Below are 112,683 nucleotides of genomic sequence, written 5' to 3' on the forward strand. Positions count from 1 at the left end.
GAGTCGCCGAGGTCACCGTCTGCGTCACCGTCAGGACGGGCGCGTGGTCGGGCGGCGTGTTGACGTGGAAATAGCTGTAGAGGCCGCCGCCCGAATAGGACTGTCCGTCAAACGCCTTCACGTAGAGATCGTCGGACGTTCCGCCGGTGCCTGCAACGAAGGTCGTCTGGGCGAGCTGCGCCGCCGTCACCGCATATTCCGTCTGTGCCGGCACGATCGCGCCGTTGACGACAAAGTGCCCGCTGCTCGCCGACGGGCTGTCGTCGTAGAGATAGTAGGTCAGCGTGTCGCTATCGGCATCGCTGGCGCTGAACAGGCTCGACGCGGCGAACGTCTGCCCCGCGGTCGCCGAGATGACGGTCTGCGACACCGTCAGGACGGGCGCATGATTTTGCGTGATACCGACGAGGTCCGACGCCGTGATCGTCAGCTTGCCGAGAAGGTCGATTGCAAAATCTGCAACGCCGTCACCGTTGGTGTCGCCCTGGAGAACCGTGACGCCCCGCGCGCCATCATAGTAGAAATTGAGCTCGCCGGCCCTGCCGTCAAAGGCAGCGACGCCAATGAAGTGAAACGAATCTTTCGCCCCGGTATTGATGTTGGCGTCCATGGACGACAGGTCGATATGATCGACGCCGGGAGTGAAGTCGGTGATCTGATCGTGCTGGCCGACCGCGGGCGAGCTGTTGCCGGCAGCGAATACGAAGGTGTCGGCGCCAGCTCCGCCGGTCAGGATGTCGACACCGGGGCCGCCGATCAGGGTGTCATTCCCGCCGCCGCCGGAGAGCGTGTCGTTGCCGGCGCCGCCGTTCAGCACGTTGGCGATGGCGTTTCCGGTGATCGTGTCGTTGCCGGAGCCACCGGTGGCGTTGTCGATATAGGAGCGCGTGTCGCCGTTGTAGAGATAGGCGTTGTAGACGTTGCCCGCAGCGTAATTGCCGTTGCCGAGATAGGCGAGCTGTGTGGCGGAGAACACCGACGACGCACCGGGATTGAGATCGATGCTCAGATTGGTCGTGTAGTTCGACAGGTCGTAGGTATCGACGCCGCCACCGTCCCAGACCGTTTCGTAGATGCGGTTGGCCGAGCCGCCGGCGCCGCCACCCGGCGCGAGCTGTCCGACGCCGTTGATGAACTCCTGCCCCGTTGTCTGGCTCCAGGTGTAGACGGTGTTGCCGCCCTGGGTGCTGAAGTTCGCGCCGTACAGCGTCTGCAGCGCGAGGATATCGTTGGCCATGTAGGTCTGCGGATATCCGTAAGCCTCGTTGGTGTAGCCGGTCAGCGGACCGCCGACATAGCTGCGATAGCTCATGACGGTGTATTCGCTGTCGTCATGCGCAGTCGGCACCGCGACATTGGCGACGCCGCCGGTCTCCTGGCTGTGCTTGAGGCCCAGGGCGTGGCCGAACTCGTGCAGCGCGGTCGTGAAATAGTAATTGCCGAGCTGCGCCTGCGAGTAGTCGTACTTGGTGCCGAACCAAACGTCGCCGCCGGCCGCGTAGTTGCCGGGGTAGTAGGCGTAGGAGGTCGGATTGGCCGCCGGCGACTGCGCGATCATGATGTCGGCAGTGCCGGTGCCGTTATTCGTGATGTTGATGTTGGTGTAGCTCTGGATCAGAGCAATGGCGTAATTGATCGCCGCCTGCACCTGGGTCGGCGCAGCCGCAAAGCCCGACGTCGTCGGTTCGCTGTGACCGCCGGAATAGGGATTGGCGTAGGTGCCGGCCAACGTCGGGAAGCTGTAGCTGATCGCGCCGGACCATTTGGTGCCCGCCAGCAGGCCGTCTATGTCCGCGTTGTTGGTGGCACTCACGTTGACAGAGGTAGCCAAGGGAATCTCCGAAGCGGCGGTCCCGGTCGATTCGGGGCGCGGACAGATGATTCTAGCTTGAGATCTAAACGTTTGGCTTAAGTTTGACGGCTCGGCCCGATCTCTTCCGCAATGGCTCGTTAAACACCAGATTCCGTAGTGATACGGGTAAAGGATGACAATAGCAATTCCGGCCGCGCGTCGTGATTGACAAGGGAACTCATGAAACCGCACCTGCTTCTGGCCGGTCTGCTCAGCGCTTGGGTCGCGCTTGCCGGGCTAAATCACCTGCCCTCCGGAGGACTGCCTGTCATGGTCGAAAAAGCCAACGCGGACGACAGCGGCAGGGCGTTGCCTGCGCCCTCGGTTCCGCCGGCCCGCGACCCTTCGGCCGCGGTCGCCGAGGAGTACGAGCTGGCACGCCGGAAGGGGACGACTGAGGCGCTCGAGCTGTTCATCGCGCGCCATCCCGACAGCGCACAGGCACAGAAGGCCCGCGAGGACCTCAATGCGATGAAGCGATAGGGGCCGCGACGATGCCCGGGCCCACTCTCAGTGCTCGCGGCTCGGCGCCCACGCCAGCGCCCGCAACCTCGCCTCGGCGATCTCACCGCGCGTCATCTTGGACGTGACAGCATCGCGAATTCGCGCACGCGCATCGCGGGCCTGGCGAGGCGCGGCCGCAGTGGACAGGTTGAGCCACTTGCTGGCTTCGACGATATCCTGCGGCACACCCTGGCCCCTGTCGTAGAGCAGCCCGAGGGAATATTGCGCAAGGCTATCGCCCTGCTCGGCCGCACGGCGGTACCACATCGCCGCCTCGGTATAGTTTTGCGGAACGCCACGGCCGGTCTCGAACATGTAGCCGAGATAGGTCTGCGCAGGTGCGCTGCCGTGCTCAGCGAGGGGAATGAACGCCCGCGAGGCCGCAACGTAGTCCTGACGATTGAAAGCGGACATACCCTGCCTGAGGGATTGGGCCTGCACGCCCGACGGCAGGATCATCACGGCCAGCACAAGACCACTCAGACGGCTCCCAAGTCTTTGGGACGGCCCTGTCGTCATTCGTTCCGCCACGGCACCAATGTTTCGATTATCGTCCATCCCGGCCCCGTCATCGCTGTATCGGGGACAAGTTAGCTCGCCCCGGAAGCAATATCTACCTCCTGGGTCAGGGAAAAGGAGCGAGAATGATCAAGGGTCGCGAAGAATTTCAGTTGGCGCGCTCAAGAACAGACGTCAAGTCTAACTTGACCTTCTAGCGGTCCACTATCATCCGTTGTCCAAGGTGTTGGGCAAAGCTCTCAAGCGGGCTTTCCTTCTTCAGATTCCGCATGGATGACATGTCGACGAGACAGCGATCCCCACACCATGGATTTCATGCTGAGAGCTCGTTTTTCAACGAGGTGCCAAGAGACCAGCGACAACAACAGCGTGAGGAGTAGCACTGAACAAAAGAATTCCGCACTGGTAAGCCAGTTAAATTGGCGCAACCAGAGCAGAATTGGGAAGTGATAGATGTAGATTCCCAGACTGGGATCGCCAACCATCTTCTTGTATCGGGCAAAGACCGGCTTGGTGTACAGCCCAAGCCCAATCATCGCATAAGCGATGAGCGGCCCAACACAGAAGGTGTAGACCGGCGCTTCTTGATAGACGTTCCTAAGAGCGACCGCAGCCAATAGGCTGATCACGGCGAACGGAAGCGACCAAATCATCTTATCTCGCACGATGTACAAAAGCGACCCACTTACGAACGCCGACATCACTGCGAAAATTTGGGCAACCGTTCCTGAAGTTGCGGCTCCCGCGATCGACACAAGAGCAAAGATTGTGATCAATCCGATGGTGGCGTGCTGCGGAGACCGATAAAGACCGAGAGCGAACCCCAATGCGAGCGAAGCATATAGGTATTCTTCAAGACTCAAGCTCCACAGCGGTCCATTGGCTCCAGCGGCGATCAAGCCCATACCAACCCAGTCAATGAGGGCGGCGAACACGCTACCTCCGAGTATCGCGACCAATAGGAGTGATAAGGCAAAGGCCGGACCGATCCGCAAGAATCGCTTCCACGCGAAGTGCATATAGCCAGCGGACCGCACCATGCTATCGGTGATAAGAAAGCCAGAAATCGCGATAAAACACGGCACCCACGGCAATTGCCAATAGGAGACGCCGATCAATTGCCCTGCGTGAAATGACATCACACCGAGAGCCAGGATTGTGCGGATGAAATCCAGGTTGTTTTTGGGATTGACGGCCATTTAGAGGCTACATACCATCCAATTGCGAAGCTGAGCAACAGATGCCAGCTCGATCTTCCATTTGACCTCTCGGATTTCAGCTCAATCGACTGATCCTTGTTACCCAGTCCAGCGATGGCGAGGAAGGGTCGCTCGGGCGTACGCGGAACCAAAACGAAGGCGACAGGTCTCCGATCAGGAAGCCTGTCGCCCGTGGCAATATGTTGAAGCGCTACTTCAACGGCAGTGTCGTCGTCGGCGTGAACGCGCCGTTCGTGGCGTTGTCGCCGAACGAGGTCACCGACGCCCCGCCTATTGCATTGACGGCGGTCACAGCGCCGAAAATCTTGTTGGCTGACATGATCAAGTTGCTCGGCGCGGAAATCTGGATTCCAAAGTTCGGGTTGCTGTCGTACGACGTGGTGAAGGACACCCCGGTGTTCTGGACGCCGCCGGAGCCTGCAATATTGAAGCCGCCGGCATTGTTGGTGATGATCGAGTCCTTGACGACGGCTCGTGCGCCCGATGTGCCTACCAAGTTCACACCGTTTCCGGTGAAGTGGCGAATCGCACAGTTGACGATGGTGGTCGTTCCGGAGCCGACGATCTGCACGCCGTTGATGCCTGTGCCAAGACCCTCGATGTCGAGGCCCTGAAGCAGGACCCTGTCGGACGCTGAGGGAAGATTGACAACGATACCGTTGGTGCCGGACACCAGCACGCCGGCTTCGAAAGTCGAGGTGATGCTGATCGACTTGGTGATGGTCACGCCGCCGAAACCGCCGGGATCGAGAACGTTGATTTCGCCGAACGCTGCCGTCTTGGAAATTGCACCGGCGAAGGTCTTGCAGGGTGCCGTGCGGCTGCACGGATTGGCATCATCGCCAACGCCGGACACCCAGGTGCGGGTCGCCTGGGCATTCGCCGGCGCGGACGCCAGGAATGGGAGCAAAAAGCCGATCGTCAATACGAGTAAACCAAAACGCCTCATCTCTGCCTCCTCTGAGCTGGCCGGTTCTCGGCGCAGCAAAACTGCTGAACAAAAAATTTCCAGGTAGAATTGCTTTGCTAGAAGGCAGCCCCGCCGAAGGCCCTGTGCGTGTCGCACTTACGAAATGTCGCCGGCAGCCATCCCCCAATTCGCTGCAGTCCGTAGTCCGTGCTGTGACGCGCTATGGGCCGGAATCACGCCACTGAATCAAAGACCCACTTTGAGATCGAAGCCGTGTTGGCGTCCGCCTCTCGTGCATCTGTCCTCCATTTGGAGGATCAGGTTCAATTTGAGTTTGCAATTTTTACGATCGCTTCTGATGACGGGAATCAAGGCTCGCTGGCGCAAAATGAGTTCGAACTCGAAAAATGGCCTGCGAAACTCGATCGGGAAAATATGGTACTTCAGCAATCCATGCAGGGCAATGACGTCGGGCCGCCCGCATCGACCGCTGTCCCCAGGACTGTTATAGCTGCTTGTCGGCCACGACCTGCGTGATTTGGCCGCGCATGCAAGCATTTCCTTCCGGAGTCTCGTAAATGGCCTTCCCGCGCGCCTCGCAAGCCCTTTCCCGCTTCACCGTGCTCGACCTGACCCGTGTCCGTTCAGGGCCGACCTGCGTGCGGCAATTGGCCGATTGGGGCGCCAATGTCATCAAGATCGATGCACTTCTGGAAGACAGCGGTGGCGAACAGCCCGGCGGCCCCCGTCGGGGCTCCGATTTCCAGAACCTGCACCGCAACAAGCGCGCCATGACGCTCAACCTCAAGGATCCCAGGGGTCTCGATGTGTTCAAGCGTCTGGTCGCGAAGGCCGACGTCGTCGTGGAGAACTTCCGGCCCGACGTCAAAATCAAGCTCGGCATCGACTATGAGAGCCTGCGCGGGATCAATCCCGGCCTGGTCTATGGCAGCATTTCGGGATTCGGGCAGGATGGCCCCTATCACAAGCGGCCGGGCTTCGATCAGATCGCGCAGGGCATGGGCGGCCTGATGTCGGTCACCGGTGCCCCCGGCGGCGGTCCGATGCGGGTCGGCATTCCGGTTGCGGACCTCACCGCCGGGCTGTTTTGCGCCATCGGCATCCTCACCGCGCTGCTGGAGCGCGACGTTTCCGGCGAGGGGCAATGGGTGCAGACGTCGCTGTTGCAGGCCCAGATCTTCATGCTGGACTTCCAGGCGGCGCGCTGGCTGATGGAAAAGGAAGTCGCCGGCCAGGCCGGCAACAACCATCCGACCAGCATTCCGACCGGCGTGTTCAAGACGTCCGACGGCTACATCAACATTGCAACCACTGGTGGGCGAATCTGGGAGCGTTGCGCGCAAGCGATCGGCGCGCCCGAGATGGTCACCAATCCGGATTACGCCACCGCGCCGGCCCGCTCGAAGAATCGCGATGCGCTGAACGCGGAGATCAGCAAGCGGACCGTGACGAAATCGACCGAGACCTGGGTCAGGGAGCTCAACGAGGCGGGCGTGCCTTGCGGCCCGATCTATGCGATCGACCAGATGTTCGAGGATGCGCAGGTCAAGCATCTCGGCATCGCGCAGGATGTGCCGAATGAGGAGAACCGGCCGATCCGGCTTCTCGCGCAACCGGTCAAGCTGTCGCGCACCCCGAGCAAGATGGCTGCCCGTCCGCCGGAATTTGGCGAGCAGACCGAAGAGGTGCTCGCCGAGTTCGGCTTCACCGCGAGCGAGATCGCTGAACTGCGGCAGGCCAAGGTGGTGTGAGGCCCCGGGCGGCCGCCCCGCCTCCTTGCACGACGCGATCTGCGATCGGCCTCAAACCTTGAGTTCGAGGCGCGGCCCTATCGCCGCGCCTCTTTCCGGAAGCAGCCTTCTTCACACCACCAGGATGTCGTGGGGATTGATCGTCACCCCCGCCTGAACCTGCGCCAGTGCCAGCGCTGCCCCCTGGGTGCCGTCGGCACTGAAGTAGAGGGTCTGGTTGGCCGTATCGAACAGGAAGCCGGCGAAGCCGTTGAACTGATCGCTCGCCGCGGTCTGGAACAGCGACGTCACGTCCATGCCGGCCGTCAAGCCGCCGCCGAAGCCGCTCGCCGAGACGGCGATGTGATCATGCTGGCTGGTGTTGTTGAAGTCGGTGATGGTCGCAACGCCGTCGGTCGTGTGCATGAACGCGAATGTGTCGTTGCCCGCGCCGCCGCTCATGACGTGGCTTCCGGAATTGCCGATCAGGACGTCGTTGCCGCCGGCGCCATTGAGCGTCTCGGTGCCGTTGGTGGCGATCAGGATGTCGTCGCCGCTGGTGCCGTTCAGCGTCGTGGCGCTCGCCGCGTTGTTGATGACAGTTGCGGTGGCCGTGTTGGAACTTGCCGCAAGACCGTCGGACGAGGTGTAGTTAAACGAGCCGCCTGACGTGGCATCGTCCGCAAAGAACACGTCGGGGCCCGACAGCGACGCCGCGCCCCCACTGCTCGAGGTGACGCTGCCAACGGAGAGATGATCGATCGTGTCGGGATCGGTGTCGTTCGCCGCCAGCGCCCAGGCCGGGATATCGACGGTGCCGCCGGGGCCGACATCGGTGATGACATTCTCGCTGACGGCCGTGGGCGCGTCGTTGCTCCCGTTGAGGGTGACGCTGATGTCCTGGTAGGCGGAGGCACCGGCACTATCGGTCACCGCCACGGTATAGATCTGCGTGATCGACTGCCCCTGCGCCAGGAACTGGATGTCGGCGTTGTCCACGCTGAAGTGCCACGCCACCGATCCGGTGCCGCCTGACTCCGTGACCGGGTCGAGCGTAAACGTTCCGAAGTAGTTGCTGTCGTGCGGCGTGAAGTTCGCCGTGTGGGTATCGCCCGGATCGGAATCGGAAAACGCGACTGATCCGTCGGAGGTCTCGACCGCCGGCCCCGGCGTCGGGGCCACCGAGAACTGGTCGAAATGCAGCCCCGAAATGCCTGCGGTGTAGCTGATCAGGAACTGATCCGTCAGGCCGTCGCCAACCACGTCGAAGGTGTATTTGGTGAAGCCGAAGGCGATCTCCGAGTCCACCGCCGACACCAGCGTCGTACCACCAAAGGATGCGGAAAACGACTGGCTGCCACCACCGGCGTCGCCTGCGAGATAGAAGCTCAGCGTGTAGTGCTGCCCGGCGACGGTCGCAATGTTCTGTGCCAGCGATCCGCCACCTGACAGCGTCGCCGTGTAGTTGCCGAAATCGCCGCCAAGCGCGGCGAATTCGACATCCGGGCCGCTCGCGACCCAGCCTGTGAAGTCGCCCGACTCGAAGCCACCATTGACGGCCAGGCTCGGCCCGGCGTCTTCAGTGATCGAGCCGAAGGCGACGGCCGACGTGACTTGCGGCGCCTCATCCGACCCCGTGATGTTGAACGTCAGGGTCGTCGGAGTGCTGTGACCGAAGTTGTCGGTGACCGTGAAGTTGAACAGGTCGGTGGCATGCTGGCCGGCGAGCAGACCGTCGAGCACTGGACTTGCTGTGTAGAGATAGGTGCCATCGTTGAAGATCGTGAGCGTGCCGTAAGCGCCCGCGACGTCCAGGATGCCTGAGACCGCATGGCCGTTGACGTCGGTCACGCTGAGCGAGTTGCCGATATCGCCCGCGCTGTCGCCGGCATCCGTGATCATGTTGCCGATGGCGACAATGTTGCCCGCATCGGTCGCGGTGGTGTCGGCAATGCTGGCGACATCGGCGTTGATGATGGGCTGGTTGTCGGCGGCACCGGTGGCCGTGACCGTCACCAATTGCGTCGAGGTGGTCACGCCGTCGGAGACGGTGACGTTGTACGTCACCGTCAACGTGTCGCCGGCATTGAGGAAATCGAGGTCCTTGTCCGGAATGCTGAAGGTCCAGTCGATGCCGCCGTGACCGGAGCCGGTGGAGTCGTGCAGCACCGTGGCCAGCGCCGACTGCAGATCGCTCAGCGTCTGCGACGGCACGAAATCGCCGCCCGACCAGACCGCGGAGCCCACATCCACGCTCACCGAATGGTGGTCCGAGAGGTCGACGTCATCGAACGCGAGCGTACCGGTCGGTGTCGGGCTCGTGCTGTCGGGCGACGGCGATCCGATCGTGTCGACCTGCTCCGCAACCGTGCCGCTCTGCGGCCCGCCGGTCATGACGACGGCGTCGTTGGCGCCGGTGATGACGACTTCGACAGTCTGCGTCGCGGTGGTCGAGGCGTCGCTGACATGGACCTGGTAGTCGACGGTCAGGGTTTCGCCCGCAGCGAGGAAATCGAGCTGGTTATCCGGGATGCTGAAGGTCCAGTCGACGCCGCCGCTGCCCGTGCCGGTGGAGTCATGCAATGTGGTCGCAAGCGCGGTCTGAAGGGCCGTGTTCGTCCCGGCCGGCAGCGTCGAGCCGCCGGACCATGTTTCGGACGCCAGCGATACCGCCACGCTGTGGGAGTCGCCCGGGTCCGCATCCGTGAAGTTCAGCGTCCCCGTCGGCACCGGGCTGGTCGTGTCAGGCGTCGCGGAGCCCGTCGTGTCGGCGAGCTCGGACAAGGTGGCGGATTCCGGACCGCTGGTGACCACCACCGGGTGGTTGGTCCCGAGAATGGTGATGGTGACGTTCTGCGTCGCCGTGGCGCCGGCGGAATCGGTGAGGAGGACCTGGTAGGTCAGCGTCAGGGTCTGGCCGCCGGGGATGCTGCTCGCCAGGGTGTTCGAAAGGGCGAAATCCCAGCCGACGTCGCCGAGCACATGGCCGGTCGAATCCGTCATTGTGGTGGAGAACGCCGCGAGCAGCACGGAATTCGGGATCGAAACCGAGCCGCCGCCCGACAGCGAGGCCGAGACCGACGTGCTGGCCGAATGGCTGTCGGACAAGTCGACGTCGGCGAAAGGCAGATCGCCATGCGCCTTGAGCTTGCCGTCCGGCGAGACATTCTGCTCCTCGACGAGATGCGCTGTGTCGGGGCCGCCGATGTAGACCGGCTTGTCGTTCGTCCCGATCACCGTCACCACGACATTCTGCGTCGTGACGCCGCCGGCATGGTCGTCGAGCTGAAGCACGTAGTTGATCTTCAGTTGCTCGCCCGCCGCGAGATAGTCGAAGGCAAGATCCGGCGCGGAGAACATGGTGTTGATGGTGCCGCTGCTCGAGCCCGATGCCTTGACGACATTGTTGACGTTGAAGAAGGACATCAGCTCCGCGGTGCCCAACCCGCCCGGCAGGATACCGGTGGTGGTCCCCGAGGCCGAAGCCGTGACCACGCTTGCGGTGAAGTTGGTGTTGGTCAGGTCGACATCGGTGAAACTCACGGCAATCGGCGTGGTGTCGGGCGACGGCGACAGGGTCTGGTCCGCCTGCTCGGTAACCGTCGCCCCCACCGACGTCGCGATCACCGGCTTGTCGTCGGTGCCGGTCACCGTAATGGTCACGGTCTGCACCGCGTTGCCGCCGTGACCGTCGGAGAGCGAGACGTCATAGGTCAACACCAGCGACTGGTTCTTCGACAGGAAGTCAAAATCGTCATCCGCCTCACTGAACGACCATTTCACCGTGCCCGTGCCATTGTTGTCCTTGGTGATCTGGGACGTCATCGCGGTCTGGAAGTGCGCAAGCGAGCTCGCCGGGATCACCGTGCCGGTCGAAAGCACCGCCGAGTGCAGCGCGACCGACGTCGTGTGGGTGTCGGCCTTGTCGCTGTCCTTGAAGTTCAGCGTGCCCGACTCCTGATGCAGCGTGGTCGAGCCCGTCACATTGGCGAATTCGCCGAAGCTGTCGCTGTCGGGGCCGCTGGTGAAAATGGGCGAATGATTTGCCATGAAAAACCCCTGCCTGCGTGGTGCCACACAAGCGCCACCGCCTGCTGAAATTGCGGGGCGCGATTAGTTCCGCCTGGCCGGCTCGCAAGCGCGTTCGGTGCGGAGCAATGAAAAGATGAGGAGAAAGCCAATGCGGTCGCGTAGCCGAACTATCGTCGTCGCTTTTCAGTTTGATGACTGCACGGATGAAGATTGCACGAGTGATGGGATGACGTGTCGAATGATCGAGTTGTGCCGGGCGCTGAGCAGCCGAAACGCAAACATCGGGAAAAATACTTGACGCGAAACTGAGCCGCCACCAGCAACCTCTACGATCATATTCGCAAGCTCGCCGCCACGTCAACCTGGACGTCAGTCAGACCGACGATGCACGCATTACGTCATAAACAAATTGAATAGACTGATAAATCCTCAATTCTCGTCGCCGGATTCAACGCCGTTCCGCAACCGGAACCTCGGGGTGCACGGACTACGCGTTTGGTGACGAGAGGTTCGCGAATGCATCCAGCTCCTGCGAAAGCGCGCTCTCCCAGGTGGATGGCTCAAGGCCATAAGCAAAGCGCGCTGACGAGCTCGCCTTGGCTCGCTGGATTTTGCAGGTGGAGGCCGCGCAATACGCCCCGGCTCGACCGGGACATATGGTCCTGCACGAACGGGTGCGGGACGCCGGCCTACCGGTAGCGCTGGAACTGATAGGTTTCCATGAAGAAGCCGCGCTGGTCGCCAAACAGCCTGGGCTCGACAATCAGGACCTCGGGAAGTCCTGTTGCAACGACGTTCATTTGGGCGCTAAAAGCCCTGTATGTGGCGCGGTCGTATAGCAAACTTGTCCGCCTCAAGCTATCTGCTATATTTCCGAACAGCGACGTTTTGCGCGAGGGTTTATGAAGGGGATTATCCTGGCTGGCGGCACCGGCTCACGGCTTTATCCGGTGACGACTGTCGTATCGAAGCAGCTTCTCCCGGTCTTCGACAAGCCGATGATCTACTATCCGCTGTCCACCCTGATGCTGGCCGGGATCAGGGATATCCTCGTGATCTCGACGCCGCAGGACAAGCCCCTCTTCCAGCGCCTGCTCGGCAACGGCGCCGAGATCGGCCTGCGCTTCGAATACACCACCCAGGAGACGCCGCGCGGCTTGGCCGACGCCTTCATCGTCGGCCGCGACTTTGTCGGCTCCGATCGCGTCGCGCTGATCCTGGGCGACAACATCTTCTACGGCCACGGCTTGCCCGAGATGCTGCTGAAGGCCTCGGCGCGCGAGAAGGGCGCGAGCATCTTCGGATATGTCGTCAATACCCCCGGCCAGTATGGCGTCGTCGAGCTCGATGCGGAGAGCCGGGCGCTGTCGATTGAGGAAAAGCCGAAAAATCCGAAATCCGACGTCGCAGTCACCGGATTGTATTTCTACGACAACGACGTGCTCGACATTGCGGCCAACGTGAAGCCGTCGGCGCGCGGCGAAATCGAGATCACCGACGTGAACAATGCCTATCTCCAACGCGGCGACCTCTATGTCGAGGTTCTCGGACGGGGATTTGCCTGGCTCGATACCGGCACCCACGCCTCGCTGGTGGAGGCCAGCCACTTCGTGCAGATCCTCGAGCAGCGTCAGGGCCTGCGCATCGCATGCCCCGAGGAGATCGCGCTGCGCAAGGGCTACATCTCGCTCCGCCAGTTCGAACAGGTCGCGGAGAGATCCGCCAAAAGCAGCTATGGCGAGTACCTGAAATCCGTCGCCCGCTCTTTCGCCGGCTAAGCGGCTTCGCGGAGACCAGTATGCGCTTCAAGGGATCGACGATCTTCGTAACAGGCGGCGCCGGCTTCATCGGCTCCGCCGTCGTGCGCCACCTGCTTCGCGATACCGGCGCCCGCGTCGTGAACGTCGACAAGCTGACCTACGCCGCCAATCTGGATTCGCTTCCCGGCGCAGACGGCAACCCGAACTATGCATTCGAGAAGCAGTGCATCTGCGAGGCCCCGGGCTTGCGCGCACTGTTCGAGAAATACCAGCCAGACGCGGTGATGAACCTTGCGGCTGAAAGCCATGTCGACCGCTCAATCGACGGGCCTGGCGAGTTCATCCGGACCAACATCGTTGGGACGTTCACGCTGTTGCAGGAAACGCTGCGCCATTGGCGCGCGCTCTCGCCCGAGAAGCGCGCAAATTTCCGCCTGCTGCACATCTCGACCGACGAAGTGTTCGGTTCGCTCGGCGATGAAGGGCTGTTCACGGAGACGACGGCCTATGCGCCGAACTCGCCCTATTCCGCGAGCAAGGCATCGTCGGACCATCTGGTGCGCGCCTGGCGGGAGACCTACGAGCTTCCGACCATGGTGACGAATTGCTCGAACAATTACGGCCCCTATCACTTCCCGGAAAAGTTGATCCCTCACATGATCATCAAGGGCCTCGCCGGGGAGCCGCTGCCGGTTTATGGCGACGGCAAGAACATCCGCGATTGGCTCTACGTCGAGGATCACGCAAAGGCCCTGACGATGGTGCTGGAGCGCGGCACGATCGGCGAAACCTACAATGTCGGCGGTCGTAACGAGCGCACCAATCTGCACGTCGTCGAGACGATGTGCGACCTGCTCGACGAGCTCGCGCCGAAGGCCGGCGGTCCGCACCGCCGCCTGATTTCCTTCGTCGCCGATCGCCCCGGCCACGATCGCCGCTATGTCATCGACGCCTCGAAGCTTGAGCGCGAACTCGGCTGGCGCGCCGATGAGACGTTCGAAAGCGGGATCGGCAAGACCGTGCGCTGGTACATCGAACAGAAGCCCTGGTGGCAGGCGATCCTGGCACGCGGCTACACGGCCAAGCGGGTCGGGCTCGAGGACAGCCGCACGCAACGGACCGACGAACTCGTCAAATGAGCACGGGAAGTACCCTGGGCGAAACTGACCGCGTCGCGCGCCTGTTCGGCCTGATCGCCGTCCGCGCCGGCGAAGCCATCATGCGCATCCGGGCAAGCGCGAGCGATCCCCAGTACAAGATCGACGGCTCGCCGGTGACCGCGGCGGATCTCGCGGCCGACGAAATCATTCGCGCGTGCCTCGCGCGCAATCTGGCGGACCTGCCCGTTATCACGGAGGAAACCTGCGACCCGGCGGTGACGACGCGCCACCCGCTGTTCATCCTGGTCGACCCCCTGGATGGCACCAAGGAGTTCATCCAGGGCTCCCCTGAATTCACGGTCAATATCGCCCTGATCGCGGACGGATCGCCGGTCGCTGGCGCCGTCTATGCGCCCGCCCTGTCACACCTTTACCTCGGCGGATCAAACGCCTACAAGCTGCACGTTGCCCCCGCCGCGTGCGACGCATCGTTCAGTGATATGCACCCTATCCAGGTGCAAAATCCCTCGTCCGAAGGCTTGCGCGCAGTCACAAGCCGAAGCCACCTCGACGACGCCACACAAGGCTGGATCAGCCGGCATCCGATCCGGGAGTTGAAGCCGTACGGGTCGTCGCTCAAGTTCTGCGCGCTGGCGGAGGGGGAAGCGGACGTCTACCCCCGGCTCGCTCCAACGATGGAGTGGGACACGGCCGCCGGACACGCGGTGCTGCTGGCAGCCGGGGGGCGCGTCGTCGGCATGAACGGCGAGGAGGTTTGCTACGGCAAGCCGGCCTATCGAAACGGTCACTTTGTTGCATGGGGCGGAAGCGCCGGCGAATAGCGCAGCCGCCCCCTTTGGGCTCTTACTGGATCAGAACGCGAATATGCTGCCCCGACATCTCCGCCGCCTTGAGGCTGAATCGATCGAGATCATGCGCGACGTGGTCGCCGAGTTCAAAAAGCCGGTCATGCTCTATTCGATCGGCAAGGACTCGAGCGTAATGCTCCACGTGGCGATGAAGGCGTTCCACCCCGCCAAGCTCCCCTTCCCGCTGCTCCATGTCGACACCACGTGGAAGTTCCGGGAGATGATCACGTTCCGCGACGAGACGGCCAAGCGCATCGGCGCCGATCTGATCGTCCATGTGAACAAGGAAGGCGTCGAGCGCGGCATCGGCCCGATTGCCTCCGGCTCCTCGCTGCACACCCAGGTCATGAAGACCGACGCGCTGAAGCAGGCGCTGGATCTCTACCAGTTCGACGCGGCGTTCGGCGGCGCCCGGCGCGACGAGGAGAAGAGCCGGGCCAAGGAGCGCATCTTCTCGTTCCGCTCCGCCGGCCATGTCTGGGATCCGCGCAACCAGCGGCCCGAGCTGTGGAACCTGTTCAACACCCGCATCCGCCAGGGCGAGACGATGCGGGTGTTCGCGATGTCGAACTGGACCGAGCTCGACATCTGGGAATACATCATGCTCGAGAACATCCCGGTCGTACCGCTCTATTTCGCCAAGATGCGCCCCGTCGTGCGGCGCGGCGGCACGCTCATCATGGTGGATGACGACCGCCTCCCGCTGGAGCCGAACGAGACCGCGGAAATGCGGCTGATCCGCTTCCGCACATTGGGATGCTACCCGCTCAGCGGCGCGATCGACTCGTCGGCGACGACGATCCAGGAGATCGTCACCGAGATGCAGACGGCAACGGTCTCCGAACGGCAGGGCCGCCTGATCGATTCCGATGAGGCCGCCTCGATGGAAAAGAAGAAGCGCGAGGGATATTTCTGATGGACGCCTCCGTTCTTCGCGAGCCGCATTCGTCCGGGACCAAGGACCAGCTGCGCTTCATCACCTGCGGCTCGGTCGACGACGGCAAGTCGACCCTGATCGGGCGGCTGCTCCACGACAGCAAGCTGATCTTCGAGGATCAACTGGCCGCGCTCGCGCGCGACAGCGCCAAGCATGGCACCACCGGCGACGACATCGATTTCGCGCTGCTGGTCGACGGCCTCGAGGCCGAGCGGCAACAGGGCATCACCATCGATGTCGCCTACCGCTTCTTCACGACCCCGCGCCGCTCCTTCATGGTCGCGGACACGCCGGGCCACGAGCAGTACACGCGCAACATGGCCACTGGCGCCTCGACCGCGCAGCTCGCCATCATCCTGATCGACGCCCGCAAGGGCGTCCTGGTGCAGACCAAGCGTCATTCCTTCATCTGCTCGCTGCTCGGCATCAAGCACGTGGTCGTTGCCGTCAACAAGATCGACCTGGTCGATTACAAGAAGGACGTGTTCGATCGCATCGTCGGCGATTACGTCGCCTTTGCCACCGGCCTCGGCTTCTCCTCGATCGTTCCGATTCCGATGTCGGCACGCTACGGCGACAATATCATCGAGCGCTCCGGCAATACCGAGTGGTATCACGGCCCCTGCCTGCTCGATTATCTCGAATGCATCGACGTCGCGAGCGAGACGACCGGGCTGCCGTTCCGCTTCCCCGTGCAGTGGGTCAACCGGCCCAATCTCGATTTCCGCGGCTTCACCGGAACGGTGGCGTCAGGCAGCATCTCCCCCGGCGACGAGATCGTGGTGTCGGCATCCGGCCACAAGAGCCGCGTCAAGGAGATCGTGACCTATGACGGCCAATTGCCGAAGGCCGAGGCCGGCGATGCCGTGACGATCACGCTGCAGGACGAAATCGACATTGTCCGCGGCGACGTCCTGGCGAAGCCGACCGAACGCCCCGAAGTCGCCGACCAGTTCGCCGCCCATCTGATCTGGATGGACCAGGATCCGCTCGTGCCGGCGCGCAACTACATCGTCAGGATCGGCACCCAGACGATCACGTCGGCGAGCGTCACCGCGATCAAGTACCGCATCGACGTCAACACCCGCGAGCACCTTGCCGCGACGACGCTCGGCCTGAACGAGATCGCGTTCTGCAATTTCGCCATGGCGCTGCCGGTCGCCTTCGATCCCTATGAGGCCAACCGCCGGACCGGCGCCTTCATCGTCATCGACCGCTATACCAACCGCACCGTCGGTGCCGGCATGATCGCGTTTCCGCTGCGGCGCGCCAGCAACATCGCCTGGCAGCCGCTCTTGATCGGCAAGGCCGAGCGCGCCGCGCTCAAGAACCAGAAGCCGCGCATCATCTGGTTCACCGGCCTGTCCGGCGCGGGCAAATCGACGATCGCCAACATTCTCGATCAGAAGCTGTACGCGCTCGGCAATCACACCATGCTGCTCGACGGCGACAACCTCCGCCACGGGCTCAATCGCGACCTCGGCTTCACCGAGGCCGATCGGGTCGAGAACATCCGGCGCGTCGGCGAGGTCGCCAAGCTCATGGTCGACAGCGGCCTGATCGTGATCTGCTCGTTCATTTCCCCCTACAAGGCCGAGCGCGACATGGTCCGCGGCCTCGTCGCCGAGGGAGATTTCATCGAGGTGTTCGTCAACACGCCGATCGAAGAGTGCATGCGGCGCGACCCCAAGGGGCTCTACACCAAGGCCAAGGAAGGCAAGATCAAGAACTTCACCGGCATCGACGCCCCCTATGAAGCGCCTGAGCGCCCGGAAATCCGGCTGGAGACGGTCGGTCACCGCCCGGACGAACTCGCCGATCAGATCGTCGAGCTCCTCAGGCGCCTTTGAGATGCCAGGCCGCCTTGGGCTGAGGTCTCAGCTCAGCCCCGCGGCCCCGGAAGCAGTTCGTCGATACGGCCGGCGGCCCGATAGGTGATCAGGCCAAGCCACTCGCGGACCGCGATGTTGGTCCGCGACAGGCCGTCCTCTGCAATGTCGGTGAACGAGAAGGCGTCCCGTCCGGTGCCGACACGCCAATCGACCGGGTACGGCTCGACCGCAAATCCGACTTTCCGGAACAGACCGATCGACCTCGGCATGTGAAAGGCCGAGGTCACGAGCAGCCAGCGCTCGCCCGGCTTCGGATCGACCATGGCCTTGGTGAACACAGCGTTCTCATAGGTGTTGCGGGCTCGGCTTTCCACGATCAATCGGCTCTTGTCGATCCCAAGGCTTTCGAACAACCCGGCCGCGAAATCGGCCTCCTTCGCCTCGCCGGAGATCAGGTTGGGGTTGCCTCCCGTAAAGACCACGCGCGCACCAGGATATTTCCGGGCCAGCGCAGCGGTCGCGATGATCCGGTCGGACGCGGTCGTTACGACCGGCCTGCCGTGAGCCGCGGACAGATCGACGTCGATCGAGGCGCCGAGAACGATGATGCCATCCGGCACGGCCTGGGACGGCGTCCAGGCCGGGAAGCGTGACTCCAGCGGATAGAGCAGGAGATTTCCGACCGGTCCGAACCCGCACACCGCGAGCATCGATGCAGACAGCAGTACCAGCGCGCGACCAAGCTTGAAGAATCGCGTCAGGAGCAGGAGCGCGCCGAGTACGGTAAAGCCGATCAGGAAATTCTGCGGCAGGGCCATGACGCCGAGCGTCTTGGATAGAACGAAGAACACGGTTTTCCTCCGGTCACAAAGGTGATCGTCATATCATCGATTGACGGAGGAAGCAGGCTTCGCCCCAGGCACCCGCGGGCCGCTCAGGCGCGAGCCAGGCGCGCGGCCAGTTCGGCGCATTGATTGCGAATGTCGGGGATCGCGATGATCTCCCAGAAAGCTGCACGCGTCAGCGGTCCGACGGCGAACAGCCGTTGCGACGGAGATCCGTTTCCGTCGATGATCGCGCAATCCGCGCTGACGTCGATGCCGATACGCAACGGGTCGATACGTGCCCGTCCCTCCTGCAGCAGGTTGCGCACCACGGGATTTGCGGTCGCGCGCGGATCCTTCACCACGCCCGTGCAATCCACGACGGCTCCGACCTGCATCGTACGGATCTCGCTGCCGCCGCGCGGGCGATATTGGACCGATACCCCGCCTTCGCCTGGCGTCAGGGCGACAACCTTCGCGGCCATGACCTTCAGTTTCTGCTGGGAAAGAGCGCTTGTGATCCGCGCCTCCACCTCGGGCGCCATGCGATGACGATGAACGTCCCACCACGCGCGCGCGTGTTCGAGAAAGCGTCGCCGCGACGGCACCGAGAGCTCGCGCCAGACGCGCTGGGTGTACGGACGAATGGCATCGACGACGCTGCGCCAGTCGCCGCCTTCAGCCACGTGCGCTTCGACCCTGCGCCGGAACCATCGGAACAGCGCTCCGCTCCCCTGCCCGAAGGGCACATCGGCCTCTTCGATGCGCATCGGCGGGACGCGCCGGTGGGCCGTCGCCAGCAGGCCACGCCGCGAGATCGCGACGATCTCTCCCCGATGGCCATCCCGCAGCAGCGACAGCACGTAGTCGACCATCGTCAAACCTGTTCCGAGAATCAGGACCGCACTGTCCTTGTCCATTCCGGCCGGCGGCGCCCAGGGGTTCGCATAAGCGCCTGGCTTTGGCTCTCCCGTATCGTGGCCGGTCGCAAGCACGGCGATATCGCCGGTCAGGCGCTGGCCGCCGGCCAAGGTCACCTCCACGCTCGCGGCGCTTTCCCGAACCTCGACACAGGTTTCCTGGAGGATCGTCAATCTGTCCGAATTGCTCGCGATGATCGGCTCGATCAGGCTTGCGATATAGGTTCCATAGACCCGCCTGGGAACGAAGCAGAAGGGATCGGGACAAATCGCAATGTCTTGCGACGCGGCCCATTGCCAGAAATGGTCCGGCTGATCGGGCAACGCACTCATATTGGCTGCCCGTACATTGAGCAGGTGATCGGGGTTCCCGGTGTGATAGGCCAGTCCCCGCCCGATCTCGGCGCGCGTTTCGATCAGCGTGACCCGGAAATTCGAAGCCGGCTGGTGCAGAAGTTGATGTGCGAGGAGGACACCGCTTGCTCCGCCGCCTATGACGATTGCGTGTCGAATAGCGGACTGACTCATAGACTTGCAAACCACCGTTGGTGCGCGTTACCGGCCTCGTTACATACCGCGGGATGTTTTGCAACCGACCGCAACCCGGCACCGATATCAGAGCTGCGGGCGTCCGATAAACGACAAAGCCCGGCGCGAGGCCGCTTTGCTTCTTGTTGGACCCCCATCATATACTTGATTTCAAACGAGATTGCCCTGACGCGCTAGCGTGATGTCGTCCTGGTCCGCTGCGTCCAACCGACGCGGGAGAGCAATCCGTCGATGACTGGCCAGAACAGCAGCACGATCGCCAGCGTCGTGATCGACCCGACCAGCCCGTTCGACCAGAACACTTTCAGGGTCCCGCCGGACCCGATCATCGACAGGCGGAAGGCGTCCTCGGCTCGGTTGCCGAGCACAAGCGCCAGGGTGAACGGCGCCAAGGGAATGCCGATCTTCTTGAAGACATAGCCGACAATGCCAAAGCCGAGCATCAGCCAGATGTCGAACATCGCGTTCTGGATCGCGTACGCGCCGATCGCGCAGGACACCACGATCATCGGTGCCACCGCCGCGAACGGCACGCGCAGGATCGAGGCGAAGATCGGCACCGTCGTCAGCACCAGCACGAGGCCGACGACATTGCCGAGATACATCGAGGCGATCAGGCCCCAGACGAAGTCCTTGTGCTCGACGAACAGCAGCGGGCCCGGATTGAGGCCCCAGACCATCAGGCCGCCGAGCAGAATCGCCGCCGTGCCCGAGCCCGGAATGCCGAGCGCCAGCATCGGCAGCAGCGCCGAGGTGCCCGAGGCATGCGCCGCCGTTTCCGGCGCGAACACACCCTCGATCCGGCCCTTGCCGAAGCTCTCGGGTTCCTTCGCAAAGCGCTTGGCGAGGTTGTAGCCCATGAAGGACGCCGCGATCGCACCGCCCGGGGTGATGCCGAGCCAGCAGCCGATGAAGGAGGAGCGCAGCAGCGTCACCCAGTATTTCGGCAGGTCCTTCCAGACGCCGAGCACGACGCGCAACGAGATGCTCGCGGCGTGTCCGCGCAGCGCGAGCCGCTCCTCCATCGTCAAGAGGATCTCGCTGATGCCGAACAGGCCGATGACGGCGACGAGGAAGTTGATGCCGCGCAACAGCTCGGACGAGCCGAAAGTCATACGCAGATTGCCCGACACGGTGTCCATGCCGACGCCGGCGAGCAGGAGCCCAAGCGACATCGAGATGACGGTCTTGTGCTTGGCCTCGCGACCGAGGCCGACGAAGGAGCAGAAGGTGAGCAGATAAACCGCGAAGAACTCCGGCGGGCCGAACTTCAGCGCAAAGGACGAGATCATCGGCGCGAGGAAGGTGATCAGGAGCACCGCGACCAGCGAGCCGATGAAGGAGGACGTGAACGCCGCCGTCAGCGCCTCGGCCGCCCGGCCCTGCTGCGCCATCGGATAGCCGTCGAAGGTGGTCGCGACCGACCAGGCTTCGCCCGGGATGTTGAACAGGATCGAGGTGATCGCGCCGCCGAACAGGGCGCCCCAGTAGATGCAGGACAGCATCACGATCGCCGAGGTCGGATCCATCGTGAAGGTGAGCGGCAGCAGGATCGCAACGCCATTGGGGCCGCCGAGCCCCGGCAGCACGCCGACGAAGATGCCGAGCACCAGCCCGACCATCATCAGCACGAGCGTCTTCCAGGTCAGCAGGACGGCGAAGCCGTGAAGCAGGAGACCGAGAGCTTCCATCGCGGATCCGCCTAGTGGCCGAAGGCCGCTTCGAGCGGCCCTTTCGGCATGATGACGTCGAAGGCGATGTCGAAGGTGACGAACATGATCGCCGTGAACACGAGAGCGGTGAGCAGCGACTTCCACAGCGCGATCTTGCCGACGAGGCGCATGAAGCCCGCAATCAGCAGGAAGCTCGCGACATAGAGGCCGAGGAACTGCGTCACCACGCAGAACAGCAGCGTCGGCACGAACACCGCCATCACGCGGCGCGCCTGCGCACGCGTGACGAAGGTCTCCGCCGCCTTGCGGTGGGCGATCAGTGCCACGATCAGGCCGTAGAGACTGCCGCCGCCGAGAATGATGGAGAGATAGAACGGGAAATAGCCGGGCTCGGGCCCGGTTGCATCCCACGACGCGCCGGTGCGCCAATTGTCATAGCCGAGTGTGATGGCCAGCGCGAGCAACAGCAAGCAAACGAAGATCTCAACGGTCCCGGAGGAAACGACGGAGGGCGAGTCGTCTTCAGGCGCGGTGGGATCGTCGACGACGATTTCAAGATCGGTTTGGGACATGCTCTGTTAGGGACGGAGTGCGGTCAATTCTCCCTCTCCCCGCTTGCGGCCGCTTGCGGGGAGAGGGTTGGGGTGAGGGGGAGTCTCCACAGGGACGATGAGAGTTGAACTCGCGGAGAGGGCCCCTCACCCCGACCCTCTCCCCGTAAGAACGGGGAGAGGGAGAAGAGCAGTTACTTCGCGACGAAGCCGGCTTCCGTCATCAGCGACTTGTTGGTGGCATCGTCCTCCTCGAGGAATTGCACCATGTCCTTGCCGGTGAGGAAGATCGGCTTCAACGCCTGCTTCTCCATGTAGTCCTTGTACTCGGCGGTCTGCGTCACCTTGTGGAACAGCTCGACATAGAAGGCCTGCTGCTCCGGCGTGACCTTGCCGGGCAGGAACATCGCCCGCAGCATCAGGTACTGGACGTCGACGCCCTCTTCCTTGCAGGTTGGGATGTCGGCCCAGGACTGCGTGTCCGTCACCTTGGTGGTGTAGGAGATGCGTTCCTTGTCGAACACGCAGAGCGGACGCACCTGACCGGCGCGCCAGACCTCGAGATTCTCCGAGGGATTGTTGACGTTGGATTCGGTGTGGTTGCCGACGAGCTGGGTCGCGGCCTCGCCGCCCGACTTGTAGGGCAGATAGGAGAATTTCGCGCCGGTCTTCTGCTCCAGGAACACGGTCAGCACGTGATCCTCGCGCTTGGAGCCGGTGCCGCCCATCTTGAACGGCGCGCTCGACGCCTTCGCCGCCTCGACAAACTCCTTCACGGTCTTGGGACCGGCGCTGTTGTCCCACAGCACGAACTGGTCGAGTGCGATCACCGAGACCGGGGTCAGCTCGCGCCAGTTGAACGGGATCTTGGCCGACAGCGGCAGCATGTAGATCAGCGAATAGGCGATCAGCACCTTGTTGGGATCGCCCTCGCTTGACTTCATGTACATCAGCGCTTCCGCTCCCGATGCGCCGCCCTTGAGCGAGACCACCATCGGCTGCTTCATCAGATTGTTCTTCTGGATCGCGGCTTGCATCATCCGCGCCATCTGGTCGGAGGCGCCGCCCGCGCCCGCGGCCACGACGATCTCCACCGGCTTGGTGGGCTCCCAGCCGGCAAAGGCCGGCGCGCTGAACAACAAGGCCGTCGCAGCCCCGACGGCTTTCACTGGAATACGCACGAGTTTCGTCCCCTGTTTATTATTGGCTTTGTGATGCCGGGAATTCTATCGGTGCATTGTGCGGACTAAAGGTCACGAGTTCAAGCCGGCGGACATTCCGCCGCATATGACTTTCGGCTGACGAAGCGCGCGCTACTTGCCCTTCCAGACCGGCGCGCGCTTGTTGAGGAAGGCGTCCATGCCCTCGCGGAAGTCCTCGCTCATATAGGCCTTGAGAATCAGATCCTCGCCTTCCTCACGCGACAGCGTGCGGCGGATGCGGCGCACCGCTTCCTTGGTGGCCTCCAGCGTGAGCGGCGCGTGGCTCGCGACGAGCCTGGCGGTCTCGTCGGCACGGCGCTGCAGCGTCTCCACGTCAGGCACGATCTCGTTGAGCAGGCCGAGCGACAGCGCCTCCTGCGCCTCGACGAGGCGCGCCTTGAAGATCAGGTCCTTGGTGCGGGCGGGACCGACCAGCGAGACGACGCGGCTGATGTTCGACATCGACAGGCAATTGCCGAGCGTGCGCGCGATCGGAAAGCCGATCCGCGTCGTCTCGGTGCCGATACGGAGATCGCAGCAGGCTGCGATGCCGGCGCCGCCGCCGGTGCAGGCCCCGGCGATGGCCGCGATCACGGGCACGCGGCACTGCTCGAGCGTGCCGAGCACGCGGTCGATGCGGGCCTCGTAGTCGAGCGCGTCCTGCGCGGTCTTGAAGGCGCGGAACTGGGAAATGTCGGTGCCAGAGGCAAACGCCTTGTCGCCGGCGCCGGTCAGGATCAACGCCTTGATCGAGCGGTCGGCGTTGATCTCCTGGCAGATCTCCGCCATGCGGTCATACATGGCGAAGGTCATGGCGTTGCGCGCCTGCGGGCGGTTGAAGGTGATCCGCGCGATGCCGTCCGTGACGGAGTAGAGCAGGTCTTCGTTAGCAGTCGTCGGTACGTTCATCGCGCTGTCACTTTCTCTAGAGCATGATCCGGAAAAGTGTGCAGCGGTTTTCCGAATAGATCATGCTCAAACCATAAGACCTAAAGCGCGATAATCTCATCGCGCTTTAGGGTAGTTCAGGCCACCTGAGCCTTGGTCATCGGCACCACGTCGCGCCCCTTCAGGACGTCCATGGCCGCCAGAACGCCGCCGCTCCGGTGCGGAATCTTTGCAAGATCCAGGCCCATCTCGACGCCGGCGAGCGTACCCATCAGCATCAGATCGTTGAAATGGCCGATATGGCCGATGCGGAACACCTTGCCCTTGACCTTGTTCAGGCCGGTGCCGAGCGACATGTCGAAGTTCTCAAGCACCACCTTGCGGAAGGCGTCGGCGTCGTGACCGTCAGGCACGCGCACGCCGGTCAGCGCCGGCGAATGCGCGGCGGGATCGATGCACTGCGTCTCCAGGCCCCAGACCTTGGCCGCGGCGCGCGTCGCCGCGCTGTGGCGCTTGTGGCGGGACCAGACATTCTCCAGGCCTTCCTCCTCCAGCATCTTCACCGCTTCGCGCAGGCCGTAGAGCAGGTTCGTCGCGGGCGTGTAGGGGAAGGTGCCGAGCTTGTTGAAGGAGATGACCTCCTGCCAGTCCCAATAGGAGCGCATGCCGGGGTTGGTCTTGGCGACGTTGAGCGCCTTCTCCGAAACGGCGTTGAAGCCGAGGCCCGGCGGCAGCATCAGACCCTTCTGCGAGCCCGCGACCGAGACGTCGATGCCCCAGGCGTCGTGCTCATACTCCATCGAGCCGAGGCCGGAGATGGTGTCGACCATCAGCAGCGCCGGATGCTTGACGCGGTCGAGCAGCTTGCGCACCTCCAAAGGCGGCGTGACACAGCCAGTCGAGGTCTCGTTGTGGACGACGCAGACCGCCTTGATCGCGTGCTGCTTGTCGGCGGCAAGGCGCTTCTCGATCTCGGCGAGATCGGCGCCGTGGCGCCAGTCGCTCGGGATGAAGTCAACGTCGAGCTTGAACTTGTCGGCGATACCGCGCCACAGCACGGCGAACTGGCCGGTCTCGCACATCAAAACCTTGTCGCTGGGGGCGAACACGTTGACCATCGCCGCTTCCCAGGCGCCGGTGCCAGACGAGGGGAAGATGATCACGGGCTGCTTGGTGCGGAACACCCGCTGCATCGAGGCGAGGACCGCAAAACCGAGCTCGGCGAACTCCGGACCGCGATGGTCCAGCGTCGGCATGTCCATCGCCCGCAGCACGCGGTCGGGCACGTTGGTCGGTCCTGGAATCTGGAGAAAATGCCTTCCAGTATGCACGGTCATAGGCGTCCTTCCCGGTCTAGCCTTGTTTTGATGGCCGCCGAATAGCACCATTTGACCGGCTTGTCCCCTCTCCAAAGGGCTCGTCCCATGCATAACGGGTGGACCTCCGCCGCCCCTATTCCGCCGGCACCACCTTGCCCGTGGGCAACCTGCCTTCCGCGTCCGTAAACGGCCGTTCCGGGTGCATCAGGAAGGCGGAGACGCCGCCGAGCAGCAGCAGGCCCATCGACATCAGGAACGGCAGGTACCAGTTACCGGTCGCATCGATCACGAAGCCCGCGACCAGCGGGGAAACGATGGCGGCAAAGGCCGAGCCGGTGTTCATGAGGCCCGACGCGGTCCCGGAATATTTCGGGGCGATGTCCATCGGGATCGACCACATCGGGCCGATCACGAGCTCAGCGCAGAAGAAGCCGGCCGACAGGCACAGCGCGACGATAGTGATGTCGTGGACGAACAGGATCGGAAACAGCGAGAGCAGCGCCCCCGTAAACCCTGTTACGGTGACGCTCAGCCGCGCCAGGCGGACATTGCCGGTGCGGTCGAGAATCTTGTCCGACAGCACGCCGCCGACGCTGTCGCCGACCACGCCGGCGAAGAAGACGCCGGAGGCGAACAGCGCCGAGTTCTTGATGTCGAGATTGTAGTTGTTCTTGAAGAATAGCGGCAGCCAGTTCAGGTACAGCCACAGGCACCAGCCGTAGCAGAAATAGGTCAGCGTCACCGGCCACATCCGCCCGAGCAGCGGCCCCCACGGCACGCGCGGCCGCTCGCCGGTCGGGCGCGGCGGCAGCGTCGCGAGTTCGGCCTCGGTGATCGAGGCGTGGTCGTTCGGCTCGTTGCGGAAGTACCAGACCCAGATCACGCCCCAGATCAGGCTGACGAAGCCGAGCACGACGAAGGCGCCGCGCCAGGTCAGCCACAGGATGAGCAGCGCCACCACCGGCGGCGTCACGGCATTGCCGAGCCGGGCGAAGGAATGGGTCAGGCCTTGCGCAAAACCACGGCGGTTGGCCGGGGTCCAGTATTGCATCGCGCGCGTCGCGGTCGGGAACGTCGCGCCCTCGCCGAAGCCGAGCGCGAAGCGCGCGACGAAGAGTGCGCCGAGACCATTGACGAAGCCGGTCATGATGGTGGCGGCGGCCCAGATCATGCCGCACCAGAACAGTGTCTTGCGCGGCCCGGAATGATCGCCGACCCAGCCGCCGATCACCTGGAACAAGAGATAGGGATAAGCGAAGGCGGAGAAGACGAGGCCGAGCTGGGTGTTGGAAAGCCCCAGCTCCTTCTGGATCTCGCTCGCGGCGGTGCCGATGTTCACCCGGTCGACATAGGTGATGAAGTACATCGCGCAGAGCATCGCCAGCACGACATGCGTGGCCTTGAACCGAATTTTCATCTCCACCCCTCCTGATCGCCTTTTGTGATTGTCAGCCCGCGTGTCCCCCGCGGTTTAAGTGCCGACCACTTTCAGGTGCGGCGAGGCATTGCCTTGCGGTCGCTGCTCCAGCAGCTTCATCGCGACGTCAACGCCGCCGGAGCGATGCGGCACGCCCGCGACCGATAACCCCATCTCGACGCCGGTGAGCGCGCCGAGCAGGGTCAGCGCATTGCATTCGCCGAGATGGCCGATGCGGAAGACCTTTCCGGCGACCTTCGACAGCCCCGAGCCGAGCGACATGTTGTAGTTCTCGAGCACGACTTTCCGGAACTGGTCGGCGTCATGGCCCGGCGGCATCAGCACCGCGGTGAGCACCGGCGAGAACTCGGCCGGCTCCTGGCAGAGCACTTCGAGCCCCCAATGATTGACGGCGGCACGCGTTGCGGCAGCCAGGCGCTGATGCCGCGCGAACACGTTGTCGAGCCCCTCCTCCAGCAGCATCGCGATCGCCTCGCGCAGGCCGTAGAGCAGGTTTGTCGCCGGCGTGTAGGGGAAGAAGCCGTTGGCGTTGGGCTTGAGCATCTCCTCCCAGTCGAAATAGGAGCGCGGCATCTTGTTGGTCTTCGCAGCCGCGCGGGCCTTCTCCGAGATCGCGTTGAAGCCGAGGCCGGGCGGCAGCATGAAGCCCTTCTGCGAGCAGCTGACGCTGACATCGACCTTCCACTCGTCGTGGCGGTAGTCGACCGAGCCGAGCGAGGAGATGGTGTCGACCATCAGCAGCGCCGGATGGCCGGTGCGGTCGATCGCGGCGCGGATCTCGGCGATGCGGCTGGTCGCGCCGGTCGAGGTCTCGTTGTGGACGACCATGACGGCCTTGATCGCGCGGGCCTCGTCCTCGGTGAGCCTGGCCTCGATCACGGCGGGGTCGGCGCCGCGGCGCCAGTCGCCGGGCACGAAATCGACCTCGATGCCGAACCGGCCCGCCATCTGCCGCCAAAGGGTGGCGAAATGGCCGGTCTCCACCATCAGCACCTTGTCGCCCGGCGACAGCGTGTTGACGATCGCGGCCTCCCAGGCGCCTGTCCCTGAGGACGGGAAGATGATGACCGGACCCTTGGTCTGGAAGATCTTCTGGCTGCCTTCGAGCACGGTGCGGCCGAGCGCACCGAATTCGGCGCTGCGGTGGTCGATGACAGGCATGTCCATGGCGCGCAGGACGCGCTCGGGGACCGGGCTCGGGCCTGGAATCTGAAGGAAATGGCGTCCCTGGTGCATGAAAACCTCCCTGTCGGCGGATTCTGGCCGGCTCTGCAGACTATTTTGCATTCATTTTTTGTCCTTTCAATCGAAATTTGGTATTCGATTGTGGACGTCGACGCGACCAAACGGGCAAACTATTGTGCTGCAAATGAAATCCGCGATTCCCGACACGGGGGTTCCGATCACCCCGCCCGCCGCAAATGGCGGCGACCGCGAGACAGCCTCGCTCCATGGCGAGATCCTGCTGCGGCTGCGCGACTACGTGGTCGAAGGCAACATTCCCGACGGCGCCCGCGTTCCCGAGCGCCAGCTCTGCGAGATGTTCGGCATCTCCCGCACGCCACTGCGCGAGGCTTTAAAGGTACTCGCCGCCGAAGGCCTGATCGAGCTGCTGCCGAACCGCGGCGCGCGAGTGCGCCAGCTCAGCCAGCGCGACCTCGAAGAGCTGTTCGACGTCATGGCCGGACTGGAAAGCCTCGCCGGACGCCTCGCTTGCGAGGCGATTACCGATGAGGAAATCACCGCGATCGAGCAACTGCATTACGAGATGTACGGCCATTATCTGCACCGCGACATGCACGGCTATTTCCAGACCAATCAGCGCATCCACGAGAGCATCGTCGCGGCCGCGCGCAACGAGACGCTGAAGACCGCCTACGCCAACTTCGCCGGCAGGATCCGCCGCGTCCGCTACTCTGCCAATTTCGCCCGCAAGCGGCAGCGCTGGGCGGAGGCGATGCGCGAGCACGAGGCCATCCTCGACGCGCTGCGCCGCCGCGCCGGCAGCGAGCTGAGTGACATCCTGTTCCAGCACTTGCGCAACAAGCGGACGGCCGCGATCGAGCACCTGACCGAGCCCCAGGAAGAGGCGCCGGCCGCCCCTTGAGGGGCGCTCGGCTTGCTCGTTTTGAATTCATAATATAATCGGTCGGAAACGATAATGAATAACCCAGCAGGGCCGAGCCCGCTGGGTCAGTCCGGGATCAGGGATGACAAACGCCTCCTCGCTCGAACGGCGCCTGCGCGCGGAAATGACCGGCGACGTCCTGTTCGACGGTTTTAGCCGCGGCCGCTACGCCACCGACGCCTCGTTCTACCAGATCATGCCCGCGGGCGTGGTGGTGCCCAGGACCATGGACGAGGCCCTGCGGGCGCTGGCGATCGCGCGTGACGAGGGGCTGAAGGTCACCCCGCGCGGCGGCGGCACCTCGCAATGCGGCCAGACCGTCAATGACGGGCTCGTGGTCGATCTCTCGAAGCATCTCAACAAGATCCTGTCGCTCGACGTCGAGGGCCGCACCTGCGTGGTCGAGCCCGGCATCGTGCTCGACGACCTCAACCGCCAGCTCAAAAAACACGGCCTGTGGTTTCCGGTCGACGTCTCCACCGCCTCACGCGCAACCATCGGCGGCATGGCCGGCAACAATTCCTGCGGCGGCCGGAGCCTGCGTTACGGCACCATGCGCGACAACACGCTGTCGATGGAGGCTTCGCTTGCCGACGGTATGGTGAGCCGGTTCGGCGAGGTCTCGCGCGATCTCTCGGACAGCGACGCCGGCGAGACCGTGCGCGCCTTGTTCCGCGACATGCTTGATCTCGGCACGCGCGAGGCCGACGAGATCGCCGCGCGCTTTCCCAAAGTGCAGCGCCGCGTCGGCGGCTACAATCTCGATGCGCTCACCCCGCGCAACGCGCGCAACAACATGGCGCATCTGCTGGTCGGCTCGGAAGGCACCCTCGCCTTCACCACCAAGGTCGAGCTGAAGCTGTGGCCCGTCATCCGCAACAAGGCGCTGGGCGTCTGTCATTTCGGCAGTTTTTACGAGGCGATGGATGCGGCCCAGCATCTGGTCAAGTTGAAACCGATCGCGGTCGAGCTGGTCGACCGCACCATGCTCGCGCTCGGCCGCGACATCGCGATGTTCCGCCCGATCATCTCGGCTGCGATCAAGGGCGATCCGGACGCTGTGCTGGTGGTCGAGTTCGCTGAAGAGGATCAGGCCGACAATCTGGTGCGCCTCAAGCAGCTCAACGAGCTGATGGGCGATCTCGGCTTTGGCTGGACTAACGATACCCGCAAGTGGGGCGGCGTGGTCGAGATCACCGAGCCTGCGCTGCAAAGCGGCATCGCCGATTTCCGCGCCGCCGGCCTCAACGTCATGATGTCGATGAAGCAGGAGGGCAAGCCGGTCTCCTTCGTCGAGGACTGCGCCGTGCCGCTGCCGCACCTCGCCGACTACACGGCGCGGCTGGGCGAAGTGTTCGCGAAGCACGGCACCAGCGGCACGATGTACGCGCACGCCTCCGAGGGCTGCCTGCATGTGCGCCCCGTGCTGAATCTGAAGCTGGAGAAGGACGTCAAGGCGATGCGCGCCATCGCCGAAGAGGCTTTCGAGCTGGTGCGCGAATACAAGGGCTCGCATTCCGGCGAGCATGGCGACGGCCTGGTTCGCTCCGAATTCCACGAGGCGATGTTCGGCGAGCGTCTCGTTGCCGACTTCCGCGAGGTGAAGCATCGCTTCGATCCCGACGGCACGCTCAATCCCGGCAAGATCGTCGACGCCCCGAAGATGGACGACCGCTCGCTGTTCCGCTTCAAGCCGGACTATCGCGTCGCGGATCTCAAGACGAAGCTCGACTGGTCGGCCTATCCCGGCGCTGGCGGCGGTTTCCAGGGCGCGGTCGAGATGTGCAACAACAACGGCGCCTGCCGCAAGATCGAGGGCGGCGTGATGTGCCCGTCCTATCGCGCCACGCGCAACGAGAAGGACGTCACGCGCGGGCGTGCCAATACGCTGCGGCTCGCGATCTCCGGCCAGCTCGGCCCCGACGCGCTGTCCTCCGACGAGATGATGGAAACGCTCAAACTCTGCGTCTCCTGCAAGGCCTGCCGCCACGAATGCCCGACCGGCGTCGACATGGCCAAGATGAAGATCGAGGTGCTGGCCGCGCGCGCCGCCAGCCACGGTCTGACGCTGCGCGATCGGCTGGTCGGATATCTCCCGCGCTATGCCGGCCTCGCCTCGCGCTTCGCACCGCTGGCGAATTTGCGCAACCATAGCCCGCTGCTGCGAAAACTGTTCGAGCGCTTTGCCGGCATCAGCGCGCGCCGCGCCCTGCCCGCCTTCCGCAGCGACGTGTTCGTGCCGCCAGCCAACAGCGTCGGCCCGGAAACCGGCCGCGAGGTCGTCCTTTTCGCCGATACCTTCAATCGCATCTATGAGCGCGAGAACCTCGAAGCCGCGCTGCGCGTACTCGCGGCTGGCGGCTATCGCGTCCACATACCAAAACCCGCGAGCGGCAGCCGCCCGCTCTGCTGCGGCCGCACCTTCCTCTCCGCCGGCCTCGTCGATGAAGCCAGGTCCGAGCTCGACCGTCTCGTCGCTGCGTTGGCGCCCTTTGCCGCACGCGGCGTGCCGATCGTCGGCCTCGAGCCGAGCTGCCTGCTCACGCTGCGCGACGAGCTCGCCTCGCTGCGCAAGGACAACGACGCCAAGGCCGTCGGCGCCCATGCCCTCACCTTCGAGGAGTTCCTGGTGCGCGAGGCCGAAGCCGGCCGGCTGCAACTCCCGCTCGGCACCGTCGCCGACAAGGCCGTGGTGCACGGCCATTGCCACCAAAAATCCTTCGGCGCCTTTAAGCCGGTCGAGCAGGTGCTGCGCCTCGTCCCCGGCCTCAAGGTTGAGACAATCGAGTCGAGCTGCTGCGGCATGGCCGGCGCGTTCGGCTATGGCGCCGACACCTATGATGCCTCGATCGAGATGGCCGAGCTGTCGCTGCTGCCCGCGGTGCGCCGCGCCGACCAGACCACGCTGGTCGTCGCCGACGGCACCTCCTGCCGGCACCAGATCCATGACGGCGCCCAGCGCGAGGCGCTTCATGTCGCCCGCGTGCTGGCGATGAGCCTTGATCGCGCCAAGTCCGATGCCAAGACCAATTCCTCAACCAACCCTGCTGCAAAGGAAACCAGCCATGGCTGACCTCACGCTCGACACCGCCCGAAAGATTCTCGACGCCGCCTTCGCAAAATCCATCGAGCTGAAGCTGAAGCCGCTGGTCGTCACCATCCTGGACGCGCGCGGCGTGCTCAAGATCGCAGCCGCGCAGGACGGCACCAGCCTGATGCGCGCCGAGATCGCGCATGGCAAGGCCTATGGCGCACTCGCCATGGGCATGGGCTCGCGCGCGCTGTTCCAGCGTGCCCAGGAGCAGGCCTATTTCATCGACGCCGTGAACACGATTGCGAAGGGCGCGCTGGTGCCGGTCCCCGGCGGCGTGCTGATCATGGACGGCACGACGCTGCTTGGCGCGGTGGGCGTGTCCGGCGACACCTCCGACAATGACGAAGCCTGCGCGGTCGCGGGCATCCAGGCGGCGGGCCTGAAGGCCAACGCGGGCTGACGGTCTCTCCCGTAGCCCGGATGGAGCGAAGCGAAATCCGGGAGCGTCGCGGACGCAGACCCCGGCATCGCTTCGCTCACCCGGGCTACAAGATCGTGCGTTGCCCGACGGGCAAAACACCCCAGCCCTCGGTCAACCGCCCGCCGTCAAAATATTCGCCTTTACAGAATTTCTGATTTATCGCATTCTCCGCCCTATCCTGATCCAGGACAAGGGGCGGTCGTACGTCGTCACGAACCGTGGATCGGGCTGCGGTGGACGCGAGCGGTGCCGATGCGGAGGAGAGCGTGCAGGGCGGGATGAACCCCGTGAGCGCGCCGGCTTCCGCACACGACGGACGGCACCGAATGCGTACGGCGAAACCGTGTGGTCCTGGCCGTCGTTGCTACGGTCAAGCCTCTGCGAATGCGGCGTTGCTTCAACCGGGGCGGCGTCCCGCGAATTTCGCGGAGGTGACGGAGGCAAGCAGGAATTCGTCTCCGGGGAGAGCGCGCATAAGCCGTTAGACCACTGCGCAGGGAAGGCCGGATGTTCGGCTGCCCTGTATCGCTCCTGTGCGTTGCGTGTGCATCATTCTTGCACGGGAGTTCTGCGGGTGCCAGCCGGCACCCGGCCTTCCCTGCGCCCTGTCTTTCGAGAGGGCGTGATGAAGAGAGCAAAACTCGGGCGGATCACGCCGCGAGAGTGTGAAGGCGTGTCTGCTGTTTGAGATGTGAATTGGAGGGCGACGGCCTGGCGCCCTGCTCCGTCATTGCGAGCGCAGCGAAGCAATCCAGACTGCCGCCGGGGAAAGACTCTGGATTGCTTCGCTGCGCTCGCAATGACGAGAAGCTGTCGATAGCACCGCACTCTCGTGCCGCCCCTCTACCTCCCCGTCCACACCGGCTTGCGCTTCTCCCCGAACGCCTTCAGCCCCTCCTTCGCGTCCTCGGTCATGGCGAGCAGCGCGATCTGGCTTTCGGTGTAGGCGATGCTCTCGTCGAACGACATCGAGGCGATGGCGCGCATGGCGTATTTGCCGCGGCGGATCGCGGTCGGTGATTTGTCGACGATGCGGCCGATCAGCCAGTCGACCTTGGCATCGAGCTCGGCGGTCGGCACGACATAGTTGAGCAGGCCCGCGGCTTGCGCGGCCTTGGCGTCGAACGGCTCGCCGGTCAGCGCCCATTCATTGACGAGGCGCGGCGGCGCGATCGACTGCAGCAGGCTCAGCACCTGCATCGGGAACACGCCGACCTTCACCTCCGGCAGGCCGAAGATGACGTGATCGGCCGCAACCGCCATATCGGTCATGCAGAGCAGGCCCATGCCGCCGGCCATGCAGACGCCGCCGACCCGCGCAATCGCCGGCTTGGTGGCATTCTGTGACAAACGTAACAGATCGGCATAGTCGACATTTGGTTTGGAATGATCCATCGCGAACGCCGCACCGGAATTCTGCAAGTCGGCGCCCGCGCAGAACGCCTTGTCGCCCGCGCCCGTCAGCACGATGACGCGGACGTCCTTGTCGTCATGCGCGTCGCGATAGCCTTTGGTGATGCCGGCGATGACGTCTCCGTTCAACGCGTTGCGTTTCTCCGGCCGGTTGATGGTGATCCAGAACGCCTGCCCTCGCTTTTCGGTGATGACGCCTGTGGTGTCGGTCATGACGCGCTATCCTTGCTCCCGTTTGGCAGCCATTTGCGGCAGCTCGGGCGCAAGGCGCAAGCGCAATCTGTCACGAGCGCCGCTTTAGCGCCTCGACACAAACTTGCGAGGCTTCGAGGCGCGCACGGCTCAGGCCGCGGTCGCTTTCCTGATCCAGACCTTGTTGTCGTGGAACGCAGCGCCGCCGATCGGGGCAATGGTGTCCGCGCCCGTCAGCGTGTTGATGCCGCGGCCGCCGATATGATTCTTGTTGGGGTGAACGGACTCCGCGATCAGCACGCCGCGCCGCACGCCTGCGAACAGCGTGGCGACCAGCGCGGTCTCACCGCGGGTGTTGCCGAGCGTCACGGCATCACCGTCGGCAATGTCGAGCGCGGCCGCATCCAGCGGATGGATCATCACGCTCGCCTGGCCCTCGCGCGCCTGCGAGGACGGCGTCTCGTTGAAGGTGGTGTTGAGGAAACTCCGCGACGGGCTGGTCGCAAGCCGGAACGGATGGGCCTGATCGGTGTGCTCGATCACCGCCCAATGATCCGGCAGCGACGGCATCTTGTCGAAATCGCCCATGGTCCGGCCGAACGGCGGATGCGCCCAATCGGCCTTGAAATGGAACTTTTTGTCAGGATGAGCGAAGCCATCGAGATAATGCGAGGTGCGGAAGTCCGGCTGCAGGTCGCGCCAGATGTCGGCCTCGAGGCCGCCGATGTCCCCGTGGTCGCTGAGCTTCAGCGTCGCGTCGATCAATTCGCGCGGCGTCATCTCAAAGCCCTTGTGCCGCGCGCCGAGCCGCGGCGCCAGCGCCTGCAAGACCTGATGGTTCGAGCGGCATTCGCCGGGCGGGTCGATCAGCTTCGGCCCGACCGAGATGTGCTGGTGGCCGCCGCCGTAATAGAGATCGTCATGCTCCATGAACATGGTCGCCGGCAGCACGATATCGGCCATCAGCGCCGTCTCGGTCATGAACTGCTCGTGCACCGCGACGAACAGATCCTCGCGCGCAAACCCCTGACGCACCAGCGCCTGCTCAGGCGCGACCGTCATCGGATTGGTGTTCTGGATCAGCATCGCCTTGACCGGCCCCTTGCCGAGCAGGGCCTCGGCATTACCGGTGAGGATGCGGCCGATCTGCGACTGGTCGAGCGCGCGCGTGCTCGGATCGATCGCGTCGTGGCCCTCGATGATGGATTCGTTGAAGTGCCACAGCGCGTAATTGTTGAAGAAGGCGCCGCCGCCCTCGTACTGCCAGGCGCCGGTCACCGCGGGAATGCAGGTCGCGGCGTGCATCTGCGTCGCACCGTTGCGCGAGCGGGTGAAGCCATAGCCGAGGCGGATGAAGGTCCGCTTGGTCTCGCCGACCGCTTTCGCAAAGGCCTCGATCTCCGCCACCGGCACGCCGCAGATGGCGGACGCCCATTCCGGCGTGCGCGTTTTCAGATGCGCCTCGAGCTCGGCGGGACAATCGGTGTACTTGTCCATATAGGCGCGGTCGGCATAGCCGTCGCGGAACAGGACGTGCATCACGCCGCAGGCAAAGGCGCCGTCGGTGCCGGGCCGCAGGATGATCTTGATGTCAGCCTGCTTCATGGTCTCGTTGTCGTAGATGTCGACGGCCGCGATCCTGGCGCCGCGCTCCTTGCGGGCGCGCGCAGCGTGCGTCATCACGTTGACCTGGGTGTTGACGGGGTTGGTGCCCCAGATCACCACGAGATCGGACAGCGCCATCTCGCGCGGATCGACGCCGGCGATCTTGCCGGTGCCGATGGCAAAACCGATGCGCCCGACATTGGCGCAGATGGTCTGATAGAAGCGCGAATATTTTTTCACATGCGTGAGGCGGTTGAGGCCGTCGCGCATCACCAGACCCATCGTGCCGGCGTAGTAATAGGGCCAGATCGATTCCGCGCCGAACTCGCGCTCTGCCTCGTTGAAGCGCTGCGCAACCTCATCGAGCGCCTCGTCCCAGGTGATCCGTGCGAACTGGCCCGAGCCCTTCGGACCCGTTCGGCGCATCGGATACATCACCCGTTCGGGGTGATGGATGCGCTCGGCGTAACGAGCGACCTTGGCGCAGACGACGCCAGCCGTATAGGTCTGCTTTTTCGAACCGCGGACGCGGCCGATGCTGCGGCCTTCGACCACCTCGATGTCGAGCGCGCAGGCCGACGGGCAATCATGCGGACAGGTCGAATGGCGGATTTCGATCTTGGCGTGCTGGTTCATGGCCAAATTCGTAACACCAAAATACCGGGTAGCCGAGGGCATTTATCCGGCAATGCCCATGCGATTTGCTCAAACCGTACGCGCCTGCGGTGCCTGCCGCGCCTGCGAAACAAGGCGCGGCCACACCGGAAACCGCCCGATATTCCCTGCATCTTCGCCCTTGTGAGGCGTCGACAGTCCGCATCCCCTGCCGCTACAGTGCCGGCCAACAAGAACGACATCAGGGAGGTGGGCACGATGGCCCGAAGACTCATGCTGGCGCTGGCGGCCGGCCTGCTCGCTGCGTTCTCGGCCGCCCCCTCCTCCGCCCAGGATTACCCCAACCACGCCGTTCGGATCGTCGTCCCCTTTGGCGCCGGCGGGCCGGCCGATGTTGCGGCGCGGCTGATCGGCAACGTGCTCCAGGAGAGCTTCGGCCAGCCCTTCGTGATCGAGAACCGCACCGGCGCGGGCGGCGTCATCGGCACGGTCGAGGCGGCGAAGTCGCCCGCCGACGGCTACACGCTGCTGATGATGTCCAACACCCAGACCGCGAACGAATCGCTGCTGACGCCGGACAAGCGCAAATACGAGCTGATGCGTGACCTCGCGCCGATCGCGCCGGTGAACTATTCCGATCTCGTCATCGTGGTGAACCCGCAAGTTCCGGCAAAGTCGCTGCAGGAGTTCATCGCGCTCGCGAAATCGCAACCGGGCAAGCTGAACTACGCCTCCTCGGGCCAAGGCACGCCCTATCACATGGCCGGCGAGCTGTTCAAAGCCATGGCCGGCATCGATATCGTCCACGTCCCCTATCGCAACAGCGGCGAGGCGCGCAGCGGCGTGATCGGCGGACAGGTGCAGATGATGATCGATGCGGTGCCGGCGATGGCACCGAACATCGGCGAGAACCAGGTGCGCGCGCTCGCGACCACCGGCAAGCAACGCTCTGCCGTGCTGCCGAACGCGCCGACCGCCGGCGAGGCCGGTGTCCCCGGCTATGAGGCGACGATCTGGCTCGGCCTGATGGCGCCGGCCGGCACGCCAAAGCCTGTCATCGACAAGCTCAACGCCGCCGTCAACGCAATGGTGAAACGGTCGGACATCGTCAAACTCTGGACTGAACAGGGCGCCGTACCCATGTCAATGACACCGCAGGAGTTCGACAAGTTCCTGCGCGGCGACATCGAGAAATGGGCCGATGTCGTGAAGAAGTTCGACAAATCCTGAGGCCGCATCGGTCATGCCCACGATTCAATTCCAGCTCAATGGCGTCGCGACCGCCGTGGATGCCGATCCCGATCAAATGCTGCTCGACGTGCTGCGCGGCCGGCTCGGCGTTACGGGTCCGCATTTCGGCTGCGGCGCCGGTGAATGCGGGGCATGTCGCGTCATGGTCGACGGTCACGCGATGGCGTCCTGCGACATGTCGATGTGGTCGGTCGCGGACAAGGATGTCGTCACGGTGGAAGGCCTCGGCACGCCGGAGCAGCCGCATCCGCTGCAACGGGCCTTCATTGCCGAGCAGGCGATGCAATGCGGCTATTGCGTCCCGGGAATCCTGATCAGCGCCGCGGCATTGCTGAAGCGCAATCCGTCGCCGACGGAGGCCGACGTGAGAGCAGCGCTCGACCGCAATCTGTGCCGCTGCGGATCGCATAACCGCATGGTCCGCGCCGTGCTGCGCGCGGCTTCGGAGATGGCAACGTCATGAGCGCGCCGTCCCCTGCCCCGAAACTGCCGGTCAGCCTCGCTGCCAATCCAAGACTGTCGTCCTGGGTGGGCTTCACCGGTGAGGGCCGCGCGGCGATCTCGCCAGGCAAAGTCGAGATCGGCCAGGGCATCGTCACGGCGCTCGCGCAGATCGCCGCCGACGAGCTCGACGTGGATATTAGCCGGATCGAGATGATCCGAGCCTCGACGGCAACGAGCCCCAACGAAGGCGTTACCTCCGGCAGCCTGTCGATCCAGCAATCCGGCCGCGCACTGCGCCACGCCTGTGCTGAGGTGCGCCAGCGCTTCCTCGCTGCTGCATCGGAACGTCTCGGCGTGGATGTCGCGCTGCTCACGATCGAAGACGGCACCATCTCCGGTCCCGGCAATGTCAGGACCAGCTATTGGGAGCTGGCCGGTGATGTCTCGCTCGATCGCGAGGCCATCGCGGGCGTTGTCGCGAAGCGCGCCGTCGAGCGTACCGTCGCCGGACATTCGATCCAGCGTGTCGATATTCCCGACAAGGTGTTCGCGCGGCCACGCTTCATCCATGACCGCACCCTGCCGAACCTGTTGCACGGCCGTGTGCTCCGGCCGGACGTCTCGGGCGCCAGGCTGACCGCGCTCGACGAAACGGCTGCGCGAGGAGTTTCCGGTCTCGTCGCGATCGTCCGCGACAGCGGCTTTGCCGGCGTGGTCGCCGACAGCGAGGCCGCGGCCGAAGCCGCACTGAAAGCCTTGCGCAAGGGCGCGACATGGTCGGCCGGCGAGCCACTGCCTGACGAGGACGATCTCGCCGGTTTCCTGAAGAGCCAGCCGGTCGAGACGACTGTCATCGACACCAGAACGGCGGCATCGACGAAGAAAGCTGCGCGGACACTCCGCCGGCAATATGTCCGCCCCTACATCGCCCATGCCTCGATCGCACCGTCCTGCGCGATGGCGCTATGGGACGGCGATCGTGTCCATGTCTGGACCCACAGCCAGGGCGTCTATCTGCTGCGCGCCGATCTCGCGATCGTACTCAAGCTGCCGCCCGAGAGCATTGTCGTCGAACACATGGAAGGCGCCGGCTGCTACGGACACAATGCAGCCGATGACGTCGCGCTCGATGCAGTGCTGCTGGCGAAAGCTGCCGGCGGACGCCCGGTCCGGGTGCAGTGGTCGCGCCATGACGAGATGTCCCACACCCCGTTCGGCGCGGCCATGGCCATCGAGATCGAAGCTGATCTCGATGCGGACAACGAGATCATCGGCTGGCGCCATGCGATCTGGAGCAATGGCCATGCTGCGCGGCCCGGGCGTGCGGCGCAGCCGGCGCTGCTCGCGGCGTCCGAGATCGCAAATCCCTACCCGCGCATGATCTCGTCGAATCCACCGGCCGCCAATGGCGGCGGCGGCGACCGCAACTCCGTTCCGCTCTATAATCTCCCGGCCTGGACGATCACGAGCCACCGGCTGCTGACCATGCCGGTGCGCACCTCGGCGCTGCGGACCCTGGGCGCGCAAGGCAACGTGTTCGCGATCGAATCCCTGCTCGACGAGATCGCGGCCTTGCGCAGCGAGGACCCGATCCAATTCCGCCTGCGGCATCTGCGCGACGAGCGCGCCAGGGATGTCATCCGCGCCGCCGCCCGGCGCGCGCAGTGGAAGCCACGGAAGCAAGCCGGCGCCGGCTACGGCGTCGCTTTCGCCCGCTACAAGAATATGGGCGCCTATTGCGCCGCGATTGCCGAGATCGAGGGCGCAGACGACATCCGCGTCAAACGGCTGACGCTGGCGGTCGATGTCGGCGAGGCCATCAACCCGGACGGCGTCATCAACCAGATCGAGGGCGGCGCGATCCAGGCGACGAGCTGGGTGCTGAAGGAGCGCGTCCGCTTCGGCCGGACCCGCATCACGTCGACGTCCTGGACAGACTATCCGATCCTGACCTTCAGCGAGGTGCCGGCGGTGGATGTCGAGATCATCCAGCGGCCGGAGATCGAGCCGGTCGGCGCGGGCGAAGCCGCCCACGGTCCAGTGACGGCAGCGATCGCGAATGCGGTATATGATTGCCTCGGCGTCCGCGTGCGCGATTTGCCGATCACGCGGGACAAGATCATCGCAGCCATGGAGCTCGCATCGTGACCACAGTGACCATTTTGAGCGGCGGCGCGGCGCAGGGATTGGTGCATGGTCTCACCGAGGCCTTCAAGGCGCAGACCGGCTTCGGCATCGACGGTGAGTTCGGAGCGGTCGGCATCATGGCCGACAAGCTGCGCGCGAGCACGCCGGCCGATCTGGTGATCCTGACGCAGGCGCTGCTGGCGAAGCTTGCCGAGGAGAGACTCGTCCTCCCCTCCTCGATCGCGGATGTCGGCCGGGTCGAGACCGCGCTCGCGGTCCGCAACCGCGATCCCAAGGTGACGGTGAAGACCGAGGCCGACCTGCGCGAGGTGCTGCGTTCCGCAGACGCCATCTACGTCCCGGACACAAAAGCCTCGACGGCGGGACAGCACGTCGCAAAGGTGCTGGACCAACTCGGCATCGCCTATGAGGTCGCCTCGCGCCTCAAGATCTATCCGAACGGTGCGACCGCCATGCGGGAGCTTGCGAACTCGACCGCGACGCGGCCGATCGGGTGCACCCAGGCGACCGAGATCATCGCGACTGACGGCATCGCGCTCTCAGGCTCGCTGCCACCGGGCTGCGAGCTGGTGACGATGTACACGGCGGGCGTCGCTGCGCGGGCCACGCATCCGACGGAGGCCGCCGCGCTGGTCGCGCTGCTGACCGGCGCAGATCACAGAGAGCTGCGCCAGCGCGTGGGCTTCGCCGGCTAAGCGCCGGCGATCATCCTATTTGTGCAGCTGGGTCAGACCGGTCGGCGGACCATCGACGGCGGTCCAGCCACCATCGACGAACATCGTGCTGCCGCTGACATAGCTCGCGGCGTCCGAGGCCAGATAGGCGACCGCGGTGGCGACCTCGTCGGCGCTGCTCCAGCGGTTGAACACGGTGTGGCCGGCGTAGAGATTGTAGATGTCCGGACGCTGCTTGAACGGGCCGGTCAGCGCGGTCTCGGCGATGCTCGGGGCGATCGCATTGACGCGCACGCCGGCGTGGCCGACCTCGGAGGCGAAGCCCTTCACCAGAAGGCCGATCGCCGCCTTGGTCGAACCGTAGACGCCGAGGCCCGGCTCGATGGTTACCGCGCGCACGGAGGAGCAGGCGATGATGCTGCCGCCCTTCTGCGCGACCATGATGCGGCCGACGGCCTGGAAGAACCAGACTGTGCCCTTGACGTTGAGGTTGAGGACGCGGTCGAGATCCTCCTCGGTGTAGTCGAGGATCGTCTTGCGGATGTTGAGGCCGGGCGTCGTCACGGCAATATCGAGCCGCGAGAACTTCTGCATCACGGTTTTCGCCAGCGCATTGACGTCGGCAGTGCTCGCAGCGTCGCAGCTAGCCGCTTCCGCCCAACCGCCCTTGTCGCGGATGCCGGTAGCCGTCGCTTCCGCCGCATCAAGCGCGCGATCGGCGCAGACGACGCGGGCCCCTAACCCGGCCAGCGCCTCGGCGGACGACTTGCCGATGCCCGAGGCGGCGCCGAGCACCACGGCCGTCTTGCCGGTGAGATCGAAGAGCTTGCGATAGTCGGTCACGGACGGATTCTCCCTGTATTGCTGCTATCCCTTGTAGTCCATCAGCAGGCGGGGCAGCCACAGCGAGAACGCGGGGACGTAGGTCACGAACATCAGAGCTGCGATCAGCGCGGCATAGAACGGCAGGATGGTGCGCATCACCGCCCCCACCGAGATGCCGCCAATGGCACAGCCCACGAACTGCGTCGTTCCGACCGGCGGGGTGTTCAGACCGAGCGCGCAGTTGATCAGCATCAGCATGCCGAACTGCACGGGGTCCATGCCCGCCTTCATCGCGATCGGCAGGAAGATCGGCGTGCAGATCAGGATGGTCGCGGCCATGTCCATGAACGTGCCGAGCACGAACAGGATGATGTTGATGAGCAGGAAGATCATCCAGGGCTGCGTGGACACCTTGCTCATCAAATCGCCGGCGAAGTCGGCGACTTCATACAGTCCCATCAAATACTGGAACATCGTAGAGACGCCGATCAGCAGCAGCACCACGCCCGTCGTCTTCACCGCTTTCGCCGCGGCCCGCAGGAAGTTCGGCAGGGTCATAGTGCGGTAGATGAAGAACGTCAGCAGGATCGTGTAGGTGACCGCGACGGCTGCGGATTCGGTTGCCGTGAAGACGCCGGACAGGATGCCCGCCAGGATGATGCCGACGATCAGAAGGCCGGGAACAGCAGCGGCGAACGAGCGGAACACCTCCGCCCAGCCGGGGAACTTGCCGGCTGGATAACCACGCTTCACTGCGACCGCGTAAGCGGCGACCAGCATGCACACCATCAGGACCAGCGCCGGCAGGAGACCGGCGGCGATCAGCGCGCCGATCGAGACCTTGCCGCCGGCAGCGAGCGCATAGATGATCATGTTGTGGCTGGTCGGCATCAAGGCTCCGACCAGCGAGGCATGGGTGGTGACGTTGACGGCGTAGTCGGTGTCGAACCCTTCCTTTTTCATCATCGGGATCATCACTGCGCCCATCGCCGACACGTCGGCCACGGGCGAGCCGGAGACGCCGCCGAACAGCGTGCAGGCGACCACATTCGACATGCCGAGCCCGCCGCGGATGTGCCCGACGAGATTCTTGGCGAGCTGCACGATCTTGTCGGCAACACCGCCATGCAGCATCAGCTCACCGCTGAAGACGAAGAACGGAATGGCGAGGAACGAGAAGATGTTCATCCCCGACATCATCTGCTGGAAGATGACGGCGACCGGCAGGCCTTCGTAGAGGATGGTGCAGATGGCCGACAGGCCGATCGCGAAGGCGACGGGGACGCCGAGAACGAGGAAGCCGAAGAACGTGGCGCCGAGGATGATCAGTTCCATGAGGGGACGACCTCTTCGCCGCGCAGGAGAGCAATGATGTGCTCGATTGAAAAGGAGACGATCAGGACGCCGGAAGCGATCAGCGGCACATAGCGGATCACCTCGGGCAGGCCGAGATTGGGGATTTTTACGATTCCGACCGAGGCGCCGAGGATCCAGCCGTTGTAGGCCATCGCAACGCCGAACACGGCGACCAGAACGTGGATCACGATCTCGATTTTCTCACGCACGTGATCCGGCAGCATCACCAGCAGACTGTCCATGCCGATGTGTCCGGCATCGCGCACGCCGACGGCGGCGCCGATCAGCGTGACGTAGAGAATCAGGACCAGAGCAAGGTTTTCCGTCCAGGTCGGGCTGGAGTTGAGCACGTAACGTCCGAACACCTGGTAGAACACGATGGTGACGATGACGAGCAGACCGGTCACGGACAGATACATGCCCAGCCGAGCGATGGGAGCATTGATCCGCGACAGCAGGCCGGTGGACGGGCGTCCGGCGACCTCCTGCTCGTGGCTTGCAACATGTGGGTCTGTCATCGGCGTCTCCTTGCGAGGGTCCGGCGTCGCCTCACGGCGACACCGGACGCGGCGCGATGGTTTTACTTCGTGTCCTGGATGCGCTTGACGAGGCCCTTCAGCTTCTCGTCACCGGCGAACTTGTCGTAGACCGGCTTCATCGCATCGACGAACTCCTGCTTGTTGGCGATCGTGATGACCTGAACGCCGGCCGCCTCGACGGTCTTGCGGGAGGCCTGCTCACGCTCGTCCCAGAGCTTGCGCATGACGGGCACCGATTCCTTGGCCGCCTTGCGGACCATCGCCTGATCTTCCTTGCTCAGCGTGTCCCAGACCTTTTTGGACATCACGAGAACTTCGGGCGCCAGGGAGTGTTCAGTGACATTATAGAACTTGGCCGCCTCGAAATGGCGCGAGGATTCATAAGAAGGCCAGTTGTTCTCGGCAGCGTCCACTAGGCCGGTCTTGAGCGCGGTGTAGACCTCGCCATACGGCATCGGCGTCGGATTGGCGCCGAGGCTCTGGATCATGCCGACCCAGAGGTCGGACTGCTGGACGCGGATCTTGAGGCCCTTGAGGTCGGCGAGCGACTTCACCGGTGCCTTGACGGTGTAGATGGACCGGGCGCCGCTGTCGTAATAGGCAAGGCCGACCAGGCCCGCGGGCTCCATGGCCGCCAGGATCTCGTCGCCGATCGGGCCGTCAAGGACGGTGCGCATGTGCTGCGTGTCGCGGAAGACGAAGGGCAGACACAGCGCGATGGTCTCGGGCACGAAGTTGTTGAGGGGCGATGCGTTGATCCGCATCATGTCGAGCGCGCCGATCTTGAGCTGCTCGATGGTGTCCTTCTCAGAGCCCAGGGCGCCGTTCGGAAACACCTTCACGCCGAGCTTGCCACCGCTCGCGGTGGCGAGCTGCTTGCCCATGAACTTGACGGCTTCGACTGTCGGATAATCGGCGGGGTGGATGTCGGCGGAGCGGAGATCGCGTGCAGTCGCGAAAGGCGCTGAGACCGCCAGTGCAGCGGCTGCGATGATACCGATCAGTGTCTTCATCTGGGCTTTCCTCCTGAGTTGATTATGTCGTCATTGGGCAGATGCTGCCGGCCGCCTTGGGTCGCTCCACTTCAGGTGTGAAGTCAAGCGTCACAACCGCACCACCTTGGTAGGATTGCGCGGCCGAGTCGAGCGGATTTGGCTGGTTGATGACAGAGCGCGGGTCGATGCCGTGCCGGGGCGGCAAGTGCCGATCCCCTGCAATCCCGCCTCGCCGTCGGCCGGCGCCGGACGCGAGATAACGATGCTCGTCGTATCCATGGTCGTTCCTCATTCATTTGGGCTCGACCGCTATTGGCTGCGGCTTGGAGGTTCGGGCGAGACAGTCGCCTTACCCCCGGTGCGATGCGCGCTTTTTCAGCGCGATTTCGCCAGTGTCGTCCGTAGGGCGGGCGGCATTTTGAGTCCAAGCCAAATCCGGCATCGATCAATGCTGGAGTTGCATCGATCGATCAGGCGGCGCTGCGGGACGGCACGCGGCGGACAGCACCGATTTTCCGAAGGCATCCGCACCGGCGCGTGACTTGACCTCGCAGGTCGGGGCCCCTCAAGATGCGCCGAAACAGAACGGACCATCGCGAGGACATGCCCCATGCCGCGGAAGCTGATCGATATTTCCGTGCCGCTCCGAAACGACGTGACGGCCGATCCGCCGGGCAATCACCCGACGATCCAGTATATCGATCACCAGCAGGGCCTGCCGCGGATGCTGCAGTTTTTCGACGGCCTCAAGGCGCAGGATTTGCCTGACGGACAAGGCTGGGCCGTCGAGCAGGTCTCACTGTCGACCCACAACGGCACGCATCTGGACGCGCCTTGGCACTTCCACCCGACCATGAACCGCGGCGAGCGGTCATGGACCATCGATGAGGTGCCGCTGGAATGGTGCTTTCAACCCGGTGTGAAGCTCGACTTCCGGCACCTGCCTGATGGCTACGTGGTGACGGCCGCCGATGTCGAAAAGGAACTCAAACGCATCGGGCATACACTGTCTGCGCTCGAGATCGTCGTCGTCAACACCAGCGCCGGCGCAAAATTCGGCCAGGCCGATTACGTCAACTCCGGCTGCGGCATGGGCTATGAAGCCACCATGTACCTGCTCGAACGCGGCGTGCGGCTGACCGGCACCGACGGCTGGAGCTGGGACGCGCCGTTCGTCTACACAGCACAGAAATACGCAGAAACGAAAGACGCCGGCCTGATCTGGGAAGGCCACAAGGCGGGACGGCACATCGGCTATTGCCATCTCGAGAAGCTGCACAATCTCGACAAGCTGCCCTCGACCGGGTTCACGGTCTCATGCTTCCCGGTGAAGATCGAGCGCGCCTCCGCGGGCTGGACCCGCGCGGTCGCCATCATCGACAATTAGATCGAGGTCGTCACTCGCCGTCGAGACCACTCTCGGCGAGCTCGCGCAGCGCGTCGATATCGAGCACGACGATGGCGCCATGCTCGAGCCGAACCCAGTTGCGCCCGGCCCAGGCGCGCAATTGCTTGTTGATGCTCTCGCGCGTCATCCCCACCATCTCGCTGATCTCCTGCTGCGTGATGGCGAGCATGCCGCTACCGGAGTCGAGCTTGCGCTCTTCGGTCAGCCCGAGCAGCGCGCTTGCGAGCCGGCCCGGCAGATTCTGCAGGATCACCTGCTCGACCTGCTGGCTGGTCCAGCGCAGGCGCGCGCAGAGCAGCTCGATGAATTTCATCGCCAGGGCCGGCTGACTCTTCACGAACGGAAGGAAGTCCCGGCGGTCGATGATGTAGAGCTCGCAATTGGTGTTGGCGGTCGCATCCGCCGAACGCGGCGCACCGTCGAGAACCGCGATCTCGCCAAAGATTTCTCCGGGACCGATCAGATTGAGAATGGCATTCCGGCCATCCGGCGACGAAGAGGAAATCTTGACTGTCCCCGCGATGACCGCGAACAGATTGTTGCCGGGATCACCCTTGGCGGCGATCGTCGCACCACGCTTCACCGTGGTGTGCTTGGCATAGCGGCAAAGCTGGTCGAGCGCCTCCGGCTCCAGATCCGCGAAGATCGGGTGCTTGCGCAGGACCGATAATTTATTGCCCGCCGATTGTCGGGGGTCGCCGGTCTTGTCCTGAGGCACGCCGCGGGGCTCCTAAGACTGCGAGGCACTGGAGTTCCTGCGTAGTCAACGTTATCAGGCTTTTCAACCGGAAAGCATGTGCACGATTTGAGCCAAATACGGCGAAAATGCCGCGGCGGGACGCGAAGGCAGCATCCGAAGGATGAACCATGGCGCCCCGGTCGATGCAGAGTTGCACGTATGCACGTCGCATTGCGTTGAGGCGCTGCCGAACAGGCACGAAAGCCTCCACCTCAGACGCTGGAAAACGCGATTGTGATCTCAGGAGCTTCGGCGCCTGGCGTCCGAATCGAGGGGCCTGCTGGTCTGCCGGTCCGCCCACGCCAGCGCCCCGGCGAATGCGACAAAGATCGCCACGACGATAACAGCCACCAGCAGTGCGTCAGTCGGCATGATGCCCTCCCCGATTTGTTTGGGGGATTATTGGCGGCGCACGGCCAACGTCATTGATCGGGATCAAAAATGGGAGGGGCAGGACCAGGCTTCAGGCCGCGGCCAAAGCCTCGACCTTCGCCGGATCGAGCAGGCTGACGCCGCCATGAATGATCTCGATCACCGCGTGGCGCTCCAGCTTGGTGAAGGTGCGGCTGACGGTTTCGATGGTGAGGCCAAGATAGTCGGCGATGTCCTGGCGGCTCATCGGCAGCGGAACCGTATCCGATGAGCCCTTGAGCGAGACCAGCCGCTCGCGCCAGCCCAGCAGGAAGGTCGCGACCTTCTCGTCCGCCGAGCGGCGGCCGAGCAGGACCATGTGGTCACGCGCCTGGCTCAACTCGCGAATCGCCAGCTCGTTGATTCGCCTGAGCAGATGCGGCCGGTCCTCGATGAAACGGCCGAAGGGCGCCTTTGCGAACTGGCACACGGTGACGCTGCCGATCGCATCGGCTGAGAAATTGTGGCGGCCGGAAATATTCATCCCCAGGAAATCACCCGGCAATGCGAAGCCGACGATCTGCCGCCGTCCATCGGGCAGCAGCTTGTAGAGCCGCATGACGCCTTCGAGGAGGTTGTAGAACGAGGTCGTGATGTCCTCCTCGGAGAACACGGTCTCGCCCCCGTCGAAATGGACTCGGCGGCCCAGATGCTCGAATTCCCTGAGTTCGGCCGAGTCCAGCGACGCACACACCGCGAAGTCGCGGACCGCACAATCGCTACAGAAATGCCCGCTCGGCTCGATCGTCACCACGGAAGCCTTCATCCACCGCTCCAAGCGCCGGCTGCCCCGCATCGGGCTTGGTCCACCGCGCTGGCTGCATTTTACTGCACTGCGCCAAACCCAATTGACCCAGATCAATTTTGGCGGACATCCCCGCCTTATTCTCATTCCAGAGTTCGAGGGGATCGCCTTCCATGCTGCAAACCGCGCTGCGCCACGGCCTGATTGGGCTGCTCCTGATCACGCCTGCGCTGGCGGCCCCGACCGCCGAACAGCGCGGCAAGGCCTTTGCGCGGGCCAATTGCGCCCGGTGCCATGCAATCGATCGGGTCTCGAAGAGCCCGCTCGGGATCGCGCCACCGCTGCGCACGCTGCACCAGCGTTATCCGATCGAGGCCCTGCAGGAGGCGCTGGCCGAAGGTATCTCGACCGGCCATCCCGACATGCCCGCCTTCGAGCTCACCCCGAGCCAGATCCACGACCTGCTGTCCTACCTGAAGACGCTGGAATAGCGGGCCTCAGACCGCCTGCACCGTCCAGCCGATCAGCTCCTTGGCGATGCGAGCGAAGGCCGCGTCGAACGCCGCGACCGCGGCGGCCGGTTCGACCTTGTCGAGCTTCTCGCTGGTCTCGACGAGGCGGGACGCAACCACCTTGCCGTTCTTGTCGACGATCCGCGCCGACAGACCGATCTCGACCCGCGTCTCGCCCTCGGTGGCGATCCGGAAGCGCCTGATGTCGATCAGGAGCTGGTAGTCCGCCTGGCCGAGATCGCTCGTGCGCAAGGGTGCATGGGCGATGTCGTAATTCTCAAAACTGTCGATCAGGCGTGCCTGCACTAGCTTGGGAATGCTGTCGGCCCAGAGGAATTCGGCGAAACCCGGATCATCGCCAACGGGCGAAAACAGCATGCGCTGGGTCTGGAGCATCGCAACCGCAGTCGGCTCGGGAATCGCCAATGACGCCGAGAGCGTCCTGCCGGCCGGCCCGAGGTTCTGAGGCGTGCGCAGGTCATAGGTGATTTTCTGCGCGGGCGTACCGCCCCCGGTCATCTTCTCGAGGCCCGCCAAAATGCCATCGATCTTGCCGGTGTTGCGCGCCAGCCCGTCGGAGAACGTCTTCAGATTCGCCATGGTGTCCTTCAGCGGACCGGAATTGTCCTCCAGCACGCTGTCGACCCGCCGCAGCGCATCGCGCGCCGCCTGCGTCATGCTCTGGCCTGCACCGGCCTCGGCGATCAAGGTCAGCGGCTCTCCGGATTTGGCGACGATCATGCCGCCCTCCAGCGTCACCACGGGCACGCCAGTCAGCCCCTGGAAATCGAGCCCGACCTTGGTGTCGGTGCGCACCGGCGTCGTGGCGGCAACCGAGATCGTCGCATTGACGAAGCGCGGATTGTCCGGCGCAAGACCAAGCTGCGTGACCTCACCGACCCGGATGCCGTTGAACAGCACGCCGGCGCCAACCAGCAAGCCCGGCACGGGTCCCTGGAATTGCACACGGTAATTCGTGCGCGGCCCGATGCCGCCGGTGTTGTTCAGCCAATAGACAAAGCCGAACACCGCGACAATCGCGGCCAGCACAAAGCTGCCGATCAGCACGTAGGGAGCGCGGGTTTCCATGTCTTATCTCATTTCGTGTTGCAGCATCTGCGAGCGCTTGCCGTGGAAATAAGCGCGCACCCAGGGATGCACGGATTGCAGCAGTTCGCGCATCGGGCCGATTGCGACGATCCTGCCGTCGGCGAGCGCAGCGACGCGGTCGCAGACCGTGGTGAGGCTCGCCAGATCGTGGGTCACCATGAACACGGTGAGCCCCAGGGTCTTTTGCAGCGTCCCGATTAGGGCGTCGAAATCGCCAGCGGCGATCGGGTCGAGGCCGGAGGTCGGCTCGTCCAGGAACAGGATCGGCGGATCGAGCGCGAGCGCGCGCGCCAGCGCCACACGCTTGGTCATGCCGCCGGAGAGCTCTGACGGATATTTGTCGGCATCCTGCGCCCGCAGCCCGACCATCTCGAGCTTGGCGATCGCGATCTCGTCCATCAGTTCCTGCGACAGCACGAGATTTTCGCGCAGCGGAAACTGGACGTTCTGCCGGACCGTCAGCGAGGAGAACAGCGCGCCCTGCTGGAACAGGATGCCCCATGTCGTGGCCGCGCCTTCCTTGCGACCATCGATGGGCTGGCCCATCACTTCGATGGTGCCGGCCTGGCGCGGGATAAGGCCGATGATGGTGCGCATCAAGACCGATTTGCCGCCACCGGACGCACCGACGAGCCCGAGGATCTCACCGCGACGGACGTCGAGCGACAGTTTATTGAGCACGGTCTGGCGACCAAAGCCGACCACGAGATCACGGACGCGGATCGCGAACTCCTCTTGCGTCGCCTCCATCGTCACATTCCAATCGAGGCGAAGAAGATCGCGAACAGGCCGTCGAGCACGATCACCAGGAAGATCGATTTCACCACCGACGTCGTGGTCTGCCGTCCGAGCGACTCGGCGCTGCCCTTCACGCGCAAGCCCTCGCTGCAGGCGACGATCCCGATCACCAGCGCCATGAACGGCGCCTTCAGGATGCCCACCTCGAAATGGGTGACGGAGATGGCCTCATGCAGCCGCGCGATGTAGATCGCCGGCCCCATGTCGCCGTAGAATTGCGCGACCAGACCGCCGCCATAGAGCGCGGCGACCGATCCGATGAAGGCCAGGATCGGCAATGCGATGACCAGAGCCGCAACGCGCGGCAGGATCAGGACGTGGACGGGATCGAGGCCCATGGTCGAGAGCGCATCGATCTCCTCGCGCATCTTCATCGAACCGAGCTCGGCGGTGTAGGCACTGCCCGAACGCCCCGCGACCATAATGGCGACGATCAGCACGCCAAGCTCGCGCAGGACCAAAATGCCGACCATGTCCACGGTGTAGGATTCCGCCCCGAACCGGCGGAAGTGAAAGAAGCCCTGTTGGGCGATGATGGCGCCGATCAGGAAGGTGATCAGCACGACGATCGGGATCGCCTGCCAGCCGATGCGGTAGAGTTGGTAGACCAGCGATGTCAGCCGCAACGAGCGCGGCCGGCGCAGCACGCCGACCACGGCCATGAACAATGCGCCGAGCATTTGCAGAAAAATCGTGATGTCTTCGCGCGCACCGACCGTGGACTTGCCGAGATCGCCGAGCCTGAGCAGCACCGGATTTGGCGCAGCCGCAGGCTGCGGCGTGTGGCGGTTGACCTGGCGAACCTCGTCCATCAGGCCAGTGAAATGGTCGGCCACACCGATGAATTCGGCCGATCTGCCTGATGACGCCGCCCTGCGCGACAGCTTTTCCAGGACCCAGGCGCCGAGCGTGTCGAGCGCGCTGACGCCCGACATATCGAGCGTCACCGCTCTGGATCTGTCGACATCCGCCCCGACCGATCGGGACAGCGTTTCAAGCATCGTCACGTTCGCTGCGGTCCAGGGCCCTTCCGGGCGCAATTTCAGCGCATCGCCAGAGGGCGTTGCCAGCAACAGCGGTTCGGAGTTCACGCTTCCACCTCATCGGGACAATTGGTCCCATTCAGCCGCCACTTCTAGGCCAGCATGTGGCGGCCGGTTTGACCTGTCTCAACGCCGAGGCCCTCGCGCCGTCCCTTGACGCAAATCAAGCGCGGCCGCCCCGGCGGGCCCTAGGTTCGATTCATTCAATGGAGGCATCAGATCCATGTTCAACAGCGACACAATGAGCGAAGAACTACGAACGTTGAAGGTCGACGTCACGCGCCTGCTGAACACGGCCGGTGAGGAGATGTTCGAGAGCTCGAAGGACCGGGCCGAGGCGCTTGCCGACCAGATCAAGGCAGCACTGGCCGAGCTCGGCGAAACCGTCAGCGAGGAGCAGGAGCAGCTCGAGGGCCTCGTCGCAGATCGTCCGATCACCTCGCTCGCCTCGGCCTTTGCGCTCGGCGTGGTCGTCGGCTTCATGCTGAGGAGACACTAGGTGAATACGGAGAATGTCGTCAAACATCTGCGCGCACTGTGGCGTACCGACAGGATCATCGCTGAGATCAGACTGCGCCATCTGTTGACTGGCTTCGGCCTGCGCGCCTTCGCCGCGCTGATCGCCGCATTCGGGCTCCTGATGCTGGAGCTGTCGGCCTATTTCGCCCTGGTGCAGATCTGGAGTGCCATTGCGGCCGCCGCCATCCTCGGCGCCGTCAATTTTGCCATCGCGGCTGTTCTCTTCGTCATTGCCGGTCGCCCGCCGTCCGGTCGCGACATCGAGCTCGCCAATGAAATTCACGGCGCATCCATCGAGGCCCTGCAGATCGAGGCACGTGCACTTCAGGCCCAGGTGTCGGGCGCGGTGCATCATCCGCTGAGCACGGTCGTACCGGTGCTAGTGCCGCTGATCGCAATCGTCGTGAAGAGCCTGCGGAAGTCAGCCAAGGAGAGCGCCGCGGCAACGTCGGCCGAGGCGCGCTCCTAGCCGGCACGGTCAGAGCTTGAGCCTGACGTCGCAGATGTCAGGCTCGCTCGGGTCCGGCTTGACCTCGAAACCGAGCTGCCTGCACATATCGAGCATCGCGGTGTTCTCCTTCAGCACGTCGCCCGATATGACCTTCAGGCCTTCCGATCTCGCATAGTCGATGATCAACTGCATCAGGGCCCATCCAAGCCCCCTGCCCTTGAGATCGGAGCGCAGCAGGATTGCATATTCGCCGCTCTCGTAGATCGAGTCCGAATGGAGCCTGACGACGCCGACCATCTCGCCGGTCGCCTGTTCGAATGCGATGAAGGCCATTGCCCGCGCATAGTCGAGCTGGGTCAGGCGCGCGATGAATTCGTGGGTGAACTCCTTCATCGGTGCAAAGAAGCGCAGACGAAGATCGTGAGGCGTCACGTGACGCAGGAATTCGTGGATGGTGGGCTCGTCCTCGGGGCGCAGGGGCCGCACCAGGATGCGCCAGTCGTCCTTGAGCTTGAGGCGCCGCTCCCATTGAGAGGGATAGGCGCGAACGGCAAAATTGGCCGGGCCGGAGCCGGCGAATTTCCGCTGCGGCGGCCCCACCGCGACCCGGGCATCGACGGCGGTCACGCCGGTTTCGTCCGCGAGCAGCGGGTTGATATCGAATTCGCGGATCTCGGGAATGTCGGCCGCCATCTGTGCCAGCTTGACCAGCACCATGGCGACGGCGTCGGGCTTCACCGCCGGAACGTCCCGGTAAGCGCGAAGCAGCCGTGACACGCGCGTGCGCTCGATCAGGTCCCGGGCGAGTTGCAGGTCCAGTGGCGGCAGCGCGAGAGCCTTGTCGTTGATGATCTCGACCGCGGTCCCGCCGCGGCCGAAAACAACGACTGTGCCGAAGGTCGGATCGTCGGCAAGACCGAGGATCAACTCGCGCGCCTTCGCCTTGACCACCATCGCCTGCACGATGACGCCCTCGAGGCGGGCTTCGGGGCGCAGCTTCCTCGCCCTGGCGAGAATGTCGGTGGCGGCGGCACGCACCGCTTCCGGCGTCGTGAGGTTGAGCACGACGCCGCCGACGTCGGATTTGTGCACGATGTCGCGCGACATGATCTTCAGGACGACGGTTCCACCTCGTGCAAAGATCTCTCCCGCGTAAGCAACGGCCTGCTCGACGTCTGTTGCCGCATAGGTCGGCACCATCGCGATGTCATAGGCTTCGAGCAGGTGCTTGATCTCAACGGGCTCGAGCCATTTGCGGCCGTCGGCGATGGCTGCAGCGACGATCTGCTTGGCCGCACGGGCGTCGGGCACGAACGTGTCGGGCATCGCGGGAGGAACCTGGCTCAACTCCTCGACCACTTCGCGGTGCCGGACCAGATGCATGAAGCCACGCACCGCATCATCCTCGGTCGGATAATTCGGAACGCTCGCCTCGGAGAGCGCCTGAATGATGTCATGATTGGCCCCGACCCAGGCGGCCAGCACGGGCTTTGCCCATCGGCCGTGCTGCTTGCGATATTTTCCGACCAGCTCCGTCACGGTTGCGGCGATATCGGTGGCCGAGGCGATTGCGGTCTGCACGTTGAGCACGAGGACTGCATCGTTGTCGGGGTCGTCGAGCAGTACCTGCAATGCTGCGGCATAGCGTGCTGCATCGGCGTCACCGACGATATCGACCGGATTTGCACCCGACCAGGTCGGCGGCAGCACAGCATCGAGCTTCTTGCGCGCATCCGCCGAGATCGACGCCGGAACTCCGCCAAGCTCGACCAGTCGATCGATGGCGAGAACACCGATACCGCCGCCATTGGTGAGGATGGCGAGGCGCTTCCCGGCCGGCGATTCGACACGGCCGAGCGTCTCTGCGCAGTCGAACAGCTCGCGCAGATCCGAAACCCGCAAGACGCCAGCGCGGCGGAACGCCGCGTCATAAACGGCGTCGGCGCCCGCGAGTGCGCCGGTATGGGTCGCCGCCGCTTTCGCGCCTTGCGCCATGCGGCCGGATTTCACCACGACGACCGGTTTGACGCGCGCCGCGGCACGCGCCGCCGACATGAATTTGCGAGCGTCCTTGATGGCCTCGATATAGAGCAGGATCGCGTGGGTCTTGTGGTCCATCGCGAAATAATCGAGCAGGTCGGCAATATCGACGTCGATCTGGTCGCCGATCGTGACGATGCCGGAGAAGCCCACGCCGCGCTGCGCAGCCCAATCCACCATGCCGGCAGCGATCGCGCCGGATTGCGAGATCAAAGCGAGATTTCCCGCGCTGGGCATATGCGCGGCAAAACTGGCATTGAGGCTCACACCGGGCATCATGATGCCCAGGCAGTTCGGCCCGATCAGCCGCATGCCGTATTTGCGGGCCGCGGCGACGGCTTCCTCCTGGAGCGAGCCCGGCCCGTGACCGAGTCCGGCCGAAACGATCAGCGCCCCCGCCGAGCCGCGACGCCCAGCCTGATCAATGATGCCGGGAACCTCCCCCGCCGGCGCGGTGATGACCACGAGCTCGGGCACGAAGTCCAGCTTGTCCAAGTTCTTCACCGCGGCGATGCCGCCGACCTCGGCATGGCGTGGATTGACCAGACCGAACTTTCCCTGGAATCCGGCGTTGCGAATGTTCTCCAGAACGGCGCGCCCCACGGAGACCGGGCGGGAGCTCGCCCCGACGAGGGCGACCGAATGCGGCGACAGCAGATTCTTCAAGCGATAGGTGGACATGACAACAAATGCGCCCGGTCGATGGCGGTTCCGTTGGTTGGAAGATGAGGCCGCTAGACGTGCGACAAGTCTAGTGCGAGATCATAACCCAGCATGGCGGCTGGCCAATGACGGTCTTTGTCACACCGCCCCAAACAATCTCGTTCAGGCGCGAATGATGGTAGGCGCCCATCACGATGGCGTCGATGGCATTGGAGTTCGCCCAGCTTCCCAGCACCTTGCCGATCGAGCTGCCGCTACCCTTCGCCGTTTCGAACGAGGCGTAGACGCCGTGTTCCCTCAGATGGCTGACGAGAGCCGCCCCGGATTGCACGATCGCATCGGTCTTGTCGTCCGCCACCGTCAGCACGCGGACCGTGGCCGCAGCCTGAAGGATCGGCATCGCGTCGCCCACCGCCCGCGCCGCACGCGCGGAGTGATCCCAGGCGATCATCACATTCTCGAACTCCGGTCGCAGCACGTCCACATGCTCTTCGGGACAGAGCAGCAAAGGCCGCCCGGATTCGAACAGGAGGGTCTCGACGATGTGCTCGGTGCGGCTGTCATGCGGCTTCACAGGGAGCAGCGTGAGATCGCTGAAGCGCGCATGCTCGGCCAGCATCGATGCGGTCTGGTCTTCCGGCAGCTTGGCCGACCGGCTTTGACCCCGAATGTTCGCGCGGGAGACCGCGCTCGTGAATGCGTTCAGGAGAAGCTGCATATCCCCCGCGGCGTCGGCCGCAACGGAGCCCGCATCATCGGGGCGCATCACCAGAGGACGCACGAAGACCTCGTCCTCGAGTCCAAGCGCGCTGATCCTGGCGCCGAGATCGGCGGCCACTGCCACGCATTTCTCGATCGCGGCAAGAGCCGGCCCGCGGGGCTGGCCGACAAGCGGCAGAAAGACGTCCTTGATGGGCATCGGGATTCTCCTTGGCCGCCAGAATAGGATGGCCTGCGCCGGGACCCTTGATCCTCGTCAAGCCTCGGGCAAGCTGCGCAGGGTGCGTGACGGGCATTGACCGAAGTCAAGGACTGGCCGCGCGCGTATTCTAAGGGTTAACCTCGTCGGCGGCCGCACCGCCTCCGACACATCTGGACGTGCCAGCACGGATGACAGACGATTCCGCAACCCAGGACCGGATCTTTGCGGTGCTCACCGACTCCGTCAGCCATCCGGACGTGAAGCGAATCGACACGCATGCCGCCACGGTCTTGCTCGACGGGACGCGCGCCCTGAAGATCAAGCGGGCCGTGCGGTTTCCGTTCCTTGATTATTCGACACTGGCGAAGCGAAAGGCGGCTTGCGAGGAGGAGATCCGGATCAACCGGCCGCTGGCCCCGCAGATCTATCATCGCGTCGTCGCGATCACGGAAGAGGCAGACGGATCGCTGAAGGTCGACGGAAGCGGTAAGCCGGTCGAGTATGCGGTCGACATGTCGCGCTTCGACGAAAGCGGGACGCTGGATCATCTGGCGAAGGCAGGGCCACTGGATGCGAACCTCGCCTCGGCCGCGGCTGACGCCATCGTGGCCTCGCATGCGACAGCATCTCGCGCCGACGGCAAGGCATGGGTTTCCTCCATCCCCGGCCTGATCGATAAGAACAGTGACGGCCTGCGAAAAGGCCAGCAACTCGAGGCTGAAGAGATCGAGCAGCTCGGAGAAGCCTCGCACGCGGCATTCCTGCGCTTGCGACCGCTGCTCGAACTGCGCGGCCATCAGGGTTTCGTACGCCGCTGCCACGGCGACCTGCATCTTGCGAATATCGTGGCGATCGACGCGCAGCCGGTCCTGTTCGACGCCATCGAGTTCGATGTGCAAATCGCAACGGTCGACGTGCTCTACGATCTCGCCTTCACGCTGATGGATCTGCTCCAGCACGATCAACGCGTCGCTGCCAATATCGTCCTGAACCAATATCTCGAAGCGACGCCGACCGAAAATCTCGACGCACTCTCCGCGCTGCCGCTGTTCATGTCCATTCGCGCGGGGATCCGCGCCCAGGTGGTGCTGGCGCGGCCTGGGGCCGATCGAACCGGGATTGTTCGCGAGGCGCGCCGCTATTTCGATCTTGCCTTAGCGCTGATGCATCCTCCCGCTCCCCGCCTGATTGCGGTCGGTGGACTGTCGGGCACCGGCAAATCCGTCCTCGCCCGCGCGCTGGCGCCCCACGTCGCGCCGCAGCCGGGAGCTGTCGTGCTGCGCAGCGACGTCATCCGAAAGGAGCTGTTTCGGGTCGAGCACACCGACCGGCTGCCACCGTCCACGTATCGGCCCGAAGTTACGGCGCAGGTCTACGACATGCTGGTCCAGCGCGCCCGGCAGGTGCTGGCGCAAGGCCATTCCGCCATCGTCGACGCTGTCTTCGCACGCGAGTCTGAACGGGACGAACTGGCCGCGCTCGCCAAGGCGCGCGGCGTGCCGCTCAACGGATTATTCCTGGTCGCCGACCTGGCGACCCGCCAGGCACGAATCGGCGGCCGCCGCGGCGATGCATCCGACGCCACGCAAGAGGTTGCCGCGCTGCAAGAGCACTATAATATCGGCCATATTGGTTGGGCGAGCATCGATGCATCCGGGACACAAGAGCAGACGCTCCAGCGCTGCCGGGACGCGATCGCAGAGGGCAGTTAAGGCTATTTGATTGGCGCGGGCAAGCATGGCGCGACCCAGCAAGAGTTCGACGGCGACCGCACGCCCGCCTGCGGCGCGGCGTAATGCCCTGCCCGGTCGCCTCAGCCCCGGCATGGCCTGCGATACGGCATTCCGGATCATCGCCCGCCGCCATCTCGATGCCGTCCTCGCGCAGCACGACGGCACCTGCCACGGCGATCCGGAGGCGCTGCACCAGATCCGGATCGCATTGACCCATTTGCGCACCGCCATCCGCTTCTTTTCGCCCATGGTCGATGACGGGTTACGCTCGCAGGTCTGGACCGAGCTGAAATGGCTGAACAGCCAGCTCGGTATGGTCCGCGACCTCGACGTCGCCATCGACCGGGTCATCGCCGAGAGCGGCGGCGAGCTCGACGTGATAGCCGAGCTCCAGCATTGGGACGAGAGGCGCGCCGAGAGCCATCGCCTGCTGGCGCGCGCGCTGCAATCTGCGCGGTATCGCCGCTTGGTCGAGCAGACCTCAAGCTGGATCGAGAGCGGCCCCTGGTCGACCCGGCGCAGCAAGGAGGCTATCAGGCTGCGCCGCTGCTCGCTCGCCGACCATGCGACGGCGCAGCTCGCCGAATGGGAAACGGCGCTGCTCAAGAAAGCGCGCAAGCTCCACAAGCTCGACGTGGAAAAGCGTCACAAGCTGCGGCTTCTCAACAAGCGGATGACCTATTCGGTCGAGTCGCTCCAGGACCTGTTCGCCGACGAATCCCTAACGAAGCAGAAGTCGGTCCTCAAGCAATTGCGCAAGGCGCAAAAGTCGCTCGGCCAGTTGAACGACGATGCGCGCGGACAAGCGCTGGCGGCCTCGTTGAATGACGCCGCCCCCGAGGCAGGCATTCGCTTCCTCGACCGCAAGCGGGAAACGAAGCTGCTCCGAACCGCCTCGAAAGCCTATCGGAAGCTGGACAAGGCGAAGCCGTTCCGCTCCTCCAATCTCGCGCCGAATGCGGAGCCCGGGGACTAGGTGTGGACGTAGTCTCCCGGGGCGTCGGGCAGATCGCTTCCGATCCGAGGCGGGTCGCAGAGCACGCCTGAGCGCGCCGCGAGCCATCCGGCCCATTCCGGCCACCATGATCCCTCGACATGCGGTGCCGCCTTCAGCCATTCGTCCGGGCCGACATAGGGCCCATCCGCCGCCTTGGTCATGACCTGATAGCTGTGCCCAGGCTCGTCCGGCGGAGCGACGACGCCGGCATTGTGTCCGCCGCTGGTCAACAGGAAGGTCACGTCGGCATCGGCCTGATAGTGAATCTTGTAGACGGACCGCCACGGCGCGACGTGATCTGCGAGCGTGCCGACCACGAACATCGGCGCATGAATGTCGGAGAGCGAGACCGCCTTGTCCTCAACGCGATAACGCCCCTCGGCCAGATCGTTATCGAGGAACAGTTTGCGCAAGTATTCCGAATGCATGCGATAGGGCAGCCGCGTAGCGTCGGCATTCCAGGCCATCAGGTCGTTCGGCGCCGCCGCCTCTCCCATCAAATAATCACGCGACAGCCGCGACCAGATCAGATCGTTGGAGCGCAGGAGCGCGAACGCTCCAGCCATTTGTGAGGTGTCGAGATAGCCGCGCTGCCACATCATGTCTTCGAGGAAGGCGACCTGGCTTTCGTTGATGAAGAGCGTCAATTCGCCGGCCTCGGTGAAATCGGTCTGGGCGGCAAGGAGCGTGATGGTGCCGAGACGATGATCGCCGTCGCGCGCCACGGCGGCCGCCGCGATCGATAGCAACGTGCCGCCCAGGCAATAGCCGAGCGCATGGATCTTCCGGCCGGGCACGATGCTTCCGATCATGTCCAATGCGGCCATCACGCCGTGTTTGCGATAATCGTCGAAGGCAACGTCCCGGTCCTTCGCATCCGGATTGCGCCAGGAGATAGCGAACACGGTGAAGCCTTGATCGGTTAGATATTTGACCAGGGAGTTCTGCGGCGACAGATCGAGGATGTAGTACTTCATGATCCAGGCCGGGACGATAAGGATCGGCTCGGGCCGCACCTGCGCGATGGTCGGATGGTACTGGATCAGCTCGATCAGCTCATTGCGGTAGACGACCTTGCCGGGCGAGGCAGCGACATTCTTGCCAACGATGAACTGCCCGTCAGGCTTCGAAACCGAAAGCATTCGCATCAGGTCGCTGCACCAGTTCTGCCAGCCGAATAGAAAATTCTCTCCGCCACTCTGGAACGCCTTTTCCAGCACTTCCGGATTGGTGGCCGCGAAATTCGACGGCGCCATCATGTCGAGCATCTGGCGTACCGCGAATTCGACGATGGCTTCATTGGCGTGCGACACGCCGCGCAGGCCGGTCGTGGCATCGTGCCACCAGCGCTCCGTCAGCAGGAATGCCTGCGCCAGCAGATTGAACGGCGCGACCTCCCATTGCGGTTCTTTGAAGCGGCGATCACGCTTCTGCGGCGCGATCACGGACCACGGCTTTTGCGACGTCGCGTGCGTAGCTGCTTCCAGGAATCTGCCTGTATCGCGAAGAACGTTGCGGGAAATATCCATCTGGCGCTGCGGCGCCGCCGCAAGATGCGAGCTCCAGTCGAGCCAGGCGAGCGACAGGGCCACAGGTGAAATTCCGCCCGTGAAGCGGGCCAGCATCGCGTGGAACGCCCGGTCAGCGGGATACGGCTCAGGCTCGACTCTGGGGCCGACGGGCTTCCCCGAAGACCTTTCGGGAATCGACGCGGGGGCCTCGGCGACAGGATTGGCGGAGAGAGCCCGCGACTCATCGGCTCGTGGAAATATCTTCACGATGCTCATGGCTGAATGTTCCTGCAGGCTTCCATTCTACGCTGCCTGCAGAATATGGCGACGTCTCCAATGGGCGTTGAGCTGCATCAAATCCAGGTCGGGGATCACGAATTCGCAACCAGGGCAAACGGGTCTGGCGGCTTGACCTGGGTCAAGCCGCACCGCGACCACCGGACTACGCTCCGTGCATCGAAACTCGAAAGCCAGCGGAGTTCTCCATGCGCGCCCACCAGATCATGACCCGGTCGGTCATCTCGGTTACCCCCGACACCAGCATCGTCGAGGCGGCGAACATTATGCTGAAGCGGCACGTCAGCGGCCTCACCGTCGTTGACGAGACCGGAAAGCTGGTCGGCGTCGTCTCGGAGGGGGATTTCATCCGCCGCAGCGAAATCGGCACCGGACGCAAGCGGGGACGCTGGTTGCGATTCATCCTTGGGCCGGGCCAGTCCGCCAGCGACTTCGTTCAGGAGCGCGGCCGCAAGGTCGCGGAGGTGATGACCGCTTCGCCCGTCACCATCACCGAGGATACCGCGCTCGCGGAAATCGTCGATCTCATGGAACGCAACAACGTGAAACGCTTGCCGGTGGTCCGCGGCGACAAGCTCGTCGGGATCATCTCCCGCGCCAACCTGCTCCAGGCGGTGGCAGGGCTTGCCCGCGAGGTGCCGGATCCGACGGCCGACGACGATCACATCCGCAGCCGCATCATCGACACCATGGAGAAGAACGACTGGTGTCCGTTCGGGCTGAACGTCATCGTTCGCGACGGTATCGTTCACCTCAGCGGCGTCATCACCGAAGAACGCGCGCGGCAGGCCGCGGTCGTCGCGGCCGAGAACGTCGAAGGCGTGAAGAAGGTTCACGACCATCTCTGCTGGGTCGACACCATGACGGGCGTCTATCTGAACTCGCCCGAGGACGATGATCTCGCCAAGGCAAGCTGAGACAAGGCAAGCTGAGACGAGCCGCAGGCCAGATTTGGCTTAGCTGGGAATGACGGCGGTGGCTTCGATCTCGACCCGCGCCGCCTTCTCGACCAGGCGGACGACCTGAACCAGCGCCATCGCCGGATAATGTGCACCGAAGATGGCGCGGTAGACCTTACCGAGCTCTTTCAGGTTCGCCAGATACTCGTCCATGTCGACGACGTACCAGGTCAGGCGCACGAGGTGTTCGGGCCGCGCGCCGGCTTCGGCCAGAATCGCGGCAATGTTGCTTAGGGTCTGACGGACCTGCGGGACAAAGCCGTCCGCCAGACGCTCTTCGACATCCCAGCCGATCACACCACCGGTGACGACGATCCGCCCCTCGGCGGCCATGCCGTTGGCATAGCCTTTCGGCACCGGCCAGCCGGACGGCTGCAGCACCTTCACCGTTGAACTCGTGTCGCCTTCGGCTGCGGTCGGCAGCACCGCGAGTTGCGGGCCTTTCGGCGTCGTCACAGACAATTTTCTATCCCTCTCTCATTCCGCCGCGACGCCTGAGGACGTCGCTGCGGCCTGCGCCAGTTGCCGCAAGGCAAAGCGCTTCAACTTTCCGGTCTCGGTCTTCGGGAGCTGCGTCACGAACTCGATCGCGCGCGGATATTTGTACGGCGCGATCTCGCGTTTGACATGCTCCTGCAGTTCGGCCGCGAGCTGAGCATCCGGCGTCACGCCGGGCGCGGCGATGACATAGGCCTTCACGATCATCCCGCGCGCCTCGTCCGGCGCACCGACGACACCGCACTCGGCGACGGACGGATGGGTCAGCAGCGCCGCCTCAACGTCCGTGCCTGCAATGTTGTAGCCGGCCGACACGATCATGTCGTCGGAGCGCGACTGGTACCAGAAATACCCGTCGGCATCCATCAGGTAGGTATCTCCGGTGACGTTCCAGCCGTCCTGGACGTATTTGCGCTGCCGCTCGTCGGCGAGATAACGGCAGCCGGTCGGTCCGCGCACCGCAAGGCGTCCCATCGTGCCGGGCGGCACGTCGGCACCGGAATCATCGACGATCTTCGCTTCGTAGCCCGGCACCGGCTTGCCGGTCGCACCCGGACGGATCTCGTCCTCGGTCGCGCTAATGAAGATGTGCAGCATCTCGGTCGAGCCGATGCCGTCCATCAGCTTGATGCCGGTCGCCTTGAGCCAGGCGTCGAATGTCGGCTTGGGCAACGTCTCGCCGGCGGAGACGCATTTCCGCAGCGAGGAGATGTCGCGGCCCGGAAGCTTGCCGATCATGGCGCGGTACGCGGTCGGCGCGGTGAAGCAAACCGTGGTCTTGTACTGCTCGATCGCCGTCAGAATCTCGTCCGGCGTCGTCTTCTCCAGCACCACGAAGGAGGCGCCGATATGCATCGGAAACAGCACGCCACCGAAGCCGAAAGTGAAGGCGAGCGGCGCCGAGCCGACGAAGCGATCCTTCTGCTCCGCCCGCAAGATGTTACGCGCATAGCCGTCGCACACCGCCAGCATGTCGCGGTGGAAATGCATGGTGCCCTTGGGATCGCCGGTCGTGCCCGACGTGAAGGCAATCAGGCAGATGTCATCGGCGGCGGTATCGATAGCCCTGAACTCCGGACTCGCATCCGCAATCAGAGCCTCGAGCGAGTCGGCAGCACCATTGCCCCAATAGACGACGTGCTTCAGACCGGGCGCAGTCAGCTTCGCCTTGTCCATCTCATCGGAGAGTTTTCCGTCGCAGAGTGCGAGCGTGATCTCCGCCTTCTGGATCGGATAGGACAGCTCCTTGGCGCGCAGCAATGGCATCGTCGCCACGCAAATTCCGCCCGCCTTGATCACCGCGAGATAGGTCGCAACCATCATCGGGTTGTTGGCCGATCGGAGCAGCACACGTCCACCGGATACGAGGCCTAGCTTGCCGACCAGCACGTTGGCGATGCGGTTCACGAGCGCTTGCAGCTCGCGGTAAGTGTAGCTGACGGCGGGACTGATGACGCAGGGGGCATCGCCGTGCCCCTCTTCAACCCAGCGATCGAGGAAATAGCTGACGCAGTTCAATCGCTGCGGATAGTGCAGCTCCGGCCGTGTGAAGACGAACTCGGGCCAGAGCTCGCGCGGCGGCAAATGCTGCCGTGCGAATGTATCGACATGGGCCGTCGCAGCGTCGCCGCTACTCGCACCCGTCACCTGAACCTTGGCGGCGTTGGCCATCGCACGCTCCTTTGCGCATGGAAAGCACCCGGCAGCACTATCTGGAAAACATTTTAGGCTTAAAATAATTTGGCGCAATAGTGGATTTTAGGCGCCCCGTGCTTTTTCTTGCGGCGAAGAGGGATTGACGAACCAGCCCGATCGCGGCCCTAGGGCCGGCGGCGCGCGGCCGATTTCTGCGCCGACGCCTTGGTCTTGGCGAGAAGGCGCATCAGCTCGCGCACATCCTTCGGTGTCAGGTCGACGAAGAGATCGGCAATCCAGGTCTCATGCTCCGCAGCCATCCTGCGGAACTCGGCGCGACCGAGTTTTGTGAGGCGGATCACCTGGACCCGACGGTCCGTCTCCGAAGTGCGCCGGTCGAGATGTCCGGATTCCACGAGACGCTCGACCAGGCCGGTGACGTTGCCGTTGGACACCATCATGCGCTTGGAGACGTCGGACAACGTCATGCCATCAGGCGCCTTGTCGAGCTGCGCCATCAGGTCGAAACGGGGCAGCGTGACGTCGAAGCGCTGCCGCAGCCGGCCGCGCACTTCCCCTTCGATCAGGGTCGTGCAGGTGAGCAGGCGCAACCACAGCCGAAGCTCTTCGGCATGGTCCTCTGGCGTCTCGACGGCCTTGGTCTCGGAATCGAGCATTTCGGTGCAATCACTCACGGGCGGCATTAGCGCCGGCACGGATTCCCTAACGTTTTGAGCTTCAAATAAATCGGCGCCGGCCGCAAGTCCAAAGCTGCAGCAATCGACCGCACGTCGATTTCTTTAGGCTTCAAATAATTGGCGTGCGGCTTGCATGCGCGCTTCCTCGCGGGATGGCGACGCCTTGAGCTTGCTTGCCGCGGCAGCCATCATCGGCATAAGCTTCGAATTGGAGTACGCGGCTTGCAGCGCAGGCCCGATCGTCACGAGGGGACAGATCATGAAGACGCAATTGACCTTGACCGCAGCCGCCTTGTTGCTCGGCACAACAATGAACCCGGCCCTCGCCCAGGAGAAGATCAAGCTGGGCGTGATCGTGACGCTGTCGGGACCCGCCGCCGCGCTCGGCCAGCAGGTTCGCGACGGCTTCGCGCTCGCGGTGAAGGATCTCGGCAGCAAGATGGGCGGCCGCGATGTCGAGGTCGTCGTGGTTGACGACGAGCTCAAGCCGGATGCTGCGGTGACCAAGGTCAAAGGCCTGCTGGAGCGCGACAAGGTCGACTTCGTGGTCGGCCCGATCTTCTCCAACATCCTCCAGGCGATCCACCGACCGGTGACGGAATCGAAAGTGTTCCTGATCAGCCCCAATGCGGGCCCGTCGACTTTTGCCGGCAAGGACTGCAACCCGTTCTTCTATGTCACGTCGTACCAGAACGACCAGGTCCACGAGATCCTCGGCAAGGTCGCGCAGGATCGCGGCTACAAGCGCATGTACCTGATGGTGCCGAACTATCAGGCCGGCAAGGATTCGGTGGCCGGCTTCAAGCTCGACTACAAGGGCGAGATCGTCGAGGAATCCTACATGCCGCTCAACACGCTCGACTTCCAGCCGGAGCTGTCCAAGATTTCCTCGCAGAAGCCTGATGCGCTCTTCACCTTCATGCCGGGCGGCCTCGGCGTCAATCTCGTCAAGCAGTACCGGCAGGCGGGCCTTGCCGACAGCATCCCGGTGCTCTCGGCCTTCACGGTGGATGAATCGACCCTGCCGGCGCAGCAGGACGCGGCGGTCGGCATGTTCGGTGGCGCAAACTGGGCACCCAATCTCGACAATCCCCAGAACAAGAAGTTCGTCGCCGCCTATGAGGCCGCCTATAACGTCGTGCCCGGCACCTACGCCTTCCAGGCCTATGACGCCGCGATGCTGATCGACAGCGCGATCAAGGGCGTGAAGGGCGACCTCTCGAACAAGGACGCTGTCGGGGCCGCACTGAAGAAGGCCGATTTCACCTCGCTGCGCGGCGCCTTCAAGTTCAATACCAACGGCTATCCGATCCAGGATTTCTACCTGACCAAGGTCGCCAAGCGTCCGGACGGCAAGTTCCAGACCGAGATCGTCCAGAAGGTTTTCGAGAATTACGGCGACCGCTATGCCAAGGACTGCAAGGCGAACTAAGGTCGCGCGTCGCGTCAAGGGAGGACTTCAATGAGCAGCGAAATCACCGGCATCACCCGGGCCAATGAGGGGATCCAGGGCATTTCCTGGAACATCCTTGGCCAGACCTACCTACCGAAGAGCAAGACCGAGCACAGCTTCTCCTGGCACGCGACCTTGCCGCCGGGCACGTTCGTGCCGCCGCACATCCATCCCGACCAGGATGAGTATCTCTACATGCTGGAGGGCAAGCTCGATTTCGTGCTCGGCAATTCGGAGGCGCAGGCGACCGCCGGCGATCTGATCCGGCTCGGCATGGGCGTACCGCACGGTATCTTCAACAAATCGGAGCAGACCGCAAAGGTGCTGTTCTGGGTCTCACCAACCAAAAAGCTGTTCGACCTATTCTGGGGCCTTCACAACATGAAGGAGCAGAAGCCGGAGGACGTCGTGGCGATGGCGGCCGAGTTCAACATCCACTTCCTGCCGCCGCCTCCCGGCGCCGGTTAGCCGCTATTTAGGCGCGCACCGCCGCAAGTCCCGGGACTGCGGCGAAGCCGGCCTTGGTGGCATAGCCGCGCACGATCGCCTCGCGCTGGGAATAGCTCAGCACGTTATCGACATTGTCGAAGCCATCGGGCGCAAGCTGCTCGACGGCGTCGATGACGCCTTCGGGGCCGCCGCGCCGATTCGAACGCACGATGTCGGCGGTCATCGGCAGACGCTTCTTCTCGTATTCCATCAGCGCCTGGCACGGATGCTCGGCGCGCACCAGTGCGTCGGCCAGGCAGCGCGCGTCGAGGATCGCCTGCGACGCGCCGTTCGAGCCGACCGGATACATGGGATGCGCGGCATCGCCGAGCAGGGTGACGCGCCCCGATGACCAATAGGGCAAGGGATCGCGGTCGCAGGTCGGATATTCGTAGAATTCGGGCGTTGCCGAGATCAGGCTCCTCACGTCGATATAGGGCACCGAGAAGCGCGCCACATGCGGCATCAGCTCCTCGCGGCGGCCCGGCCGTGACCAGTCCTCTTTCCGCGGCGGCGGGGCATTGCCCTCGCCGACCTTCACCAGCACCGCCCAGTTGGTCAGACGGCTCGCAGGGCTCGATCCCTCCGCAATGGGATAGATCACCACCTTGGCATTGAGCCCACCGGCCACGATCATCGACTTGCCGGTGAGGAACAGCGGCCAGTCGCGCGCACCGCGCCACAACATCAAGCCGTTCCAGCACGGCGGCCCCTCGTTCGGGAACAGCGTGTCGCGCACGCGCGAATGGATGCCGTCGGCGCCGATCAGGATATCGCCGCGCGCGGTATGGATGTGCGTGCCGGCACGATCGAAGAAATAGGCGGTGACGCCGCCTTCGTCCTGCGTAAACGCGCCAAGGCGGCAACCGGTGTGAATCGCTTCGTGCCCGAGCCGCTCCTCGACGGCACGATGGATCACGCCCTGAAGGCGGCCGCGGTGAATCGAGAATTGCGGCACGTCGTGACCGGCATCGACGCCGCGCGCTTCACGCCAGACTTCCTGGCCGTGGCGATTGAGATAATAGAGCTGGTCGGTGCGGATCGCGACGTCGTCGAGCTTCTGGAGAAGGCCGAGGCCAGCGAGCTCACGCATCGCATGCGGCAGCGTATTGATGCCGACACCAAGCTCGCGAATGGTGTCGGCCTGCTCGAAAATCTCGCAGTCGAGGCCACGTGACCGCAGCATTAGTGCCGTGGTGAGACCACCGATACCGCCACCGACGATAATCGCCTTCATCGCCCTTACTCCACTCAATACACAGGCAACGGGGTTAACGTCGCATGGGCGGTCACTCCGCCGCAAGCGGCTTTGTCGCCTCCGCCCTGCCCTCGACCCGAGGTCTTGGGCTTAGCCTTAACTGCATGCAAAGCCGGGACTCAGTCGCCCCTGAAGACCGGCTTGACCTTGTTGGCAAAGGCCTCGAAGGCACGCTCGAAATCCGCCGTTGTCATGCAGAGGGCCTGGGCAACCGCCTCCGCCTCGATGGCTTCCTCCACCGACATTGCCCATTCCATCGCCAGCATCCGCTTGGTCATGGTGTTGGCGAAAGTCGGCCCTTCCGCGACCTGCTTCGCCAGCAGTTGCGCCTGGGGCAGCACCTGCTCGGGCGTCAGGATGCGACTGAAAAAGCCCCACCGCTCGCCCTCCTCCGCGGTCATGAACCGGCCGGTGTAGAGCAACTCGGAGGCACGGGACTGCCCGATGATCCGCGGCAGGATCGCGCAGGCGCCCATATCGCACCCGGCAAGACCCACCTTGTTGAACAGGAATGCGACCTTGGTCCCGCTCGCAGCGAGGCGCATGTCCGACGCCATCGCAATGATCGCGCCAGCACCGGCGCAGATGCCCTCGACCGCCGCCACGATCGGCTGCGGGCAAGCCCGCATCGCCTTGACGAGGTCGCCGGTCATCCGGGTGAAGGCGGTCAGCCCCTTGGTATCCATCTTCACCAGCGGGCCAATGATCTCGAAGACATCGCCGCCGGACGAAAAATTGCCGCCGGCGCCGGTGACGACGATGGTCTTGACCTCGTCGTCGAATGCGCAGGCGCGGAAGAAATCGGTGAGCTCGCGGTAGCTTTCGAAGGTCAGCGGGTTCTTTCGCTCGGGACGATTGAGCGTCACGGTCGCAACACCATCGACCACGGCCAGCAGAAAGTGCTGCGGCGAATAATCGGCGAGCGGCACGGTCACGGGATTGGCGGGTCTGCTCATGCGTTGTCCTTTTCCTTGTTCCGAGCCGCTAGATTTCGCCACCAGCAACGGCAATCGCCTGACCGGTGATCGCGCCGGCGCCCTCGCCGCACAGCCAGAGCACGGCATCCGCCACTTCCTGAGGCGAGATCAGCCGCCCCTGCGGATTGTGTTTGGCGAGCTCGGCAATCGCCTGCTCGCGGGTTCGTCCCGTCTTCTTCATGATATTGTCGATACTGCCCGCGACCAGATCGGTGTCAGTGAATCCGGGGCAAACCGCATTCACGGTCACGCTGCTACCGGCCATTTCGAGCGCGAGCGAACGCACGAGCCCGACCACCGCGTGCTTGGCGGCGACATATGCGCTGACATACGCATAACCCTTGAGCCCCGCTGTCGAGGCTACCGCAACGATGCGTCCGTAGGGACGATCCTTCATGCCCGGCAGAACACCCTGGACGGCATGGACTACGCCCATGAAATTGACATCCATCATGCGCGCAAACAAGGCACTGTCTGATTTCGCAAATGGCGCGGATTCGGCGCTGCCCGCATTGGCAACCAGGATATCGATCGGCTTTCGCGCATGCGCCTCGGCGATCGCGGCTTTCATCGACGCTTCGTTCGACACGTCGGCAACGGCTGCAAAATGCGCAGCACCTGCGCTGACCGCCTCCTCAAGAGTAGCGGCGTTCCGGCCAAGCACCGTCACAGTGGCACCTGCGCCGACGAGAGACGCCGCGATTGCCCGGCCGATGCCGCGGCCACCACCGGTCACCAGCGCGTGTGACGAGTGCGGCAATCCGGACATGCGCGAGCTCCCTGGAAGTCTGCTGATCGTTCTTCCGATATATTTTAACCTTCAAGCTTTTGCAACGAGCGGGCCGATCGATGCCATGAACGCCTCTCGCAACAGACCGGCCCGAAAATTGCTTTAAGTATAAAATTATCTCTTCCCATCCCTCACAGGCCTGTTAGCATCGCTGGGCCAAGCCAAAGGATGTCGCGTGTCGCAGCCTTCGCCAATGATAACAAAGGACGGCCGCTTCGCCTATGAAGCCGCCGGTGATCCGGACGCGATACCTCTGATTTTCCTGCATGGCATCGGCGGCGCGGCGCGGGCCTGGCGGCAGCAGCTCGCCACATTCAGCGGCCGCTTCCACGCGATTGCATGGGACATGCCCGGCTATGGCGGATCGGCGCCGCTCGCCAGCGTCAGCATCGCTGCCCTGGCCGATGCACTCCAGCAATTCATCGAGCAGCTCGGTGCGAGCAAGCCCATCCTGGTCGGCCATTCCATCGGCGGCATGATCATCCAGAAATGGCTGGTGCAATCGCCGAAGCTTGCGCGCGCGGTAGTGCTCGCGCAAACCAGCCCGGCCTTCGGCAAGGCCGACGGCGACTGGCAAAGATCGTTCATCGCAGCGCGGCTTGGGCCGCTCGACCGCGGCGAAACGATGAAGTCGCTGGCGCCTTCGCTGGTGAAGGAACTTGTCGGCGATGATCCTGCCCCCAAGGGAATGGAGCTGGCGCGCGAGTGCATGGCAAGCGTGCCGGAAGCGAGCTATCGCGCCATGATGCTGGCCTTGATCGGGTTCGATCAGCGCAGCACGCTCAAGGACATTTCCGTGCCGACGCTGTTGCTGTCCGGCTCCAAGGACAGCAACGCGCCTGCGCCGATGATGGCGAAGACGGCGACTTACATTCCGGCTGCTGAATATATCGAGCTGGCCGGCGTCGGCCATCTCGCCAATCTCGAACGTCCGGATGCCTTCGACAAGGCGCTAGGCGGCTTCCTCGACTCTGTCGCTGCAAAACACGGGTGACCGCGCCATGACCATGCAAGTCAGCAAGACCATCGGCGCAACCGGCAAGGTCGCGCTGGATGCGCCGATCTTCGATCCCGTAGCATTCCGCCTGAGCGACGAGCAGGCGGGCATCATCGCGCGCGCTCGCGAGATCGGCCAGAGCGTGTTCGCCGGCCGCGCCGCCACGTATGATCGCGAGGCGGTCTTCCCGACCGAGAATTACCGCGACCTCCACCGTGCCGGCCTACTCGGCATCGCCGTCCCGAAGAGGCATGGCGGACTCGGCGCGAACTATCAGACCTATGCCATGGCAGCCGCCGAGATCGGCCGCTATTGCGGCGCCACCGCGCTCACCTGGAACATGCATGTCTGCTCGACCTTGTGGTCGGGCCTGCTCGCCGACGATCTCGACATGGACGCGGAAACTCGCGCCGAGCACGAAAAGCGGCGCGCAGTTCACTACAAGCGTATCGTCGAGGATGGCGCGATCTACTCACAACCCTTCTCGGAAGGCGGAGCTGCCGCCGCAGGCGGCGTCGCCTTCGGCACCGAAGCAAAGCCCGTCAAGGGCGGTTGGATCGTCAACGGCAAGAAGATCTTTGCATCGCTCTCGGGCCACGCCGACTATTACGGCGTGCTCTGCACCGAGATCGAGGAAGGCGAGAAGGCGTCGCGCCGCAATACCCTCTACCTCGCGATCTCCGCAAAATCGGAGGGCGTCTCGGTTGTCGGCGACTGGGATCCCCTCGGCATGCGCGGCACGGTCTCGCGGACGCTGCTGTTTAAGGGCGTGTTCGTGCCGGAGGATTCCGCGCTGATGCCACGCGGCGTCTATTTCCAGGCGGCGATGCGTTGGCCGCACATGTTCCTGACGCTGTCACCGACCTATATGGGCCTCGCGCAGGCCGCCTATGACTTCACCGTGCGCTATTTGCGGGGCGAAGTGCCGGGGATGCCGCCGGTCAAGCGGCGGATGTATCCGACCAAGCAGATCGCGGTCGCGCAGATGCAGATCAAGCTGGAGCAGATCAAGGGAATCTGGTTCCAGGCCGTCACCGAAGCCTGTGCCAATCCGAGCAAGGAACAGGTACTCCGCGCCTATGCTGCGCAATATTCGGTCATGGAAGGCGCCAATGAGCTCGCGGCGCTCGCGATCCGCACGTGCGGCGGTCAGGCCATGCTGCGCTCGCTGCCGCTGGAGCGAATCTATCGCGACAGCCGCTGCGGCTCGCTGATGCTGCCCTGGACAGCCGAGCTCTGCCTCGACCGGATCGGCCGCGAGGCGCTGTACGAGACCGGCGAGACGGACGACTGACGGTGGACCTCTGCAGTCTGATCGATCGCAACGCGGCGTTTTCGCCAGACAAGACAGCCATCGCTTTTGAAGGGGAGCGGCTGAGCTATGCGGCCTTTGCCGCGCGCATTGAACAGACCGCGACAGCCCTGAAGCAGGAGCTTGGCGTCGGCCGCGGCGACCGCGTCGCGATCCTGAGCCTGAACCGGCCGGACTACCTGGTTCTTCTCTACGCATGCGCGCGGCTCGGCGCGATGCTGGTGCCGCTGAACTGGCGGCTGGCCGTCGCCGAGCAGCTCTTCATCCTCACTGATGCCAGCGCCAAAGTCCTGGTGCTCGAGCAGGCATTTGAGGGAGTTCTTCCCGAGCTCGCACCGGGGACTGCCGTCGTCGGCCTCGATTTCGCGCCGCCGCGCGGAACGACGTTCGAAGGCCTGCTGGCTCGCAGCGAGGGCAAAGGCCGCAATCCGCGCACCGATCTCTCCTGCCCGCTTCTGATCGTCTACACGTCAGGAACGACCGGGCGGCCGAAGGGCGCTGTGCTCCGGCAGGAGGCGCTGTTCTGGAACGGCGTCATGAGCCAGCACATGCACAACATGACGTCCGACGATCATGTGCTGACGGTGCTGCCGTTCTTCCATGTCGGCGGCCTCAACATTCAGACCACCGCTGCGCTCCAGCTCGGCGCGACTGTCACAATTCATGCTCGCTTCACGCCGGATAGCGCGCTCGCCGCGATCGAATGTGAGCGGCCGACGCTGACGGTGATGGTGCCGGCGATCATTCAGGCCGTGAGCGAGCATCCCGCCTGGACGACGACCAATCTCTCGTCGTTGAAGGCCGTTGCCACCGGATCGACCATCGTACCGCCACATCTGATCGAGCGTTTCGTTGCACGCGGCGTTCCCGTACTCCAGGTCTACGGCTCGACAGAGACCTGCCCCATCGCGGTCTACACGCGCATGGGCGGCGATCTCTCGCGTGCGGGATCGACCGGACTTGCCGGCCTGTGCTGCGAAGCGAAGGTGATCGATCAGGCCGGCAATGAAGTGCCTGCTGGCACGCCGGGCGAGATCGCGGTGCGCGGCCCCAACGTGTTCTTCGAATATTGGGGCGATGCGGACGCCACGCGAGATGCGCTTCACGATGGCTGGTATCGCACCGGCGACATCGGCCTGTGCGACGCCGACGGCTATTTCTGGGTTCGCGACCGCAGGAAGAACATGATCATTTCCGGCGGGGAGAACGTCTATCCGGCCGAGGTCGAACGTGTCCTGCTCGAACACCCCGATGTCAGCGAATGCGCCGTGATTGGCCGGCCCGATCCGCGCTGGGACGAAGTCCCGATCGCCTATGTCATCCGGCGATCCGGCTGCCGGCTCGACGCGGATGAGCTGCGAACGCACCTTCAAGCGCAACTGGCGCGCTACAAGGTGCCACGCGATATCGTCTTCGTCACCGACCTGCCGCGTACGGCGCTGGGCAAGGTCCAGCACTTCCTGCTGAAGCAGCTTGATGCGCAGTCTCGCGCGCAAGGAGAAGCATCTTGAAGATTGCGGTTCTGGGTGGGGGAAACGGCTCTTTCGCGGCCGCAGGCGATTTTGCGCTCTCGGGCCATGAGGTCCGGCTCTGGCGCCGCGACGCCGATCAGGTCGCAGCCCATCGCGCGGCCGGCTCGCGCATCCTGGTGAAGGATCATAACGGCCGGCACGATGTGACGCTTGAGCTGGTCACGACCGACATCGCCGAAGCCGTCAGCGGCGCAGAGCTGATCCTGTGCCCTGCCCCCGCCTTCGCGCAGCCCGACATTGCCCGCCTGCTTGCGCCGCATTTGCGCGACGGCCAGGTCGTATTCCTGCCGCCGGCGACATTCGGGTCAATGATCTTCGCTCAGGCAGCACGGGATGCCGGTAACCACGCCAAGGCGAGCTTTGCCGAAACCGGTACGCTGCCCTGGCTGACACGCAAGCACGGGCCGTTCGAGGTCGCGATCACCATCCGGGCCAAACGGCTGCCGGTCGGCGTATTCCCGCTCGATCAGGCGCCGCAGGTACTTGAAGTGATCGGACGCGCCTTCCCGGATGCCATCGAGCCGTGCGGAGATGCGTTGTCCGGCGCGCTGATGAACGCGGGTCCGATCATCCATCCGCCGCTGATCGTGATGAATGCAGGTCCGATCGAGCATTTCGAGCGATGGGATATTCACAAGGAAGGAACGCAGGCCGCGATCCGCCGCGTGACGGACGCACTAGATGGCGAGCGGATCGCCGTGCGCGAGGCGCTCGGATACGGCGCGCCGCATTTTCCGCTGGCGCACCACTATGCGAAAGAAGGCGAGATCTGGATGTACGGCCGCGGCTCGCATGACCGGCTGACTGATTCCGGCGACTGGCGCGAGCGGATTGTTCTGACCGAGCACCGCTATATGCGCGAGGATTTGCGGCTCGGGCTGTCGCTGCTGGTCTCCGTCGCCGGCCTGGCCGGTGTGGCCACGCCGCTCGCCAAGGCATTCCTGGCCATCGGCGGCGCCGTCTGCGGCGAGGATTTTGCGCAGGGCGGCCGAACGCTCGAGACGCTGGGGCTTGGCAAACTGGGCAAGGCCGAACTGCAGACGCTTCTTCGCAAGGGATATTGATCGATGACCAGCCGCGCCAACATTGCCTGTCTCGGCGCCGGCCGCATGGGACGCGGCATCGCCGTCGCGTTCGCCTACGCGGGACATCCGGTCACGATGATCGACATCAAGGCACGTTCAGCGGAGGATTTTGCTAAGCTGGAGGCGGACGCGCTCGGCGAAGTCAGGACAACTTTTGCCAGTCTGTCGAAGCTGGGCTTGCTGACCGAAGCGGATGTCGCTCCGCTCATTGCACGCGTATCGGTGGTTCCGGCCAGCCAAAGCGACGCAGCGCTGGCCGTGGCCGAAATGGTGTTCGAGGGGGTTCCTGAGGTCGTCGAGCTCAAGCGCGAGGTGTTGGGGGCGGCTTCAAAGCAGGTCGGCCCGGACACAATCATCGCATCGACGACCTCAACCATCCTCGTCGACGACCTCTCGGGCGCGATCGAGAACCCACGCCGCTTTCTCAATGTGCACTGGCTCAATCCGGCCTATCTGATCCCGTTGGTTGAAGTTTCGCCCGGCAAGGCCACCGATCCCGCGATCATCGATGAGGTCAAGGCGCTGCTGGAGGGCATTGGCAAGAAGCCGGTCGTCTGCGCGGCCACACCAGGCTTCATCGTCCCACGCATCCAGGCGCTCGCGATGAACGAAGCCGCGCGCATGGTCGAGGAAGGCGTCGCCAGCGCCGAAGAGATCGACAAGGCGATCCGTTACGGTTTCGGCTTCCGCTATGCCGTGCTTGGATTGCTCGAATTCATCGACTGGGGTGGCGGCGATATTCTGTACTATGCGAGCCGCTATCTCGAAGGCGCGCTTGGCAGCGACCGCTATCGCGCGCCCGATGTCATTTCCCGCAACATGCATGAGGGACGGATCGGCCTGCGCACCGGCGCCGGCTTCCTCGATTATTCCGGCATGGACGTCGACGCCTACCGCGTCAAGCGGCTCCAGGCCATGGTCGACCTGCTCCGGCACTTCGACCTGGCTCGCCCGCCCGTGCTCGATCGCAGCTAGCCGAAGACGTCCTGAAGCACGCCTTCCCGCACGACCGCGACCCCATCGAGCTCGATGGTCGTCCCCATCATCGGCAAGTCGAAATGGCCGGCCGTGTAGCGGCCCGCGAATTCGTTGGCGCCGGTCGAGAACAGGAAGTTGCCGGAGACGGCACGAATTTCCGTGCCGTTGGTGTCGCGCTGATCGTACATCGACAGAGCCTCGTAGCGCGCGCCCGGGTTCATGCCGAAACCGACATGCGAGACCGCATAGGCCTCGCGATCGCCCCAGGCAGCAAGATAGGCGCGCATCATCGCAGCATCCGTGCCCTCGCCCTCCAGCTCGACAACGTAGTCGTCCTTCAAGGTCATCTTCACCGGTGAGGTCAGGTAGCGCTTGAAGGTCAGGTTGATGTCGCCGGGCGCCATCACCAGCGTGCCATTGATCGTCCCGCTCTTGGGGAAGCTGACGACGATGCCGCCGGGCCAATGCGCCAGCGTGCCCGGCTTGTCGGTCCAGCCCCACACGCCGACCGTGGACGCACCGACCATGTCCACGTCGAGCGCCGTGCCGGCCTTCGAAGTGACCCGCATCCGCTTGGTCCCGCGCAGCATCTTCGCAGCCGCGCGGACGCGCTTCTCCAGCACCGGATCCGGCACCATCCGCTCCAGAGCTTCGGGATGCTCGTTCGAGATCACCAGGATGCGGGCTCCGGCCTTGAGGATCTCCGGCGTCTCCACCGCATGCATCAGTCCCTCGATGGTGCAATCCACCACAAAGCCGGCCTGCTGAAGCGCGGTGATGACCGGACCAAGCTTCTGGATCGCCTCGCTCGCTCCCGTCGAGCGAACCGGAACGATATTCCGATTGCGCGGCGTCGGCATGACGACATGAAACGGCTTCGCTCCCTTTCGCAACAGGGCCAGCTCCGCCAGATGCACGTTCAGCGCACGCGACTGGGTTTCCGAGAGGATGGCGGCGGTATCGCCGGGCTTGACGGCGCAACGTTCAAAGATCTCGCAAAACGCGTCGATCCATTTTGCTTCGATGCGATCAGCCAGCATAGTTCACTCCCGGTCATCTGGTTTCTTGTTCGTCAGATCACGCCTCGGGGAAGCCCCGCAATAGGTAGGATCGCACGGCACCCAAGAGGGCGTTCAGGATCAGTCCCAGCAGCGAGATCGTGATCAGCGGCACGAACATGTCGACGGCCTGGAAGGTCCGGGCCGCGGTGACGAGCGCGTGACCCAATCCGTCCGTCGACGTGATCATCTCGGCCAGAAACACCACGATGCAGGAAATGACAAGGCCGATCCGGCAGCCGGTCAGGATGGACGGCATCGCCGCCGGCAGCACCACCTTGAACAGGATCTCGTACCGCGGCGTCCCCGCCGCCATGGCCGACCAGATCAGCTTCTGCTCGACGGTCGAAGCACCGTAATAGGTGGACAGCAGAATGGGAAACAGAGCGTCCGCGGCAACCAACGTGATCTTCGATCCGTGGCCAAAGCCGAGCAAAAGCAGCAGCGCCGGATAGAGCGCCACCTTCGGCAATGGCGCCAAGACGCGCACGATCGGCCGAACCACGGCGTTGATCGCAGGACTGGCAGCCGCGGCGATGCCGATGCCGACGCCCAACACGACCGCGATTGCAAAGCCGGCAAACAGCCGGATCAGGGTCGCCGCGACTTCCTGCTGAAACGTCCAGGTCAGGAGTTGCCGAAGCAACCGGCTGAAGACGTATCCTGGCGGCGGCAGCAAGACCGCAGGCGCAAAGCCGAATGACACGAGGCCCTGCCACAGCGCAATCACCAGCACGATCGGCGCCAGCCCGAGGATGAGGTTTGCTGGAAGGAGGCGCGATGTCATGAGAAGCTCAGCGGCAGGTCGAACTGAGGCTCGGACCAGCGCACCAGCCGTGCGCGAACCCGCTCGAAGATAGCATCGAGGCAAATTCCCATCGCCCCCACGATGATGATCATCGCGAAGACCGTGTCGTACTGACCCATGTCGAGCGCATTGAACAGGATGTTCCCGGCGCCGGACTGGCGGGCGATCATCTCGCTGGTGATCATCGTGATCAGCGCCAGTACGAGCCCGGTACGGCACCCGGTCAGGATTTCCGGCAGTGCAGCCGGCAACGCGATCCGCACTAGGCGTTGCAGCGGCGAGAGCCCCATCGCTGCGCCCGACCACAGCATCTTCTCTTCGACCGCCTTGGCCCCCTCAAAGCTATGGTAGATCACGGGCAGGCTGACACCGAGGAAGATCACCAGCGTCTTTGTGATATCGCCGACGCCCAGCCACAGCATGATGATCGGCATCAGGGCTGCCTTCGGCACCGGGTAGATCACCATCAGGAGCGGATTGAAGAAGGCCGCGACGCCGCGACTGCGTCCCATCAACAACCCAAGCGGAATCGAAAACAGCACGGCGATACCGAACCCGATTGCCATGCGGTGAAGCGAGGCGAGGATGTTGATCAGGGACTCCTTGTCGCCCAGGATGTCCGGGATCGCGCGGATCGCCTCGAGCGCCGTTGGGAAACTGTCGTTCTTCAGCGCGAGCGAGGCGACCTGCCACGCTGCCAGCAACCCGATGCAGGCAAGCACCGGAGCGGCGCGCTTGACCATGGCAGCCGGCGATATCATGAGGCGGGCCCGGCTTTGTCGCTCTCGTCGAACATGCGTTCGATGTCGACGACGTATTTCTGGTAGCGGGGGTCGAGCAATAGCTCGTTACGCCTGCGCGGCCGCGGCAGATCGATGTCGATCACCTGCCGGATGCGGCCGGGCGATTTCGACATCATCACGACCTTGTCCGACAGGAAAACGGCCTCGTCGACCGAATGGGTGACGAACAGCACCGTCTTGCGATCGCGCTCCCAGATGTTCAGAAGATCGTTCTGCAGCCGCGTCCGGGTATGAGCGTCCAGCGCGCCGAACGGCTCGTCCATCAGCAGGACTTCGGGATGGTAGGCCAGCGTCCGGGCCAGTGCCACGCGCTGCTTCATACCGCCCGACAGTTCCTTGGGATAGAAGTTCTCATAACCCTTGAGGCCGACCATCTCGATCAGGGCCCGGCTCTGCGCTTCCGCTTCAGTCGCGCGCACGCCTTGCTGGCGCGGGCCGTACATCACGTTGCCCAGCACGGTCTTCCAAGGAAACAGCGCGAATTCCTGAAATACGGGACCACGATCCGGTCCCGGACTCGTGATCGCCTGCCCCTTGATTTTGGCCGCGCCGCTGGTCGGGCTGACGAAGCCGCCAACGATGTAAAGCAGGGTCGACTTGCCGCAACCGGACGGGCCGAGGATGGAGACGAAGGCGCCCTCTTCGATCGTCAACGAAATGTCCGATAACGCCAAATGGTCCTTGCGCGCCGAGGTCTGAAAGACCTGCGAGACGCGGTCGATCTCGATGATCGCAGAAGCCGGCTTTTGCAACGTCACCGGGCTCACCCATTCATTCGATCTCGAAGGCACTACCTTCATCACGTCTCTCGTCTCACTCGCGCGCGGACATTACTCAACCTACCTGCTGAATGTCCTCCATCAGCAGCACGAGCTTAGCAAGAAGCTTGCCAGACAGGGTCCAGCGCGTCATTCGAACCAGGGCCATTCTGCCGGGCCTTCATGCGTGACGGCTCCGCCTGGCGCCTGACCGACCAATCGCGCATATTTTGCGAGCGCTCCTGCGCGGTGACGCGGCGGGCGCTGTTTCCAATCGCGTTGCCGCGTGGCAAGTTCCTGCTCGTCGACCAGCATATCCATGCGCCGGTTTGCAGCATCGATCCGGATCCTGTCGCCGTCACGAACATGCGCCAGCGGTCCACCGACGAATGCCTCGGGCGACACGTAGCCGATACACATGCCGCGGGTCGCACCGGAGAACCGGCCATCGGTGATCAGGGCCACCTTTTCGCCCATGCCCTGACCGTAGATCAGTGCCGTGACGCCGAGCATCTCGCGCATGCCGGGGCCGCCGACCGGCCCTTCGTTGCGGATCACGAGGACCTCGCCCGCCTTGTAGCTGCGGTCACGAACCGCTTTGACACAGGCTTCCTCGTCTTCGAAGACGCGCGCCACACCTTCGAAGAACTGGCTCTTCAAACCTGCGACCTTGATCACCGCACCATCGGGACAGAGGTTGCCCTTCAGCACGGCGACGCCACCATCGGGCATGATCGGCGCACGGGACGCGTAAACGACCTCGCCATCGGGCGCATTCGCCGCGCCATATTCTTCAGCAAGGGTGCGCCCCGTGATGGTGATGCAGCCGCCATCGATATGACCGCTCTGGATCAGCTCGCGGATCACCACGGCGGCACCGCCGATATCGTAGACGTCCTTTGCCGTGTACTTGCCGCCCGGTCGTAGGTTTCCGATCAGCGGCGTCCTGGCGAAAACCTCGCCAACGTCATCGATCGTGAACGCAATGCCGGCTTCGTTCGCAATCGCCGGCAGATGCAGCGCGGCGTTGGTCGAGCCGCCGGTCGCGGCAACGATCGCCGCGCCGTTCTCCAGGGATTTCCGCGTTACGATGTCGCGCGGCAGTGGCCCGCCGCGTTCCAGCATCTCCATGATCAGCCGGCCCGCGCGCCGCGATATCTGTGCGCGCTCGGCATAGACACCGGGCACCATCGAGACGTTGGGAATGGTCAGGCCCATCGCTTCCGAGACCATCCCCATCGTATTCGCGGTGAACTGACCGGCGCATGCACCGATCGTCGGCAGGCAAGAGCGTTCGATTCGCTCGAGCGTGGCGCCGTCAATCTCGCCGGTCATGAAGCTGCCGACAGCCTCGTAGGAGTCGAGCACGGTCAGGGTTCGCCCATCGACACGCCCCGGCAGCGAGCTGCCGCCATAGATGAAAATCGACGGCACATTGCAGCGGACCATGCCCATCATCACGCCGGGGAGCGTCTTGTCGCATCCGCCGTATCCGATCAGCGCATCGTAGGCGAGACCATGGACCACGGCCTCGATCGAGTCGGCGATCAGCTCGCGGGAGAACAGCGAGAACTTCATCCCCTCGTGATTCATGCTGATACCGTCGGACACCGAGACAGTCGAGAATTCGCGCGGCGTGCCGCCGGCCTCCTTGATCCCCGTCTTGGCCGCGGCCACCTGGAAGTCGTGGGTCATGTTGCAGGGCGTCTGCTCGCCCTTCATGCTGACGACACCCACCATCGGTTTGGCAATCGCAACATCATCGAGCCCCATGGCGCGCATGAATGCGCGGTGCGGAGCCCGGTCGAGGCCGTCTGTGGTGACTCGTGATCGCAACTTCTTCATACGTGCATCTTCTTCGTGCAACGTCCCGAATTGCCCGGAACATTGCGATCTCTTTGCCTGGATAAATCGCCGGGCGCCTATTCCAGCGGCGCGACGATCGTCGGGTGCTTGAACTGCGCGGCGTCCAGCTTCGGCAGCATTCCGGTCTCGGCATAGATGTCCAGCATCTTCTGGATCGCAGGAAAGTTGGGCGCCGCACCGGGATCGCGACCGAAATCGTTGTCCTTGAGCAGATAGGTCTCGAGCACCGGAATGGGCGCCTTCAGGACCTCGTTGACGACCTTCAGCGTCTCCTCGCGGTTCGCGAGCGCCTTCTTCATGCCTGACGTGATGTCGCGGACGTAGGCCTTGACGAGTTCGGGGTTCTTGTCGACGAAATCGGCTCGGCAGGCTTCCAGGATGTGCACGATGTTCGGCATGGCCTGCGACAGCGAGAACAGCTTGCGGGTGCCGCCCTTCGCCTCCGCGCGTGCGGCAAACGGCTGGTTCATGTTGACGGCGTCGACCCTGCCCTGGCGCAGCGCGTCCTCGGAGACGGCGAAACCGACCTCGACCAGCTTGATGTCCTTGGCCGGATCGACGCCATTCTGCTTCAGAAGCAGATTGAACGGGCCCTGCGTGCCGCCGCCAATCACGGAAATGCCGACCGTCTTGCCCTTGAGATCGGCAATCGTCTTGATCGGTGAGTCGTCCATCACCGCCCAATAGACCGAAAAGCCGCCCGGCTTCTCGAACACATGCTGCGCTACGATGTAGGCCTTGAGATTGCCACCGACCACGCCGTTGGCAAGCGACAACGGCGCCTGCGTCGCGCAATCCAGCGCGCCGGCGGCCAATGCCTGCGTCATCGGCGCGGTGCCCTGAAATTGGGTCCATTCGATGTTGTAGGTCTTGCCGATATTGGGAAACTCGGCCGGGCGGCGCATCATCCAGTACTTGGATTCCTCGGCCGGGATGGTCCAGCCCACGCGGATCGTCTGCTGTGCCCACGACGGGCCTGCGCCCGAACTTACGGCCGCTGCGGCCCCCAAAGCCAGGATCCACTTCGAAACGGTTCGCATCGTGCCCACTCCGCTGCTCCGGCGCCGACCGGCGCCATCCAACCCGACCGCCGCAAATGTTTCATGGTTCAAACAATCAGGCAAGCCATGCGAGCGGGGCGGTTTCGCGGCCCGGCCTGCAATGTATGGTAAGGCTGCGTTTGCGCTGCGACAGAAGGAGGCAACCTATGGCTGATGCGAGCAAGACAAACCCGCAAAGCGTCGAGCGGCTCGGCTATCTCGGCCTCGGATTGATGGGGACGCCGATGACGCGGCGCCTGCTCGAGGTCGGCTATCAGGTCAGCGTCTGGAATCGCTCGGAAGGCAAGGTCGCTCCGCTGGTCGCGTCCGGCGCCAAACGCGCAGCCTCGCCCAGCGACGTGATCGCGAACTCAGATATCGTCTTTATGTGCGTGACGGATGCTGCGGCCGTCGAAGAGGTGATTTTCGGGGCCGAAGGTCTTGCAGCGGCTCCCGGTGCGGGCAAGCTCGTGGTCGACTTCTCATCGATTCATCCTGATGCCGCGCGCGACCTTGCAACACGACTGAAGGCGGCGAATGGCGCCGGCTGGATCGATGCGCCGGTGTCCGGCGGCACTAAGGGCGCTGAGGAAGGCACGCTTGCAATCATGGCCGGCGGCGAAGCGGCCGACATCGAGCGGGCACGGCCTTATGTGCTGGCCATGGCTCGCAGGTTTACCCACATGGGTCCGACCGGCGCCGGCCAGACCACGAAACTCTGCAACCAGGTGATCGTCGGATGCGCAATGGCCGTGCTTGCGGAAGCGACGCGCCTTGCGGTGAACGCCGGAATTGACGCCAACCGATTGCCCGAAGCACTCGCCGGCGGCTTTGCGGATTCCATTCCGCTTCAGTTGTTCGTGCCGCGGATGGCCCAGGGCATTCACTCGCCGCCACTGGGTCACATCGCCACGATGCTCAAGGACCTCGATACGGTCGCCGACGTCGCGCAGACAACGTCGACGCCGATACCGATGGCATCGCTCGCCGGGCAGATCTTCAGACTGGCCAAGGCCGCACGAGGCGCAGAGGCCGATGCGCTGGAGATCTACAAGCTTTCGGCGGCAGTGCGCTGAACCGTTACGGTTACTTCTTGCGCTCGTCGCCGGCCAGGAACCGGCCATACATCCCCCGCGAGAACAACAGAGGTTCCGCCGCGTTGTAAGCATAGGCCTCGACGGCACCGAGAAAGATCACGTGGTCGCCACCGTAATAACGGTTCACGGATCGGCATTGAAAATTGGCGACGCTCTCGGCCAGCACCGGAGCGCTGCCGAGGCCCGGTGTCCAGTCAACCCCGGCGAATTTGTCCTCGGACGATTTTGCAAACTTGTTCGCAAGCGCCTGCTGTGCTGTGCCGAGCACATGGACGGTGAAATGGCTGGCGTTCTGAAACACAGGCAAGCTCGACGAGTAGATTCCAAGGCTCCAGAGCACCAGCGGAGGATTCAGGGAGACCGAGGCAAACGAATTGCAGGTGATGCCATAAGGCTTTCCGTCAGCAGCCATGGCGGTGATGATTGTCACGCCCGTTCCGTAGGCACCGAGCGCGTTACGAAAGTCGCGGGGATCGATCGACGAACTGTCGCTCGCGAGTTCATTGGCGGGATCGGAGACGGCCGGCTGCTTCGGCAGATCAGTCATCGGCCGGCCTCACAACGTGAGATTCTCGGACGGCAGGCCAAGTGCTACACGTCCATAGTTGGTTCCAGCCGCGTCGAAATTGAACGCGAGATGCGAATTGATCGCGTGCGCATCACGGAATTGCCGCTGCAACACGCCCGTCGTGAACAGGCCGCGCGCCCCGCTCGCGGCAAACAGCATCGAGACGGCCTCGGTGCACAGATTGACCGAGAACGCTCCGTCGCGCCGGTACCTGGTCTTGGCAGCCATGCTGGGAATATGACCGCGCCGCGCATCCGCCATCGCTTCGATGCAGGCAGAGCGCATGATCAGGCGCGCCGCATCGATCTTGGCCGACGCCTCTGCGATCTTGATCTGCGTACTTTGAAAATCGCTGAGCTTGGCACGATTGTAGGTCGATATGCGATGCCGCGCGACCTCCGCATAGTCGTCGAGGCAGGCCTGCGCGTTCCCGAGCGCTACGCCGGAAAGGACGTAGGGAAACAGCGAAAACACCGGCAGCTTATAGGACGGATTGGGATTGATCGCGCTCCCGGGCGTCGAACCGCCGGTAAGATCACCGACAGCGACCGTCATGTAGTCGGGCACAAAGGCATCCTTGACTTCGACGTCGCACGAACCGGTCCCGCGCAGGCCAGCGACGTTCCAGGTGTCCAGCACCTTGTAGTCGTTCTTCGGCAGCAGAAAAATTCGATACTCGATGCCATCAGCCTCGTCGTCCGAGTAGACGACACTTGCGAGCATGTTCCATTCGCAGGAGGCAACGCCGGAGGAAAACGGCCAGCTCCCGTGCAAGCGGTATCCACCCTCGACTCGCGTGGCACGTCCGGCAGGAAAAATGAACGAGGACGCAATCAGCGCATCCGGATCGCGGCTCCAGACCAGATCCTGCGCCTTGTGCTCGAACATGCCGAGCATCCAGTGATGGCTCGCCAGATTGGCGAAATTCCACGCCACCGACGCATCCGCCCGGCCGAGCAGCTCGGCACAATCGACGAGGGCGACGTAGTCAAGCTCGGCGCCGCCAACGCGCTTCGGCTGGAGCATCCGGAACAGGCCGGCGTCGTGGAGATCCTTCTCGGTTTCCGGCGGCAGATGTCGCAGCTCTTCGGTCCGCGCGGCCCGTTCTCGCAGCCGCGGCACGAGCGCCTGAGCTCTCGCGATCATGGCGGCATACGCGCGCTCGCCGGCTTCCTGCTCCGTCGGCTGGCCCATACTCGGCTCTTGACCAGGCGCCATTCGTGTTCCTCGCTTTGATATAGTTATGCGGCGGGAACCTCGCCAAATCAAGCAGATGCGGGTACCGGCGTAGAATGCCAGATCCTTGGATGGATCAGGTTCAGACCGACGTCGGTGGCTTGCCTGATCCAAAAGCACCCTTTTGGGTGAACTCCGAAATTCGGCGCTCATCGTAACCGAGCGTGTCGCGTAGAACGTCCTTGGTATGCTCACCTAACAGGGGCGCAGCAACGGGATCGATCGCACCGGTCACGCTCATGGTGATCGGCGGCTCGATGTTAGGGACCCATGCCGCCGTACGATGAGGAATCCGGCTCAGGCGATGGCGCTCGCGAGCCTCGGGCGCATTGAACCCCTCCTCTACCGTCCGGAGATAGCCGACCGGAATATTGGCCAGCTTCATCTTCGCCATCCAGTTCTCGAGCGTATCGCTCGTGAAAACTTCCGCAATGGCTGCCCGCAGAAGCTCCTTGTTCTCGGAACGCGCCTTGCGCGAGGCGAACTGCGGATCGGTGATCAGATCGGGCCGGTTCAGCACCTCGACCACCAGGCGGCGATAGAGCCGATCGTTGGCGCAGGCCATGTAGAGCGGCCCATCGGAGGCCTCGTAGACACCGACGGTGGGGGACCCGCTCGGCGAATTGCCGAACCGGCCGGGGTTCTCACCGTTGATCAGATAGGCCATGCCGTAGAAGCCGGTCATGCCCATGGCAACGTCGAACAAGGCGACCTCGACATGCTGTCCGCGGCCGAGCCGGTCCCGCGCCAACAGCGCCAGCAGGATGGCGTTGCAGGCGGACATCCCCGTCGCCATGTCCACGATGGGCGGGCCGGTCCGAACCGCCGGACCATCGGCAAATCCGTTGAGCGACATGAAGCCGCTTTCCGCCTGCGTAATGGGATCGAAGCCAGGCCGCGAGGCAAATGGGCCGGTCCGTCCGTAGGCCGATATCGAGCAATAGACTAGCCGCGGGTTGAGCGGTGCGACCGTCTCGTAATCAAGACCGAATTTCTTCATGACGCCGCTGGAAAAATTCTCCACGACCACGTCGGCCTTGCGGATCAGGTCGAGCGCAATCTCGCGGGCCTCCGGCACGGCGAGGTCGAGCGCGATGCCGCGCTTGTTGCGGTTCAAGCTGAGATAGGCGGCGCTTTCGCCGCCGATTTCGGCGTGCTCGTAGGCGCGCGTATCGTCGCCGCCGTCCGGATTTTCGATCTTGATGACGCGCGCGCCAAAATCCGCAAGCGTCTGCGTGCAGGCCGGCCCCGCCACAACGCGCGTGAAATCGACGACCAGGAGACCATCGAGCGCGGTAGGCGCGCCCGTCGCCCGCGACGAACGTTCCGGCAATTGAGGCTTGGTGGGCATCGACAGCGCTCCCTTACATCGGCTTGTGGTCGCCGAATTTCCTGCGAGAGCAAACTTAAAGCCCGGCGCTGCCAACTTCGCAAGTACCTCACCCGCATCGCTTGAATACGCAAGAAGGACCCGGCAGCTGTCAAGCTGCCGGTCCCTTGGACATTCCGCGCACCAGATTCTACCACAGCTTGCGCCGCCACGCATGAAGGCTGCGTTCCGCACCGCGGGAAACCCTGCTCAGCTAAGCGATCTTCGCCAATAGAGCGTATGCGACCAGGCCCAGGGCACCTCGGGCTCGAACAGCCGATAGCCCGCCTTGATGAAATTATTCGCTGAGAAGCTGTTATCCGTTGTGTCCGAAACGATACTATTCCATCCGACGCGCCGCGCCCTGGCTTCGATAGCCCGCATCAACCTGAGCTGAAGTCCTCTTCCCCAGTGCTGCTGCAAGACGCCGACTCTCGAGAGGTAGCCGCAATTTCGTGCATGAGTGGAAGGCACGACGCCTGCGAAGGCGACGGGATCATCACCGCAATAGGCAAGCCACCACGCCCCGAGATCGAAATCCGGCATCGCAGCAGCATCGAAGAACGTCAGCCGATGCAGATCGGCCAGGGTATCTGCAACGTCATCATCAGACACATCGACCATACGAATTCTGTACATGAGACGACCTGTTCGCAAGGAATGACGTGAGTGCTCGCGCGGCGATTCCAAGGCTCATTTGCCCAGCACGACCTTGACGCCGAGCCAGACGGCCCCCATCAAGCCGGTCGCAAGCACCGTAATGACGGCCTTGAAGGTGTAACTCTGCGCCTGCTCCACGCTCTTCCGCCACCTTCGCAGATGCTGAAAGTCGGCCCTGAGTTCTTTGCGGTCGTCATCCTCGATTCCGAATGAAGCCAGCACCGACGCCACCGCTTTCAACACGATCGCATCGATATTGTCCTGCTGCAGCCTATGCTGCTCGCTCAGCGTCTCCGCAACGATCGCCCGGATTTCGTCATCTGGAATCTTCACCGCTTGATGATCCTTGCAACATTTTCGAAGCCGCGCTTGGCGAAGTAGAAGGAGACGACGAGATTGGCCGTAACCGCCGCAAATCCCGCCAGAGGATCCGTGGATCCGAGGCCAAGCACCTTGTCGAAGACGAGAAGCTTTGCGAAATAGAGAGCGACGCAGTACCCCATCAGCTTGTCGGGCTCATACCAGTGCCCTATCTCAGCAATTCTGTATTGCATGATGGCCTTAGTTTCGGCCGTCTGCGATGCGATCTCGCCCGCCGCGAGGTCCGCCGCGATCTTGGTGTCGACATTCTCGGCCTTCAACTTCGCGCTGTAGGCCTCGATCAGCGCCCTGACGACAGGACCACCGAGGAACGAGATAATGGTCATCCACATTGGTCTTTCCTCCGAAGGGTTCGCAGACGCGCGATGATCGTCACAACGGAGATCACCAGCATGATCCGCCCCGTCGCCTTGACGTCGCCGATGGCCGCGCTGATCTGATCCTTGAAGCCTGGATCGCCCAGCGCGTCGGCAAGGTCGTCGATGATCGACGCCAGCGCGCCCGCGAGCGCGATGCAATAGCTCCAGGCTATGGTCAACGAGTGCAGGCAGGCTGCCTTGAGTTTTGCCAGCATCAGGATTTGCCCCGCAGGACTGCAAGCCTCGCCTCCAGCGACTTGATCAAAGTGCCCGTGCCGGTCACGAGCCGGAGGATCGGGTCTTTGCAAACCCAGCAGGCGCCAAAGCCGGCGGCGAAAGCGATGATGTCGACAAACGTCCGCATGGTCATTTCCTTCCTAGGATTGATCTGACAAGGTTGACGACGAACGCGCCGATCGAGCCCTTCGACGGGTTTGTCAGTGAAGGCTCGACTGAAGCGTCGGCCGACGGCCTCTTGGGGACCTTCGTGCCCGCAAACCCGATCCCGGAATCGAGCTCCATCAGAGCGATCACGAGCGCCGCGCATCCCAATTGCGGATCGACCTTGCTCGGATCGTAGACGCCATCCCGGACGTACTTGCCGGCACGATATTGGTCGGTGCCGGACCAGAGATAAGGCGACGGCACGCCACGAGCCGCGTACCCGATGCCGTTGTAGGTCTCGAGCGCCGTCAACGCCGCCGCGATCGACCAGTCCTTGTGGCGCGCGAGGAACGGCGGACATTTGACGAGCGCGTCGATTGCGGCGGCCTCCCACGAATCGAACGGGCCTCGCCCCGCCGGCACGTGCACCGATACGCGGTTCCAGGGATCGCCCTGGGCCAGGGAGGCCCGCCAGTCCTGGGAAGATTCCCGCTCGTGAATGACCGCAATCGCCGGCCAGGGCACCCCCGTCTCTCGCTCGACGGCCTGATATCTGGCTTTGGCCTTGTAGAGCCGCGCCGCAATTGACGCGGCCTCGGTGCGTCGGGTCGGCTTGGCCACAAGCCAGCGAGCCTCATTGGCCCGCTGCAATGCAATGAGGTCCGTCATGCGTCGCACACTGCGCATGCAGGATGGTTCTGCTCGGGCTTCCCGTTGCACTGCCAATAGGGAGGGCAGGGCTGAGCGCTGGCCAGAAGGCACGGCATCGCGACCGCCGCGAGGGCGTTATGATCTACCATGGGTTGACTCTGTTAGGGGTTGCGGTAGGAACCCATGAATGGGTCAGAGGGACGCTTATTACGACTACATCCGCGCATTTGCCGCCTTGCTGGTCCTGTTCTGCCACAAGGGGAAAATGCCCGGCGGCTCGATCGGCGTGAGCATTTTCTTCTGTCTCAGCGGCTTTCTAATTACGCGTATCTTGATACACCTCCCCAGCCTCTCGGCGCCGAACATCGCGGGGTTCGTTTTTCGAAGGTTCATGCGAATCTTCCCGCTCTATGCCGTGACGCTAACTGCGGCTATTATTTTGGCTTGGGTCTATCGCCCAGACATGCTGCCCCGTTTAATCGGTGGCCTGACGGGGTTACTGACCTTCACCCAATTGCCGAGCGGCACAGGCTATGCAACAGCGGTAGCTTGGTCCCTGCATGCAGAGTTTTGGTTCTACCTCACGTTCCCGGTGGTCTTCGTGCTCACTTACAGACGGGGACTGTTGCCGCTTGTAATCGCACTTTTGATCGGGGTCAGTATTTGGGCAAAGGTCCGTGACGGCGGGACGCCGGAGAGTTGGCCTCTCGGCAACGACCAATGGTTGACGGTGCTTTATCTCGATCAACTCATGTACGGAGCAATCTGTGCGCTTCTTGTCGAGAAGAAGGCTCGCCTGATCCGCCTGTTTTCCTCGCGCCTTTGGTTTTGGGGAGGGCTCACGGCCAATTTAATGATCGCCAAACTTGCGCCGCTCAGCCACTGGCACCTTGAAATGAGCATCGCTGCATTGCTTTGCGCCGTCGCGATCCTTCATCACGAAGCATCAAAAACTGTCCTGAAGGACAATTTTATAGCTTGGACAGGCCGAATTTCATTCTCGCTCTACCTCGTTCACGCTGTAGTGCTTGACTACCTTCCTTATGAAAGGCTGCCAGACGTACTTGATACACCATCGTTTTTTGCGGTGGTGTTCGCGCTGTCTTACCTGACCCAAAAATTCATCGAGAGGCCAGGAATTAGAATGGCAGCCTCCATCGTCAAGAGGCTGTCAAATGATCCGCATGATCTTGTTGCAGATGATCGTGTGCTGCACGTTGGTGTGGGCAGCGCCGCCGGTGTTGCTAGACGTGACGCTGATGGTGTTGTTTCCCGAAGAACTTAGTTGTCCGGCGGTTGCCTGTCCCGGATTAAACACCGTGATTGGACCAGAATTGCCAGCGGTAGTGTTACCAAGATTGCCGGAGACAACGTTGGTTGAGGCCGAAAGAACTGAGATCGTATTGACGTCAGCCGACGTGATCGACGGGATTTCGCCAGCACTGAGAATGTGAGCTTCCGAGCCACCGACAGAGCCCAACACCGTCGAATTGCCGCCAAAATAGCTCGCGGTCAGACGGGAGGCGATCGCCTCTTTCATCGCCGTTACGCGGCCGGTGAGATCGGGCAGATTGAAGGTCGTCGAGCCATCGCCAGTCCCGTAAGTCGTTCCGATCAACGCAAACAGCGCGGCATATGTCGTGCGCGAGATCGCCTGGCCATTCGGGAATGCGAAATTGCCGTTGGGAACGGAGAAGCCGTAAAACTCCATGACCGCGCCGATCGGCATCACATAGGGGACTACGAAGAAGTTTTTCAAACGAAAATGGCTGCTGGTGTTGACGAAAGTTAGTTCATACGGAGTTCCCGCGATCAGCGTGCCGGAAGGGACCGGCGTACCGGCCCCGTCGGTAACAATTGGAAAGGCTCCGAGATTGTCAACATTCAACGTTGGATTGGCGCCACTGGTCGCGTGGAAGTAGACTGTCAGTTCCTGCGCGGCCATGTGCGCGGTGGAGTCGAAAACCTGATTGCTCGCGAGCGTATAGGCCGTCGCGGTGCCACCCGTACCGAGCCCGCCCCCGCAAGTATCATCTCGATATTTCGCTAGGCTAGCCATCATCGCGCGAGCAGAGTCATTGATGCTGGAAGGCACTTGCCCTTCGGCCCAATTGATCGTGCTGTCCGCACTCGCATTGTTGCCTGCCGTTTGAGACCATTTGTAGAGAGTCATCTTGCTTCCCGAATATTGAGGCGCGCAGCCATCGTCGCCGTTGTGGATCCAAGGGCATCATCTGCCCAGCGACAGTCAGTCCGAATTCTTCGTTTCTCCGCCGCACAGCTCGATATATTGCGCGCAGCGACAGGACGGCGCCCGGGCTGTCAGGAGGTTGCGGATCACACCGGCGGGGACGCCGGGGCTGTCGCCTGCGATCCTGGCGACGCGCGCGTCGATGATGCCGTCGATTTCGGCGCGCAGCTCCTCGATGCGTTCCTCAATTCTTGTCGCGCGCTGCTGCTTCATTTCCATTGGTCTTTTCGTCCTTTGTTTGAGCCTCGAATGCCGCCAGCTTCTGGCGGGCGGAAGCAGCCTCGTTCTGCGCGCGCCGCAGCGCGCGTTCCCGCTGAGCTTCGTGCGAGGCGAGATGAACCTGGATGTCGTAGGGAAGCGCGCTGAACCGTTCCTTGAACGACCCCGGCCAGGACCGTGGCGGCGGAATGGCCGCGATCACGCTCATCGCGCTTGCCGCCGCCCCGCCCAGCGTGGGATCGGCGAGGCCGAGCGACACGTGCATCCGGGATATATCCTGCACGGCCGGCCAGAGCCGGCTCATGCCGAGCGACGCGCAGTCGGTCACGAAACGCGCGACCGACGCGGGCGTCGCCGGACAGGCGGTCACACCGTTCAGCTCGCACCATTTGACGAACATCGGCGCGTCGCGTAGCCGCGCCTGGGCAAGCGCCGTCAGCAGCGGATGGGTCATCGCTTCGCTTTGCGCAGTGCCTCGTGCAGACTGCCCATGCGCCGGCGCAGATTGACCAGTTGAACGCGCTTTCGCAAGCTGTGAGGGCTCGAGTCGATCTCACCGCCCAGCTCGGCGTCGAACCGCTCTAGCGCGGCTACACGCTTCTTCAGGCCGTAGAGTGCGAAGTTCTCCGCAATCCGCTCCGGCGACATAGGTTCGCCATAGAGATTTCCGGTAATGGACTCGGCGCGTTCGATGAGATTTCGGTCGTCCTCGCTCATGGTGCGTATCCCTGTCTTGGATTCACTTTGACCAGTTGGCCGGTACGGCGAGAGCTTCCCTAAAGCGGGAAGAATATTGGTGGCGCGATGCGCCGCTCCGGCCTGATCGTCCCGCTGTCGGGCAGACCCCTGGAGGTTGTCGAAACTGCCCACCGCTCTCGCGGTTGAGGATCAGCATCCATCGGCGGTGCAACCGGATTCGGCTCGAGATACAGCTCGTTCTTGTCCCGGGTCGTTGGTGATAGTGCTGGCGGCAGCTCGATTGGATCGGAGGGCCCCGCGGTTCCGATTTGATCGCGGAAGGTCTTGGCGTGCCGGCGCAGATACCTGATCACTCTCCGAGGATGTCAGCAGGATCATTGGCTCGTCCTCGCAAGCTCTTGAACGATCTAATATATCCATCGAGATCTTCGGCCCGTGCCTGCCAATCCTTCTGGACCCCATCCGGATAGTAGGACTGGTCGCCGTCCAGGAGTTCCGCCAATTGCCTACGCACGATATCGTAGACACGTGGACGATCCGCCTCAGCGATCGTCGTCTCCGGATTTAGAGGAGGCAAGTACTGCCGTTCGATGGTGGCCATGATGAGCCTCTGTGGAAGCATGCCGATCCGACCTTGCGTTCAACGAATGATCGCAGGAGAATTCGGCCGACGATGAAAGGAGATAAGAGCGGGCTGCAGCGTGCCCGGACGCCAGACTATTTCAAGTCAGAAAATTGGAGATACAGAAGCCCCAAAGGGAGATTCTGGACGTACTCGTTTCTCTTGCGAGCGTGCCCTTCGTAGATGTACAGGCGGAGCAGTGGCTGGGTAAGCTCGCGCGCCGCCATACGGTCGCCGTCCGAAAAATAGCAGCACTCGATGTCCCGGCTACGGCCGCCGTCGGCAAAGACAACCGCCTTGTGGTACCCGGAACGCTCAACCTTGATCGATATCGTCAGATCCGATTTCGTGAGCTCTATGGTGCAATACCTTTCATACCGGCATTCCTTCGCAATCCCCTCTTCGTTGAGCACGCTCGTCGCGCCTGCGGCAACATCCGCCCGGGTCGTGCCATCGAACGCATAGGAAACAGTATAGTCAGCGGCAAGCACATCGACCGATGAGAGAAGGCCTGCCGCGATCATCATGACTGACAAAACACGTCTCAACAGCATGGGCATCCTGTCTGTCCTGTATGCACAACGTCTCTATCCAGAGCCAAGAAGGTACGTTCAATGTCCTTGATAATATGCGAAGGCTCGCCGGTACACATCACTCATCTGCGAGCGGCGGTCTTAGCCTGATAGAGAGCAACCGCATCCTTGAGATCGCCCGTGCTCGAAAGCCGGGCGCTCAACGTTCGCAAGTCGTGCTGATCGCGCTCACCTCGGCCCGCCGCCAGGCCCGGTCTCTGCACCACAGGCATCGGCTTCGCCGCGACGGCATCCCTCGCCTTCATCATCAGCCGGTATTTGCCGGCGTCGTCTTGCAGTCCCCTGAAGATGATGAGCCCGTCGCCGGGTGTCTCGATCTTGTCACTGAACAGCTTGAAGCCGTGGCCGAGACCAAGGCTCGCGATCTTGCCCTCGATCAAGCGCTTCGAGGATTGCGCCAGCGTCCGCTGCGCCTCGCGGATGCAAACCGCGAGCGTGCCGCGCTCCGCCTGGCAGGTCTCGACAAGGAGCTCGCCGAAAAAATGCGACTTTCCCGAGCCGCGTCCGCCGTAAACGCCCTTGTAGCGCGCAGGTTGCAGCAGCGGTTCGAATATCTTGGCGGTCGGAATTTTCAGAATCGACAATGGATGCGCTCGCTCGCCCTAGGGCAGGCCGGTGCGCCTACGCCAGATCGTGGACCGGTCTTCGTTGTTGGGTGTGTCGGGTTGTCCCTGCGGAGCTTGATTGGAACCGGCAAGGACGCCGCCGGGAGACGTAGGCCACGATCCGAATCGTCTCTCGAAGTCGCTCTGCGTCGAAAGCGGGAATGAAGCGTCGGGAGGAACAAAGGGCACCGGCACACCATCACTCGAATTGAAAGCGGATCGATCCGATCGTTCGACAGTCATTCTCCTCAGAACCCGCACATCCTGCGGGCGGGTCGCGGCGACGAGGTCAGCGTCCTGGAGATACCGCTGATGCTCCGGAACGTACGCTGGCGGGCTCGGCGCAGGCAATTCTCGTTGATTCCAAAAAGCCTGAGGATCGAGACGACGGCCCGCGGCATCGATCAATTGATAATGAAGATGATGATCGCCATTTTCCACGCGGTCCTTGAGCACTCCCATGTTGCCCATCGTGCCGACCATCTGTCCCGCGACAACCCGATCGCCGATGCTGACATACTGTCGGTGCGTGTGCAGCAGCTCGTGTGAGACACAATCTGCGTCCCTGATCGCTATGCGACCTGCGGTTCCTTCACCGGCCTTCGTCACGAGACCATCGACTGGAGAATGCGGGATGCCTCAGATTGATCCCCTGCTATCCGTTTGGCCCGACGCTGTAGTTCCCATCCACACCACGATGGGGCGATGTGCCACGCTTTCGAATTGCAGCGTATGGGCTGGTGGTGTGCGGTTGAAAGCCCTCGGTCGGCGGCAACATCCGTCGCAGAGCATCTTCCCAAGACATATGAATCTCCACATCATAGAATGTATTGAGGGCAAACTAGGCGGCGCACATTTCCACGCCACTTGCTCAACCTATGGTCGATCCGCTATTCTGAGGCCGACGTCCTCGGGCAGCTTCCCCGTGTGCAGGAATAGCTTCGTGAGATTGGATCGGGTGAAGGGCCTCACCTCGTTGTCGGCGCTTGCCACGCTTTTGCTGTCGTGCGCTGGCCTGTCTATCCACGCGCAGGAAGGCCCCAAGACAGCGTCCGACAGGTGGCGCCCAAAGGACGGCGCCTATGCCGCGCCCGGCAAGGACTTCCAGTCGTCCTGCAACGAACTCAAGGACATGACGATCGATCTCCGCGGCAAATCGGTCCACGGCTACGAATGGGGCTGCACCGTCAGGAAAATGAATGATCTCTCGCAAGGTTCGCTGAAGCTCGACATGATTTGCAATGACTACAATCTCGCGCAGGATCTCGAACCTCGCGATCCCAACTGGGAGACCAGGAAGTTCAAGGAAGTGATGTTCATCAAGCGGATCGATGATGCGACGATCTCCGTTCAGAAGAGCCTGAATGGTAAACCCCTGGCGTGCGGCCTACTGCCCTCTGGAGACGCAGCGCGCCCGCGCCGAACCTGAGCTGAGAGCCAAAGCCGAAGCGAACGCCCACCCGCGGGATGGCGTCTACGCGGCGGCAGGCACCGATTTCGACGAGCGCTGCACCAAGTTGAACGACACTGTCGTTGCATTCTCCGAAAAGTCGATCACGACAGCCTCGAACATCTGCAAGATTGAAAAGACGCGGGTTCAGCTTCCCGACACAGTCAGGATCGGCGCGACCTGTGCACCGCAGCCGGCTCCCGGCCCGGAGGCCGTCAGCGTGCAGCATCTGGGCCTAACGCCGGACGGAGAGAATTTGATGTTCAAGAAGATCGACGACAATACCGTCATCCTCTGGATCATCGACAACGGACACTTTACCGGCGATGGCCGAAAGCTGTCCTATTGCAGCGACCAGGTCCAACGGGACTATGCCGGGCAGCGCAGGACCAACAAGCAGACCAGGAACTAGCCGAAAGAATGATCGAGACGAAAAACCCGCGGCCGATTGCTCGGCGCGGGCTGAACCAACTCGTGTTGATGATGCCATTCTGCCGGTGTTTTGCCCGACGAGTCAAACGGCAAAATTCAACCGAACCTCAAATCGAATTCTCCAGCAACTCAGCCATCGCGTCCCGTGTCACTACCCGGGCTTTCCGGATGAACGATGACGCGCTCGATCCGGTGAACCAGCTCCAGCGGGCCATCGTCTCCGTTCTCGATCGGCTGCGTGGCCTTGCCCCAGCCGCGATCGAGAATGGCGTTGGCCGCCGAGACGCGCGCCGCAGGTGTCGCGTCGTCGCTGCGCATGATGCCGACGAGGACGCGGAGCGCCGTCCTGGTGTGGCTGCGCGCGAGCGAGCGTATCTCGGTCAACGTTCGCGCCCTGGACGTCCTCTTTCGCGCGGGCGAGCGTGGCGGCTCGCTCGCGAGTTCGCCTTCGACCTCCTCGCTCACGAGAACGTCTCCCACAGCGCGATTGCAACAAGACCCGCAAGCGCGAGCGATATCAGATAGGCCGTCATCGTCCCTCCACGATAAACAAAATGCGCGGCAGATCGCGTGACGAAGCGCGATCGTTTCGGGCGCGAACCCTATCTCCGTTAAGCCCGGAGACCGCAGCGGCGCGGGCGAACAGCGCCCAGCGCCGCGAGGCCGGCACGTTCGCGCGTGCACGGCCAGCAATGGTTCGGACGATGGCACGCCGATCGGCGCTCCAGGAACGCGTATCAAGCGAGTGCGTGGCCGTGATGCGTGGGCCACCGTCCGATTCTGGAATTGGAAACGAATAAGCCCGCCGCGGATGCTTCCCGCGCGGGCGCTACGAACTTTTCGATGATGCCACTATGCCAGTGTTTTGCCCGACGGGTCAACCGATATTTTGATTAACCGAAATTGACCCGTGTGCGGGCGATCACGCAAGGACAAGACGAACTGCCTTAAGCCTCCGTCACATCCACTCTAGGAGGCGTCCGCCGATGAGATGATTGGTTGTCCTGCTCTCGCTGCTGATCACATTGTCTCCGGTGCTCGCCGACGAAGCTCGGGATTTCACCGGTGCCTGAGGATGCGGCTGGACGCTCCCGGGAAGCTAACTCCGCCCCGGCGCCGAAATGAAAAAGCCCGCCAGCGGATCGCTCCGCGCGGGCTGAACCAAACTCTTTCGATGATGCTATTCTGCCAGTGTTTTGCCCGACGTGTCAACCGAACGGCAAGTTCTTCCTCCCAACTCAACATGTGGTGCGCAACGGGCTTGCTTCAAGTCCCCGACCATCGCGTAGAACCCCCCAACCAACAAGTCGAGGGGGTCACGACATGCCTGTGTTGCTTCCGACGTCCCGGCCGCGCGGCCGTACCAGCGCAAATCGCGCGAGGCGCAACGATCATTCCGTCATCATCGCCGGCGCCGGCCCGACCGGGCTGATGCTGGCCGCGGAGCTCACGCTCGCGCAGATCGACGTCGCCGTGATCGAGCGGCGCGCGAACCAGGAGCTCATCGGCACCCGCGCCGGCGGGCTGCACGCGCGCACCATCGAGATCCTCGATCAGCGCGGCGTCGCGGACCGCTTCCTTTGCGAAGGACAGATCGTCCAGCTCGCCGGCTTCGCCTGGACCAGGCTCGACATCAGCGATCTCCCCACAAGGCACGCTTACGGGCTCGCCCTGCGGCAGAGCCGCATCGAGCAGATCCTGGCCGACTGGGTCGAAGAGCTCGCGGTGAAGATCTATCGGAACACGGAAGTCACCGGGTTCGTCCAGGACGCCACCCACGTCGACGTCGATCTATCCAGCGGCGTGTCATTGCGTACAAACTATCTCGTCGGCTGCGACGGCGGCCGTAGCCCGGTGCGCAAGACCGCCGGCGTCGACTTCGTCGGCTTCGAGCCGACGCTCAGCAACCTCATGGCCGAGGTCGAGATGACGGCAGAGCCCGCATGGGGCCTGCGCCACGACGCGCTCGGCTTCCACGGCCTCAGCAAAGCGGAGAGCGGCCGCGTGCTGGTCCTCGTGACGGAAGCAACGCTCGACCGCACCGGCGAGCCCACGCTCCCCGATCTCGGCGACGCCCTCGTCGCCGTGTACGGCACCGATTTCGGGGCCCACAACCCGTCCTACATCTCCCGCTTCACCGACGCGAGCCGGCAGGCTTCGTCCTATCGCAAGGGACGCGTGCTGCTCGCCGGCGATGCCGCGCATATCCATCACTCCGTCGGCGGACAGGGCCTCAATATCGGCATGCAGGACGCCGTCAATCTCGGCTGGAAGCTGGCGCAGGTGGTCAAGGGCATGTCGTCAGACAGCCTGCTCGATACCTATCATGCCGAACGCCACCCGGTCGGCGCGCGCTTGCTGCGCAACACCATGGCCCAGATCGCCCTGCTCCGCCGCAACGACGACGGCCGCAAGGCCGCGCGCGACGTCGTGTCGGATCTGCTCGCCATGGACGAGCCGCGACAACGCATCGGCGCGATGATGAGCGGGCTCGACATCCGCTACGATCTCGGCGACGGACATGCCCTGCTCGGACGCCGCATGCCCGATCTCGACCTGACGATCGAAGGGCGCGCGACAAGGCTGTTCACGCTGCTGCACGACGCGCGCGGCGTGCTGCTCAATTTCGGCGAGGCGTGGACCCTCGACCTTGCTCCCTGGGCAGATCGTATCGAGTTCATCGATGCCATTTACGACGGCCCGTGGGAGCTTCCCGCCATCGGGCAGGTCGCAGCGCCAAAGGCCGTGCTGGTGCGTCCCGACGGGCATGTGGCCTGGGTCGGAGACGAGCGCCAGCACGGGCTTGCGAACGCGCTGATCACCTGGTTCGGGACGGCCGCTGCGACGTAGATATTCGGCTGAGAATTCGCACGCCCGCCGGGTCAACGCGGACTGGCTCGCTCTTGACGGCCTCAGATGGTGCGGCGTCCCGCACATACGATAGTGCCTCCCGCATCCACTGAGGCCAAGCGGCCAGATTTAATTCCTGTTTCGCCGGCGCCGCTGTGGGCGCCCCTGAAGGAGGCATCGGCGGTTTCGTGATCATCGCAGCACCTTCTCGAGAGGTGCAGCCGCTTGCGGCGCTTGCAGCGCTTCACGGTCGTTGATCTCGTTGGTGAGTGCCGGAGGTTGGTTCGGATGGACAATGACGCGCTCGATGCGATGTATCATTTCGAGCGGGCCTTCATCAGCGGCCAATGGCTGCACCGGCTTACCCCAGCCCCAAGCCAAGAGAGCGTTCGCGGCGGCCACACGCGCAAACGCATTGGCGGTCTCTCTGAACATGATTGCGGCTAGCACGTTGATCGCGGCCTCGGTCTTGCTTCTTGCCAAAGTCCGAATTTGCGCCAGCGTTGGAGCCAAGAGATCTTCTTTGACACTACGTTGAGCGACGGGAGGTGGAAGCTCCGTCCGCCTTTTGAATCTAGTCATTTCAATTACCCTATGATTGCAAATGCATCTCCGAAAACAAAAAATCCCGCAGCGGATTTCTCCGCGCGGGGTAACCACACCTTTCAACGATACGAGTATGCCAGTGTTTTGCCCGCCGCCGCAAGCTCTTTAAAGCGGCCCCGGCGTGGGACGGGGGACACGTCGCGTCGGAGCCGCCATTCCAGCCGGCCAATCGGCGGTATGCCGGCGCGAAATCAAGCGTGTGCTGGAACTGAAAGTTCCTAACGCCCTTTGCGCCCGAGTTTGCGCTCGACCTTCTTTCTGCTGCTGCCGAGCTTCTTGGCCGCTTTCTTCACAGCCGACGCGGAGCCGACAGAGCGCTGAGTCCTGAACGTTTTCCACACCCACGAGAAGCAGTAGCCCAACGCCACCGGCACCCCCTAGGAATCGATGATTTGCCAACAGCGCAAGCTCATGACCTCTATGCCGGGATGACCACGAAGTCGCGCGAATATCTCTTTGGCACTCAGATCAAGATGTCGGCCGAGCGTGCCAAGGAAGCGCGCAAGGAGGCTGACAAGCTCGCCTGCGTAGCGTGGAACGAGCGGATGCTCGGCTACAAAGGTCCCGCGCAGCCATCGCCGACCATCGGAGATGCGATCAATGCGGGATACCTTTACCTCGAGGTCCGTTGTCTCGGCTGCGACACCAACCAGACCGTGGCGCTCGACATCATCCGGCGACCCAAAACGACGCCGGTGCATGAACTCGAACGGTACCTGCGGTGCAAAGACTGCTCCCAGTTGAGACATTACCCCTACAAGCGAAGTTCGCTTGTGGCGCTAAGGCCGACGAAAATCTCGGCTAGCCACCCCGCATCTCACTGGTGGCCCGGCGAACGCTAGGCCGTGTACCCATAAACCCGGCGGCGTGATGCGACTAAAAGCAATGTCTGCTTTGCCCCTCTAGCGACCGACTTCGGGCGGCAGCGCAATATGTCGCGATGGGCCACAAGCAGACCCGATCGGGTACTTAGGGTTTGGTCCACTCCGGGCCAGTACCGGTAAGGCGGCACTCACGGACACCAAACTCGTTTTTCACGCACTTTGCGGTACCAAAAATGTCCGTTTGCTTTTGCGAGAAGTCTTTGGACCACGCTCGCATGTCAGCCCTCTCGATTGCTTCTAACATAACTCCGCGCTGAGGATCGTCACGAAGCTTTCCGAGAACGATACCCTGCCCGATGCCAACGCGGGTGCAGCCTCCCTTGTAGACAAATATCCTCAAGTACTTGGCATCGACTGATCCCTTGATCACTCGATCAACCCGCGCGTTCATTAAGATCATCTGATCGCCACGGGCGTCGCCCACTTGCGTCTGGTCATAGATGGTCGCTTCTATGACGACCGGTGCGTCGATGTCGGTCGGAACGTGCTCGAATAAAATGCCTCGTTCTGTACTTGGCATGCAGGCAACTGCGCTGGTGCAAGCAACGCAATAGACGGTCAAGCTGAGCGCCCACGCACGCATATCGGCAAGCCAGTCGTTAATCATTGCGGGACGATGCCAACTCTCAGCGAAGTCTGCAATGGGTCATTTTCGACGCATTTGGCAGAGATTGAGGACTGGTTGATGTCCGCTCCTGTCCGTAAGCGCCGTATTCGCATTCGTTCAACTCGCGTCAATCAGGCTATGGCTGCGCCTTAATGAGTCCGCGTCCTAGCACGCTTTGGAAGCAATGCAGCAGAGCCAGGTCCGAAGATGAGTAACCCACTCAAACCGCTCAAAAACCGCCACAACCCGCGCTCGAATTTTCTGCCGGCGACCAACATTTGATAGTGCCCCGCACTGCCAGCAGGGCTATGGTTAACCCATCACCGCAAGGCCCGTGGCATCAATCGGTGATGAGAACGCCCGTTGCGCTCCCGCCTCACGCGAACAGGGAGCAGCGCCATGTTCAGGCGCCGTCGTTTCAAACAGACCAGGACTCTCAACCAGCGGCTCGAAGACGAGGCGCGACGCCTGCGCGACGAGGCGCGCGCGCTGCCGCCGGGACGCCGTCGCGAGCTGCTGCTGCGCCGGGCGCGGCAGGACGAGATGGCGATGCGGATCGAGGCCTGGCTGCATTCGCCCGGCCTGAGGGCGCCGACATGAGCCAGCATTATCGCGCCTACCTCGTCGGCGAGAACGGCATCTTTCAATCAGCCGAAGCTTTCGAGGCGCAGTCCGATGCGGACGCGCTCGTCGTCGCGCAGCAATACACGCGCCGGGGCGACGTCGAGGTCTGGCAGCTCGGCCGCAAGATCGGCCTGCTCAGGGGACCAGGCCATTCGCCACCGAACGCGCCGCCGGAGCGGCGCGAGCCGGTGGTTCGCCACTAAAGCGCGATGAGATGCGGACCGGTCAGGCTGCGTGCGACAGCCCCGCCCGCCCGGTCCGCGCCTCCAGCAAGGCGATCGATATCCGCAGATTGTCCCGGCGCGCGCGCAGGTTCTGGGCCAGCATGGAATAGGTGGAACTGGCGGGATCGGCATTGCCGGCTTTGCGCTCCTCCTCGAGGAGGTCGCCCTCGAGCATCTGAACCCGCCATTGCAGGTCGGAAATCAGCGCGTGGAGCTGGAGGGACGCGGTCGCTTCGAAACGGGACGCTGCTTGCATGTTAATCGCCTCAATCTGGGTCAGCCCGCAGGATAGGGCCGGGATTGAGACGGTATGCAGCAAGAGGGATGCCAAGCAGGACCTCTGAACAGGACCTCTGAACAGGACCTGGCGCCGTTCACGCGAACGAGAGCGGCGAAGTGGGGCCGGCGCTCAGTCCTCCGCAAGCTTGCCTTCGATATAGGCGTCCACCGTTTCGGCGAAGGAGCGCTGCACGCCGACGGCGGCGACATGGAGGTCGAGCGCATCACGCTGGAGCACGCGCAGGCCGCGTCCGCGGGCGCTGACCGGCGCCGTGTTGAAATATTGGTCGATGGCGCCCTTGGCCTGCGGGATCGCCTTCGGATCGCCCCTTGCGATCAGAAGACGCAGGAGGCTCTGGCATTCGGCCAAGCCGGGCATGGATGTCGCCTCAGCCGTGTCGCTTCAACCCTGCCGCGACTTCGGCTTCGGCCGCTTGACGGGCTGGGTGTGGGTGCCGAACAGCATCAGCAGAAACGCGACTTCTTCCTTCGAACCGACCTGGATCATGATTGTCTCCTTTTCGCTTCGTTGGTCGAGGCGAGCAGGAAAGGCGTTCAGGACAATCGGGTTTCAGGATTGTTTCAGGACGGTTTCGTCGCCTGCGGCGATGGCTCGAAGGGCATCGAACTTCGCCGTGGGCCAGGAAGAGACATCCTGCGACAAGCAGGGGGTCGCGCCGGGGGTGCATTCTCATTCCGACGAAATTTTGTAAACGTCACCTGGCTCGAGGTTGATTTCTTCGAAGGTCCTTTGCTGCTCTTCAGTAAGGACGGTAGGTAGAATTCGTGCTGTCCAACCTTCCGGCACGGCTGCCAGGACCAGCGTCACCGCCTGCTTGGGCTTAGCCAGAGCAAGCCATATCTCCGTCGTTGCCCCCGAATCCGAGGTCACCTCGACGATAGTAAACTCATGACCGAACGACTCTGCCATGAAGGGTCAACGCAAGCCCGAGGCGACAGTTGCTCGTTGAAGTGGCTCACTCGGGCGGCTTTAATCCAGGCGATCGTAGCCATTCGTTCATGTGCGAGCCGGTCTCGGATTGGCGAGCCTTGCGCATGACTTGCTCGCGCGAAGGCCCGGGCGGAATCAGCGTAGCTTCGCGCAAGCGCTTTGCATCTGACGCTTGCTCGGCCTCCATCCGCGCAATTGCTCTTTCCAGTTCGGAGGCGAGGACCCTGTAGTGGGCAACGACTCTTGCGAAGGCCGCGCGCTTGGTCTGCGATTTCGCCGCAGCCGTCAACTCCTCGCACTTCCCAATCTGCTCGCGCAAGGTCGCGAGATGTTCGAGCACATCTTTCATTCGGCTACTCCGGAGGTTGCAGGCCGGGAGATTTCAGCCACTCGCTCATATGCGAGCCGGTTTCACACTGACGGGCCTTCCGCAACACGTCCTCGCGCTTGGCGCCATGCGGGAGACTTTTGGCCTCTTCACGCAGGCGTATCGCCTCCTTGCTCAGTCGTTCTTCCAATGTTTCGGTTTGCGTGAAACGACGCCGACGCGGGGTCATGGCGCTGCTCCCTGTTTGAGTAGGCGGGAGCGCTACGGTGCGTTCTCATCACCGATAAAGGCCGGGGGTCGCTCGGTGGTGATCAGAGTGTGGGGCCCGAACGGTGATGACACCAGTGATATATTTCGTTCCCAGGCGCGGAACTATCCAGGAAATACTCAAGTTCCGTAAAACACGTCATTTGCGCCGAAGGCGAGTTAGCACAGTCGGCACATCAACTTAGACGCTTCCTGTGCTGTCCACTGAACGTCGGAGAATGACCGACGTGAAGCAGGTCAGGATACTTTGGGCGAGCTTCAACAAAGATGCCGCAAGGGCGGTTCTTCGAGCGACGTCCGCAACGGGGCCGGAAGCAGACTGACCGCTCACCAGCCCGGTTGAGCTGGTGGACTAGGCCAATCGGATCGCAGGTTGTTCGGGTTATTCCGGTCGAATAAGTCCTGCCTAATAACGCCGCTCGGGCGAGAATCAATTGAGGATGGGATTCGGCGAGGCTCGTGGCTTGGTGCGATTACGAGCCCGGGACGCGCGGCGCAATTAGCGGGATAGCCAACGTCGTGGCAGTAGACTGCGGCGCTTCCCGCTCCAGTGCTTCCAGTCAGAAAGCCAATTGTCAGCAACGCCGACAACGCGATTGGTCGCTCCATTTTTGGCCTCCCGTGGCCAACTCAAATCCCGCAGCCAATTTACCAACAGCATGATCGCAAAATAAGTGTGGCGCCATACAAAATTGCAGGATTTCGGCGGCCCACGAGCGGAAGTGGTCGATGGACGTGTGCTAGCTGGTGAGAACCTTGGTCATGCACCAGAACGCGACATCGGTTTGCCCATGCTCACCGGCAACCTGTTCCACGATGTCCGCCTTGTGGTGCCAGCCCATGCGCTCGTAGAAGCGGCGCGCACGGTCATTGCCAACGGCACAGTGCAGCTCCGCCTCGGCAATGCCTTCCCTGGCCATCTCGATTTCGGCGGCTGTCAGCAGGTTTGGCGCGACGCCCGTCCCTCGATGCGGCAGCGCTACGAAAAGCTGGCCCAAATGCCCGCCTCTCCACGCCGAAAACGCCACGACCTCTTCGTTCAGCTCCGTGACCAAAGTCGACTGCGAGAGTGCCGTCATCCTCTCCACGAAGAACTCCATCGACCGGCGGATCATTTCCGCACGGGGCATGAAGGCAGCGTGGGTCTCGTGCCAAACCGCGTGATAGAGAGCAGCCACCCGGGAGATATCTGACGCGCGGGCACGCCGGATCATCGCGCTTTTCTCCAGTTGGCGGCAAACCACGCGTGGCGATCCTGACATCATGCCAGTGCTTTGCCCGACGGCGCAAACTTTAATCAAATGCGGACGACCGGATTCGGCGGAACGAAATCTGTTCGCGCCAAGCTGAGACATGTCGCCCAAGGGCGCAGGGTCGAAACGCTTCGGAGAGAGACGATGTACTACGTCGCTGGTGCATTGCTGGGACTGTCAGGACTGTTCTACTCCGCCGGCCGTCACGAGCTCGGCCAGTTCGGCTCGGACGTGTGCAGCTATGGCAGCGTGTTCTGCGACAGCCCGGTGCTGCTCTTCACCGGCGCGGCGCTGGCGGGCGCCTGGGGCATGTTCGTCAGCGTCAAGTAGCGGGCCACCCGCGCGCCACTGCGGCCGTCCGTGCGATAGACCAGCGCGGCGCAAAACGGGCTCTCGGTTGGCCTCGATCGCCATGTCGGACCGCACGGCGTCCGTTCCTGCTATTCGGGCGGTGTTAGACCGGGGGATGTGAGCCATTCGCTCAGCTGCGAGCCGGCCTCGGTCTGGCGGGCTCTGCGAAGCATCTGTTCGCGTTCGGCACCGGGTGGAAGCGATGCGGCCTGTTCACGGAGGCGTTTTGCGTGTTCGGCAAGGCGCTGTTCAAGGGAATCGATTTGCTTGAAACGTCGGCGACGCTGCATGGCAATACCTCGTCTGGTTACGGGTCCTAACCGTTGGGTTCGAGTTCGCGCATTAAATATGCCGCACCACTGATTTTCGTTCCGGCCGGAGCCGGTCGAAAAAATGGTGAGGATGATCGGCCTGGACGCGTCTTGCTAGATCCTGGCCTAGTCAGCCCAGACCCAGCTCCTTGCGGACGGTGGCGGCGGAATTGCCGACCTTGTCGACGGCCTTCTGCAGCTCCTCCCTGGAGACGCCGAGCGCGTGGGCCCAGTACTTGACCTCGAACGCCTCGTGCATGTTGATCTTGCTGCGGTCCGGCTGCTCGCGCTTCGTCAATTGGTCCATGCGGCTCGTCCTCGTTCTCCCCGGGAAAACGCGAACGTGAACCTGCCGTTCCTAAACAGCCGGCTCGCACGGACTTACACCCGTCACAAGCGCCTTCTACGTCACACGCTCAGCCAGAGCATCGAGGCGAGCACCGCCGAGAACACGAACAGCGTGATGATGGCGACTCTGAAAATCAGGTCGGCGGCCATGAGCCCCCCTTCCATGCCCAACGTTCATGCCCGAACGGCGGATGGTCGCGGGTCCCCGGTCTTCGGCCTTTCGAAAAGCCTGACTGAGGCGCGACATCCTCACGGACCTGCGTTGGTGACAGCCCGTGAATTGGCAGCGAATTGGCAGCGCAACGGGACAACCGCCGGTTGGTTCCTATTTCGGAACGCCTTCGTGACAAATGTTAAGTGACGGCGCGCGCGGCCCGGCCCCCCGCGACTTAACATTTGTTGTATTCGCCGCTTTTGGAAACGGATCGTCCACAATGTTGCGAAGCGGCGACGGCTCAATTTAACCTTTGTTGTCAACAGCAAGGCCGCCTTTGTGCTTTTTGACTCCCGACGCGCCCCGGCGCGTGGGGGATCAAGTGAAGTGACAAGCGACAGGATTTGGCCGCCGCTGTTCGAGCGCCTGAAAACGACGACGGGCGCTGCCGAAGCGGATCTGCAGGCTCTGGCCGCGCTGCCCTTCACCCTGCGCCATTACCGCGAAAACCAGACCGTCCTGCACGACGGCGAGCAGCCGAACGAGTGCTGCCTGATCGCCGACGGCTTCTGCGTCCGCTCCAAGACGATCGCGGACGGACGGCGGCAGATCCTGTCGATCCATATTCCCGGCGACCTGCCCAATTTGCAGAACCTGCATTACGAGACCGTGGATCACGACCTCGTCGCGCTGTCCGATTGCATGCTCGCCTTCATCGGCCACAGGGCGCTGAAGGACCTGATCCGGGAGCGGCCGGGCGTGGCCGACATGTTCTGGCGCGACACGCTGGTGGATGCCGCCATTTCCCGCGAGTGGATCGTCAATGTCGGCCAGCGCTCGACCGACAGCCGGCTGGCGCATCTCATCGTCGAGCTGCGCGAGCGGCTTCGCATCGTCGGCCGCGTCATCGACAACACCTTCGCCATCCCACTGACGCAGGAGCAGCTCGGCGAGGCCATGGGCGTCACCAGCGTTCACACCAACCGCATCCTGCGCGATCTCCGCATCGACGGCGTGCTGGAGCTGCAGCGCGGCACGGTGACAATTCTCAACGAGCACAAGCTCCAGGAGCTTGCGCAGTTCGACGGGCGCTATCTGCATCTGTCGCCGTCGTCCTGAGCGGACGCAACAGCGCGCTCAGGGAACGAACACCTCGCTGGTGTCCATGCGCACGTTGCGGATGGTGCGGCACGCCTCGAAGGCCGCGCGATTGCCTTCCTGCATGAAGCTCAGCAGCAGCGAGCGCCGCCGCGCGCCTGACAGGTTGCAGGTCGCCCCGTGCGGCAGGTCGGCGTCGAACACCAGAATGTCGCCCGCCTCGCCCGCAATGATCAGGGACAGGCTCTCCCGCTCGCCTTGCTCGAGATCTCCGGGATCGCGATGACGCGGGATCACGCGCGTCGCGCCATTGTCCGGCCCATAGGCATCGAGGAACACCAGCGCGGCGACGGCCTTCGCGCCGGCGCCATCGCGGTGCAGCGGCTGGTGGCCGCCGTCCTTCAGCGGTTCGCGGCCCTCGACCTGGGCAAGAAAGAACGGACCGCCCAGCATCTGCGCGCCCGCCGCCAGCAAGGGCGGCAGCCGGCAGGTTCGCTGCACAATGGCATCGAGATCGACGAGGGCATGGCGCCAGCCGGCGCCGCGGGGCGCGGCCCATTGATTGCCGCTCCCCACGCCCGCATCGAAGGCCTGGCACAGCGCATCGCGCCACGCCTCAGGCACCGCTCCGCGCAGCAGCAGGTAACCGTCACGGTCGAGATGAGCGGCCTGCTCGGCGTTCAGCGGCTCGACCTTCGTGGGAGGCGGATTATGGCTCATGCCGCTCCCTACAACCTCAACGTGCTGCAGGCAAGCCGGCGCGAGCGTGCGAGTTGAAAACAAGCTTTGAGCAAGAAGCGCGACAGATGTCGACGCGGGCGATGATGAAACTCTACCACTGTTTTGCCCGACGGGTCAAATTCGCTTCGTATAATCGGAAATGACGGCCATTGCCGATTATTCCCGGACCGACGAGGAACCTATGTTCCCTGCCCGGCATTTGCTATGAGAACGCCGCCCCGATCGAGTCCTCCCATCCATGCGTCCCCACCCCAAGCCCACGAAATCCGCGCCGACGCTGCTGCAACGACTCGGCCCCGGCCTCATCACGGGTGCGGCCGACGACGATCCGTCGGGCATCGCCACCTATTCGCAGGCCGGCGCGCAATTCGGCTACGGCCTGCTCTGGACGGTGTTTCTCACGCTGCCGTTCATGATCGCGATCCAGCTCGTCAGCGCGCGGATCGGCCGGGTCACCGGCAAGGGGCTGGCGGCGAACGTGCTGCAGCTCGCGCCGCGCTGGATCGTGCTGGGGCTCGTTGCGCTGCTGGTCATGGCCAACACGTTCAACATCGCCGCCGACATCGCGGCGATGGCCGAGGCGCTCTCGCTGGTGATCGGCGGGCTCAATCACGAGCACGCGCTGATCTTCGCGGCGGGCTCGACCCTGCTCCAGGTGTTCGTGCCCTATCGCCGCTATTCGCCGGTGCTGAAATTCCTGACGCTGTCGCTGTTCGCCTATGTCGCCACCGCCTTCACCGTGAAGATCCCATGGAGCACGGCGCTGCTCGCCGCGGTGTGGCCGAAGGCGAATGTCAGCGGCGACTATTTCCTGATGGTCGTCGCCGTGCTCGGCACCACCATCAGCCCCTACCTGTTCTTCTGGCAGGCCTCGCAGGAGGTCGAGGAGATGAACCAGGGCAAGCGCGACAAGCCGCTGCGCGACCTTCCGAGCGGCGGCGATCCCGAGATCGCACGCATCAGGGCCGACACCATCGTCGGCATGCTGCTGTCGAATACCATCGCCTTCTTCATCATCCTGACTACGGCCTCGGTGCTGAACGCCAATGGCGTCACCAACATCAATTCGGCAACGCAAGCCGCCGAAGCGCTGCGGCCGCTCGCCGGCGATTTCACCTTCGCGCTGTTCGCGCTCGGCATCATCGGCACGGGACTGCTGGCGATCCCCGTGCTGGCGGGCTCGGCGGCTTACGGCGTTGCGGAGATCTTTGGCTGGCGCGCCACGCTGGAGGCGAAGCCCGAGAAGGCGGTCGGCTTCTATACGATCATCGCGGCCGCAACCATCATCGGCTTCGGCCTCGGCTTTACCGGGATCGGCCCGATTCACATGCTGGTGTGGAGCGCCGTGCTCAATGGCATCGTCGCCGTTCCGATCATGGCGATGATGATGCTGATCGTCGCGAGCACCGCCATCATGGGCCGCTTCAAGGCCCGCTCATGGCTGGTCGTGCTGGGCTGGCTCGGCACGGCCATCATGGCGCTGGCCGTTCTCGCTTTGCTCGGCTCGTCGCTGGTCGGCTGAGCTAGAGCGGCGACAACGCCGCCGAGATTTGCGATGCGATAATGAAGGCCGCGAACACGGCCGGCACGCTGATGAACCGCAGGAACTGGTCTACCGAAAGCATCGTTGTCTCCCCCAAAGACAAAAGCACCCTTGCCCGTAGCGCTACTCCACCCCTTGCGCGACGTGCTGGTCGGCGGTCAGAAACCGATCGGAAACGGCGGCCCCACTCATGGTGAGAAGCGCCAGAACGGAAATCATGGCTAGAAACTGCATGCCCTCTGGATGGGGTCCGATTGTGGCCAAATAAGTCTGGGCTTGGCGCAATTTCGGGACGATCCCGGGCAAGATCATGTCTATCCCCGCCGGATTCCACAGGCTTTTCCCGCAAAGCGGCCGGCTGGCACTTTCGGTCGCGCCTCGGCGGGCTTCACGGCGATCAACCGCTAGCCTAACAATTGCAGCTGGGGCCAGGCTTGTGTCCGGGCAACAAGAACAACAAGGCCCGGCTGGGCCACAGGGAGCGTCATGACCAAATCCTCAAAAGCAACAAGCCTCGAAATCCTTGCCTGCGATGCCGGCTGGCGAAACTATCATTTCGTCAAGCTGACGACCGAAGACGGCGCTGTCGGCTGGAGCGAGTTCGACGAGGGCTTTGGCTCGCCCGGCGTCGGCGCTGCGATCCAGCGCCTGTCCACCCGCGTCATCGGGCAGAATGTGTTTCAGCACGAACGGATCTATGCCGAGCTGTTCGCCGCCACCCGCCCCGCAGGCGCTCGGCGCAATCGAGAATGCGCTGCTCGACGCCAAGGCCAAGTGCCTTGGCGTCCCCTGCTATGAACTGCTTGGCGGCAAGATCCGCGACAGCGTCCGGGTCTACTGGTCGCATTGTGCGACGTGGCGGATCAACCATCCGTCCTGGTACAAGCCGCCGATCGAAAACCTCGACGGCGTCAAGGCGATGGGGCGCGAGGTGCGCGAGAAGAAATTCACCGCGCTCAAGACCAACATCCTTTCCTACGACGACGGCAAGCCGACGGGCTGGCGGCCCGGCTTCGGCTCGCCCTTCTCGCCGGAGATCAATGTCGACCGCAAAATCCTGCGCGATCTGCGCATGCATCTGGAGGCGATCCGCGACGGCGCCGGCCCCGATGTCGACATCCTGCTCGACTGCAATTTCAACGCCAAAACCGAAGGCTATCTGAAAATTCTCCGCACTATCGCCGACTTCGACATGTTCTGGATCGAGATCGACAGCTTCAACCCGGAAGCGCTCGGCTATATCCGCAGGCAAAGCCCGCATCCGATCTCGTCCTGCGAAACACTATTGGGTCTGCGTGAATTCCTGCCCTATTTCCACTTGCAGGCGATGGACGTCGCGATCATCGACACGCCCTGGAACGGCGTCTGGCAATCGATGAAGATAGCCGCCGCCGCGGAAGCCTTCGAAGTCAACGTCGCACCGCATAATTTCTACGGCCATCTGTGCTCTATGATGAACGCGCATTTCTGCGCCGCGGTGCCGAACCTGCGCATCATGGAGATCGACATCGATCGCCTGGCGTGGGACCGCGAGCTCTTCACGCACGAGCCCGATATCCAGAACGGCCATCTGGTCATTCCGGACCGTCCGGGCTGGGGCACCGAGCCGAACGAGGAGGCATTGCGCGCGCATCCGCCGAAGACGAGCGGCGGGCTCCTCAACTACGGGCGCAAGGGCTGAGGCGGATTACGGCGTCACGGGATTGACGGTCGGGGACGTCTTCGGCCCCGGCCGCTCCGGCTCGACCGGCGATTTCGGTTCGGTCGGAAGCACTCTGGCACCAGCGGCATGCGCAGCCTCGCCCGTGGTCGCGTACATCGCGACATGCGCTGGCTGGGTTTTGGCGCGATTCCACGGGCCGTGGTCGACGATCAACATCGCGGCGATCGTCAAGCCGGCCACAATCAGCGCAATCACGCCAGGATGGCGAAGTGCTGAAGAAATGGAGTTTGCTAAGCGATCCGTTGCCATCGAAGAGTCCGTGTCTTTTCCTCTCACAGGTTAATTCAATTGGGTCCTGCGAGTTCCGGTCTTGCCTTAAGCAAGTTCCGAGCCATTGCACGGAACTTGGCCAGCGCGATGCGTTCACTTTTTCACGTCCGGACGTGCATCGCCGACGAACTTGTCGCGATTTGGCATTTTTACGGCCGCAAGCGATTTCGCATCGAGCGTCGCATCGAGGCCCACCAGCCCATTCAGATTGAGGATAAAGGCGGACACGGCGTAGACATCCTCGTCGCTGAGCGACTGTGGTGCATTCTGCGGCATCGCGCGACGGATATAGTCGAACAACGTTGGCGCATAAGGCCAGTAGCTGCCGACGGTCCGGATCGGTTTCGGCGTTCCGATCGTGCCTTGACCTCCGACGAGTCGGTCCCCCAATCCACCCTCGCCCTTGTCGCCGTGGCACGAAGCACATTGCTGGGCGAACACTTCGCGTCCGTGGCCGACCGAACCGCTTCCCTTCGGCAGATTGCTGCCGTCGCGCCCAACGTCGATATTCCAGCCCGCGATCTCGGCGGCCGTCGCCACCCTCCCGATGCCGTAAGCGCCCTGCGCCTGCGCCCCGCCTGTCGAGGCGCCGCCGAGCAGGAGCCCAAAGGCGATACCGCAAATCTCACGCCAGCGCATTGGTCACCTCGCCGTCAGCCGCGATGCGCCAGGGCCAGATCGCGTTGTTGTGGTAGAAATAGTTTTCGCCGCGTACCGCGAGCAACTCGGCTAACGTCGGCTGCACGTACCCAGTCTCGTCGATGGCACGACTCTGGATCACGGCGGGCTTGCCGTCCCATTGCCAGGGTAAGCGGAAGCGTGTCAGGGCACGCGTCAGCACCGGCTCTTGCAGTCGCGCTTCCTGCCAGCTCTTGCCGTCATTGACCGACACCTCCACGCGCGCGATCCTGCCATGACCGCTCCAGGCGATGCCGGTGATCTCGTGGAAGCCGGGTGCGTTCAGGCGCTGACCACCGGATGGACGCGTGATGATCGATTTTGCCTCCATGTAGAAGGAAAACTCGCGAGCCGTGCCGTCCGGCAGCAGGTCCGTGTATTTGGAAGTCTCCTCGCGTGAATAAACCGGCTCCGCGGTTACATGCAGTCGGCGCAACCATTTCACGCTCATATTGCCTTCGAAGCCCGGCAGGAACAGCCGCAATGGATAGCCTTGCTGGGGACGCAGCCGCTCGCCGTTCTGGCTGTAAACCAGCATGGCATCCTCGAGGCACTTCTCGGTCGGAATGCTCCGCGTCAGCGCAGCAGCGTCGGCGCCTTCGGCGACCACCCATTTGGCGTCGGGCTTCAACCCGGCCTCCTGGAGCACCAGCTTCAGGCTGACGCCGGTCCATTCCGCGCAGCTCACCAGACCCACGAGGTCCGATGCCGTCTTGCCATAGGGCTTGCTGTAACCGGGATTTCCGGAGCACTCGAGAAAATGGATGCGCGACTCCGACGGAAAACGCCGCAGGTCGTCCATCGTGAAGATCAGCGGGCGCTCGACCAAGCCATGCAGCATCAGCCGGTGCTGCGCCGGGTCGATCGTCGGAACGCCGCCATGATGCCGCTCGTAAAACAACCCGTTCGGCGTGATGATGCCATCGAGATCCTGCAATGGCGATCGGCTGGAGGCAGAGACATATTGCTTGAGGGTCTTCGAGATGTTTCTGACGACGCCCTTCTCGAACGGTGATGGCGTTCCATAGAGCTGGCCTCCCGTTGGATCGCCCGGCGCCTTCATCCATTCGGGAACGTTGGGCGGAAGGTTGTCGGGCTCCGCGGCCGCCGCTGTGCCCGCACCGAGCACGGCACCTCCAAGCGCTGCCGTGCCGGCCATCAGGAAACGGCGGCGTGTGGCCGTTGCGGGATCATCGTCGGAATGGATCGTGCTGCTCATGACGGGCCCTCGGCTGGCGCTGAGCCCGCATGAAACAGTCCGGCCGCAGCATTTGCAATTCGCTGCTGTTTCAAAAGCAGGCGATTTCGATCAGGGCTGATCTAAATTCGCTGGCTGCAAGAGCAGCTTCTTTCATTGCAGCGCACAACGCCGCCGGCCCGATTCACTCGCCGGGAGCGATCGCATTGCTTGGCGTCGGACGGTCGGTGATCTGCTGGCCGAACAGGCTCCCGATCAGCTCGACCGCGGTCCGCGCAGTGCGCCCGCGCTCGTCCAGGAACGGATTGAGCTCGACGATGTCGACCGAGCCCACCACGCCGGAATCGTGCAGCAGCTCCATGATCAGGTGCGCCTCGCGATAGGTCGCCCCGCCCGGCACCGTCGTGCCAACGCCCGGCGCCACACAAGGATCGAGAAAGTCGACGTCGAAGCTGACATGCAGCACGCCATCGCTTGCCTTGACGCGCTCGATGACGCGACGGATCAGCACGGCGACGCCGAACTCGTCGATCTGGCGCATGTCGACGATCCTGATCCGGCGTGCGCGCATCAAT

Annotated in this window: 111 protein-coding genes and 3 pseudogenes (2 of these 114 running past the window's edge); 40 read left to right on the plus strand and 74 right to left on the minus strand. The window is 63.3% G+C overall.

All coding sequences use genetic code 11. The features are described from left to right. Positions 1–1,831: the 5' portion of a M10 family metallopeptidase C-terminal domain-containing protein gene (locus tag RAD16_RS11090; RefSeq protein WP_458157906.1), read on the minus strand. It extends 1,109 nt beyond the left edge of the window; only the first 1,831 of its 2,940 coding nucleotides appear in the window; its start codon is at positions 1,829–1,831; its stop codon lies off the left edge, out of view. A 201-nt stretch (positions 1,832–2,032) separates the two neighbouring features. Here RAD16_RS11090 and RAD16_RS11095 point away from each other — a divergent pair, with 201 nt between their 5' ends. Further along, positions 2,033–2,335, plus strand: coding sequence for a hypothetical protein (locus RAD16_RS11095; RefSeq protein WP_458157907.1), 303 nt, complete (start codon positions 2,033–2,035; stop codon positions 2,333–2,335). Between the two features lie 27 nt (positions 2,336–2,362). On the opposite strand, the gene RAD16_RS11100 is transcribed toward RAD16_RS11095, so the two are convergent. The 3 genes from RAD16_RS11100 to RAD16_RS11110 form a co-directional block, all read right to left on the minus strand. After that, complete coding sequence (locus tag RAD16_RS11100) at positions 2,363–2,827, minus strand: tetratricopeptide repeat protein (protein ID WP_458157908.1); 465 nt, start codon at positions 2,825–2,827, stop codon at positions 2,363–2,365. A gap of 287 nt (positions 2,828–3,114) precedes the next feature. Next, complete coding sequence (locus tag RAD16_RS11105; protein WP_458157909.1) at positions 3,115–4,074, minus strand: acyltransferase family protein; 960 nt, start codon at positions 4,072–4,074, stop codon at positions 3,115–3,117. A 211-nt stretch (positions 4,075–4,285) separates the two neighbouring features. Continuing rightward, complete coding sequence (locus RAD16_RS11110) at positions 4,286–5,161, minus strand: right-handed parallel beta-helix repeat-containing protein (RefSeq protein WP_458157910.1); 876 nt, start codon at positions 5,159–5,161, stop codon at positions 4,286–4,288. Positions 5,162–5,583: 422 nt separating this feature from the next. On the opposite strand from RAD16_RS11110, the gene RAD16_RS11115 reads away from it, so the two are divergent. Beyond that, complete coding sequence (locus tag RAD16_RS11115) at positions 5,584–6,777, plus strand: CaiB/BaiF CoA transferase family protein (protein ID WP_458157911.1); 1,194 nt, start codon at positions 5,584–5,586, stop codon at positions 6,775–6,777. 111 nt (positions 6,778–6,888) lie between these two features. Here the strand turns inward: RAD16_RS11115 and RAD16_RS11120 are convergent, their stop codons facing one another. The 3 genes and pseudogenes from RAD16_RS11120 to RAD16_RS11130 all read right to left on the minus strand — a co-directional run bounded on the left by RAD16_RS11120 (position 6,889) and on the right by RAD16_RS11130 (position 11,588). After that, entirely contained in the window at positions 6,889–10,806 is a 3,918-nt protein-coding gene (locus RAD16_RS11120) for a beta strand repeat-containing protein (RefSeq protein ID WP_458157912.1), read from the minus strand. Positions 10,807–11,348: 542 nt separating this feature from the next. Then, a pseudogene (locus tag RAD16_RS11125) lies at positions 11,349–11,462 on the minus strand (dTDP-4-dehydrorhamnose 3,5-epimerase family protein); the annotation flags it as partial. 15 nt (positions 11,463–11,477) lie between these two features. Further along, a complete protein-coding gene (locus RAD16_RS11130) occupies positions 11,478–11,588 on the minus strand; it encodes a dTDP-4-dehydrorhamnose 3,5-epimerase family protein (protein ID WP_458157913.1) in 111 nt (36 codons plus the stop codon). A 102-nt stretch (positions 11,589–11,690) separates the two neighbouring features. Between RAD16_RS11130 and rfbA the strand changes: the two genes are divergently transcribed. From rfbA to cysN, 5 genes are read left to right on the plus strand one after another with little or no spacing between them, the layout of a single operon-like run. Then, a complete protein-coding gene (gene rfbA, locus RAD16_RS11135; RefSeq protein ID WP_458157914.1) occupies positions 11,691–12,566 on the plus strand; it encodes a glucose-1-phosphate thymidylyltransferase RfbA in 876 nt (291 codons plus the stop codon). A 20-nt stretch (positions 12,567–12,586) separates the two neighbouring features. Further along, positions 12,587–13,687: a dTDP-glucose 4,6-dehydratase gene (gene rfbB / locus RAD16_RS11140; protein ID WP_458157915.1), complete on the plus strand. Its 1,101-nt coding sequence runs from the start codon at positions 12,587–12,589 to the stop codon at positions 13,685–13,687. After that, positions 13,684–14,490 (plus strand): 3'(2'),5'-bisphosphate nucleotidase CysQ family protein, encoded by an 807-nt coding sequence (locus RAD16_RS11145; RefSeq protein WP_458157916.1) that lies wholly within the window; start codon positions 13,684–13,686, stop codon positions 14,488–14,490. The genes rfbB and RAD16_RS11145 overlap by 4 nt, the downstream gene beginning before the upstream one ends. A gap of 43 nt (positions 14,491–14,533) precedes the next feature. Further along, the gene (gene cysD, locus RAD16_RS11150) at positions 14,534–15,433 is read left to right on the plus strand and encodes a sulfate adenylyltransferase subunit CysD (RefSeq protein WP_458157917.1); all 900 of its coding nucleotides are present in this window, start codon (positions 14,534–14,536) and stop codon (positions 15,431–15,433) included. Further along, positions 15,433–17,304 (plus strand): sulfate adenylyltransferase subunit CysN, encoded by a 1,872-nt coding sequence (cysN, locus tag RAD16_RS11155; protein ID WP_458157918.1) that lies wholly within the window; start codon positions 15,433–15,435, stop codon positions 17,302–17,304. The genes cysD and cysN overlap by 1 nt, the downstream gene beginning before the upstream one ends. Before the next feature lie 32 nt (positions 17,305–17,336). Here the strand turns inward: cysN and RAD16_RS11160 are convergent, their stop codons facing one another. The 9 genes from RAD16_RS11160 to RAD16_RS11200 all read right to left on the minus strand — a co-directional run bounded on the left by RAD16_RS11160 (position 17,337) and on the right by RAD16_RS11200 (position 27,886). Beyond that, a complete protein-coding gene (locus RAD16_RS11160) occupies positions 17,337–18,137 on the minus strand; it encodes a YdcF family protein (protein ID WP_458157919.1) in 801 nt (266 codons plus the stop codon). Between the two features lie 83 nt (positions 18,138–18,220). Then, positions 18,221–19,558, minus strand: coding sequence for an FAD/NAD(P)-binding protein (locus RAD16_RS11165; RefSeq protein WP_458157920.1), 1,338 nt, complete (start codon positions 19,556–19,558; stop codon positions 18,221–18,223). 194 nt (positions 19,559–19,752) lie between these two features. Further along, the gene (locus RAD16_RS11170) at positions 19,753–21,270 is read right to left on the minus strand and encodes a tripartite tricarboxylate transporter permease (protein ID WP_458157921.1); all 1,518 of its coding nucleotides are present in this window, start codon (positions 21,268–21,270) and stop codon (positions 19,753–19,755) included. Positions 21,271–21,281: 11 nt separating this feature from the next. Then, positions 21,282–21,824, minus strand: a complete 543-nt coding sequence (locus tag RAD16_RS11175; protein WP_458157922.1) for a tripartite tricarboxylate transporter TctB family protein — start codon at positions 21,822–21,824, stop codon at positions 21,282–21,284. 173 nt (positions 21,825–21,997) lie between these two features. Beyond that, positions 21,998–22,984 carry a Bug family tripartite tricarboxylate transporter substrate binding protein gene (locus tag RAD16_RS11180; protein WP_458157923.1) on the minus strand — a complete coding sequence of 329 codons (987 nt, stop codon included), beginning with the start codon at positions 22,982–22,984 and terminating at the stop codon, positions 21,998–22,000. Between the two features lie 132 nt (positions 22,985–23,116). After that, positions 23,117–23,914 (minus strand): enoyl-CoA hydratase/isomerase family protein, encoded by a 798-nt coding sequence (locus RAD16_RS11185; RefSeq protein ID WP_458157924.1) that lies wholly within the window; start codon positions 23,912–23,914, stop codon positions 23,117–23,119. 116 nt (positions 23,915–24,030) lie between these two features. After that, on the minus strand, positions 24,031–25,230 hold the full coding sequence (locus RAD16_RS11190; RefSeq protein ID WP_458157925.1) for a pyridoxal-phosphate-dependent aminotransferase family protein: 1,200 nt from the start codon (positions 25,228–25,230) through the stop codon (positions 24,031–24,033). A 115-nt stretch (positions 25,231–25,345) separates the two neighbouring features. Then, positions 25,346–26,629 (minus strand): MFS transporter, encoded by a 1,284-nt coding sequence (locus RAD16_RS11195; protein WP_458157926.1) that lies wholly within the window; start codon positions 26,627–26,629, stop codon positions 25,346–25,348. Positions 26,630–26,683: 54 nt separating this feature from the next. Further along, complete coding sequence (locus RAD16_RS11200) at positions 26,684–27,886, minus strand: pyridoxal-phosphate-dependent aminotransferase family protein (protein WP_458157927.1); 1,203 nt, start codon at positions 27,884–27,886, stop codon at positions 26,684–26,686. A 133-nt stretch (positions 27,887–28,019) separates the two neighbouring features. Here RAD16_RS11200 and RAD16_RS11205 point away from each other — a divergent pair, with 133 nt between their 5' ends. From RAD16_RS11205 to RAD16_RS11215, 3 genes are all read left to right on the plus strand, one after another. Further along, positions 28,020–28,757: a GntR family transcriptional regulator gene (locus tag RAD16_RS11205; RefSeq protein ID WP_458157928.1), complete on the plus strand. Its 738-nt coding sequence runs from the start codon at positions 28,020–28,022 to the stop codon at positions 28,755–28,757. Positions 28,758–28,860: 103 nt separating this feature from the next. Then, positions 28,861–31,851 carry an FAD-binding and (Fe-S)-binding domain-containing protein gene (locus RAD16_RS11210; RefSeq protein ID WP_458157929.1) on the plus strand — a complete coding sequence of 997 codons (2,991 nt, stop codon included), beginning with the start codon at positions 28,861–28,863 and terminating at the stop codon, positions 31,849–31,851. Next, entirely contained in the window at positions 31,844–32,272 is a 429-nt protein-coding gene (locus RAD16_RS11215; RefSeq protein ID WP_458157930.1) for a GlcG/HbpS family heme-binding protein, read from the plus strand. The genes RAD16_RS11210 and RAD16_RS11215 overlap by 8 nt, the downstream gene beginning before the upstream one ends. A gap of 864 nt (positions 32,273–33,136) precedes the next feature. On the opposite strand, the gene RAD16_RS11220 is transcribed toward RAD16_RS11215, so the two are convergent. Both RAD16_RS11220 and RAD16_RS11225 read right to left on the minus strand, forming a co-directional pair. Continuing rightward, positions 33,137–33,919, minus strand: coding sequence for an enoyl-CoA hydratase/isomerase family protein (locus RAD16_RS11220; protein WP_458157931.1), 783 nt, complete (start codon positions 33,917–33,919; stop codon positions 33,137–33,139). Positions 33,920–34,048: 129 nt separating this feature from the next. After that, a complete protein-coding gene (locus RAD16_RS11225) occupies positions 34,049–36,139 on the minus strand; it encodes a molybdopterin-dependent oxidoreductase (protein ID WP_458157932.1) in 2,091 nt (696 codons plus the stop codon). Positions 36,140–36,376: 237 nt separating this feature from the next. On the opposite strand from RAD16_RS11225, the gene RAD16_RS11230 reads away from it, so the two are divergent. The 4 genes from RAD16_RS11230 to RAD16_RS11245 are packed head-to-tail and all read left to right on the plus strand — an operon-like array spanning position 36,377 to position 40,656. After that, entirely contained in the window at positions 36,377–37,348 is a 972-nt protein-coding gene (locus RAD16_RS11230) for a tripartite tricarboxylate transporter substrate binding protein (protein ID WP_458157933.1), read from the plus strand. 13 nt (positions 37,349–37,361) lie between these two features. Then, complete coding sequence (locus tag RAD16_RS11235; RefSeq protein WP_458157934.1) at positions 37,362–37,832, plus strand: (2Fe-2S)-binding protein; 471 nt, start codon at positions 37,362–37,364, stop codon at positions 37,830–37,832. Next, complete coding sequence (locus RAD16_RS11240) at positions 37,829–39,961, plus strand: molybdopterin cofactor-binding domain-containing protein (RefSeq protein WP_458157935.1); 2,133 nt, start codon at positions 37,829–37,831, stop codon at positions 39,959–39,961. Before RAD16_RS11235 ends, RAD16_RS11240 begins: the two co-directional genes overlap by 4 nt. Continuing rightward, complete coding sequence (locus tag RAD16_RS11245; RefSeq protein ID WP_458157936.1) at positions 39,958–40,656, plus strand: molybdate ABC transporter substrate-binding protein; 699 nt, start codon at positions 39,958–39,960, stop codon at positions 40,654–40,656. The genes RAD16_RS11240 and RAD16_RS11245 overlap by 4 nt, the downstream gene beginning before the upstream one ends. A gap of 15 nt (positions 40,657–40,671) precedes the next feature. Here RAD16_RS11245 and RAD16_RS11250 read toward each other — a convergent pair whose 3' ends face one another. The 4 genes from RAD16_RS11250 to RAD16_RS11265 form a co-directional block, all read right to left on the minus strand. Next, a complete protein-coding gene (locus RAD16_RS11250) occupies positions 40,672–41,478 on the minus strand; it encodes an SDR family NAD(P)-dependent oxidoreductase (protein ID WP_458157937.1) in 807 nt (268 codons plus the stop codon). 24 nt (positions 41,479–41,502) lie between these two features. Next, positions 41,503–42,795, minus strand: a complete 1,293-nt coding sequence (locus tag RAD16_RS11255; protein ID WP_458157938.1) for a TRAP transporter large permease — start codon at positions 42,793–42,795, stop codon at positions 41,503–41,505. Further along, on the minus strand, positions 42,786–43,334 hold the full coding sequence (locus RAD16_RS11260) for a TRAP transporter small permease (RefSeq protein WP_458157939.1): 549 nt from the start codon (positions 43,332–43,334) through the stop codon (positions 42,786–42,788). The genes RAD16_RS11255 and RAD16_RS11260 overlap by 10 nt, the downstream gene beginning before the upstream one ends. Positions 43,335–43,396: 62 nt before the next feature. Next, positions 43,397–44,368 (minus strand): TRAP transporter substrate-binding protein, encoded by a 972-nt coding sequence (locus tag RAD16_RS11265; protein WP_458157940.1) that lies wholly within the window; start codon positions 44,366–44,368, stop codon positions 43,397–43,399. 592 nt (positions 44,369–44,960) lie between these two features. Here RAD16_RS11265 and RAD16_RS11270 point away from each other — a divergent pair. Continuing rightward, positions 44,961–45,737, plus strand: a complete 777-nt coding sequence (locus RAD16_RS11270; protein WP_458157941.1) for a cyclase family protein — start codon at positions 44,961–44,963, stop codon at positions 45,735–45,737. Between the two features lie 10 nt (positions 45,738–45,747). On the opposite strand, the gene RAD16_RS11275 is transcribed toward RAD16_RS11270, so the two are convergent. Continuing rightward, positions 45,748–46,476 (minus strand): Crp/Fnr family transcriptional regulator, encoded by a 729-nt coding sequence (locus RAD16_RS11275; protein WP_458157942.1) that lies wholly within the window; start codon positions 46,474–46,476, stop codon positions 45,748–45,750. Between the two features lie 484 nt (positions 46,477–46,960). After that, positions 46,961–47,674 carry a helix-turn-helix domain-containing protein gene (locus RAD16_RS11280; RefSeq protein WP_458157943.1) on the minus strand — a complete coding sequence of 238 codons (714 nt, stop codon included), beginning with the start codon at positions 47,672–47,674 and terminating at the stop codon, positions 46,961–46,963. A 152-nt stretch (positions 47,675–47,826) separates the two neighbouring features. Here RAD16_RS11280 and RAD16_RS11285 point away from each other — a divergent pair, with 152 nt between their 5' ends. Further along, on the plus strand, positions 47,827–48,144 hold the full coding sequence (locus tag RAD16_RS11285; protein WP_458157944.1) for a c-type cytochrome: 318 nt from the start codon (positions 47,827–47,829) through the stop codon (positions 48,142–48,144). A gap of 6 nt (positions 48,145–48,150) precedes the next feature. Here the strand turns inward: RAD16_RS11285 and RAD16_RS11290 are convergent, their stop codons facing one another. From RAD16_RS11290 to RAD16_RS11300, 3 genes are read right to left on the minus strand one after another with little or no spacing between them, the layout of a single operon-like run. Then, entirely contained in the window at positions 48,151–49,254 is a 1,104-nt protein-coding gene (locus tag RAD16_RS11290; RefSeq protein WP_458157945.1) for an ABC-type transport auxiliary lipoprotein family protein, read from the minus strand. 3 nt (positions 49,255–49,257) lie between these two features. Next, positions 49,258–50,025, minus strand: coding sequence for an ABC transporter ATP-binding protein (locus RAD16_RS11295; RefSeq protein ID WP_458157946.1), 768 nt, complete (start codon positions 50,023–50,025; stop codon positions 49,258–49,260). A 2-nt stretch (positions 50,026–50,027) separates the two neighbouring features. Continuing rightward, positions 50,028–51,164 (minus strand): ABC transporter permease, encoded by a 1,137-nt coding sequence (locus RAD16_RS11300; protein ID WP_458157947.1) that lies wholly within the window; start codon positions 51,162–51,164, stop codon positions 50,028–50,030. 175 nt (positions 51,165–51,339) lie between these two features. Here RAD16_RS11300 and RAD16_RS11305 point away from each other — a divergent pair, with 175 nt between their 5' ends. Then, positions 51,340–51,615, plus strand: a complete 276-nt coding sequence (locus RAD16_RS11305; protein WP_458157948.1) for a hypothetical protein — start codon at positions 51,340–51,342, stop codon at positions 51,613–51,615. Next, positions 51,616–52,104: a phage holin family protein gene (locus RAD16_RS11310; protein ID WP_458157949.1), complete on the plus strand. Its 489-nt coding sequence runs from the start codon at positions 51,616–51,618 to the stop codon at positions 52,102–52,104. A gap of 9 nt (positions 52,105–52,113) precedes the next feature. Here the strand turns inward: RAD16_RS11310 and RAD16_RS11315 are convergent, their stop codons facing one another. Both RAD16_RS11315 and RAD16_RS11320 read right to left on the minus strand, forming a co-directional pair. Continuing rightward, positions 52,114–54,807: a bifunctional acetate--CoA ligase family protein/GNAT family N-acetyltransferase gene (locus RAD16_RS11315; protein WP_458157950.1), complete on the minus strand. Its 2,694-nt coding sequence runs from the start codon at positions 54,805–54,807 to the stop codon at positions 52,114–52,116. Between the two features lie 70 nt (positions 54,808–54,877). After that, complete coding sequence (locus RAD16_RS11320) at positions 54,878–55,708, minus strand: universal stress protein (RefSeq protein WP_458157951.1); 831 nt, start codon at positions 55,706–55,708, stop codon at positions 54,878–54,880. 191 nt (positions 55,709–55,899) lie between these two features. Here RAD16_RS11320 and RAD16_RS11325 point away from each other — a divergent pair, with 191 nt between their 5' ends. Both RAD16_RS11325 and RAD16_RS11330 read left to right on the plus strand, forming a co-directional pair. After that, positions 55,900–57,423 carry a bifunctional aminoglycoside phosphotransferase/ATP-binding protein gene (locus tag RAD16_RS11325; RefSeq protein ID WP_458157952.1) on the plus strand — a complete coding sequence of 508 codons (1,524 nt, stop codon included), beginning with the start codon at positions 55,900–55,902 and terminating at the stop codon, positions 57,421–57,423. A gap of 25 nt (positions 57,424–57,448) precedes the next feature. Further along, positions 57,449–58,420, plus strand: coding sequence for a CHAD domain-containing protein (locus RAD16_RS11330; protein WP_458157953.1), 972 nt, complete (start codon positions 57,449–57,451; stop codon positions 58,418–58,420). On the opposite strand, the gene RAD16_RS11335 is transcribed toward RAD16_RS11330, so the two are convergent. Next, positions 58,417–60,228, minus strand: a complete 1,812-nt coding sequence (locus tag RAD16_RS11335; RefSeq protein WP_458157954.1) for a PHA/PHB synthase family protein — start codon at positions 60,226–60,228, stop codon at positions 58,417–58,419. The two genes, RAD16_RS11330 and RAD16_RS11335, sit on opposite strands and share 4 nt — an antisense overlap. 209 nt (positions 60,229–60,437) lie before the next feature. Between RAD16_RS11335 and RAD16_RS11340 the strand changes: the two genes are divergently transcribed. Further along, a complete protein-coding gene (locus RAD16_RS11340; RefSeq protein ID WP_458157955.1) occupies positions 60,438–61,166 on the plus strand; it encodes a CBS domain-containing protein in 729 nt (242 codons plus the stop codon). Between the two features lie 39 nt (positions 61,167–61,205). On the opposite strand, the gene RAD16_RS11345 is transcribed toward RAD16_RS11340, so the two are convergent. From RAD16_RS11345 to RAD16_RS11355, 3 genes are all read right to left on the minus strand, one after another. Continuing rightward, positions 61,206–61,664, minus strand: a complete 459-nt coding sequence (locus RAD16_RS11345; protein WP_458158186.1) for a RidA family protein — start codon at positions 61,662–61,664, stop codon at positions 61,206–61,208. A 21-nt stretch (positions 61,665–61,685) separates the two neighbouring features. Further along, positions 61,686–63,377: a benzoate-CoA ligase family protein gene (locus RAD16_RS11350; RefSeq protein WP_458157956.1), complete on the minus strand. Its 1,692-nt coding sequence runs from the start codon at positions 63,375–63,377 to the stop codon at positions 61,686–61,688. Positions 63,378–63,526: 149 nt separating this feature from the next. Next, the gene (locus tag RAD16_RS11355) at positions 63,527–64,045 is read right to left on the minus strand and encodes a MarR family winged helix-turn-helix transcriptional regulator (protein ID WP_458157957.1); all 519 of its coding nucleotides are present in this window, start codon (positions 64,043–64,045) and stop codon (positions 63,527–63,529) included. Positions 64,046–64,298: 253 nt separating this feature from the next. Here RAD16_RS11355 and RAD16_RS11360 point away from each other — a divergent pair, with 253 nt between their 5' ends. Continuing rightward, on the plus strand, positions 64,299–65,471 hold the full coding sequence (locus RAD16_RS11360; protein WP_458157958.1) for an ABC transporter substrate-binding protein: 1,173 nt from the start codon (positions 64,299–64,301) through the stop codon (positions 65,469–65,471). 30 nt (positions 65,472–65,501) lie between these two features. Then, the gene (locus RAD16_RS11365) at positions 65,502–65,960 is read left to right on the plus strand and encodes a cupin domain-containing protein (protein WP_458157959.1); all 459 of its coding nucleotides are present in this window, start codon (positions 65,502–65,504) and stop codon (positions 65,958–65,960) included. A 7-nt stretch (positions 65,961–65,967) separates the two neighbouring features. Here RAD16_RS11365 and RAD16_RS11370 read toward each other — a convergent pair whose 3' ends face one another. From RAD16_RS11370 to RAD16_RS11380, 3 genes are all read right to left on the minus strand, one after another. Continuing rightward, on the minus strand, positions 65,968–67,218 hold the full coding sequence (locus RAD16_RS11370) for a flavin-dependent oxidoreductase (RefSeq protein ID WP_458157960.1): 1,251 nt from the start codon (positions 67,216–67,218) through the stop codon (positions 65,968–65,970). Between the two features lie 140 nt (positions 67,219–67,358). Further along, positions 67,359–68,195, minus strand: coding sequence for an enoyl-CoA hydratase family protein (locus RAD16_RS11375; RefSeq protein WP_458157961.1), 837 nt, complete (start codon positions 68,193–68,195; stop codon positions 67,359–67,361). 28 nt (positions 68,196–68,223) lie between these two features. After that, positions 68,224–68,985, minus strand: a complete 762-nt coding sequence (locus RAD16_RS11380) for an SDR family NAD(P)-dependent oxidoreductase (protein ID WP_458157962.1) — start codon at positions 68,983–68,985, stop codon at positions 68,224–68,226. Positions 68,986–69,181: 196 nt separating this feature from the next. Between RAD16_RS11380 and RAD16_RS11385 the strand changes: the two genes are divergently transcribed. The 5 genes from RAD16_RS11385 to RAD16_RS11405 are packed head-to-tail and all read left to right on the plus strand — an operon-like array spanning position 69,182 to position 74,907. Beyond that, positions 69,182–70,000 (plus strand): alpha/beta fold hydrolase, encoded by an 819-nt coding sequence (locus tag RAD16_RS11385; RefSeq protein ID WP_458157963.1) that lies wholly within the window; start codon positions 69,182–69,184, stop codon positions 69,998–70,000. A gap of 7 nt (positions 70,001–70,007) precedes the next feature. Continuing rightward, positions 70,008–71,297, plus strand: a complete 1,290-nt coding sequence (locus RAD16_RS11390; protein ID WP_458157964.1) for an acyl-CoA dehydrogenase family protein — start codon at positions 70,008–70,010, stop codon at positions 71,295–71,297. A 2-nt stretch (positions 71,298–71,299) separates the two neighbouring features. Beyond that, positions 71,300–72,826: a class I adenylate-forming enzyme family protein gene (locus RAD16_RS11395; protein WP_458157965.1), complete on the plus strand. Its 1,527-nt coding sequence runs from the start codon at positions 71,300–71,302 to the stop codon at positions 72,824–72,826. Next, the gene (locus RAD16_RS11400; protein WP_458157966.1) at positions 72,823–73,911 is read left to right on the plus strand and encodes an NAD/NADP octopine/nopaline dehydrogenase family protein; all 1,089 of its coding nucleotides are present in this window, start codon (positions 72,823–72,825) and stop codon (positions 73,909–73,911) included. The genes RAD16_RS11395 and RAD16_RS11400 overlap by 4 nt, the downstream gene beginning before the upstream one ends. Before the next feature lie 3 nt (positions 73,912–73,914). Then, positions 73,915–74,907 carry a 3-hydroxybutyryl-CoA dehydrogenase gene (locus RAD16_RS11405; RefSeq protein ID WP_458157967.1) on the plus strand — a complete coding sequence of 331 codons (993 nt, stop codon included), beginning with the start codon at positions 73,915–73,917 and terminating at the stop codon, positions 74,905–74,907. Here the strand turns inward: RAD16_RS11405 and RAD16_RS11410 are convergent. From RAD16_RS11410 to RAD16_RS11435, 6 genes are all read right to left on the minus strand, one after another. Then, positions 74,904–75,950: a peptidase M29 gene (locus RAD16_RS11410; protein WP_458157968.1), complete on the minus strand. Its 1,047-nt coding sequence runs from the start codon at positions 75,948–75,950 to the stop codon at positions 74,904–74,906. The two genes, RAD16_RS11405 and RAD16_RS11410, sit on opposite strands and share 4 nt — an antisense overlap. 37 nt (positions 75,951–75,987) lie before the next feature. Further along, the gene (locus RAD16_RS11415) at positions 75,988–76,755 is read right to left on the minus strand and encodes an ABC transporter permease (RefSeq protein WP_458157969.1); all 768 of its coding nucleotides are present in this window, start codon (positions 76,753–76,755) and stop codon (positions 75,988–75,990) included. Next, positions 76,752–77,537, minus strand: coding sequence for an ABC transporter permease (locus RAD16_RS11420; protein WP_458157970.1), 786 nt, complete (start codon positions 77,535–77,537; stop codon positions 76,752–76,754). Before RAD16_RS11420 ends, RAD16_RS11415 begins: the two co-directional genes overlap by 4 nt. After that, positions 77,534–78,379, minus strand: a complete 846-nt coding sequence (locus RAD16_RS11425) for an ABC transporter ATP-binding protein (protein ID WP_458157971.1) — start codon at positions 78,377–78,379, stop codon at positions 77,534–77,536. Before RAD16_RS11425 ends, RAD16_RS11420 begins: the two co-directional genes overlap by 4 nt. A 108-nt stretch (positions 78,380–78,487) precedes the next feature. Next, positions 78,488–80,182 (minus strand): dihydroxy-acid dehydratase, encoded by a 1,695-nt coding sequence (gene ilvD, locus RAD16_RS11430; RefSeq protein ID WP_458157972.1) that lies wholly within the window; start codon positions 80,180–80,182, stop codon positions 78,488–78,490. Between the two features lie 77 nt (positions 80,183–80,259). Next, positions 80,260–81,243, minus strand: a complete 984-nt coding sequence (locus RAD16_RS11435) for an ABC transporter substrate-binding protein (protein ID WP_458157973.1) — start codon at positions 81,241–81,243, stop codon at positions 80,260–80,262. Between the two features lie 167 nt (positions 81,244–81,410). Between RAD16_RS11435 and RAD16_RS11440 the strand changes: the two genes are divergently transcribed. Continuing rightward, the gene (locus tag RAD16_RS11440; RefSeq protein WP_458157974.1) at positions 81,411–82,319 is read left to right on the plus strand and encodes an NAD(P)-dependent oxidoreductase; all 909 of its coding nucleotides are present in this window, start codon (positions 81,411–81,413) and stop codon (positions 82,317–82,319) included. A 10-nt stretch (positions 82,320–82,329) separates the two neighbouring features. On the opposite strand, the gene RAD16_RS11445 is transcribed toward RAD16_RS11440, so the two are convergent. The 9 genes from RAD16_RS11445 to RAD16_RS11485 form a co-directional block, all read right to left on the minus strand. Then, positions 82,330–82,887: a flavin reductase family protein gene (locus RAD16_RS11445; RefSeq protein WP_458157975.1), complete on the minus strand. Its 558-nt coding sequence runs from the start codon at positions 82,885–82,887 to the stop codon at positions 82,330–82,332. Between the two features lie 9 nt (positions 82,888–82,896). Further along, a complete protein-coding gene (locus tag RAD16_RS11450) occupies positions 82,897–84,126 on the minus strand; it encodes an acyl-CoA dehydrogenase family protein (RefSeq protein ID WP_458158187.1) in 1,230 nt (409 codons plus the stop codon). Positions 84,127–84,226: 100 nt separating this feature from the next. Further along, positions 84,227–85,495, minus strand: coding sequence for a CaiB/BaiF CoA transferase family protein (locus tag RAD16_RS11455; RefSeq protein WP_458158188.1), 1,269 nt, complete (start codon positions 85,493–85,495; stop codon positions 84,227–84,229). Positions 85,496–85,723: 228 nt separating this feature from the next. Next, positions 85,724–86,152, minus strand: a complete 429-nt coding sequence (locus tag RAD16_RS11460) for a GNAT family N-acetyltransferase (protein WP_458157976.1) — start codon at positions 86,150–86,152, stop codon at positions 85,724–85,726. Positions 86,153–86,206: 54 nt separating this feature from the next. Further along, the gene (locus RAD16_RS11465; RefSeq protein WP_458157977.1) at positions 86,207–86,506 is read right to left on the minus strand and encodes a hypothetical protein; all 300 of its coding nucleotides are present in this window, start codon (positions 86,504–86,506) and stop codon (positions 86,207–86,209) included. Beyond that, positions 86,503–86,886, minus strand: coding sequence for a hypothetical protein (locus RAD16_RS11470; RefSeq protein ID WP_458157978.1), 384 nt, complete (start codon positions 86,884–86,886; stop codon positions 86,503–86,505). The genes RAD16_RS11465 and RAD16_RS11470 overlap by 4 nt, the downstream gene beginning before the upstream one ends. Beyond that, positions 86,877–87,128 (minus strand): hypothetical protein, encoded by a 252-nt coding sequence (locus RAD16_RS11475; protein ID WP_458157979.1) that lies wholly within the window; start codon positions 87,126–87,128, stop codon positions 86,877–86,879. The genes RAD16_RS11470 and RAD16_RS11475 overlap by 10 nt, the downstream gene beginning before the upstream one ends. Continuing rightward, positions 87,128–87,277, minus strand: coding sequence for a hypothetical protein (locus RAD16_RS11480; RefSeq protein ID WP_458157980.1), 150 nt, complete (start codon positions 87,275–87,277; stop codon positions 87,128–87,130). The genes RAD16_RS11475 and RAD16_RS11480 overlap by 1 nt, the downstream gene beginning before the upstream one ends. Before the next feature lie 2 nt (positions 87,278–87,279). Continuing rightward, positions 87,280–87,966: a hypothetical protein gene (locus tag RAD16_RS11485; protein WP_458157981.1), complete on the minus strand. Its 687-nt coding sequence runs from the start codon at positions 87,964–87,966 to the stop codon at positions 87,280–87,282. A 169-nt stretch (positions 87,967–88,135) separates the two neighbouring features. On the opposite strand from RAD16_RS11485, the gene RAD16_RS11490 reads away from it, so the two are divergent. Continuing rightward, positions 88,136–89,233 carry an acyltransferase family protein gene (locus RAD16_RS11490; RefSeq protein ID WP_458157982.1) on the plus strand — a complete coding sequence of 366 codons (1,098 nt, stop codon included), beginning with the start codon at positions 88,136–88,138 and terminating at the stop codon, positions 89,231–89,233. Here the strand turns inward: RAD16_RS11490 and RAD16_RS11495 are convergent. The 8 genes and pseudogenes from RAD16_RS11495 to RAD16_RS11530 all read right to left on the minus strand — a co-directional run bounded on the left by RAD16_RS11495 (position 89,120) and on the right by RAD16_RS11530 (position 93,546). Then, positions 89,120–90,121, minus strand: coding sequence for a phage tail protein (locus RAD16_RS11495; protein ID WP_458157983.1), 1,002 nt, complete (start codon positions 90,119–90,121; stop codon positions 89,120–89,122). The genes RAD16_RS11490 and RAD16_RS11495 overlap by 114 nt on opposite strands. 75 nt (positions 90,122–90,196) lie before the next feature. Continuing rightward, positions 90,197–90,418: a hypothetical protein gene (locus RAD16_RS11500; RefSeq protein ID WP_458157984.1), complete on the minus strand. Its 222-nt coding sequence runs from the start codon at positions 90,416–90,418 to the stop codon at positions 90,197–90,199. Continuing rightward, on the minus strand, positions 90,384–90,872 hold the full coding sequence (locus RAD16_RS11505) for a hypothetical protein (protein WP_458157985.1): 489 nt from the start codon (positions 90,870–90,872) through the stop codon (positions 90,384–90,386). The genes RAD16_RS11500 and RAD16_RS11505 overlap by 35 nt, the downstream gene beginning before the upstream one ends. Then, positions 90,869–91,135, minus strand: coding sequence for a hypothetical protein (locus RAD16_RS11510; protein ID WP_458157986.1), 267 nt, complete (start codon positions 91,133–91,135; stop codon positions 90,869–90,871). The genes RAD16_RS11505 and RAD16_RS11510 overlap by 4 nt, the downstream gene beginning before the upstream one ends. Positions 91,136–91,466: 331 nt before the next feature. Beyond that, the gene (locus RAD16_RS11515) at positions 91,467–91,718 is read right to left on the minus strand and encodes a hypothetical protein (RefSeq protein ID WP_458157987.1); all 252 of its coding nucleotides are present in this window, start codon (positions 91,716–91,718) and stop codon (positions 91,467–91,469) included. Positions 91,719–91,834: 116 nt separating this feature from the next. Then, the gene (locus RAD16_RS11520) at positions 91,835–92,299 is read right to left on the minus strand and encodes a hypothetical protein (RefSeq protein ID WP_458157988.1); all 465 of its coding nucleotides are present in this window, start codon (positions 92,297–92,299) and stop codon (positions 91,835–91,837) included. A gap of 302 nt (positions 92,300–92,601) precedes the next feature. Next, a pseudogene (locus RAD16_RS11525) lies at positions 92,602–92,916 on the minus strand (phage terminase large subunit); the annotation flags it as partial. Positions 92,917–92,934: 18 nt separating this feature from the next. Further along, positions 92,935–93,546 carry a M23 family metallopeptidase gene (locus tag RAD16_RS11530; protein WP_458157989.1) on the minus strand — a complete coding sequence of 204 codons (612 nt, stop codon included), beginning with the start codon at positions 93,544–93,546 and terminating at the stop codon, positions 92,935–92,937. A 349-nt stretch (positions 93,547–93,895) separates the two neighbouring features. On the opposite strand from RAD16_RS11530, the gene RAD16_RS11535 reads away from it, so the two are divergent. Next, positions 93,896–94,366 (plus strand): hypothetical protein, encoded by a 471-nt coding sequence (locus tag RAD16_RS11535; protein ID WP_458157990.1) that lies wholly within the window; start codon positions 93,896–93,898, stop codon positions 94,364–94,366. Continuing rightward, the gene (locus RAD16_RS11540; RefSeq protein ID WP_458157991.1) at positions 94,302–94,799 is read left to right on the plus strand and encodes a hypothetical protein; all 498 of its coding nucleotides are present in this window, start codon (positions 94,302–94,304) and stop codon (positions 94,797–94,799) included. Before RAD16_RS11535 ends, RAD16_RS11540 begins: the two co-directional genes overlap by 65 nt. Before the next feature lie 149 nt (positions 94,800–94,948). Here RAD16_RS11540 and RAD16_RS11545 read toward each other — a convergent pair whose 3' ends face one another. After that, positions 94,949–95,284, minus strand: coding sequence for a hypothetical protein (locus tag RAD16_RS11545; RefSeq protein ID WP_458157992.1), 336 nt, complete (start codon positions 95,282–95,284; stop codon positions 94,949–94,951). Between the two features lie 858 nt (positions 95,285–96,142). Here RAD16_RS11545 and RAD16_RS11550 point away from each other — a divergent pair. Next, positions 96,143–97,669, plus strand: a complete 1,527-nt coding sequence (locus RAD16_RS11550) for an FAD-dependent monooxygenase (RefSeq protein ID WP_458157993.1) — start codon at positions 96,143–96,145, stop codon at positions 97,667–97,669. Between the two features lie 192 nt (positions 97,670–97,861). Here RAD16_RS11550 and RAD16_RS11555 read toward each other — a convergent pair whose 3' ends face one another. Then, positions 97,862–98,182 carry a hypothetical protein gene (locus RAD16_RS11555; RefSeq protein WP_458157994.1) on the minus strand — a complete coding sequence of 107 codons (321 nt, stop codon included), beginning with the start codon at positions 98,180–98,182 and terminating at the stop codon, positions 97,862–97,864. Positions 98,183–98,703: 521 nt separating this feature from the next. On the opposite strand from RAD16_RS11555, the gene RAD16_RS11560 reads away from it, so the two are divergent. Next, the gene (locus RAD16_RS11560; protein WP_458158189.1) at positions 98,704–99,117 is read left to right on the plus strand and encodes a hypothetical protein; all 414 of its coding nucleotides are present in this window, start codon (positions 98,704–98,706) and stop codon (positions 99,115–99,117) included. A 127-nt stretch (positions 99,118–99,244) separates the two neighbouring features. On the opposite strand, the gene RAD16_RS11565 is transcribed toward RAD16_RS11560, so the two are convergent. Continuing rightward, positions 99,245–99,766, minus strand: a complete 522-nt coding sequence (locus RAD16_RS11565) for a hypothetical protein (protein ID WP_458157995.1) — start codon at positions 99,764–99,766, stop codon at positions 99,245–99,247. Positions 99,767–100,165: 399 nt separating this feature from the next. Here RAD16_RS11565 and RAD16_RS11570 point away from each other — a divergent pair, with 399 nt between their 5' ends. Together RAD16_RS11570 and RAD16_RS11575 are read left to right on the plus strand one after the other, a co-directional pair. Then, a complete protein-coding gene (locus tag RAD16_RS11570) occupies positions 100,166–100,366 on the plus strand; it encodes a hypothetical protein (RefSeq protein WP_458157996.1) in 201 nt (66 codons plus the stop codon). Continuing rightward, positions 100,363–100,593, plus strand: a complete 231-nt coding sequence (locus tag RAD16_RS11575; RefSeq protein WP_458157998.1) for a hypothetical protein — start codon at positions 100,363–100,365, stop codon at positions 100,591–100,593. Before RAD16_RS11570 ends, RAD16_RS11575 begins: the two co-directional genes overlap by 4 nt. A gap of 22 nt (positions 100,594–100,615) precedes the next feature. Here the strand turns inward: RAD16_RS11575 and RAD16_RS11580 are convergent, their stop codons facing one another. From RAD16_RS11580 to RAD16_RS11605, 6 genes are all read right to left on the minus strand, one after another. Then, complete coding sequence (locus RAD16_RS11580; RefSeq protein ID WP_458157999.1) at positions 100,616–100,870, minus strand: hypothetical protein; 255 nt, start codon at positions 100,868–100,870, stop codon at positions 100,616–100,618. Positions 100,871–101,023: 153 nt separating this feature from the next. Then, positions 101,024–101,272, minus strand: a complete 249-nt coding sequence (locus RAD16_RS11585) for a hypothetical protein (protein WP_458158000.1) — start codon at positions 101,270–101,272, stop codon at positions 101,024–101,026. 312 nt (positions 101,273–101,584) lie between these two features. Next, complete coding sequence (locus RAD16_RS11590; RefSeq protein ID WP_458158001.1) at positions 101,585–101,824, minus strand: hypothetical protein; 240 nt, start codon at positions 101,822–101,824, stop codon at positions 101,585–101,587. Between the two features lie 46 nt (positions 101,825–101,870). Beyond that, a complete protein-coding gene (locus RAD16_RS11595; protein WP_458158002.1) occupies positions 101,871–102,194 on the minus strand; it encodes a hypothetical protein in 324 nt (107 codons plus the stop codon). Between the two features lie 4 nt (positions 102,195–102,198). Next, positions 102,199–102,402 (minus strand): hypothetical protein, encoded by a 204-nt coding sequence (locus tag RAD16_RS11600; RefSeq protein ID WP_458158003.1) that lies wholly within the window; start codon positions 102,400–102,402, stop codon positions 102,199–102,201. A gap of 778 nt (positions 102,403–103,180) precedes the next feature. Further along, positions 103,181–103,654 carry an N-acetyltransferase family protein gene (locus RAD16_RS11605; protein ID WP_458158004.1) on the minus strand — a complete coding sequence of 158 codons (474 nt, stop codon included), beginning with the start codon at positions 103,652–103,654 and terminating at the stop codon, positions 103,181–103,183. 183 nt (positions 103,655–103,837) lie between these two features. Between RAD16_RS11605 and RAD16_RS11610 the strand changes: the two genes are divergently transcribed. Continuing rightward, complete coding sequence (locus tag RAD16_RS11610) at positions 103,838–104,023, plus strand: hypothetical protein (RefSeq protein ID WP_458158005.1); 186 nt, start codon at positions 103,838–103,840, stop codon at positions 104,021–104,023. Between the two features lie 462 nt (positions 104,024–104,485). Here the strand turns inward: RAD16_RS11610 and RAD16_RS11615 are convergent, their stop codons facing one another. Beyond that, complete coding sequence (locus RAD16_RS11615) at positions 104,486–104,662, minus strand: DUF3606 domain-containing protein (protein ID WP_458158006.1); 177 nt, start codon at positions 104,660–104,662, stop codon at positions 104,486–104,488. A 582-nt stretch (positions 104,663–105,244) separates the two neighbouring features. On the opposite strand from RAD16_RS11615, the gene RAD16_RS11620 reads away from it, so the two are divergent. Further along, positions 105,245–105,976 carry a Crp/Fnr family transcriptional regulator gene (locus RAD16_RS11620; RefSeq protein WP_458158007.1) on the plus strand — a complete coding sequence of 244 codons (732 nt, stop codon included), beginning with the start codon at positions 105,245–105,247 and terminating at the stop codon, positions 105,974–105,976. 18 nt (positions 105,977–105,994) lie between these two features. Here the strand turns inward: RAD16_RS11620 and RAD16_RS11625 are convergent, their stop codons facing one another. Next, positions 105,995–106,675, minus strand: a complete 681-nt coding sequence (locus RAD16_RS11625) for a phytanoyl-CoA dioxygenase family protein (protein ID WP_458158008.1) — start codon at positions 106,673–106,675, stop codon at positions 105,995–105,997. Positions 106,676–106,934: 259 nt separating this feature from the next. Here RAD16_RS11625 and RAD16_RS11630 point away from each other — a divergent pair, with 259 nt between their 5' ends. Continuing rightward, entirely contained in the window at positions 106,935–108,218 is a 1,284-nt protein-coding gene (locus tag RAD16_RS11630; protein ID WP_458158009.1) for an NRAMP family divalent metal transporter, read from the plus strand. 507 nt (positions 108,219–108,725) lie between these two features. After that, a pseudogene (locus RAD16_RS11635) lies at positions 108,726–109,920 on the plus strand (mandelate racemase/muconate lactonizing enzyme family protein). A gap of 6 nt (positions 109,921–109,926) precedes the next feature. Here the strand turns inward: RAD16_RS11635 and RAD16_RS11640 are convergent. The 4 genes from RAD16_RS11640 to rocF all read right to left on the minus strand — a co-directional run. Beyond that, a complete protein-coding gene (locus tag RAD16_RS11640) occupies positions 109,927–110,211 on the minus strand; it encodes a hypothetical protein (RefSeq protein WP_458158010.1) in 285 nt (94 codons plus the stop codon). Between the two features lie 114 nt (positions 110,212–110,325). Continuing rightward, positions 110,326–110,871: a c-type cytochrome gene (locus RAD16_RS11645; RefSeq protein WP_458158011.1), complete on the minus strand. Its 546-nt coding sequence runs from the start codon at positions 110,869–110,871 to the stop codon at positions 110,326–110,328. Continuing rightward, on the minus strand, positions 110,858–112,129 hold the full coding sequence (gene soxC / locus RAD16_RS11650) for a sulfite dehydrogenase (RefSeq protein WP_458158012.1): 1,272 nt from the start codon (positions 112,127–112,129) through the stop codon (positions 110,858–110,860). Before soxC ends, RAD16_RS11645 begins: the two co-directional genes overlap by 14 nt. 163 nt (positions 112,130–112,292) lie before the next feature. Continuing rightward, positions 112,293–112,683, minus strand: partial view of an arginase gene (gene rocF / locus RAD16_RS11655; protein WP_458158013.1) — the end only. The gene runs 587 nt beyond the window's last position; only the last 391 of its 978 coding nucleotides appear in the window; its start codon lies off the right edge, out of view; the stop codon is at positions 112,293–112,295.

The organism is Bradyrhizobium sp. 18BD, assembly GCF_054185225.1.

What these genes read in the sequence shown, in the direction of transcription:
- RAD16_RS11390 (WP_458157964.1), top strand. Translation starts at nt 70,008, where the DNA reads ATGACCATGCAAGTCAGCAAGACCATCGGCGCAACCGGCAAGGTCGCG.
- RAD16_RS11185 (WP_458157924.1), bottom strand. Translation starts at nt 23,914, where the DNA reads ATGAACGTACCGACGACTGCTAACGAAGACCTGCTCTACTCCGTCACG.
- RAD16_RS11370 (WP_458157960.1), bottom strand. Translation starts at nt 67,218, where the DNA reads ATGAAGGCGATTATCGTCGGTGGCGGTATCGGTGGTCTCACCACGGCA.
- RAD16_RS11615 (WP_458158006.1), bottom strand. Translation starts at nt 104,662, where the DNA reads ATGGACCAATTGACGAAGCGCGAGCAGCCGGACCGCAGCAAGATCAAC.
- RAD16_RS11365 (WP_458157959.1), top strand. Translation starts at nt 65,502, where the DNA reads ATGAGCAGCGAAATCACCGGCATCACCCGGGCCAATGAGGGGATCCAG.
- RAD16_RS11285 (WP_458157944.1), top strand. Translation starts at nt 47,827, where the DNA reads ATGCTGCAAACCGCGCTGCGCCACGGCCTGATTGGGCTGCTCCTGATC.
- RAD16_RS11410 (WP_458157968.1), bottom strand. Translation starts at nt 75,950, where the DNA reads ATGCTGGCTGATCGCATCGAAGCAAAATGGATCGACGCGTTTTGCGAG.
- RAD16_RS11330 (WP_458157953.1), top strand. Translation starts at nt 57,449, where the DNA reads ATGGCGCGACCCAGCAAGAGTTCGACGGCGACCGCACGCCCGCCTGCG.
- RAD16_RS11290 (WP_458157945.1), bottom strand. Translation starts at nt 49,254, where the DNA reads ATGGAAACCCGCGCTCCCTACGTGCTGATCGGCAGCTTTGTGCTGGCC.
- RAD16_RS11260 (WP_458157939.1), bottom strand. Translation starts at nt 43,334, where the DNA reads ATGACAGACCCACATGTTGCAAGCCACGAGCAGGAGGTCGCCGGACGC.
- RAD16_RS11175 (WP_458157922.1), bottom strand. Translation starts at nt 21,824, where the DNA reads ATGTCCCAAACCGATCTTGAAATCGTCGTCGACGATCCCACCGCGCCT.
- RAD16_RS11570 (WP_458157996.1), top strand. Translation starts at nt 100,166, where the DNA reads ATGTTCAGGCGCCGTCGTTTCAAACAGACCAGGACTCTCAACCAGCGG.
- RAD16_RS11235 (WP_458157934.1), top strand. Translation starts at nt 37,362, where the DNA reads ATGCCCACGATTCAATTCCAGCTCAATGGCGTCGCGACCGCCGTGGAT.
- RAD16_RS11335 (WP_458157954.1), bottom strand. Translation starts at nt 60,228, where the DNA reads ATGAGCATCGTGAAGATATTTCCACGAGCCGATGAGTCGCGGGCTCTC.
- RAD16_RS11470 (WP_458157978.1), bottom strand. Translation starts at nt 86,886, where the DNA reads ATGTGGATGACCATTATCTCGTTCCTCGGTGGTCCTGTCGTCAGGGCG.
- RAD16_RS11375 (WP_458157961.1), bottom strand. Translation starts at nt 68,195, where the DNA reads ATGAGCAGACCCGCCAATCCCGTGACCGTGCCGCTCGCCGATTATTCG.
- RAD16_RS11490 (WP_458157982.1), top strand. Translation starts at nt 88,136, where the DNA reads ATGGGTCAGAGGGACGCTTATTACGACTACATCCGCGCATTTGCCGCC.
- RAD16_RS11540 (WP_458157991.1), top strand. Translation starts at nt 94,302, where the DNA reads ATGGTAAACCCCTGGCGTGCGGCCTACTGCCCTCTGGAGACGCAGCGC.
- RAD16_RS11130 (WP_458157913.1), bottom strand. Translation starts at nt 11,588, where the DNA reads ATGAACGTCGTTGCAACAGGACTTCCCGAGGTCCTGATTGTCGAGCCC.
- RAD16_RS11485 (WP_458157981.1), bottom strand. Translation starts at nt 87,966, where the DNA reads ATGACGGACCTCATTGCATTGCAGCGGGCCAATGAGGCTCGCTGGCTT.
- RAD16_RS11455 (WP_458158188.1), bottom strand. Translation starts at nt 85,495, where the DNA reads ATGCCCACCAAGCCTCAATTGCCGGAACGTTCGTCGCGGGCGACGGGC.
- RAD16_RS11610 (WP_458158005.1), top strand. Translation starts at nt 103,838, where the DNA reads ATGTACTACGTCGCTGGTGCATTGCTGGGACTGTCAGGACTGTTCTAC.
- RAD16_RS11500 (WP_458157984.1), bottom strand. Translation starts at nt 90,418, where the DNA reads ATGGAAATGAAGCAGCAGCGCGCGACAAGAATTGAGGAACGCATCGAG.
- soxC (WP_458158012.1), bottom strand. Translation starts at nt 112,129, where the DNA reads ATGAGCAGCACGATCCATTCCGACGATGATCCCGCAACGGCCACACGC.
- cysN (WP_458157918.1), top strand. Translation starts at nt 15,433, where the DNA reads ATGGACGCCTCCGTTCTTCGCGAGCCGCATTCGTCCGGGACCAAGGAC.
- cysD (WP_458157917.1), top strand. Translation starts at nt 14,534, where the DNA reads ATGCTGCCCCGACATCTCCGCCGCCTTGAGGCTGAATCGATCGAGATC.
- RAD16_RS11210 (WP_458157929.1), top strand. Translation starts at nt 28,861, where the DNA reads ATGACAAACGCCTCCTCGCTCGAACGGCGCCTGCGCGCGGAAATGACC.
- RAD16_RS11405 (WP_458157967.1), top strand. Translation starts at nt 73,915, where the DNA reads ATGACCAGCCGCGCCAACATTGCCTGTCTCGGCGCCGGCCGCATGGGA.
- rfbB (WP_458157915.1), top strand. Translation starts at nt 12,587, where the DNA reads ATGCGCTTCAAGGGATCGACGATCTTCGTAACAGGCGGCGCCGGCTTC.
- RAD16_RS11255 (WP_458157938.1), bottom strand. Translation starts at nt 42,795, where the DNA reads ATGGAACTGATCATCCTCGGCGCCACGTTCTTCGGCTTCCTCGTTCTC.
- RAD16_RS11460 (WP_458157976.1), bottom strand. Translation starts at nt 86,152, where the DNA reads ATGTACAGAATTCGTATGGTCGATGTGTCTGATGATGACGTTGCAGAT.
- RAD16_RS11315 (WP_458157950.1), bottom strand. Translation starts at nt 54,807, where the DNA reads ATGTCCACCTATCGCTTGAAGAATCTGCTGTCGCCGCATTCGGTCGCC.
- RAD16_RS11580 (WP_458157999.1), bottom strand. Translation starts at nt 100,870, where the DNA reads ATGCAAGCAGCGTCCCGTTTCGAAGCGACCGCGTCCCTCCAGCTCCAC.
- RAD16_RS11380 (WP_458157962.1), bottom strand. Translation starts at nt 68,985, where the DNA reads ATGTCCGGATTGCCGCACTCGTCACACGCGCTGGTGACCGGTGGTGGC.
- ilvD (WP_458157972.1), bottom strand. Translation starts at nt 80,182, where the DNA reads ATGAAGAAGTTGCGATCACGAGTCACCACAGACGGCCTCGACCGGGCT.
- RAD16_RS11415 (WP_458157969.1), bottom strand. Translation starts at nt 76,755, where the DNA reads ATGACATCGCGCCTCCTTCCAGCAAACCTCATCCTCGGGCTGGCGCCG.
- RAD16_RS11115 (WP_458157911.1), top strand. Translation starts at nt 5,584, where the DNA reads ATGGCCTTCCCGCGCGCCTCGCAAGCCCTTTCCCGCTTCACCGTGCTC.
- RAD16_RS11595 (WP_458158002.1), bottom strand. Translation starts at nt 102,194, where the DNA reads ATGAAAGATGTGCTCGAACATCTCGCGACCTTGCGCGAGCAGATTGGG.
- RAD16_RS11305 (WP_458157948.1), top strand. Translation starts at nt 51,340, where the DNA reads ATGTTCAACAGCGACACAATGAGCGAAGAACTACGAACGTTGAAGGTC.
- RAD16_RS11575 (WP_458157998.1), top strand. Translation starts at nt 100,363, where the DNA reads ATGAGCCAGCATTATCGCGCCTACCTCGTCGGCGAGAACGGCATCTTT.
- RAD16_RS11265 (WP_458157940.1), bottom strand. Translation starts at nt 44,368, where the DNA reads ATGAAGACACTGATCGGTATCATCGCAGCCGCTGCACTGGCGGTCTCA.
- RAD16_RS11170 (WP_458157921.1), bottom strand. Translation starts at nt 21,270, where the DNA reads ATGGAAGCTCTCGGTCTCCTGCTTCACGGCTTCGCCGTCCTGCTGACC.
- RAD16_RS11625 (WP_458158008.1), bottom strand. Translation starts at nt 106,675, where the DNA reads ATGAGCCATAATCCGCCTCCCACGAAGGTCGAGCCGCTGAACGCCGAG.
- RAD16_RS11280 (WP_458157943.1), bottom strand. Translation starts at nt 47,674, where the DNA reads ATGAAGGCTTCCGTGGTGACGATCGAGCCGAGCGGGCATTTCTGTAGC.
- RAD16_RS11640 (WP_458158010.1), bottom strand. Translation starts at nt 110,211, where the DNA reads ATGGCAACGGATCGCTTAGCAAACTCCATTTCTTCAGCACTTCGCCAT.
- RAD16_RS11295 (WP_458157946.1), bottom strand. Translation starts at nt 50,025, where the DNA reads ATGGAGGCGACGCAAGAGGAGTTCGCGATCCGCGTCCGTGATCTCGTG.
- RAD16_RS11475 (WP_458157979.1), bottom strand. Translation starts at nt 87,128, where the DNA reads ATGCTGGCAAAACTCAAGGCAGCCTGCCTGCACTCGTTGACCATAGCC.
- RAD16_RS11120 (WP_458157912.1), bottom strand. Translation starts at nt 10,806, where the DNA reads ATGGCAAATCATTCGCCCATTTTCACCAGCGGCCCCGACAGCGACAGC.
- RAD16_RS11145 (WP_458157916.1), top strand. Translation starts at nt 13,684, where the DNA reads ATGAGCACGGGAAGTACCCTGGGCGAAACTGACCGCGTCGCGCGCCTG.
- RAD16_RS11190 (WP_458157925.1), bottom strand. Translation starts at nt 25,230, where the DNA reads ATGACCGTGCATACTGGAAGGCATTTTCTCCAGATTCCAGGACCGACC.
- RAD16_RS11220 (WP_458157931.1), bottom strand. Translation starts at nt 33,919, where the DNA reads ATGACCGACACCACAGGCGTCATCACCGAAAAGCGAGGGCAGGCGTTC.
- RAD16_RS11230 (WP_458157933.1), top strand. Translation starts at nt 36,377, where the DNA reads ATGGCCCGAAGACTCATGCTGGCGCTGGCGGCCGGCCTGCTCGCTGCG.
- RAD16_RS11325 (WP_458157952.1), top strand. Translation starts at nt 55,900, where the DNA reads ATGACAGACGATTCCGCAACCCAGGACCGGATCTTTGCGGTGCTCACC.
- rfbA (WP_458157914.1), top strand. Translation starts at nt 11,691, where the DNA reads ATGAAGGGGATTATCCTGGCTGGCGGCACCGGCTCACGGCTTTATCCG.
- RAD16_RS11425 (WP_458157971.1), bottom strand. Translation starts at nt 78,379, where the DNA reads ATGAAGGTAGTGCCTTCGAGATCGAATGAATGGGTGAGCCCGGTGACG.
- RAD16_RS11495 (WP_458157983.1), bottom strand. Translation starts at nt 90,121, where the DNA reads ATGACTCTCTACAAATGGTCTCAAACGGCAGGCAACAATGCGAGTGCG.
- RAD16_RS11645 (WP_458158011.1), bottom strand. Translation starts at nt 110,871, where the DNA reads ATGCGCTGGCGTGAGATTTGCGGTATCGCCTTTGGGCTCCTGCTCGGC.
- RAD16_RS11550 (WP_458157993.1), top strand. Translation starts at nt 96,143, where the DNA reads ATGCCTGTGTTGCTTCCGACGTCCCGGCCGCGCGGCCGTACCAGCGCA.
- RAD16_RS11350 (WP_458157956.1), bottom strand. Translation starts at nt 63,377, where the DNA reads ATGGCCAACGCCGCCAAGGTTCAGGTGACGGGTGCGAGTAGCGGCGAC.
- RAD16_RS11355 (WP_458157957.1), bottom strand. Translation starts at nt 64,045, where the DNA reads ATGCCGCCCGTGAGTGATTGCACCGAAATGCTCGATTCCGAGACCAAG.
- RAD16_RS11435 (WP_458157973.1), bottom strand. Translation starts at nt 81,243, where the DNA reads ATGCGAACCGTTTCGAAGTGGATCCTGGCTTTGGGGGCCGCAGCGGCC.
- RAD16_RS11200 (WP_458157927.1), bottom strand. Translation starts at nt 27,886, where the DNA reads ATGCACCAGGGACGCCATTTCCTTCAGATTCCAGGCCCGAGCCCGGTC.
- RAD16_RS11630 (WP_458158009.1), top strand. Translation starts at nt 106,935, where the DNA reads ATGCGTCCCCACCCCAAGCCCACGAAATCCGCGCCGACGCTGCTGCAA.
- RAD16_RS11605 (WP_458158004.1), bottom strand. Translation starts at nt 103,654, where the DNA reads ATGATCCGGCGTGCCCGCGCGTCAGATATCTCCCGGGTGGCTGCTCTC.
- RAD16_RS11445 (WP_458157975.1), bottom strand. Translation starts at nt 82,887, where the DNA reads ATGACTGATCTGCCGAAGCAGCCGGCCGTCTCCGATCCCGCCAATGAA.
- RAD16_RS11095 (WP_458157907.1), top strand. Translation starts at nt 2,033, where the DNA reads ATGAAACCGCACCTGCTTCTGGCCGGTCTGCTCAGCGCTTGGGTCGCG.
- RAD16_RS11560 (WP_458158189.1), top strand. Translation starts at nt 98,704, where the DNA reads ATGACCACGAAGTCGCGCGAATATCTCTTTGGCACTCAGATCAAGATG.
- RAD16_RS11165 (WP_458157920.1), bottom strand. Translation starts at nt 19,558, where the DNA reads ATGAGTCAGTCCGCTATTCGACACGCAATCGTCATAGGCGGCGGAGCA.
- RAD16_RS11480 (WP_458157980.1), bottom strand. Translation starts at nt 87,277, where the DNA reads ATGCGGACGTTTGTCGACATCATCGCTTTCGCCGCCGGCTTTGGCGCC.
- RAD16_RS11195 (WP_458157926.1), bottom strand. Translation starts at nt 26,629, where the DNA reads ATGAAAATTCGGTTCAAGGCCACGCATGTCGTGCTGGCGATGCTCTGC.
- RAD16_RS11450 (WP_458158187.1), bottom strand. Translation starts at nt 84,126, where the DNA reads ATGGCGCCTGGTCAAGAGCCGAGTATGGGCCAGCCGACGGAGCAGGAA.
- RAD16_RS11590 (WP_458158001.1), bottom strand. Translation starts at nt 101,824, where the DNA reads ATGGCAGAGTCGTTCGGTCATGAGTTTACTATCGTCGAGGTGACCTCG.
- RAD16_RS11505 (WP_458157985.1), bottom strand. Translation starts at nt 90,872, where the DNA reads ATGACCCATCCGCTGCTGACGGCGCTTGCCCAGGCGCGGCTACGCGAC.
- RAD16_RS11585 (WP_458158000.1), bottom strand. Translation starts at nt 101,272, where the DNA reads ATGCCCGGCTTGGCCGAATGCCAGAGCCTCCTGCGTCTTCTGATCGCA.
- RAD16_RS11360 (WP_458157958.1), top strand. Translation starts at nt 64,299, where the DNA reads ATGAAGACGCAATTGACCTTGACCGCAGCCGCCTTGTTGCTCGGCACA.
- RAD16_RS11225 (WP_458157932.1), bottom strand. Translation starts at nt 36,139, where the DNA reads ATGAACCAGCACGCCAAGATCGAAATCCGCCATTCGACCTGTCCGCAT.
- RAD16_RS11205 (WP_458157928.1), top strand. Translation starts at nt 28,020, where the DNA reads ATGAAATCCGCGATTCCCGACACGGGGGTTCCGATCACCCCGCCCGCC.
- RAD16_RS11440 (WP_458157974.1), top strand. Translation starts at nt 81,411, where the DNA reads ATGGCTGATGCGAGCAAGACAAACCCGCAAAGCGTCGAGCGGCTCGGC.
- RAD16_RS11600 (WP_458158003.1), bottom strand. Translation starts at nt 102,402, where the DNA reads ATGACCCCGCGTCGGCGTCGTTTCACGCAAACCGAAACATTGGAAGAA.
- RAD16_RS11105 (WP_458157909.1), bottom strand. Translation starts at nt 4,074, where the DNA reads ATGGCCGTCAATCCCAAAAACAACCTGGATTTCATCCGCACAATCCTG.
- RAD16_RS11515 (WP_458157987.1), bottom strand. Translation starts at nt 91,718, where the DNA reads ATGGCCACCATCGAACGGCAGTACTTGCCTCCTCTAAATCCGGAGACG.
- RAD16_RS11420 (WP_458157970.1), bottom strand. Translation starts at nt 77,537, where the DNA reads ATGATATCGCCGGCTGCCATGGTCAAGCGCGCCGCTCCGGTGCTTGCC.
- RAD16_RS11340 (WP_458157955.1), top strand. Translation starts at nt 60,438, where the DNA reads ATGCGCGCCCACCAGATCATGACCCGGTCGGTCATCTCGGTTACCCCC.
- RAD16_RS11270 (WP_458157941.1), top strand. Translation starts at nt 44,961, where the DNA reads ATGCCGCGGAAGCTGATCGATATTTCCGTGCCGCTCCGAAACGACGTG.
- RAD16_RS11520 (WP_458157988.1), bottom strand. Translation starts at nt 92,299, where the DNA reads ATGCCCATGCTGTTGAGACGTGTTTTGTCAGTCATGATGATCGCGGCA.
- RAD16_RS11240 (WP_458157935.1), top strand. Translation starts at nt 37,829, where the DNA reads ATGAGCGCGCCGTCCCCTGCCCCGAAACTGCCGGTCAGCCTCGCTGCC.
- RAD16_RS11215 (WP_458157930.1), top strand. Translation starts at nt 31,844, where the DNA reads ATGGCTGACCTCACGCTCGACACCGCCCGAAAGATTCTCGACGCCGCC.
- RAD16_RS11565 (WP_458157995.1), bottom strand. Translation starts at nt 99,766, where the DNA reads ATGATTAACGACTGGCTTGCCGATATGCGTGCGTGGGCGCTCAGCTTG.
- RAD16_RS11320 (WP_458157951.1), bottom strand. Translation starts at nt 55,708, where the DNA reads ATGCCCATCAAGGACGTCTTTCTGCCGCTTGTCGGCCAGCCCCGCGGG.
- RAD16_RS11510 (WP_458157986.1), bottom strand. Translation starts at nt 91,135, where the DNA reads ATGAGCGAGGACGACCGAAATCTCATCGAACGCGCCGAGTCCATTACC.